Annotated in this window: 70 protein-coding genes, 4 tRNA genes, 10 pseudogenes, 1 riboswitch and 1 other annotated feature; of the genes and pseudogenes, 69 read left to right on the plus strand and 15 right to left on the minus strand. The window is 37.8% G+C overall.

Annotated elements, in window-relative coordinates:
* Positions 1–10: 10 nt before the first annotated feature.
* From JCM1039_RS07520 to cydC, 10 genes and pseudogenes are all read left to right on the plus strand, one after another.
* Positions 11–101 (plus strand) — tRNA-Ser (locus JCM1039_RS07520).
* A gap of 110 nt (positions 102–211) precedes the next feature.
* Positions 212–1099 (plus strand): metal ABC transporter solute-binding protein, Zn/Mn family, encoded by an 888-nt coding sequence (locus tag JCM1039_RS07525; RefSeq protein WP_025015287.1) that lies wholly within the window; start codon positions 212–214, stop codon positions 1097–1099.
* 150 nt (positions 1100–1249) lie between these two features.
* Positions 1250–1321, plus strand: a tRNA-Glu gene (locus JCM1039_RS07530).
* Between the two features lie 5 nt (positions 1322–1326).
* Positions 1327–1399 (plus strand) — tRNA-Val (locus JCM1039_RS07535).
* A 68-nt stretch (positions 1400–1467) separates the two neighbouring features.
* Positions 1468–1561, plus strand: a riboswitch (SMK box riboswitch).
* Positions 1559–2758, plus strand: coding sequence for a methionine adenosyltransferase (metK, locus tag JCM1039_RS07540; RefSeq protein WP_025015288.1), 1200 nt, complete (start codon positions 1559–1561; stop codon positions 2756–2758). It overlaps the preceding riboswitch by 3 nt.
* 24 nt (positions 2759–2782) lie before the next feature.
* Positions 2783–4243, plus strand: coding sequence for an MDR family MFS transporter (locus tag JCM1039_RS07545; RefSeq protein ID WP_025015289.1), 1461 nt, complete (start codon positions 2783–2785; stop codon positions 4241–4243).
* Positions 4244–4597: 354 nt separating this feature from the next.
* Complete coding sequence (locus tag JCM1039_RS07550; RefSeq protein ID WP_025015290.1) at positions 4598–6034, plus strand: cytochrome ubiquinol oxidase subunit I; 1437 nt, start codon at positions 4598–4600, stop codon at positions 6032–6034.
* Positions 6035–7051: a cytochrome d ubiquinol oxidase subunit II gene (gene cydB, locus JCM1039_RS07555; RefSeq protein ID WP_025015291.1), complete on the plus strand. Its 1017-nt coding sequence runs from the start codon at positions 6035–6037 to the stop codon at positions 7049–7051. It abuts the gene before it with no gap.
* 1 nt (position 7052) lies between these two features.
* Positions 7053–8770, plus strand: a pseudogene (cydD, locus tag JCM1039_RS11180) (thiol reductant ABC exporter subunit CydD).
* Positions 8760–10508 carry a thiol reductant ABC exporter subunit CydC gene (gene cydC / locus JCM1039_RS07565; protein WP_025015292.1) on the plus strand — a complete coding sequence of 583 codons (1749 nt, stop codon included), beginning with the start codon at positions 8760–8762 and terminating at the stop codon, positions 10506–10508. Before cydD ends, cydC begins: the two are co-directional and overlap by 11 nt.
* 4 nt (positions 10509–10512) lie before the next feature.
* On the opposite strand, the gene JCM1039_RS07570 is transcribed toward cydC, so the two are convergent.
* Positions 10513–11493, minus strand: coding sequence for a polyprenyl synthetase family protein (locus tag JCM1039_RS07570; protein WP_025015293.1), 981 nt, complete (start codon positions 11491–11493; stop codon positions 10513–10515).
* A 73-nt stretch (positions 11494–11566) separates the two neighbouring features.
* On the opposite strand from JCM1039_RS07570, the gene JCM1039_RS07575 reads away from it, so the two are divergent.
* The gene (locus tag JCM1039_RS07575; protein ID WP_025015294.1) at positions 11567–12466 is read left to right on the plus strand and encodes a prenyltransferase; all 900 of its coding nucleotides are present in this window, start codon (positions 11567–11569) and stop codon (positions 12464–12466) included.
* A 19-nt stretch (positions 12467–12485) separates the two neighbouring features.
* A complete protein-coding gene (locus JCM1039_RS07580) occupies positions 12486–13697 on the plus strand; it encodes an NAD(P)/FAD-dependent oxidoreductase (protein ID WP_025015295.1) in 1212 nt (403 codons plus the stop codon).
* A 53-nt stretch (positions 13698–13750) separates the two neighbouring features.
* Here JCM1039_RS07580 and JCM1039_RS07585 read toward each other — a convergent pair whose 3' ends face one another.
* Positions 13751–14413 (minus strand): phosphatase PAP2 family protein, encoded by a 663-nt coding sequence (locus tag JCM1039_RS07585; RefSeq protein ID WP_025015296.1) that lies wholly within the window; start codon positions 14411–14413, stop codon positions 13751–13753.
* A gap of 63 nt (positions 14414–14476) precedes the next feature.
* Positions 14477–14660 (plus strand) — a binding site (T-box leader).
* A gap of 42 nt (positions 14661–14702) precedes the next feature.
* Between JCM1039_RS07585 and leuS the strand changes: the two genes are divergently transcribed.
* Positions 14703–17117 carry a leucine--tRNA ligase gene (gene leuS, locus JCM1039_RS07590; RefSeq protein WP_025015297.1) on the plus strand — a complete coding sequence of 805 codons (2415 nt, stop codon included), beginning with the start codon at positions 14703–14705 and terminating at the stop codon, positions 17115–17117.
* Between the two features lie 93 nt (positions 17118–17210).
* Positions 17211–18857, plus strand: coding sequence for a putative polysaccharide biosynthesis protein (locus JCM1039_RS07595; RefSeq protein WP_025015298.1), 1647 nt, complete (start codon positions 17211–17213; stop codon positions 18855–18857).
* 68 nt (positions 18858–18925) lie between these two features.
* On the opposite strand, the gene JCM1039_RS07600 is transcribed toward JCM1039_RS07595, so the two are convergent.
* Positions 18926–19351, minus strand: a complete 426-nt coding sequence (locus JCM1039_RS07600) for a PAS domain-containing protein (RefSeq protein ID WP_025015299.1) — start codon at positions 19349–19351, stop codon at positions 18926–18928.
* A 513-nt stretch (positions 19352–19864) separates the two neighbouring features.
* Between JCM1039_RS07600 and JCM1039_RS07610 the strand changes: the two genes are divergently transcribed.
* The gene (locus tag JCM1039_RS07610) at positions 19865–20278 is read left to right on the plus strand and encodes a cupin domain-containing protein (RefSeq protein ID WP_025015300.1); all 414 of its coding nucleotides are present in this window, start codon (positions 19865–19867) and stop codon (positions 20276–20278) included.
* A gap of 295 nt (positions 20279–20573) precedes the next feature.
* On the opposite strand, the gene JCM1039_RS07615 is transcribed toward JCM1039_RS07610, so the two are convergent.
* Together JCM1039_RS07615 and JCM1039_RS07620 are read right to left on the minus strand one after the other, a co-directional pair.
* On the minus strand, positions 20574–20915 hold the full coding sequence (locus tag JCM1039_RS07615; protein ID WP_025015301.1) for a PspC domain-containing protein: 342 nt from the start codon (positions 20913–20915) through the stop codon (positions 20574–20576).
* Between the two features lie 125 nt (positions 20916–21040).
* Positions 21041–21124: transfer RNA gene (locus JCM1039_RS07620), tRNA-Leu, on the minus strand.
* A gap of 88 nt (positions 21125–21212) precedes the next feature.
* On the opposite strand from JCM1039_RS07620, the pseudogene JCM1039_RS11185 reads away from it, so the two are divergent.
* From JCM1039_RS11185 to JCM1039_RS07650, 6 genes and pseudogenes are all read left to right on the plus strand, one after another.
* Positions 21213–22509: pseudogene (locus JCM1039_RS11185) on the plus strand (serine hydrolase).
* Between the two features lies 1 nt (position 22510).
* On the plus strand, positions 22511–23359 hold the full coding sequence (locus JCM1039_RS07630; protein WP_025015302.1) for an NAD(P)H-hydrate dehydratase: 849 nt from the start codon (positions 22511–22513) through the stop codon (positions 23357–23359).
* Between the two features lie 132 nt (positions 23360–23491).
* Positions 23492–24166, plus strand: coding sequence for a L,D-transpeptidase (locus JCM1039_RS07635; protein WP_025015303.1), 675 nt, complete (start codon positions 23492–23494; stop codon positions 24164–24166).
* Between the two features lie 303 nt (positions 24167–24469).
* Positions 24470–26155 carry an arginine--tRNA ligase gene (gene argS, locus JCM1039_RS07640; RefSeq protein WP_025015304.1) on the plus strand — a complete coding sequence of 562 codons (1686 nt, stop codon included), beginning with the start codon at positions 24470–24472 and terminating at the stop codon, positions 26153–26155.
* Positions 26156–26264: 109 nt separating this feature from the next.
* Positions 26265–27182: a class II fructose-bisphosphate aldolase gene (locus tag JCM1039_RS07645; RefSeq protein WP_025015305.1), complete on the plus strand. Its 918-nt coding sequence runs from the start codon at positions 26265–26267 to the stop codon at positions 27180–27182.
* A 70-nt stretch (positions 27183–27252) separates the two neighbouring features.
* A complete protein-coding gene (locus JCM1039_RS07650; protein WP_025015306.1) occupies positions 27253–27795 on the plus strand; it encodes an NUDIX domain-containing protein in 543 nt (180 codons plus the stop codon).
* A 42-nt stretch (positions 27796–27837) separates the two neighbouring features.
* Here JCM1039_RS07650 and JCM1039_RS07655 read toward each other — a convergent pair whose 3' ends face one another.
* Positions 27838–28938, minus strand: a complete 1101-nt coding sequence (locus JCM1039_RS07655; RefSeq protein WP_025015307.1) for an acyltransferase family protein — start codon at positions 28936–28938, stop codon at positions 27838–27840.
* Positions 28939–29006: 68 nt separating this feature from the next.
* Between JCM1039_RS07655 and JCM1039_RS11190 the strand changes: the two are divergent.
* A pseudogene (locus JCM1039_RS11190) lies at positions 29007–29827 on the plus strand (triphosphoribosyl-dephospho-CoA synthase).
* Positions 29828–29868: 41 nt separating this feature from the next.
* On the opposite strand, the gene JCM1039_RS07665 reads toward JCM1039_RS11190, so the two are convergent.
* The gene (locus JCM1039_RS07665) at positions 29869–30621 is read right to left on the minus strand and encodes an MIP/aquaporin family protein (RefSeq protein ID WP_025015308.1); all 753 of its coding nucleotides are present in this window, start codon (positions 30619–30621) and stop codon (positions 29869–29871) included.
* Between the two features lie 195 nt (positions 30622–30816).
* On the opposite strand from JCM1039_RS07665, the gene JCM1039_RS07670 reads away from it, so the two are divergent.
* A complete protein-coding gene (locus JCM1039_RS07670; RefSeq protein ID WP_025015309.1) occupies positions 30817–31866 on the plus strand; it encodes an alpha-hydroxy-acid oxidizing protein in 1050 nt (349 codons plus the stop codon).
* 52 nt (positions 31867–31918) lie between these two features.
* Here the strand turns inward: JCM1039_RS07670 and JCM1039_RS07675 are convergent, their stop codons facing one another.
* Positions 31919–32776 (minus strand): RluA family pseudouridine synthase, encoded by an 858-nt coding sequence (locus JCM1039_RS07675; protein ID WP_025015310.1) that lies wholly within the window; start codon positions 32774–32776, stop codon positions 31919–31921.
* 90 nt (positions 32777–32866) lie between these two features.
* Here JCM1039_RS07675 and JCM1039_RS07680 point away from each other — a divergent pair, with 90 nt between their 5' ends.
* The 5 genes and pseudogenes from JCM1039_RS07680 to JCM1039_RS11195 all read left to right on the plus strand — a co-directional run bounded on the left by JCM1039_RS07680 (position 32867) and on the right by JCM1039_RS11195 (position 39960).
* Positions 32867–34924 (plus strand): PBP1A family penicillin-binding protein, encoded by a 2058-nt coding sequence (locus JCM1039_RS07680; RefSeq protein WP_025015311.1) that lies wholly within the window; start codon positions 32867–32869, stop codon positions 34922–34924.
* A 17-nt stretch (positions 34925–34941) separates the two neighbouring features.
* The gene (locus JCM1039_RS07685; RefSeq protein WP_025015312.1) at positions 34942–35292 is read left to right on the plus strand and encodes a YlbF/YmcA family competence regulator; all 351 of its coding nucleotides are present in this window, start codon (positions 34942–34944) and stop codon (positions 35290–35292) included.
* Between the two features lie 8 nt (positions 35293–35300).
* Positions 35301–36515: a metallophosphoesterase family protein gene (locus JCM1039_RS07690; RefSeq protein WP_025015313.1), complete on the plus strand. Its 1215-nt coding sequence runs from the start codon at positions 35301–35303 to the stop codon at positions 36513–36515.
* Positions 36496–38991, plus strand: a complete 2496-nt coding sequence (locus JCM1039_RS07695) for an ATP-binding protein (protein ID WP_025015314.1) — start codon at positions 36496–36498, stop codon at positions 38989–38991. The genes JCM1039_RS07690 and JCM1039_RS07695 overlap by 20 nt, the downstream gene beginning before the upstream one ends.
* A pseudogene (locus tag JCM1039_RS11195) lies at positions 38984–39960 on the plus strand (3'-5' exoribonuclease YhaM family protein). Before JCM1039_RS07695 ends, JCM1039_RS11195 begins: the two are co-directional and overlap by 8 nt.
* 74 nt (positions 39961–40034) lie before the next feature.
* Here JCM1039_RS11195 and JCM1039_RS07705 read toward each other — a convergent pair.
* The 3 genes from JCM1039_RS07705 to JCM1039_RS07715 form a co-directional block, all read right to left on the minus strand.
* Complete coding sequence (locus JCM1039_RS07705; protein WP_025015315.1) at positions 40035–40940, minus strand: peptidylprolyl isomerase PrsA; 906 nt, start codon at positions 40938–40940, stop codon at positions 40035–40037.
* A 117-nt stretch (positions 40941–41057) separates the two neighbouring features.
* Complete coding sequence (locus JCM1039_RS07710; protein WP_025015316.1) at positions 41058–41414, minus strand: hypothetical protein; 357 nt, start codon at positions 41412–41414, stop codon at positions 41058–41060.
* Between the two features lie 11 nt (positions 41415–41425).
* Positions 41426–41857, minus strand: coding sequence for an HIT family protein (locus JCM1039_RS07715; RefSeq protein WP_013438466.1), 432 nt, complete (start codon positions 41855–41857; stop codon positions 41426–41428).
* Between the two features lie 91 nt (positions 41858–41948).
* Here JCM1039_RS07715 and JCM1039_RS07720 point away from each other — a divergent pair, with 91 nt between their 5' ends.
* From JCM1039_RS07720 to murC, 8 genes are all read left to right on the plus strand, one after another.
* A complete protein-coding gene (locus JCM1039_RS07720) occupies positions 41949–42692 on the plus strand; it encodes an ABC transporter ATP-binding protein (protein WP_025015317.1) in 744 nt (247 codons plus the stop codon).
* Positions 42685–43917: an ABC transporter permease gene (locus JCM1039_RS07725; RefSeq protein WP_025015318.1), complete on the plus strand. Its 1233-nt coding sequence runs from the start codon at positions 42685–42687 to the stop codon at positions 43915–43917. Before JCM1039_RS07720 ends, JCM1039_RS07725 begins: the two co-directional genes overlap by 8 nt.
* Positions 43918–43928: 11 nt before the next feature.
* Complete coding sequence (gene trmB, locus JCM1039_RS07730; RefSeq protein ID WP_025015319.1) at positions 43929–44585, plus strand: tRNA (guanosine(46)-N7)-methyltransferase TrmB; 657 nt, start codon at positions 43929–43931, stop codon at positions 44583–44585.
* A 65-nt stretch (positions 44586–44650) separates the two neighbouring features.
* Positions 44651–44971 (plus strand): thioredoxin family protein, encoded by a 321-nt coding sequence (locus JCM1039_RS07735; RefSeq protein WP_013438462.1) that lies wholly within the window; start codon positions 44651–44653, stop codon positions 44969–44971.
* A 20-nt stretch (positions 44972–44991) separates the two neighbouring features.
* Positions 44992–45639 (plus strand): YtpR family tRNA-binding protein, encoded by a 648-nt coding sequence (gene ytpR, locus JCM1039_RS07740; RefSeq protein WP_013438461.1) that lies wholly within the window; start codon positions 44992–44994, stop codon positions 45637–45639.
* Between the two features lie 128 nt (positions 45640–45767).
* Positions 45768–46019 (plus strand): hypothetical protein, encoded by a 252-nt coding sequence (locus JCM1039_RS07745; RefSeq protein WP_025015320.1) that lies wholly within the window; start codon positions 45768–45770, stop codon positions 46017–46019.
* 165 nt (positions 46020–46184) lie between these two features.
* Entirely contained in the window at positions 46185–48086 is a 1902-nt protein-coding gene (locus JCM1039_RS07750; RefSeq protein ID WP_025015321.1) for an FIVAR domain-containing protein, read from the plus strand.
* A gap of 51 nt (positions 48087–48137) precedes the next feature.
* A complete protein-coding gene (murC, locus tag JCM1039_RS07755; RefSeq protein WP_025015322.1) occupies positions 48138–49451 on the plus strand; it encodes a UDP-N-acetylmuramate--L-alanine ligase in 1314 nt (437 codons plus the stop codon).
* A 56-nt stretch (positions 49452–49507) separates the two neighbouring features.
* On the opposite strand, the pseudogene JCM1039_RS11200 reads toward murC, so the two are convergent.
* The 3 genes and pseudogenes from JCM1039_RS11200 to JCM1039_RS07770 form a co-directional block, all read right to left on the minus strand.
* A pseudogene (locus tag JCM1039_RS11200) lies at positions 49508–50840 on the minus strand (MATE family efflux transporter).
* A 106-nt stretch (positions 50841–50946) separates the two neighbouring features.
* Positions 50947–51924, minus strand: coding sequence for an SLAP domain-containing protein (locus JCM1039_RS07765; protein ID WP_025015323.1), 978 nt, complete (start codon positions 51922–51924; stop codon positions 50947–50949).
* A 98-nt stretch (positions 51925–52022) separates the two neighbouring features.
* On the minus strand, positions 52023–53537 hold the full coding sequence (locus tag JCM1039_RS07770; RefSeq protein ID WP_025015324.1) for a M1 family metallopeptidase: 1515 nt from the start codon (positions 53535–53537) through the stop codon (positions 52023–52025).
* A gap of 133 nt (positions 53538–53670) precedes the next feature.
* On the opposite strand from JCM1039_RS07770, the gene JCM1039_RS07775 reads away from it, so the two are divergent.
* Positions 53671–54648 (plus strand): class III bacteriocin, encoded by a 978-nt coding sequence (locus JCM1039_RS07775; RefSeq protein ID WP_025015325.1) that lies wholly within the window; start codon positions 53671–53673, stop codon positions 54646–54648.
* Positions 54649–54726: 78 nt separating this feature from the next.
* On the opposite strand, the gene JCM1039_RS12405 is transcribed toward JCM1039_RS07775, so the two are convergent.
* Complete coding sequence (locus tag JCM1039_RS12405; RefSeq protein ID WP_167330320.1) at positions 54727–54885, minus strand: hypothetical protein; 159 nt, start codon at positions 54883–54885, stop codon at positions 54727–54729.
* 173 nt (positions 54886–55058) lie between these two features.
* On the opposite strand from JCM1039_RS12405, the gene JCM1039_RS07785 reads away from it, so the two are divergent.
* The 32 genes and pseudogenes from JCM1039_RS07785 to JCM1039_RS07940 all read left to right on the plus strand — a co-directional run bounded on the left by JCM1039_RS07785 (position 55059) and on the right by JCM1039_RS07940 (position 91290).
* Positions 55059–55373: a type II toxin-antitoxin system RelB/DinJ family antitoxin gene (locus JCM1039_RS07785; RefSeq protein ID WP_025015326.1), complete on the plus strand. Its 315-nt coding sequence runs from the start codon at positions 55059–55061 to the stop codon at positions 55371–55373.
* Positions 55374–55390: 17 nt separating this feature from the next.
* The gene (locus JCM1039_RS07790; RefSeq protein WP_025015327.1) at positions 55391–56272 is read left to right on the plus strand and encodes an SPFH domain-containing protein; all 882 of its coding nucleotides are present in this window, start codon (positions 55391–55393) and stop codon (positions 56270–56272) included.
* Between the two features lie 236 nt (positions 56273–56508).
* On the plus strand, positions 56509–56799 hold the full coding sequence (locus tag JCM1039_RS11205) for a flavodoxin family protein (protein ID WP_236692582.1): 291 nt from the start codon (positions 56509–56511) through the stop codon (positions 56797–56799).
* Between the two features lie 167 nt (positions 56800–56966).
* On the plus strand, positions 56967–58628 hold the full coding sequence (locus JCM1039_RS07800) for a formate--tetrahydrofolate ligase (protein ID WP_025015328.1): 1662 nt from the start codon (positions 56967–56969) through the stop codon (positions 58626–58628).
* A 10-nt stretch (positions 58629–58638) separates the two neighbouring features.
* Positions 58639–59124 carry a 5-(carboxyamino)imidazole ribonucleotide mutase gene (purE, locus tag JCM1039_RS07805; protein ID WP_022087251.1) on the plus strand — a complete coding sequence of 162 codons (486 nt, stop codon included), beginning with the start codon at positions 58639–58641 and terminating at the stop codon, positions 59122–59124.
* Positions 59090–60265, plus strand: coding sequence for a 5-(carboxyamino)imidazole ribonucleotide synthase (gene purK / locus JCM1039_RS07810; RefSeq protein WP_034533155.1), 1176 nt, complete (start codon positions 59090–59092; stop codon positions 60263–60265). The genes purE and purK overlap by 35 nt, the downstream gene beginning before the upstream one ends.
* A gap of 205 nt (positions 60266–60470) precedes the next feature.
* Positions 60471–61187: a phosphoribosylaminoimidazolesuccinocarboxamide synthase gene (purC, locus tag JCM1039_RS07815; RefSeq protein ID WP_025015330.1), complete on the plus strand. Its 717-nt coding sequence runs from the start codon at positions 60471–60473 to the stop codon at positions 61185–61187.
* On the plus strand, positions 61188–61442 hold the full coding sequence (gene purS / locus JCM1039_RS07820) for a phosphoribosylformylglycinamidine synthase subunit PurS (RefSeq protein WP_025015331.1): 255 nt from the start codon (positions 61188–61190) through the stop codon (positions 61440–61442).
* Positions 61439–62110: a phosphoribosylformylglycinamidine synthase subunit PurQ gene (gene purQ, locus JCM1039_RS07825; RefSeq protein WP_025015332.1), complete on the plus strand. Its 672-nt coding sequence runs from the start codon at positions 61439–61441 to the stop codon at positions 62108–62110. Before purS ends, purQ begins: the two co-directional genes overlap by 4 nt.
* A pseudogene (purL, locus tag JCM1039_RS11210) lies at positions 62107–64335 on the plus strand (phosphoribosylformylglycinamidine synthase subunit PurL). Before purQ ends, purL begins: the two are co-directional and overlap by 4 nt.
* A pseudogene (gene purF / locus JCM1039_RS11215) lies at positions 64311–65776 on the plus strand (amidophosphoribosyltransferase). Before purL ends, purF begins: the two co-directional pseudogenes overlap by 25 nt.
* A pseudogene (purM, locus tag JCM1039_RS11220) lies at positions 65763–66799 on the plus strand (phosphoribosylformylglycinamidine cyclo-ligase). The pseudogenes purF and purM overlap by 14 nt, the downstream one beginning before the upstream one ends.
* 9 nt (positions 66800–66808) lie before the next feature.
* Positions 66809–67363, plus strand: a complete 555-nt coding sequence (gene purN / locus JCM1039_RS12885; RefSeq protein WP_081775152.1) for a phosphoribosylglycinamide formyltransferase — start codon at positions 66809–66811, stop codon at positions 67361–67363.
* Positions 67246–68946: a bifunctional phosphoribosylaminoimidazolecarboxamide formyltransferase/IMP cyclohydrolase gene (gene purH, locus JCM1039_RS07850; RefSeq protein ID WP_280113559.1), complete on the plus strand. Its 1701-nt coding sequence runs from the start codon at positions 67246–67248 to the stop codon at positions 68944–68946. Before purN ends, purH begins: the two co-directional genes overlap by 118 nt.
* Before the next feature lie 12 nt (positions 68947–68958).
* Entirely contained in the window at positions 68959–70218 is a 1260-nt protein-coding gene (purD, locus tag JCM1039_RS07855; RefSeq protein WP_025015333.1) for a phosphoribosylamine--glycine ligase, read from the plus strand.
* A gap of 313 nt (positions 70219–70531) precedes the next feature.
* Entirely contained in the window at positions 70532–70861 is a 330-nt protein-coding gene (locus JCM1039_RS07860; protein ID WP_025015334.1) for a hypothetical protein, read from the plus strand.
* Positions 70862–70987: 126 nt separating this feature from the next.
* On the plus strand, positions 70988–71992 hold the full coding sequence (locus JCM1039_RS11750; protein WP_025015335.1) for a hypothetical protein: 1005 nt from the start codon (positions 70988–70990) through the stop codon (positions 71990–71992).
* 131 nt (positions 71993–72123) lie between these two features.
* Positions 72124–72930, plus strand: a complete 807-nt coding sequence (locus JCM1039_RS07870) for a DUF4393 domain-containing protein (RefSeq protein WP_025015336.1) — start codon at positions 72124–72126, stop codon at positions 72928–72930.
* Between the two features lie 203 nt (positions 72931–73133).
* Positions 73134–75437 carry an EcoAI/FtnUII family type I restriction enzme subunit R gene (hsdR, locus tag JCM1039_RS07875; RefSeq protein ID WP_025015337.1) on the plus strand — a complete coding sequence of 768 codons (2304 nt, stop codon included), beginning with the start codon at positions 73134–73136 and terminating at the stop codon, positions 75435–75437.
* Positions 75438–75449: 12 nt separating this feature from the next.
* Positions 75450–76928 (plus strand): class I SAM-dependent DNA methyltransferase, encoded by a 1479-nt coding sequence (locus JCM1039_RS07880; protein ID WP_025015338.1) that lies wholly within the window; start codon positions 75450–75452, stop codon positions 76926–76928.
* On the plus strand, positions 76928–78427 hold the full coding sequence (locus JCM1039_RS07885; protein ID WP_025015339.1) for a restriction endonuclease subunit S: 1500 nt from the start codon (positions 76928–76930) through the stop codon (positions 78425–78427). The genes JCM1039_RS07880 and JCM1039_RS07885 overlap by 1 nt, the downstream gene beginning before the upstream one ends.
* Before the next feature lie 79 nt (positions 78428–78506).
* Entirely contained in the window at positions 78507–78935 is a 429-nt protein-coding gene (locus JCM1039_RS12710) for a hypothetical protein (RefSeq protein WP_034533157.1), read from the plus strand.
* Between the two features lie 593 nt (positions 78936–79528).
* A complete protein-coding gene (locus JCM1039_RS07895; protein ID WP_025015340.1) occupies positions 79529–79810 on the plus strand; it encodes a hypothetical protein in 282 nt (93 codons plus the stop codon).
* Positions 79811–80109: 299 nt separating this feature from the next.
* A pseudogene (gene polA / locus JCM1039_RS11240) lies at positions 80110–82772 on the plus strand (DNA polymerase I).
* A gap of 8 nt (positions 82773–82780) precedes the next feature.
* Positions 82781–83611, plus strand: coding sequence for a bifunctional DNA-formamidopyrimidine glycosylase/DNA-(apurinic or apyrimidinic site) lyase (gene mutM, locus JCM1039_RS07905; protein WP_025015341.1), 831 nt, complete (start codon positions 82781–82783; stop codon positions 83609–83611).
* The gene (gene coaE, locus JCM1039_RS07910; RefSeq protein WP_025015342.1) at positions 83608–84210 is read left to right on the plus strand and encodes a dephospho-CoA kinase; all 603 of its coding nucleotides are present in this window, start codon (positions 83608–83610) and stop codon (positions 84208–84210) included. Before mutM ends, coaE begins: the two co-directional genes overlap by 4 nt.
* Before the next feature lie 2 nt (positions 84211–84212).
* Positions 84213–84680, plus strand: coding sequence for a transcriptional regulator NrdR (gene nrdR / locus JCM1039_RS07915; protein ID WP_025015343.1), 468 nt, complete (start codon positions 84213–84215; stop codon positions 84678–84680).
* Between the two features lie 2 nt (positions 84681–84682).
* A pseudogene (locus JCM1039_RS11245) lies at positions 84683–86058 on the plus strand (replication initiation and membrane attachment family protein).
* Positions 86059–86979, plus strand: a complete 921-nt coding sequence (dnaI, locus tag JCM1039_RS07925; protein WP_025015344.1) for a primosomal protein DnaI — start codon at positions 86059–86061, stop codon at positions 86977–86979.
* Between the two features lie 280 nt (positions 86980–87259).
* A complete protein-coding gene (gene thrS, locus JCM1039_RS07930; RefSeq protein ID WP_025015345.1) occupies positions 87260–89194 on the plus strand; it encodes a threonine--tRNA ligase in 1935 nt (644 codons plus the stop codon).
* 202 nt (positions 89195–89396) lie between these two features.
* Positions 89397–89933 (plus strand): hypothetical protein, encoded by a 537-nt coding sequence (locus JCM1039_RS07935; RefSeq protein WP_051523225.1) that lies wholly within the window; start codon positions 89397–89399, stop codon positions 89931–89933.
* Positions 89934–90030: 97 nt separating this feature from the next.
* Entirely contained in the window at positions 90031–91290 is a 1260-nt protein-coding gene (locus tag JCM1039_RS07940) for a DUF389 domain-containing protein (protein ID WP_025015347.1), read from the plus strand.
* Positions 91291–91351: the final 61 nt, after the last annotated feature.

The raw sequence follows: 91351 nt of genomic DNA on the forward strand, positions 1-91351 counted from the left end.
TACTTTTTATGGAGTGTTGTCCGAGTGGCTTAAGGAGCATGATTGGAAATCATGTATACGGGCTTATACCTGTATCGAGGGTTCAAATCCCTCACACTCCGTAATGGATTAAGAAAACCGTCTTAGAAGATTCTAAGGCGGTTTTTGTTTTACTTACCTTAATATAATAAAGCTAATCCTTTATAATGGTTCTAAAAGGAGCGAAGTTCACATGAAGTTAAAGAAAACAATTTTATTAATTACAACTTTATTAGTACTGGTTTTAACTCTAACTGCATGTTCTACCAAAAGAGAGGCAAATACTAACAATCATAAAGTTGATATCGTGACATCAACCAATATCTACGCAAATATTGCTAAGAATGTGGTAGGTAAACATGGGGAGGTACAGGCCATTATCAAAAATGGAGATACGGATCCTCACGATTTTGAGCCTACTACTAATTCAGCTAAAGAAGTTGCTAATGCAAATATCGTAATTTCTAATGGCTTAGGCTATGATGATTGGATGACAAAATTAGCTGATTCGAATGATATTCATATGACCAAGGTGGGCGAAGAGCTTATGGGATTAAAGCAGGGCGATAATCCTCATATCTGGTATAACTTAGATATGCCTAAAAAATACGTAAATTACATTGTCAAACGTTCTAGCAAGATTGATCCTAAACATGCATCATATTTTAGAAAAAATGGTCAAACCTATTTAAATAAAATTCAGAGTATAAAGCAGCTTGCTGCAAAAATTGATGCAAAGCATGCTAAGCCTGTATATGTTAGTGAACCAGTATTTGACTATGCACTTGAACGCTGTCACTTTAAGATTGGTAATCCTGCCTTTGAAGAAGCAGTAGAGAATGAAACTGATCCTAGTGCGCAAGTCGTTCACAATATGCAGGAGTCAATTAAGCATAAGAAGATTTCTTTCTTCGTGAATAACGTCCAGGCTTCAAGTAGCACAGTCAATGGTATGGTTAAATTAGCTAATCAAAATCAAATACCTGTATTGAAGGTAAGAGAAACTATGCCTAATGGCACAAACTATTATCATTGGATGAAAAACAATTATCAAAATTTATTTGATATTTTTTCAAAATAACCCTTGCATATTATCAAGTTATCAGGTAATATAATAAACGTTGTGATTGAGATGTCACTTAGGTAACTAAGATTTAAAAAGTTGAAAAAAGTTCTTGACTTTTGAAACTTAATTAGTTATTATAATAAAGTGCTCTTGATTAAGAGATATGACCCGTTGGTCAAGTGGTTAAGACACGGCCCTTTCACGGCCGTAACATGGGTTCAAATCCCGTACGGGTCACTTATGGAGGATTAGCTCAGCTGGGAGAGCATCTGCCTTACAAGCAGGAGGTCACAGGTTCGAGCCCTGTATCCTCCATCGTTCGGGACTACCGCAGAGGCGGTAGTCTTTTTTTTATGCAAAAGAGCGAACGAAAGTAATAATTTTATCGGTTCAAGTCCTGAGAGGATTCATTAGTTGATAACTAGTGAAGATGCCTTGTAACCGAATAGCCAATGTCTATATAGGGGGACTAATATGGAAAGACGTTTGTTTACTTCAGAATCAGTTTCTGAAGGACATCCAGACAAGGTTGCTGACCAAATTTCAGATGCAATTTTGGATGTGATGCTTAAGAAAGATCCTAATTCACACGTAGCATGTGAAACGATCGTAACTACAGGTATGGTTTTTGTCTTTGGTGAAATTTCAACTAATGCATATGTTGATATCCAAGACGTCGTACGTAAAACCATTTTAAGAATAGGTTATGACCGTCCAGAATTAGGTTTCGATGGCAATAACTGTGCCGTAATGGTTGATATTGATGAACAATCACCTGATATTGCTGGTGGTGTTGATCACTCACTTGAAACTAGAGAAAACAAGTCCGATAACGACGAGTTAGATCAAATCGGTGCAGGTGACCAAGGTTTGATGTTTGGTTTTGCTATTAAAGAAACACCTGAACTTATGCCATTACCAATTTCACTTGCTCACCGTTTGATGAGACGTGTAGCTGCACTTAGAAAAGATCATACTTTGGACTGGCTTCGTCCAGATGCTAAAGCTCAAGTTACTGTAGAATATGATGAAAATAATAATCCACTTCGTGTGGACACAGTAGTTATTTCTACTCAAACTGATGCAGAAGTTTCAAACGAAGAAATTCGTCGTGCAATGATTGACTTAGTAATCAAAGAAGTTATTCCTACTAAATACTTGGATGAAGATACTAAGTTCTTAATTAACCCATCTGGCCGTTTCGTTATTGGTGGTCCAAAGGGTGACTCAGGTTTAACTGGTCGTAAGATTATCGTTGATACTTACGGTGGTTACGCTCGTCACGGTGGTGGTGCCTTCTCAGGTAAGGATCCTACAAAGGTTGACCGTAGTGCCAGTTATGCTGCACGTTATGTTGCCAAAAACATCGTAGCTGCTGGTCTTGCATATCGTTGTGAAGTTCAACTTGCTTACGCCATCGGTGTGGCTCACCCAGTATCAATCATGATCGATACTGCCGGCACAGGTAAGGTTGACGATGAACTTTTAACTGAAGCAGTTCGCAACGTATTTGATCTTCGTCCAGCCGGCATTATTAAGATGCTTAACTTGCGTCGTCCTATCTACGAACAAACTGCTGCATATGGTCACTTTGGCAGAACAGATGTCGATTTACCATGGGAAAAGACCGATAAGACTCAAGATTTGCTTGATTATATTAAAGATCATCAATAAAAATATTCGAGGAGTAAATAATAAATGAAAAAAACAAACGTGCCTGTAGTCACGCTTGCGATTTTTATGACAACGTTTATGACCGCTATTGAAGGAACGATCGTTTCTACTGCAATGCCTACAATAGTTTCAGACCTTGATGGGCTAGAAATTATGAACTGGGTTGTATCGATCTTTCTGCTGATGACGGCTGTTTCGACTCCTTTATACGGAAAATTGGCGGATAGCATTGGGCGGAAGCCAGTTTTTTTGTTTGGAATTGCACTTTTTGTCATTGGATCGTCTTTGTGTGGCTTAGCGCAAAACATGGTTGAACTGATATTATTTAGAGTAATTCAGGGACTAGGTTCAGGAGCAGTTCAGCCAGTCGCAATCACTATTATCGCTGACCTTTATACTTTGCAAAAACGCGCTAAAATGTTAGGACTTAACTCGGGCTTCTGGGGAGTGGCTTCAGTTATTGCTCCGCTTTTAGGTGGATTTATTGTGCAACATCTATCTTGGCACTGGGTCTTTTATATTAATGTGCCAATTGGAATTATTGCGTTTTTATTAGTACTTATATATTTAAGAGAACCTAAGCATAAATCGAGTTCAAAATTGGACTTGCAAGGTACAGTCTGGTTAGTATTGTTGCTTCTATCTTTAATGTTCTTCTTGCAAGATTTAGGTAGCAGCACGAATATGTTAGTTATGGCCGCTCTAGCCGTTTTGATTGTAGTATCTGTAATTCTATTCTTTAGGGCAGAAAAGCGCGCAGCAGATCCAATAATGCCGCTCTCGATGCTAAAAGATAAAGAGTTCTTTGCACTAAACATAATCACATTACTTATCTCAGGTGTAGTTATCGGCTTTGAATTCTATATTCCAACTTGGATGCAGGGAATTAATGGTACTAATGCTTCACTGGCCGGTTTTGCCGTAACGCCAAGTTCATTGATGTGGATTGTTGGTTCATTCTTGATTGGCGGAATGCTAGGTCGTTGGGGTATCAAAAAGACGTATGATTACATGCTAGGAATTTTAGTAGCTGCGGATTTAGTCTTGATTCTAGTACCAATTTATACTCCATTTTGGGTATTTTGCATCGTTGCTGCATTCAACGGAACTGCCTTTGGTGCGATTACGACGGCTTCACAGGTAAGGTCGCAAGTGTTAGTTCCAAAGGACGATATTGGTGTAGCTACGTCGTTTAATACCTTGATGAAATATTTGGGACAAACAATGATGGTCTCCATTTACGGTATTGCTTTTAATGCGATGGTAGCTAAAGGTCTAACAAAACATCCAGGGCTAACACAGGAAATGATGAACAAGATTGTTTCCGCAGAAAACGCCAAGACTTTAGCAAGCAATGTTGTACCACAATTGCGTCAAATACTTTTAGGTGGTTTGAAAGCAGTCTATGTTGTTTCAATGATTGTTATCATAATTTCAATTTTGTTAAACCAGACATATAAAGACCGTAAAATTATAAATAAATAAAATAAAGTCAGATATCACAAAGATATCTGGCTTTTTTGCTTGAAAATAGAATAACAAACTAGCTCATTTAAAATTTTAAAATAAAATATATATTTTTATAAAAGTACTCTTTTTTATTGACAGCCTTAAAACTAGTCTTTTTTCTTTAGCTCTTTTTGAAAGAAACTGGATAACAAACGCATAATGTTATAATTAAAAAGCAAAGCTAACACTAAAATAAGATAACATTATTGAAAGCGCATTAATAGCCGGCTTGAAAGTAAAAAGAAGAGGCTGTACACTTAAGTTGAACAAAATAATTAATGTTATTTTAGGCAGAGACGTATGTAATAGGAAATGATGGAGGCGCTAAAAATGAATATTGTTAGTTTAGCGAGATTTCAATTTGCTATGACAACGATCTTTCACTTTTTCTTCGTACCATTTTCAATTGGTACGGTGTTCGTTGTAGCAATTATGGAATCTATGTATGTTCATACTGGCAAGCCTGAATATAAGAAAATGACAAAGTTCTGGGGAAATGTATTTCTTTTGAGCTTTGCAGTGGGAGTTGTAACAGGTATTATTCAGGAATTCCAATTTGGGATGAACTGGTCCGACTATTCAAGATTTATGGGTGATATCTTCGGTGCACCACTTGCATTTGAAGCATTACTTTCATTCTTCATCGAATCAACCTTTATTGGACTATGGATGTTTACCTGGGACAAAGTTAAGAAAGGCTTACATTTATTCTTTATTTGGATGATTGTCTTTGGGACGATCACATCTGCAGTTTGGATTTTAACTGCTAACTCATTTATGCAACATCCAACCGGATTTGCCATTAGAAATGGTCGTGCCGAAATGGTTAACTTCGGTGCTCTTTTGACCAATAAACAATTAATGTTTGAATTCGGTCATGTAATCACTGGCGCAATTTTGACAGGTGCCACAATTATTACTGGATTAGCAGCTTTCCAACTTTTGAAGAAACGGACATTGTCTGATATTAATAAAGCAATTTATCATAAGACAATTCGCATTGGTTTAACATTGATGCTTATTTTCTCCATTGGCTCAATTGGCATGGGGGATGTCCAAATGCAATACTTGGTTCATGAACAACCAATGAAGTTTGCAGCAACAGAAGCTTTATATAAGACAACTGGTGAAAAAGCTCCATGGACGATGATTGGTTTTGCTAATACTAAGACTCATGAAGTTAAAGGTAAAATCGAAATTCCAGATATGTTGAGTATTCTTTCATACCACAGTACTACTGGTTCTGTTAAAGGGATGGAAGAAGTCAATAAAGAAATGGAAAAGAAGTATGGTACTCATATTGATGGCCATAAGATGAACTATTATGTTCCAGTTAACACTTTATTCTGGAGCTTCCGCTTTATGGCAGGATTTGGTGCATTGATGGCTCTTGTTTCAATTGTGGGCTTAATTTTGACTCGTAAGAAGAAGCAAACTCTTTATGAGCATCGTTGGTGCCTATGGGTATTAGCTTTAATGACCTTTACACCATTTATTGCTAATACTTGTGGTTGGTTAATTACTGAACTTGGTCGTGCTCCTTGGACAGTTTATGGACTATTTACCATTGCTCAAAGTGTTTCACCAAATGTTTCAGTTGCTTCACTACTTACATCGAATATTGTTTACTTCTGTTTGTTTACCGGCTTAGCTATTATTTTAATTAGCTTAATTGTTCGCTTCTTACACAATGATCCTGAAGAATTGGCTATGCAGGGCCAAACTAGTGATAAGGAAACAGATCCATTTGCAAAGGGGGCCTTTTAAATGTCATTCTTGCAAATCCTATGGTTCATATTAATTGGAGTTTTATTCAGTGGTTTCTTCTTTCTTGATGGCTTTGACTACGGAGTCGGAATGGCCGCTAAGACTTTAGGTCATAATGAGAAAGAAAGAAGTCAAATTATTGCTACGATTGGCCCGGTTTGGGATGCAAACGAGGTTTGGCTAATTACGGCAGGTGGTGCGATGTTTGCATCATTCCCATATTGGTATGCTTCATTGTTCTCAGGCTATTACCTGATCTTGCTTATTATCCTTGTAGGTTTAATTATTCGTGGTGTTTCTTTTGAGTTTCGTGCCAAGAGCCCTGAGCCACGTAAACCATTTTGGGATAACGCAATGGCCATTGGTAGTTTTATTGCACCTTTCTTTTTAGGCGTGATGTTTATTTCGATGATTAAAGGGATGCCACTTGATGCTCACGGCGATATGACCGCGCACTTCTTTGACTACTTTAACTGGTTCTCAATTGTCGGCGGTATTGCTTTAACTTTGTTAACATATTTGCATGGTTTGAACTATATTGCTTTAAAGACTAAAGGCGTAATAAGTGATCGTGCACAAAACTACTCTAAAGCTCTTTACTGGGTGCTTTATGTTGGTGAAGTTATCTTTGCACTACTTTTGTTGTTCCAAACTGACTTCTTGCAAGTACACCCAATTTTGACCTTGCTTTGCTTGGTTTTGATCGTGGGCTTTTCAGTAGCAGGTCATGTAGCTAACTTTGTTAACAAACAAGGCTGGGCATTCTTCTTTAGTGGCTTGACCTTGGTGTCATTAGTTGCTTTGATTTTCTGTGGATTATTCCCAAGAGTCATGATTTCATCAATCAGTAGTAAATATGATTTGATGATTCAAAGCGCATCATCATCTAATTACACATTAATTGTGATGACGATTGCTACAATAATTTTAATTCCATGTATTTTGGCTTACACAATTTGGTCATACTGGATTTTCCGCAAGAGAATTGAAATGCCTGCAATAGGAGAAGGATATTAATATGATTGATCAACACCTTTTTAAACTTGATGGTGCTGGTGCAATTGTTAGAAGGCTTGCAGTGCTTGAAGTTCTGCAAGCCTTTTTGATTATTGGTCAAGCTCTATCATTAAGTATGGTTCTGACTATTCTCTGGCAGGGAAAAAAGCTGAACTGGCTGTACTTACTGCTATTTGCGCTTTGTTTTACTGGTCGGCAGTTAAATGATTGGTTTCAGGATAAAATGCTGGGCCATTATTCCAACCAGGAATCAGAAAAGCTGCGGCAGAAGTTATTAAGCAAAGTTTTTAATGAAGGTCAGGCCTTAGTCCAAAAGCAGGGAACAGGCAGTTTAATTACTATGGCGCTAGATGGAATTGATGAAGTTCGCAATTACATTAAACTGATCTATAACAAAGTTTTAACGATGATGATCGTGCCAGTTTTGCTTTTTATTGCAATGCTCTTCGTCAATTGGCAATGTGCGCTGATCTTATTAATCATGTACCCACTAATCGTACTATTTATGATTATTCTGGGACATGCGGCACAAGATAAGGCGATTAAACAATTTGGTAATTTCCAGATATTGTCTAATAACTTTATTGATTCATTGCGCGGAATTGATACATTGAAATACTTGGGCTTGAGCAAGCGCTATTCCACCAGTATTTTTCATTTAAGCGAAAACTTTAGACGTAAAACTATGGCTGTTTTGCGTGTCGCAATGTTATCGACGTTTGCACTAGATTTTTTTACTACTTTATCGATTGCTGTGATTGCCGTTTATCTTGGATTTAATTTGTTAAATGGTAAGATTACGCTTTTCCCAGCTTTAGCGATTTTGATTTTGGCGCCGGAATATTTTTTGCCGATTCGTAATTTTGCCGGTGATTTTCACGCAACCTTGAATGGAAAAAATGCTTTTCATCGGATCAATGAATTGATCAAGCACCAAAAGAGCCGGTAGAAGAATTGCAATTAAGTCAATGGAGTCAAGACGACCAACTAACAATTAAAGATATGAATTTTAAATATGAAAAAGGCAGTAAGATAGGTCCTGTTTCGTTAAATATTCATGGCTATGAAAAAGTTGGCGTAATCGGAATGAGTGGCTCGGGCAAGTCAACTTTGATTAATTTGCTTAGTGGCTTTTTAACTCCAAAAAATGGCGAAATTACAATTCAGAAACAAGATGCGAAAACATTAAACATACCTGACTGGCACAAACAATTGATTTATATTCCACAGAATCCCTATGTTTTCACTGCAAGTTTGCGTGATAATGTTGCCTTTTATACTCCGGGGGCTTCTGATAATGAAATTAGGCAAGCAATTCATGTAGTTGGTTTGGATGATTTGGTAAAGGAACTACCAGATGGTTTAGATACGATTATCGGTCAAGGCAAGCGTGTCTTATCTGGAGGACAAGCACAAAGAATTGCTTTGGCCCGCGCCTTTCTAGATCAACAACGTAAAGTCATGATCTTCGATGAGCCTACAGCCCATCTGGATATTGAAACTGAAGTTGACTTGAAGAAAAAAATGTTGCCACTAATGAAAGATCATCTAGTGATTTTCGCTACGCATAGGCTGCACTGGATGAAAGAGATGGATTATATTTTGGTAATGGATCATGGCAAATTGGTGGAACAAGGAACCTTTGACGAACTGGAAAAGAAAAATGGCTACTTTGTCAAATTGATAGAAAAGATGAGAGGCGATCATGATGAACAATAAAATTCCAATTATTAAAGCGTTAAAACATGATCGCTGGGTAAAACCATTTTTGTACCGTTACAAAAAGACATTAATTTTAGCTATTTTCTTAGGAATTTTAACTTTTGTCTGTGGTGCAGGATTGATGTTTTGTGCAGGCTTTTTAATTAGTAAATCTGCCACACGTCCAGAAAATATTTTGTTAGTGTATGTACCAATAGTTTTAACAAGAGCGTTTGGAATTGCTAGACCAGCGATTCAGTATTTTGAAAGAATTGTCAGTCATAACTGGGTTTTGCGGATGACGTCTAAATTTAGACAAAAGATGTATGATGCCTTGGAAAAAGACGCGGCATTATTTAACAGTAAATATCAGCTGGGGGATGTATTAGGATTGCTTTCAGATGATATTAGTCACATTCAAAATCTTTACTTACGGTCAATCTTTCCGATGTTCGTGGCCTGGGGACTTTACGCCATTATTGTCATCAGTTTAGGCATTTTATCACCGCTGATGGGATTGTGGATGCTAGTTACCTTCGGTTTAATGATTTTTACAATTCCTATTTGGTCAATTGTGGTTAATGGAGCACGGCAAGATTATGAAAAAGCTGCACAAGACAAGCTCTACGTTGACCTGACTGACAATGTCATGGGTGTAACCGATTGGATGCTTGCTGGCAGAAGTCAGGAATTCTTACAGTTGCACGTTGATAGTCGAGAAAAATTATTGGACGTTCACCAAAGGATGAAGAAGTTTGAACGCTTCCGCAATTTCTTGATGCAGATGCTCTTTTTGCTGATAGTTATTAGCTTAATTATCTGGGGTGCAGCTAAATTTGGTGGTCAGCAGAGTCCATTAACTAACTGGATTGCAGCCTTTGTTTTGGCGGCCTTTCCACTCAATGAAGCTTTGGCCGGTTTACCAACGGCAGCACAGGAAACAAATGTTTATCAAAAGTCATTAGTTAGATTGAATAACCTGCCTGATCCTGATCAAAAGGTAAAAGAAAAGGCGCTGTCAATTGCAGCACCATATAATTTAACTATTCAGAATATTCACTATACTTATCCACATACTAAGAAAGAAATCTTACGTGGTATTAATTTAGATATTCATGCTGGTGAAAAGATTGCGATCTTGGGTAAAAGCGGAGCAGGCAAGAGTACTTTGGCTGCCTTATTAAGAGGTGATCGAAAGCCAACTGAAGGACAAATTGATTTGAATGGTATCGATGTTACAAAGTTTGGCGATCAAATGCCGAAATACTTTAGCGTCATTAATCAGAAGCCATATTTGTTCAACACGACAATTGCTAATAACCTACGCTTAGGTAATAAAGAGGCAAGTGATGATCAACTCTGGGATGTACTTGACCGAGTAGGTTTGAAAAAGACGATCGAGGCTTTACCTGAAAAGCTGGAGACGCAAGTAGAAGAAGCGGGATTGCGCTTTTCAGGTGGTGAGCGGCACCGCTTATCTTTAGCTCGTATTCTTTTGAAAAATACGCCTATCGTTTTGCTAGATGAACCAACCGTAGGTCTAGATCCAATTACAGAGCAAGCTGTCATTGAAACTTTTATGAAGCAACTGAATGGTAAAACTTTGATTTGGATAACTCACCATTTGCAAGGTATTGAAAAAATGAATCAGGTTATTTTTATCGAAGACGGTCAAATTGCCATGCAGGGTACGCCAGAACAATTGTGGCAAAATCCACGTTATCGTGAATTGAAAAAAGCCGATCAAGGACTTTGATCGACTAAAAGCTGCGTGTTAACAGCGTGCTAGGTAATTTCTTAAGTAATAAAACAGCAGGATTAGGTTTAAAAATGGCTAAGTTATCAATTGCCTTTTGCGCATATTGACGGGCTAACTTGTGACTATCGTCAATAACAGTGCTGTCTAACAGAATACTTTGTACTTTTTGCATATCTGCTAAAGTCATTTGGCGTTTCTTGTTAAGTAAAGGTAGCAGCTTATCTCTTAGTGCAGGTTGGTTTAATGCAAGCAAAAGTGGCAGAGAATAGACTCCAGTGGCTAAATCCTCTAGCGTTGGTTTGTTTAACTGCTTGCCACCGCTGTAATCAAGAATGTCATCGACAATTTGAAAGGCAATGCCTAAGTTTTCACCAAATTGTGCTAGAGCATTGCTTTGATCGATATTGCCACCAGCAAAATGGGCACCTTCTTCAGCGGCTAAACGGAAGAGAGCGGCGGTTTTACCTTTGATATCACTAAGATAGTCATCTAGTGTCTGTTTTAGATTAAAACGTTCAGCCATCTGACCTAATTCCCCGTTTAAAATCTTGCGCATCGTTTGCGCATTGCGAACGAGATATTCATTTTCATCAATGGCGTTAAGCATCAAGTCGAAGAAGTCGGTAAAGAGTAAATCGCCAGTATAAACTGCTACATCTTTACCAAAAGCAGCTTGAATGCTTACGTTGCCACGACGTTCGTCGGAGTCATCAATGATATCATCATGAATCAAAGTGGCCATGTGTAAAATTTCGATGGATGAAGCTAACTTGATAGTTTGCTTGTTAGCTTTGCCCACTGCATGAGCTGCAAGCAAAAGCAGACTAGGTCGTAAATATTTGCCACCGTTATCTGCCATTTGCAATAAAGCAGTTTGCAAGCTCTTGTGTGGTGTCTTGATGGTCTTCTGAATGAATTGGTTGACCTCTTCAAGCTCACTGGCGATCAGAGGATATTTTTTCCATGGTTTAGAATTATTCATTGATGAGGTTCCTTAACTAAATAAAACTATAATTATTATAAATAATTAGACATCTTTGAGAGGAAGTGTCTTGATGTCAATAAGTACATTTTTAGAATTGGTAGAAATCAAGGCGAAACCGGCTAGCGTGATGCCGTTCTCGCTGGGATTATGTTTCAGTGTATATTATTATCATTCCATTAACTGGGGCGTATCAATTGTCTTCTTCATTGCCATGTTTATGTTCAATATGGTAGTAGATATGTTGGATAATTATAATGACTATTATCACGCAGATAGTAAATCTTACCAACAAAAAACTAACATTATTGGTCGAGAAAATATCGATCCTAAGTTAGTCAGAAATCTGATTATCAGCATGACACTAATTTCAGCTGCTATCGGAATTTGGCTAGCTTCACAAACTGGTTGGGCAGTTCTATGGATGGGTCTCTTCTGTTACTTTATTGGTTTTGGTTATTCATCTGGTCCACACCCGATTTCAAGCTTGCCCTTAGGTGAGTTAGCTTCAGGCTTTACTATGGGCTTTATGATCGTACTGCTGAGCGTTTATCTGAATGCTTATCAGGTCTTTGCTTGGAACTGGCTTAGTGTTGGCCAAGTCTTCTTGTTGGCTCTAGCTGACGAGTTATGGATTTCTAATTTAATGCTAGCCAACAACATCTGTGATGCGCAAGAAGATGAAGACAATCATCGTAAGACAATCGTACACTTCATTGGTAAAAAAGCCGCATTGACTGCTTACAGTGTGAAAAATGTCTTGGCGTTTTTAGTCATCATTGTTTTACCATTTTTGAAAATTGCACCAGCCACTGTCTGGTTAACAGTTTTAATTGTACCGTTTGTTTATAAGCAAAACAAATTGCTGTTACAAAAACAGGTAAAAACTGAAACGTTTATTTGTGCAGTCAAAACGCTATTAGTAGGTGCTTTAACTTATTCAATTACTTACATCATTGGCGTTTTGCTTTAGCTAGAAATCGAGGATTATTATGAAAACAATCGTTGTTTTAGGTGCAGGGTATGCAGGTTTGAAAACTGTTATTGCTTTACAAAAGAAATTGCACAAAGAAGTAAAAATTATCTTAGTTGATCAAAATCCATACCACTACGAAACCATGCGACTCTATGAGGTTGCTTCAGGCAGTTATCCATATACGAGAATGTCTTATCAGTTAAGTGATGTGCTTGACAAAGATATGACTGAATTAATTGTCGATCGAGTAGAAAAGATCAACATCAAAGAAAAGAACGTTGAATTAAAGAATCATGCACCGCTTAGCTATGACTATTTGGTAGTTGGCTTAGGCTGGGTCTTAAACGATATGGGCATTCAAGGTGCTAAAGAAAATGCTTTGCCAATGAGCAATGTTAAGGAAGCACAAGCAATTCGTGATCATATTTATGCAGAAATGAAAGCATATCGTGAGGATAAAGATAAAAAGCATTTGTCAATTGTGATTTGTGGTGCTGGCTTTCAGGCAATCGAATTAGCAGGTGCCTTAGCCGAAGCACGTCCACGCTTTGCCAAGATGGCCGGGGCAGATGCTAAGGACATTACGATCAAGATGCTGGATGGTTCACCAGTTCTTTTGCCAATGTTCCAAGGTAAGCTCTTAGATTATGCACTTGGTTTAGTTAAGAAAAATGGTATTGAAATTATTAATCCAGCCTTTGTGCAAGGAGTTTCAGATCATTCCGTTTCATATAAAATGAAAGATTCTGATGAAATCAAGGAAATCCCAGCAGGTACTAGAATTTGGATGATGGGCTTCAGCGGCAGTCCCGTGATTGAGGCATCAGGCTTTAAGAATCGTCGTGGCAGAGTAATGGTCAGCGATCATTTAACTGCTCCTGAAAGTGATGATATTTACCTTCTTGGGGATGTTTCCAGCGTTATGGTCCCTGGTAAAAAGTGGCCATGGCCAAATACAGCTCAAATGGCTCTTTCAATGGCAAACTATGCTGCTAAGGATATTAGAAGCCGCATAAACGGCCAAGCAAGACCTTCAAAGTACGTTTACCATGATTTAGGTGTAGTTGTAGCAGTGGGTGAAACTAAGGCTGCAGGTAAGGCAATGGGCCACGGATACAAAGGATATATGGCTTCAGCTTTGAAGAAAATCATCATTGATAAGTCATTGATGGAAACTGGTGGTTTAAAGGAAACATTATCAGTTGGTCGTTTTGACTTGTATCATTAAAAGAAAAACGAATGCAAAAAAATAAGCATCAGTTGATGCTTATTTTTTATCGCTTATTTTCGTTTGTGCTCCATCATTTTTGGCTCAATGTAGAAGTGGTATAAGAATGAATAACCAAGTAAGAAAAAGGTGATTCCTTCGATCCAACCACCAAACACATCTGATGGGTAGTGAACGTGAACGAAGATTCTAGTGTAGCCAATCAAGATTGGGAATAGTGCCCAAATGATGATCAATAATGTTTTCCAGAACTTGCTTTTCACTAGTAAAATAGTCAAAATAATTAAAACTCCAAACAGTGCTGCACTACCAACTGAGTGACCAGATGGAAAACTGTAGCCATCCGCATAAACCAGGTGGTGGACAAGTGGACGATGCCGTTGAACGGCATGTTTGATAATCCAGTTGTAACCGTTAGCGCAGATCATTACTCCCACCGTGAAAAACGCGTAGGCGTATTGCTTAAAGACGATTAAAATGATGAATAAAATAATCGTTTCAATCGTGATTACGTTGGTGTTACCTAAATTGGTAAAAGTTTTGGCAAAAGCAACGTTAGCCGGATTTGTGTTGCAAACCATACTAATTACTGCGTTGTCAAAACTATGGATAAATTGTGAGCTCGATGAAACTAAAATCGCCCACGCAGCATAGATGACCACAAAAATAGCACCTGGGATTAAGGTGTCTCTTGGTGGATTTTTTGTATTAATCAAAAAGTGCACCCCTCTTGTAATTTTTAGCATTTGTGGTAAATTATAATCATTATCTATAAGAAAATAAAGGTCAGGAAGTATTAGTAAGAATATTTTTTCAGAGAGAGGCTGGTTGCTGCGAAGCCTTAGAATAGAATTACGAACTCGTCCTGGTATAAGAACCTATCGTTGCCATCCGCGTTAAGGAGCAAATTAAGTGTCACATTATGTGAAACTTAGGTGGTACCGCGATTATTTCGTCCTATGATTTAGTTCATAGGGCTTTTTATTTTGCAAAGGAGTAAATGATTTGTATAACCACAAAGTAGTTGAAAAGAAATGGCAAGATTATTGGGCAAAGCACGATACTTTTAAGACAGGTACTGATCCCAATAAGAAGAATTATTATGCATTGGATATGTTCCCATTCCCATCTGGTAAGGGACTTCACGTAGGTCACCCAGAAGGATACACTGCAACTGATATTGTTTCTAGAATGAAGCGTGCACAAGGCTACAACGTGCTTCACCCAATGGGTTGGGATGCATTTGGTTTGCCAACTGAACAATACGCTTTAAAGACTGGTGAAGATCCAGAAGTTGTTACTAAGAACAACATTGCTAACTTCAAGCGTCAATTGAACAAGTTAGGTTTCTCGTATGACTGGGACCGTGAAGTTACCACTTCAGACCCTAACTACTACAAGTGGACTCAATGGGTCTTTGAACAAATGTATAAGAAGGGCCTCGCCTATGAAGCCGAAGTTCCAGTTAACTGGTCACCAGATTTAGGTACTGTTGTTGCAAACGAAGAAGTTATCGATGGTAAGACTGAACGTGGTGGTTACCCAGTTTACCGTAAGAACATGCGTCAATGGATGCTTAAGATGACTGCATATGCAGACCGTCTTTTGGAAGACCTTGATGGCTTGGACTGGCCAGAACCAGTTAAGGAAATGCAAAGAAACTGGATCGGCCGTTCAGTTGGTGCTCAAGTAACCTTCAAGATTAAGGGCAGCGACAAGACCTTCGATATCTTTACTACTCGTCCTGATACTTTATTCGGTTGTTCATACACTGTTCTTGCTCCAGAAAACAAGTTGGTACAAGAAATTACTACTGATGCACACAGAGACGAAGTTAATGCCTACATCAAGAAGATTGAATCAAAATCAGACCTTGAAAGAACTGACTTGAACAAGAACAAGACTGGTGTCTTTACTGGTGCTTACGCAATTAACCCAGTAAACGGCAAGGAAGTTCCAATCTGGATTTCAGACTATGTTTTAGCAAGCTACGGTACAGGTGCCGTAATGGCAGTTCCTGCCCACGATGATCGTGACTACGCTTTTGCTACCAAGTTTGGTTTGCCAATTAATCCAGTACTTGAAGGCGGCGACATTACTAAGGCGGCCTTCACTGAAGATGGTCCACACATTAACTCAGAATTCTTAAACGGCTTAAACATTGAAGACGCTAAGAAGAAGATGGTTGACTGGCTTGAAGACCACAACTGTGGTGAAAAGAAGGTTAACTACAAGCTTCGTGACTGGGACTTCTCTCGTCAACGTTACTGGGGTGAACCAATTCCAGTTATTCACTGGGAAGATGGTGAAACTACTCTTGTTCCTGAAGACCAATTGCCACTTCGTTTGCCACATGCAACTGACATTAAGCCATCAGGTACTCCAGAAAGTCCATTGGCTAACTTGACTGACTGGGTAAATGTAGTTGATAAAAACGGTAGAAAAGGTAAGCGTGAAACTAACACTATGCCTAACTGGGCAGGTTCAAGCTGGTACTACCTTCGTTATGTTGATCCACACAATGATAAAGAATTAGCTGACTATGACTTACTTAAGCAATGGCTTCCAGTTGATCTTTACATTGGTGGTGCAGAACACGCCGTTCGTCACCTTCTTTATGCAAGATTCTGGCACAAGGTTCTTTACGACTTGGGTGTTGTTCCAACCAAGGAACCATTCCAACGCTTGTACAACCAAGGTTTGATTTTGAAGAATCACGAAAAGATGTCTAAGTCAAAGGGTAACGTTGTTAACCCAGATGACGTGATCGATGAATACGGTGCAGACTCACTTAGAATGTACGAAATGTTCATGGGACCTCTTGATGCATCAATCGATTGGGACGACAATGGTCCAGCTTCAACTAAGAAGTTCTTAGACCGTGTATGGCGTTTATTCGTTAACGACCTCGACCTTAAGGCAATTTCTCAAGAAAGAATCGTTGATAAAAACGATGGCGAACTTGATAAAGTTTATGCAGAAACTGTTAAGAAGGTAACCGAAGACTTTGACGCACTTCACTTCAACACTGCTATTTCTCAAATGATGGTCTTCATCAATGCTGCACAAAAGGCTAAGACTATTCCACGGGAATACGCAGAAGGCTTTGTTAAGCTTTTAGCACCAGTTGCTCCACACATGATGGAAGAAATTTGGCAAGTATTTGGTCATGATGAATCAATTACTTACGCTAAGTGGCCAACTTACGATCAAGCCAAGTTAGTTGAATCAACTGTTGAAATCATGGTTCAAGTCAACGGTAAGCTTCGTGGTAAATTCCAAGCAGCTAAGGATGCTAATAGAGACGACGTTCAAAAGCAAGCTATGGCACTTCCACACGTTCAAAAATTCTTAGAAGGCAAAGACGTCAAGAAAGTTATTGTCGTACCAAATAAGATCGTTAACATCGTAGCTAAATAAGTTAAGTTTTTCCTAAAAGAACAATAAGTTTTATACTTATTGCTTAAATTGCGTGATAATTAATTAGTTAATACTTCTTATTAGGAAAAATTCATGGAAGAAGAAAATAACTTAAATAGCAAAGATACACAAAATACGTTTCTAAAAGGCTCCGCATGGATGACCTTTGGTTCGATTGCTTCAAGAATTCTAGGTGCGCTATATATCATTCCATGGTATGCATGGATGGGTGCATATGGGAATATTGCTAATGCGTTGACGGCGCGAAGTTATAATATCTATACCATTTTTATTCTAATTTCGACTGCTGGAATTCCCGGTGCAATTGCCAAGCAGGTAGCCAAGTACAATGCGCTAAACGAATATGGTATTGGACGTAAGCTATTTCATAGAGGATTAGTCCTAATGGCAATCCTGGGTGTCGTATCGGCCGCGATTATGTATTTTGTCTCGCCGCTTTTGGCGTCAAATGGGAGTCAAAGCGATCCGAGACAGGTTGCGGTTATGCGTAGCTTGTCTTATGCCATTTTGATTATTCCGATTTTGAGTATTACGCGTGGATATTTCCAGGGTTACGCGGATATGATGCCGAGTGCCATGTCGCAATTTGTGGAGCAGTTTGCGCGTGTGGTATGGATGCTGTTAACTGCCTTTGTAATTATGCAAGTGCAGCATGGTTCATATGTCCACGCAGTTATTCAATCTAATTTAGCTGCCGCAGTTGGTGCCGCATTTGGTATCGGCTTGCTTGTCTGGTTCTTATTTTCAAGAAAAAAGCAGTTAGATAGCTTAGTTGCTCATTCCAATAATCGTCTGCGAGTTTCAACCAAACAATTATTTGTGGAAATTATTGAACAGGCTATTCCATTTATCATTATTGATTCAGGAATTACCTTGTTCTCATTGGTTGACCAATATACTTTCCACCCAATGATTGCTGGTTTGGTTCACGCTAGCTCAGATACAATTGAAGACTGGTACGCACTGTTTGGTTTGAATGCTAACAAGTTAATTATGATTATCGTTTCTTTGGCTAGTGCGATGGCGGTAACTGCAATTCCGCTTTTATCAGCAGCACATACAAGGGGCGACTTCAGAAGCATCTCTAGACAAATTGCTAACACGATGGATTTGTTCTTGTTCGTTATGATTCCAGCCGCATTTGGGATGGCAGCTATTAGTAGACCAATTTATACTGTCTTTTATGGCCCAGATCCACTTGGCAGTAATGTGCTTTACTTATCCGCATTTACTGCAATTAGCTTGGGATTGTTTACAGTATTAATGGCAATTTTGCAAGGTTTATCAGAAAATGGCCTGGCTATTAAATATTTAGTCTTAGGTTTAATTCTAAAAGGGATCTTGCAGTTCCCAATGATCTTTTTATTCAAGATCTATGGACCGCTGGTTGCTACTAACCTTGGTTTATTGGTAATTGTACTTTTATCACTTAAACACTTAGAGGTGCAATACAATTTCAACTTGAATAGAACTAGCCGCAGATTAATCGGGATTACCGCATTTTCAATCGGAATGTTCTTGATTGTTAAATTAGTGGAAATGAGTTTAGGCAAATTCTTGAATCCAGATCATAGAATTACGGCTCTGATTCTAGTGATTTTATCAGTCGGTGTCGGTATTGTCTTTTATAGCTTTGCTGCATTGAAGACTGATTTGGCCCAAAAGATTATGGGTAGTCGAATCGAAAATATTTTGGTTAAGTTTCACATCCATGGTTAAAAATTGAATAAAAAATACGTCATCTTCTACATTTGAATAGAAGATGACGTATTTTTGTTTCTTAGTTTTTATTTCTTCTTAATCATGTTTAAAAAGTTGCGCCATTTGCTGCCTTTAATTTGATAATTTTGTGTAGACTGAGTTACTTCAACGCATCCTAAATATTTTCCATTGTCGTCATGAAGACTATAGAAGGAAATATTTACTGGTTGATCATTCTTGGTGATATTGATTGAAATAGAATTTCTTTTGCCATCGTGCATTTGTTTTAAGACAGCTTTAACTCTGCCTTGAGAATGTCCAGGGTGGACTTCAAAGACAGTTTTACCAATATCTTTTTCAGTCCGTGGAAAAAGTCGATCCTGATTCATTGATGACCATACTACAATATCGTTAGCATCTAAGACATCAAATTCTTGTGGAATAGTTTTAAAAATAGCATTTAATTCAGTAAGTGATAGGTGACCACCATCTAATTTAATTTGTTGATCCATATTTTTCTTCTTTTCTAATTAATTATTATTTACCTATAGTTTTATCACTTAAATAAGAAAACCTTCAAAATTCATGCTCGAATCTTGAAGGTTTTTATTAGAAAAGCAGAATATTTTCAAAAATTAGTCAGGAGTAATTGCAGTTAAAATAAAGACTCCAATTAGTTCAAGTGCTAAAAAAGTAATTCCAATAGTGGCTGTCATAATAAGCCATCTCCTTATCTGAAGAATAAACATCATAATGTTTATTCCAATTCATATTATCCTTTACACCATTTACTTTAACATAGAATTCATTATAATAAAAGCGCTTTCATAAAAAGATGAGAAAAAAGACGATTTAATTTAAATCGTCTTTAGTGCCCCTGCCAAGGATCTTTATTATAACATTTACTATAAGTAAAAGTTATAACTGACTAGTAATTATAAATATTTATCAAATCCCTCTTTTGAAAATAGAATATTAATTGAAATAAATGATAATCAATCAATAAAGAAAAGAAGGATAATAATATGGCTAAGAATGAAGAAGAAGTAAAGAATACTCCATTTGGTTTTGGTACATCAAACGATGCATACGCAAAGTATTTCACCGGTAAAAGTTACTTAAACCCACTTGCAACCAAAGCTAACTGCAACATTGCAAATGTTAACTTTGAACCAGGCTATATTAACAAGTGGCATGAACACACAGTTCCACAAATCTTAGTTTGTGTTGCTGGTGAAGGCTGGGTACAAGAAGAGGGTAAGCCAGCTCACAAGATGACCCCAGGTGACGTTTACGTTGTTTCACCAAACACTAGACACTGGCATGGTGCAGCTAAGGATTCATGGTTCTCACACCTTTCAATCATGGCTGATACTGACAAGGCTAAGACTACTTGGTATGAAGATATAGACCCAGAATACTACAACAACTTGAAATAATAATACCTATAAATAAAAAATCAGAGTGGAAAAATTATACAGCCTATATTTTTGAGAATTGTGGAAAAGTATCTGTAAAATAAGCAAATGAAACAAAAATGCAGGCAAATATTTTTGCAGCTATCCGCTTACATCTCTGAAAAATAAAGATTCTTAAAAATCTCACTTGTGAAACAGCGTCAAAAACGTTGACATATCAACGTTTTTAATAAAAATAAGTAGTAAATCCACACATATTATTAATTGCTTTATCTATATGTGGTTACTAAAAAAGGCGGTCCTAAGACCGTCTTTTTTAGTTCTCGCTGTTTTGATTATCGTCAGATTTCTTATCTTCGTCATCGTGATCACTATCAGCATTATCGTCAGATTTGGTAAAGTTACCGTTCATTGTATTAGGGCGACCGGTTTGATAATCGGTTTCATGTCTTTCCGTTTTTGGAGCAACTTCATTAGGCTCAGGCATTACCATCGCAGCAATAATGTAGAGTGCAGTACCAGGAAAGAAGCCAGTGAAGATGATCAAAGCAGCACCAATAATTCTTACCCAAGCTGGATCCAAGTTGAAGTAATCGGCAATACCGCCAAAAACACCAGCTAAAATTTTATTTTGTGATTTTGTTAATCTCTTTTGCATAGTAATAGCCTCGTTTCTAATAACGCTATTTTATATATGTAATTATACCGCAGAAGTTGTTAGAGAAGCATGTCTGGAGATTACATGAATAAAAAAGTCTAGCATCCCTGCTAGACTCCATCCTATGCCCGCTAAAGGATTCGAACCTTCACTCAGTCACCTGAACAGCGACCTGAACGCTGCGCGTCTGCCAATTCCGCCAAGCGGGCATTTTTCTCATGTACATGAATAATCATACCAAATATTTGGTAAAATGTAAGCATAAATATACTTTATTGTTTAAAAGGATGGAATTTCATGTTTTTTAGTAAAAAGATAAAACGAACTTTTATTAGTTTTGTTGCTGCAATTTCGTTGATTTCATGTGGGGCGGCTTTCACAACGCCAGTACATGCCGACGCTACTAGCAGCTACCAAGCTGATCAACTTAATTTGAACGTTAAGTCTGCTATTGCTATCGATAGCGATTCCGGTCAAATTTTATACGCCAAAAATGCAGATAAAACCTTACCAATTGCTTCAATGACCAAATTGGTCACTGTTTATTTAACTTTACAAGCAATTAAGAATAAGAAGTTATCATGGGACCAAAAAGTAAAGCCAACCGCTCCAATCGTAAAGGTGGCTAACAACACTGAATATTCAAATGTACACTTAAAATGGGACATTCTTACACTATCAGACAACTTTACCAAGCAACGTTAATTGAATCAGCTAACGGTGCCGCAATGCTTTTGGGTCAAACCATTGCCGGCTCACAAAAAGCTTTCATTAATCAAATGCGTGCGCAAGTTAAAAAGTGGGGCATTGAAGATGCCAAAATCTACACCGCTTGTGGTTTACCTAATGGTAATTTAGGCAAGGATGCTTACCCTGGCGTTAACAAGAACGATGAAAACACTATGTCAGCCAAAGACATGGCAATTATCGGACAAAACTTGATCAAAGATTTCCCAGAAGTTTTGGACACAACTAAGATTGCCCACTTAAACTTTAAGGATGGCAATAAAGTTACTAAGATGGCTAACTTCAACTGGATGCTTAAGGGTCTTTCTCAATATGACGAAGCATACCCAGTTGATGGTTTAAAGACTGGTACCACTAATGCTGCAGGTGCTTGCTTTATCGGTACAGTTGAACACAGCGGTGCACGTTTGATCACTGTAGTTATGGGTGCACGTCACCAAGACGGTACCGATCCATCACGTTTTATCCAACTAAGAAGTTGATGAGCTTTATTTTCAACAAGTATCGTCCAATTACGATGACTGCTGGCAGTCAAATGAATGGTGCTAAGTCAATTAAGGTTACTGACGGTGACAACGCAACTACTAACTTGGGCTTGAAGAACAGAACTACTATTTGGGATCCAGCAGATGGCAAGACTTTAGTAGCTAGCTTAGATAAAAAGACTGTTGAAGCACCAATTACCAAAGATCAAACAATCGGCAATTACCAATTCAAGTCTGGCAATGAAAAGATTGTTTCTTTGTCAAACCCTAACGGCATGAATGTTAAGGCTAAGGCTTTATCAGCTAACGGCAAAGTGAACTTCTTTGTAAGAATTTGGCGTTGGCTTTTCGGAGGCAGATAAAATGACTGAAATTACTGAAGCGATATTAAAAAAGGTTATTACGAAGAGATCAAGTGATACACATAAGAGTGATTATGGTCGAATCCTTTTAATTGGCGGTAGTGAAAACTATGGTGGCGCCATTATTATGTCGACTTCAGGAGCGGTAAATAGTGGTGCAGGCCTCACTGCTGTCGCAACTCACCCGGTTAATTTAACTGCACTCCATGCACGTTTGCCTGAAGCGATGTTTATTGATTGGCGGGATGCCAAGCTAGCTAATTTGATCAAAAATATGGACGTTGTTATTTGTGGTCCGGGCCTTGGTATGTCAGACTTAGCTAAGCAAATCATGGTTATTTTGAGAAGATGTACTTCAGAAAAGCAAACTGTCGTCTTAGATGCAAGTGCACTTGATTTAATTAGCGAAGATAAATCGCTTTTACCAACGAATGCAGGCCATTTAATTCTTACGCCGCACCAAATGGAATGGCAAAGATTGAGTCAAATTAGAATTCCATTTCAAACAGATAGTGCCAATATTGATGCTTTGAACCAACTAATTCCAGATAGTAATGCGATGTTGGTTTTAAAATCAAATCATACCCATATCTATGATGGCAAAGGTCAAGTTTTCGTTAACCCTTTGGGCAATCCAGGTATGGCAACTGGCGGCATGGGCGACACGCTTGCCGGTATTATCGGCGGCTTTGTAGCTCAATTTGGTCCAAGCGTCGACACTGTTTTGGCAGCTGTTTACATTCATTCTCTAGCTGGCGATTTAATTAATAAGGATAACTACGTTGTTAAACCAACTGAGGTTTCTAAAGTATTGCCTAAATTAATGAAAAAGTATTCAGAATTATCGTAAACATGTTAAAATTTTAATATAGTAAAATAGCATCCCGATTCAGGGATGTTTTTTTAGCGTAACGCTTTAATATGCGCGAAGCATTAATTATAATAGTTAAGATTATTTTTAAAAAAGAAGATCAACACGTTTATGAAGAAAAACATTATTATTGGAGTGGCCAGTATCGTATTGGCTTTTGGAGCAATTATCGGTTTAGCTAAAGGTTGCGCACCAAAGTCTGATATCTCTCAAGAAGCAGCTACCACTCAAAGTAAGACGACTAAACCAAAGAAAAAAGCTAAGAAAAAGGCTAAACAAAATACAGAAATTTTTCGTCCATATAAAGATCCTAAGGATTTAAGAAAAGAAGGCACTTGGAAAAAGAAAAGTGAAATCAAAAAATATCCTAAGATTAAGCCAAATGAACAAGATTTAACCTTGCGAGTATCTTTAAAAGGTAACCGGACTTATTTGCTGAGAAAAGGCAAAGTTCTTTACACAATGTTATCTACGGGAGGGATTTACAAAAAGGGAAAATCCCTTACGCCAACTGGAACTTACAAGATTCAAAACGGTCGCGGCGATAGTTTCTTCAATTATAATTTAGGAGAAGGGGCTAACAACTGGACAAGCTGGAGTCCTGATAATGTTTACTTATTCCACTCTGTACCTACTAAAGGTGATGGCAGCTACAATTTAAAGGAAACTGCTAAATTAGGTAGAACGCAAGGCTCTCACGGCTGTATTCGTTTAAGTGTTCCTGACTCTAAGTGGATTATGGATAATATTCCTAATGGTACTAAAGTGGTCATCAAGAATCATTAAAAAATTAGACAGATATGCAAATGGTCATATCTGCTTTTTTCGTTAAAATTTGTGGCACGCCTTTATCATTCCTGTTATAATCATCTTTGCTAGTAGGTTAAAAGTAGTAGTTATTTTTCTGTTTTAGCGAGTCCAAGTTGGTGGAAGTTGGATATCAGAGAATAATGAAGGCGTGTTTAACTGATTAAAATAATGATTTAAATAAGCGGATACTTTGTATCAATTTGAGTGGTACCGCGGGTTAGTAACTCGTCTCTTTCTAGATAATAGAAAGAGGCTTTTTTATTTGAAAAGAGGAAGAAAATGGACTTTAAAAACGAAGTAGTTGATTTAGTTTCAAGCCAAGTTGATTTGCCTAAAGAAAAAATTGCTGCATTAATTGAACGTCCAAAGAATGCTAAGATGGGTGACTACGCTTTCCCAGCATTTATTTTGGCTAAGACTATGCACAAGAATCCTGCAATTATCGCTAAAGATATTGCCGAAAACTTAAGTAGTGATGACTTTGCTAGCATCCAAGCTGTTGGTCCTTACGTTAACTTTGCTATCGACCATGAAAAATTAGTTTCATCAACTTTAAAGGATGTTTTAGCTGAAAAGGAACACTACGGTGATCAAAAGTTGGGCGAAGGTAATGTTCCAATCGATATGTCTTCTCCTAACATTGCTAAGCCAATGTCAATGGGTCATCTTCGTTCTACTGTAATTGGTAACTCAATTGCCAAGACTATGGAAAAGGTTGGTTACACTCCAATTAAGATTAACTACCTTGGTGACTACGGTACCCAATTTGGTAAATTAATCGCTGCTTACAAGCATTGGGGTAACGAAGAAGACGTTAAGAAAGACCCAATTATGAGTCTTTTCCACTACTACGTAAGATTCCACAAAGAAGCTGAAACTAATCCTGAACTTGACGATGAAGGTCGTGAATGGTTCAAGAAACTTGAAGACGGTGATCCAGAAGCTGTTAGATTATGGAAATGGTTCCGTGAAGTTTCACTTAAAGACTTCAAGCGTATTTACAAGGAATTAGGCGTAACTTTTGATTCATACAATGGTGAAGCATTCTTTAACGATAAGATGCAACCAGTTATTGATGAATTAAAGGAAAAGGGTCTTTTGCACGAATCACAAGGTGCTCAAGTTGTTGATATGGGACCTGATGAAAACCCAGCAATTATCGTTAAGTCAGACGGTACTTCAATTTACTTGACTCGTGACTTGGCTGCCGCTGAATGGAGAATGAAGGAATACAACTTCGTTAAGATGCTCTATGTTGTTGGTAACGAACAAGCACAACACTTTGTTGAACTTAAGACTGTACTTAAGAAGATGGGTTACGATTGGGCTGACGAAATTCACCACGTTCCATTTGGTTTAATTACTCAAGGTGGTAAGAAACTTTCAACTAGAAAGGGTAACGTTGTCTTCCTTGATCAAGTATTGAAGGATGCTGTTTCTCTTGCTAAGAAGCAAATTCAAGAAAAGAACCCAGATTTAGCTGATCAAGATCAAGTAGCTCATGATGTAGGTGTAGGTGCCGTTGTCTTCCACGACTTGAAGAACGACCGTCTCGACAACTTCGACTTTAACTTGGAAGAAGTAGTTCGTTTCGAAGGTGACACTGGTCCTTATGTTCAATACACTAATGCTCGTGCACAAAGTGTATTGCGTAAAGCTGCAGCAATGGGTGAAAAGCCAAGCGACAGTGATTTAGCACTTGATGATGATTGGGCATTTGCAGTTGCTAAGGATTTAGCAGACTTCCCAAGAATCGTTGCTAGAGCTAGTGAAAAATTTGAACCATCAGTAATTGCTAAATTTGCTCTTGATTTAGCTAAGAAATTTAACAAGTACTACGCAAACGTGAAGATTTTAGCTAAGGACGATAAAATTGGTGCTCGTCTTGCCTTAGTTCAAGCTACATCAATCGTTTTGACCGAGTCACTCAGACTTTTAGGCGTAAATGCTCCTAAGGAAATGTAAGCAAAATTATGAAAATTTAAAAAATAGCGCTTACATTTTGTGAAAAATTGTTCATAATCGAATTAATAAGGTACAATAAGCATGTAAGATATTTAGGAGGTATTTTTTAATGGCTTATTTTGACAACGGTAATCAAATCTTTAAAGATGCTCGTAAGAACCATTACGCTGTAGGTGCTTACAACACTAACAACTTGGAATGGACTCGTGCAGAATTACGTGCTGCAGAAGAAACTAGAACTCCATTGTTGATCCAAGTATCAACTGGTGCTGCTAAGTACATGGGTGGTTACAAGTTCGTTAAGGACATGGTAGCTGACCAAATGGATTCAATGAACATCTCAGTTCCAGTTATTTTGAACTTGGACCACGGTGACTTTGAATCAGCTAAGGAATGTATCGCACTTGGTTACTCATCAGTTATGTTTGATGGTCACAAGCTTGATACTGAAGAAAACTTAGCTAAGACTAAGGAAATCATCAAGTTAGCTCACGAACGTGGTATTTCAGTTGAAGCTGAAATTGGTAAGATTGGTGAAAACCAAGGTGCTGACGGCGGTGAATTAGCATCAGTTGAAGACGCTAAGGCTTTCGTTGCTGCTGGTGTTGACAAGCTTGCTTGTGGTATTGGTAACATCCACGGTGTATACCCAGAAGGCTGGAAAGGCTTGAACTTCGACCGTCTTAAGGAAATTGCTGAAGCAGTTCCAGAAGAACCACTTGTATTGCACGGTGGTTCAGGTATTCCTGAAGACCAAGTTAAGAAGGCTATTTCACTTGGTATCGCTAAGGTTAACATCAACACTGAATTCCAATTAGCATTCCAAAAGGCTACTCGTGAATACATCGAAGCTGGCAAGGACTTAGACAAGGGCAACAAGGGTTACGACCCACGTAAGTTGTTATTGCCAGGTACTGAAGCTATTACCGACGCTATGAAGGAAATGATCGGTTGGTTAGGTACTAAGACTATTGATGACGAACTTAAGGATGCTTCATTCGACCGTTCATCATTGAACGAAGAATAATCATTTGATTATCAATTAAAATAAAGTTCAGCGTTTGCTGAGCTTTATTTTTTTCTAGAAAGAGAAAGTCATGAAAGAATTAAACCTCCAATTGAAAGACAATGAATGGCCATTAGAATATATTGATCATGATCGTCAAATAGTGCGAGCTATCGTGTTTGATGACCAGGAAAATTATTATTTTGTTAGAGCTAAACGTGATGACGATTTTGGCAAAGCTACTTTAATCGAAACTTCAGGTGGTGGCGTTGAAGCTGGTGAAGATTTAGAAACAGCGCTAAAGCGAGAGCTTAAAGAAGAACTAGGTGCAGAAGTTGAGATTAAGCATAAAATCGGTATAGTTAGTGACTACTATAATTTGATTCATCGCCATAATATTAATAATTATTATCTGTGTAGGGTTAAATCATTTGGTACTAAACATCTGACACAACAAGAAATAGATAATTTTCATTTATCAACATTGAAGTTAAACTATGAAGAAGCAGTTGCTGAATATGAAAAATGTGCTGCAACTAAAATCGGCAAGTTAATTGCGGCACGAGAATTGCCAGTGTTGAAATATGCTAAAAAATTGATAGATGAAGATCTAAAGAGATCTAAAGCCAAATAGAAGATCTAAAGAGATCTAAAATTAAAACAGTTGCTCTAATCGCTAGAGCAACTGTTTTGCCTTTGTCCACCAGATATGCAACAAGTAAGCAGATGAAAATGACAATATCCAAGTTAAAATCCAAGTGCCAAATAACGTTAGAATTGGATGAAACTCTGCATGATATTCCATATTTAAACCACGCCAGACAAGTTGATTCCAGAAAACGTTAGATAAATATGCACGATAAGCATAAACAGCTAAAAAGTGGAACACCTTTAAACTAGTTTGAGAATTTTTGCGCACTTGATGTAGACAGAATGCGGAAACAAGTGCGATTACGGCTAAGCAATAAAGGGTCATCGATAGTTTATAGTAAGGTGCATTATTAAAGTTAATAGGATGACCGAAGTTTTGTAATTCAATATTGGTCCAGATAAAGCAACCGATGAAGATCATTAAAATTAGCCACCAGAATTTAGTGACAAAGCTGTCGTAATAATCTCTGAATTGCCAAGCTAAAATTCCGTAGACACCATAAATAAAGAAGGAGATAAAGATGCGATCGATCAAGTACCAGTCATGCTCATGAATGCCGTGAAAGACATAGTAGTCGTAGAAATACAGCCAGGTAAAGTAAAGAATAAATGTGATAATAGCAACTGCAATACTACGTTTTGCGTTTTGCTTAACAAAACAGCTAATGCCCCAAAAGATTGGCATAAGAATGATAAACTGAAGCATCATTGTGTTGTACCAAAGATGTGGTGCCGCATTACCGTTGATGAATTGCCAGCAGAAAGTGCCCAAATTATGGAAATGATCAACTTGTTGTAGCCACGGCATCCCTAATAGATAAATTAGTGTCCACCAAATAGTTGGTACAAATAGATTCGACCAGTTGGCCTTCATATGTTTTTGATAACAAAAACTGCCTTGTTCATCGTTAGTGCGAATTGTCGTGTACAAAATACCAAAGATGAAAGCTGGTGCAGTGTATTTGACCAAATTATAGAAAACGCCAAAGATATTTTGAACAGAATCCGGTTGGTGTATCCCCATAATCATCGACATGATTGGCTGCGACATGACAGCCGTACAAGCAAACACCTTCAAATAGTCACCAATATCAGCAATATGATAGGTTTTATATCTATAGTGCATTAATTATCTCTTTTCTTCTTTACATGTTTGTCACATAATTATTTTAGATCAAGAAAAGGATAAGTTGTATGTCACCACAAGAAATCGCGCAAAATGCGGAAAAGGCACTTTTATATGAAGTAGTTACCAATCCTAAGCCGGGATTAGTTGATCCCGCTGATAGAGGCCCACATCCAGATATGGATGTTTATTTGTTTATCAATAGCAGTTTGAGTTTAGGCGAGTACTTTAGACAGGCTGCGAAGATTGGCACTAACTTTACTGATACAGATTTAAGAGAAATGTTTAAAAAATTGCGTCAGGCCGGAATTCAAGCAGAAAAGACGATGTTTGAGGCAACAAAGAAGATCAATACCCACAAAGGTGCGATTTTTTCGCTCGGATTGTTCGTTTGCGCCAGTGCGTATTGTCAGCGTCATCGAAATTTGGATGAATTTGAAGTGATTTCTAAGATGACACAGGGACTAGTGAAGCACGATTTAGGGCAAAAAAGTGATACCGCAGGTGAACGCCAATTTTTGAAATATGGTAAAGGGGGCGTACGTGCCGAAGCGAGGCCGGTTATCCCATTGTTAAAAATGTGGCTTTACCATTCTTAGCCAAGAGTACAGGTGAATTGAACACGCGCCTGCTTGATACCTTAATGAAAATTGTGAGTCAGATAGAAGATTCCAATTTAATTAAACGTGCTAGCAATATTCAAGTGGTTGAGTGGTCGCATGAACAGGCAGAAAAATACTTGGACTTAGGTGGCTATGGCACTGCGGCCGGTAAAGAATTTATGCAAGAATTGAATCAAACTTTTAAGGAGGAAAACTATAGCTTAGGCGGCAGCGCTGATCTATTGATTATTACGATTTTTATGGCACTACAAAAGAACATTATTTAGGCAAAACAAATACGCATCCTAATTAGGGATGCGTATTATTTTTATAATCCGAATGCTAATTTGTATAAAAGTGCACCGCAGATACCACCTGCGATTGGAGCAACAACTGGCACCCAACCGTAATCCCAGTGAGCAGAACCCTTATGTGGCAATGGGCAAAGTGCATAAACGATACGTGGACCTAAGTCTCTTGCAGGGTTTAATGCAGGACCTGTAGGACCACCAACAGCCATAACCAATGCGGTGATTAAGAAACCAACACCGATGTTGGCAATATCTTCTGATTGCTTGAAGAACATGCCACGGTATAAACCAACAGCTACGAACAAAAGAATAGCTGTACCAACAAATTCAGTGATAAAACCGTTCAACTTACTGTTGGCAGAATCACCAGTTGCAAAGCTGGCAAAAACAGCGTCATCACTAGCAGTTCTCTTAATGTATGGCCAGTAAACAGCTACTAATATAAGCTGACCTACGATTGCACCAAGCATTTGAACCAAGATATATGGTAGAACTTGATCCCAAGGAAATGCACCTGCACATGCTTGTGCAAGAGTTACGGCCGGATTCAAGTGGTTACCTGAAATTGAGCCGAACAACATTGCAGGAAGCATGACACCAAAACCAAAGCCAAATGCAATTAAAAGCCACCCACCATTGGCTTGTCCATCGCGGCTATTACCTCCAGTATCACGCAATACTGAGTTGGCAACTGAACCGTTACCTAAAACTACCAAAATAATCGTACCGAAAAATTCGGCCAAATACTTCATCATCCAAGTATGTTCCATAATAGATACTTTTTACTCCTCTAGAAAAAATAAGTGAAAAATACACACAGCTATTGATTATACACCGAATTCAAAAAATAGATATGATTATTTTAAAAATTGCAAATATTTTGCTCAAAAACAGATATTTCTTATTTTCCCGATTTTTTTAGTAGAATAATCTGTAAGGAATTTTTCTTAGAAAGGGTGTAAAGAATGAGCAAAGAAGATAAAAATGATGTAGTAACTGGCGCTTCCGAAACTATCGATGCTAGTTCAGGGTCTTCAATGTTAGAGCATGAAGAATCACAAAAAGAAGAAACGTCTAGTCCATGGCCAGGTCCCAAAGGCATGATTCCTGTGACTAGCGGTAAGGCAGACGATGCTAACGTACACAACCGCATATTTTTGGACAATATCTTGGTAAAGATGCATGTGATTGATTCAGTTGAGCCTGATTTGACTACTACAATCTTGGGTAGAAAGTATGCTTCACCATTGATGCCAGCTGCTGTTTCACACTTAAACAAAGTTTTAAGCGATAAAACGAGAAAGCCGATGCAAGAAAAGGTAGTCGCCGCTCGTAACATGGATTTGCTTAACTGGATTGGTATGGAAACCAATGAAGAATATGGCGAGATCGTCAGTCAAGGCGGGGACACAATTCGCATTATCAAGCCTTTTGCTGACCATCATAAGATTTTGGATGAAATTAAGTTTGCGGAAGATCATGGTGCAGTAGCCGTTGGAATCGATATCGATCATATTGCTGGTAAAAATGGCAAGTATGATGTTGTTGATGGCATCCCTCTAGGTCCAATTATGATGGATGATTTAAAGCATTACGCTGATAGTACTAAATTGCCATTTATTGCTAAAGGCGTTTTATCCGTAACTGATGCTTTGAAGGCTCGTCAAGCGGGATGCAAGGCTATCGTAGTCTCACATCACCATGGTCGTGTACCTTTCGGTGTGCCACCTTTGGCTGTTTTGCCTGAGATTAAAAAGGCACTTGTTGGCAGTGGCATGGAAATTTATGTTGATGGTTCTTTAATGAGCGGGTATGATGCATATAAAGCTTTAGCCATGGGTGCTGATGCTGTATTGATTGGCCGTGGAATTTTGTCAGAACTTCTTCAAAGTGGCACCAAGGCAGTAGAAGATAAGCTCAAGCAAATGAATGAACAATTGGCAGAAATGATGATGTACACCGGTGTTAAGGATACAAAGTCATTTGATCCTGATGTTTTGTACTATCAAAAGTAGAATAATAACGATATCAGATAAAAAGAGATTGCATTGATTTGCAATCTCTTTTTTATAGATCAATTTTTCCATTAGATAATTTAACGTGTAATTTTTCAAAGGAAAAAGGTTTAATCAGTGAAATTTCGTAGGCATCAAGAGCTAAATTTTCACCAGCAAAATTCGGATTATACAAAGGATCACCAACGATCGGACAGCCAATTGAGGACAAATGAACTCGAATCTGATGAGTTCTTCCTGTTTCAAGCGTTAATTTAACTAAAGCGGTATTGTCGTCGTATTTTTTCAATAATTCATAATGAGTAACTGCATGCAAGCCGTCACTACGCACCATTCTTTTTCTTTGATCATCCGGATCTTGCCCAATAGGGAGATCAATAGTGCCTTTTTCTTTCAACTTATCTGCGTTAATGACTTTAGCTAGATAGTCACGATGAAAAGTTTTAGTCGTAAGCTCTCTATTTAAAATAGGGACGACTGCCGGATTTTTAGCCACTAAAAGTAGACCACCAGTAAGCATATCGAGTCGGTGCACGATGTAAGGACTACTGCCCAAATAAGTTGCGCAATCGTTTAGCGCAGTATCTGTTTCGTTTAAGTTAGGGTGCGTCTTCTGTCCCTTCTTTTTGTTGATGATTAATAAATTGGCATCTTCGTAAATAACATCCGGCATTTGGCCACTTGCTGGGTAGGACTGCTGCATTGAATCAATTTGATCTAATTTGATATCGATTCTATCCCCAGGTTTAACTAATTCATTGAAGTAGCGGTATTTACCATTAATAGTCACGTTTTGTTCTATTCGTAAATAATGACGCCATTTTCTAGGGATGAGTAATTTACGCAAAACCTCGCTAACCGGTAGCGAATCAAGATTTTTTGGATAAAAAAGTGTAAAATTATAAACCATAAATATTTCCTAAGTCTGCTTCATTTCTAAACATGTGTTTTAGTAATTATGATACAATTTTCTTGTTTCTAAAAAGGAGCAATGTATTTAATGAATAATGACCAACCAAAAAGAAGTGGCTTTAAGGATGCATGGCATCGATTCGATAGCCACTTCTTTATCGGACGCTGGATTATTTTAATCCTACTCACTTTAATACTTTTGACTTGTACATATTATACAATCAAAGTTAAAACTTCGAACATTTCGAATTTAAAGGCGTCACTTTCAACTACAACAACTATTTATGACTATAAGGGCAAAAAAGCAGGTTCCTTGTATTCACAAAAAGGTACGTTTGTAGAATATGATAAAATTTCGCCAAATATCCAAAATGCGGTAATTTCAACAGAAGACCGTACTTTCTGGAAGAACCCAGGATTTAGTGTAAAGGGGATGGCACGTGCTGCCGCTAGTTTGATCATTCACCATGGTCAAGTTACTGGTGGTGGATCAACTTTAACGCAGCAGTTAGCCAAAAACTCACTACTTACTCAGCAACAGACTTTTTCAAGAAAGCTAGAAGAATTATTCTTCGCAATTGAGATTAACCACGTTTATTCCAAAAAAGATATTTTGACGATGTACTTAAATAACGCCTATTTTGGTAACGGTGTCTGGGGCGTGCAAGATGCTAGTCGTAGATATTTTGGTAAAAATGCTAGTGATGTGACTGTTAGTGAAGCAGCTACTTTGGCTGCGATGCTGCGTAACCCTAGTTTCTATAACCCAGTAGACCATATGGCCAATGCATTGTCACGACGCAATTTGGTTTTAAGCTTAATGGCTGACAATGGCAAAATTACTTCAGCTCAAGCCAAAGCATATGCAAAAGAAGGTCTTACTTTAAAGAATACCTTTAAGAATAAGGATGGCTATCGTTACCCATACTTCTTTGATGCTGTCGTAGATGAAGCTATCAGTAAATATGGCTTAACTGAAGAGCAGGTAATGAACAAGGGGCTTAAGATTTATACTACCCTTAACCAAAATTACCAAGGCAAGATGCAGGATACCTTTGATCAAAGCTGGCTTTTCCCAGAAAACGGTACAGATGGTACTGAAGCGCAAGGTGCCAGCGTAGCGATGGATCCTAATACTGGTGCAGTACGTGCTGTTGTCGGTGGACGCGGACAACATGTCTTCCGTGGTTATAACCGTGCAACACAAATGAAACGCCAGCCTGGTTCATCAATTAAACCACTTGCTGTTTATGCACCGGCTCTTCAAAATGGGTACCATTATGATTCAGAACTTTCTAACCAATTACAAAAATTCGGTAAGAATGGCTATGAACCTCATAACGTTGATAATGGTTATTCTAACAAGATCCCAATGTATGAAGCATTGGCTCAAAGTAAGAATGTTCCTGCTGTATGGCTACTTGATAAGATTGGTGTTAACAAGGGTGTGCAATCCGTTGAGAACTTTGGTATTAAGGTGCCAAAGAGTGACCGTAACCTTGCTTTAGCCCTTGGTGGTCTTTCATCTGGTGTATCGCCACTTCAAATGGCCCATGCTTACTCTGCATTTGCTAACAAGGGTAATTTGCCTGATAATTCTTACTTTATTACTAGAATTACTGATGCCAGTGGCAATGTTTTAGCAGAAAACGGTAATCCAGGTACACACCGTATTATTTCTGAAAATACGGCTAAAGAAATGACTACTATGATGCTAGGCGTATTTACCAATGGTACAGGACAATCCGCTCAACCTAGTGGCTATCGTGTTGCAGGTAAAACTGGTTCAACCGAAGTTCCTAATTCTTATGGCTTTGGTACCAAGGACCAATGGATTGTAGGATATACACCAGATATCGTTGTGGCAACTTGGGTTGGTTTTGACCGAACTAATAGACAGCACTATATGAAAGGTGTTTCCGAAACAGGAATTACCAGGTTGTATAAGGCTGAAATGGAAGGTATCTTGCCATATACTGCTCAAACCCAATTTACCGAAAAATCTCCTAATCAGATTGTAAAAAACAACGGTTCTAACTTCGATTGGACCGGCGGATTAGGGCAAAAAATTCAAGATGGTATAGGTTCTGCAGGACAGAAGATTAATGAATGGTATAATAGTGTGAAAGGCTTATTTGGCCAATAAAATTTAGGAGGACCATGATGGTTAACGTTTACGATTCAGCTAACAAATTAGCAGAAGATTTAACCCAAACTGATCAATACAAGTCTTTGGAAAAGGCTATTAAGGATGTAGAAGCAAACGACGAAAGCTTAGCTATGTTTAAGAAGATGGATGAACTTCAAGCTAAGATTTTGCAATCTCAACAAGCAGGTCAACCACTTTCTGCAGAAGATCAACAAGCTTATAAGGACTTGAATGACCAAGTTCAAAAGAATGATTTGATCGTTAACATGCTTAAGTCAGAACAAGCTTTATACGACTTGCTTAACGACATCCAAAAGACTTACTCCAAGCCAATTAATGATCTTTATGAAGATCTTAGAAACTAGAATTCGCGATGAAATTTATTCACTTTGCGGATGCGCATTTAGATAGTCCATTTCGTGGGCTATCTTTTTTGCCATCTAAGGAATTTAACCAAATATATCAAGCAGCTGATCAATCATTAACTAAAATTGTTGATCTAGCTTTAAAAGAAAATGTTGACTTAGTTTTGATTGCTGGTGATACTTTTGATAGTAATACACCATCTCCAAGAGCGCAGCTCTTTTTTGCCAAGCAAATTGAGCGATTAACTGACCAAAAAATTCAAGTTGTAATGATTTTTGGTAACCACGACCATATGAAAAAAGAAGATTTGCTGGTTACCAAGACGCCTTATTTCAAATTGCTAGGTAATGGTGAAAAGGTAGAAACAGTTACTTTTGAAACAAAAGATGGCTTTGCCTATGACGTGATTGGCTTTTCATACTTGAATAACCACATTACGCGTGACATGATTCCTGATTTTCCTGAAAAGGGACAAGATTACACTTTTGGTTTAATGCATGCACAGGAAAAGGCACAAGCTGGCAACGTTTATGCACCTTTTACTACTAGTGAAGTGCAGAATCTTAATTATGACTACTTCGCTTTAGGCCACATCCACGCACGCAATAATTTGTCAGAAGACCCATGGATCGTTTATCCAGGTAATATTCAAGGTCGTCATATCAATGAGATGGGTGCTAAAGGCTGTTATCTTGGTGAAATCGATGAACAAACTAAGAAAACGACTATTGAATTTAAACAAACAAGTCCAATCATTTGGCAAGCTGCAGAGATTAACCTGGAAGATGAAATTGATAAAGCTGGTTTACAATCAAAGATCATTGATGCGTTAAATCAAGCTAAACAAAAGACATACTTTAGCTTAACCATTAAAGGTGCTCAATATTTGACCGAAGAAGAGCGAGAGTTAACTGCAGATACTGATTTTTGGCAGACAATTTCGCAGAATTCACCATTTGATTCACAGTTAGTTGACGTTCGTTACGAGACTAATACCAGCCTTGAGTTAAATGAGAATGATCAGAAGGCTTTTGAAAAGGCAAAATCAGAAGTTTTCTCTATGGATGAGTTTGCCAAAATCGTCAACGACTGGAAGAAGAAAGATCCAGAAGCGGCAGTGTTAGCTGAAGACCCTAAATTTATTGAAGAAGTTAAGCAATTAACCGAAGTAAAGCTAATGAGTAAATTGAAAGGAATTAAAGATGAGACTGAAACAAATTAACATTATCAATTTTGGCCAGTTTTCAAGCAAGTCTTTTGATTTACCTAGCAAGCAAATTAATGTCTTCTTTGGTGCAAACGAAGCAGGCAAAAGTACGACAGTAGCCTTCATTAAGCAAATTATGTTTGGCTTTCATTTGCGCAGTAATTCATCCCCATTTTTTGAAGATTACACGCCACTAGCTCATGTTAGTCCAATGGGCGGTAGTTTAATTTTTGAAGCAGACGATAGCGAATACGAATTAGAGCGTCTTTATGCCAAAGGCGATAAAACTAAGCGCGGTATTTTAACTGTTAAAAAAGATGGACAAGTAGTACCTGAGAGTCTTTTCTTTGATCAGATTCAAAATATCGATGGCTCATTTTATGCCGATAGTTTTATCTTTAACCAAGAGATGCTGGGTCAGGTAAGTAGCTTGAGCCAAGAAGATTTGTTGGATCGTATTTATTATCTTGGCGCAGCAGATAGTGGCAAGTTGCTTGAGATGCGTGATGGTTTTGAAAAAGAAGCCGGCAAACTGTTCAAGAAGACTGGTAAAAAGCCAGAAGTAAATCGTTTGCTTAAGCAAATGGAAGACGATCGTGACAATCTGGCTCAAACGCAAGCAGAGTTTGATGATTATGAAGAACTTGATCGTGATTTAACTGCTAAAAGTGACGAGTTAAAGAGTAAGCAACAAGCTTTAGAGAAGCTGCAAAAAAGGGCGCAAGAATTGCGTGACCTGCAAAAAGAATTAGGCAATTACCAAACTTTGCTAGATTTGCAAAAGCAAGTTAAGGATACGCAGTTTGATAGTGAAAATTATCAAAAAGCGCAAGATATCATGGCGCAAGGTCGCAATTTGCAAAAGACGATTAAGTCTTTGAAAGAGCAATTAGCTGATCTGGATAATAATAATCAGGCTGATTTGTCAGCTAGCAAAAAGCTTGTCCAACAAAAGTCGCAACTACTTCAATGGCAAGCAGAATATAAATCATGTTTGCAAAAGGCTGATGAACTCAAACAAGAAAAAGAACAAATTCTTGCTTTATCTCCTGATACCAAGCAAGTACTAGACTTGACGCCAGAGCAAATCAAACAGCTGCAAGCAGATTATTTAGCTTTGCCTAAACAAGAAAATCGAGTTGAAGCTGCTGCTAATTCCAATGATAAACTCTGGTATGTGATTGGTGCCGTCCTAGCAGTCCTTGGTTTGATCTTACTGGTTATGATGGGGACAGTTGGCGTGATCGCCTTAATTACCGGCCTAATCTTTCTTGGTGCAGGCTACGTTAAAGGTAATAACGCCAATAAACAAAATGCCGCTATTTTGGAAAAGCAAAAACTGGTCGCACAAAAGCGCCAGGGATTTGGGCAACAATATGGCTTGAATCCTGATAATTTGGATATTAATAATCTGGTGGCTAATGCCAACCAGTATCACTTAAAAGAAAACGCTGAGAAGGCAAATAATGAACAACTGAGCCAGATTAATCAAGAAGTCGCCCAATTAGCCGCAAATGTGCAAAATATGCTGAAAAAGCCAATTGAGGATGATTTTAGCTCCGTTTTAAGTGGAATTGATGAACTGGAAGAAAAGATTGACCACAGTCAAGAAATTGGTCAACGAAGAATGACGATTTCGTCTGCTTTAAAGCAGGACCAGCAAGATTTGAAAGAATTGGGTTTGCAACTTCAAACTTTGTTTGTTCAAGCTAATGTCAAAAATATGGCCGATTATGATGCTGTGTACAAAGATTCATTAGAGCAAGCCAAAATTAGGACGCAGGTCGAAGCACTTAAGAAGAGCTTAAACGATGATTTAACTCAATTGACAAAGACTAATCCAGCTGAATTAGAGCAGCAATTGCATGAATTGAATGATCAAATAGCTGCAGCTAATAATGAAATCAGCGATTTACAACAACAAAACGCACAAGTACAGGTTAAGTTGAATAATTTGGCTGATTCAACTGCAGTATTTGAAGCGAAACAAGATTTGGCCAATACCGAAACTAATTTTGAAAGCAGTAGTAAGGAATATCTTGCTAACTTGCTTGCAGCTAAATGGATTGGTCGCTCACTTGATTTGGCTTCAAATGAACGTTTTCCAAAGATGTTGAAAGCAGCTAAGGAATATTTGGCTCTGCTTACAGGTGGCCGCTACGTTGATCTTGATTTAGGTAAAAAGCTAACGGTTATCAGAAAAGATGGCAAAAAGCGCGATGTTAAATACTTATCTCGTGGTACGGCCGAACAACTTTACTTTGCTTTAAAATTGGCCTTTGTTGAACAAATTAAGGACGAAATTAATTTGCCAATTTTGATTGATGATTCATTTGTTAACTTTGATGATAACCGAATCAAATATATTGAACAGCTATTGAGGAGGATTAGCGAAAACAATCAAGTTCTGATTTTTACGGCTCAAGAAAACTTAGTCGAAAAATTAGGGATCCAGCCTTTAACTTTTACGAAAGGAAATCAAAATGCTTAAACGACTCTTAGATTATAATGACGGCGAAGAAATGGATATCGTCGTTTTGATTAAGAATTCGCAATTGCGACGGAATAAGAAAAATAAGCTATTTTTAGCAATGCAATTTGGCGATGGGTCAGGCGAGATTCGTGGCAACTTTTGGGATGCAACCAATCAAGATGCGGCTACCTTTAGTACAGGTACGATTGTAGAATTAAACGGTAAAAGAGAAGAATATCAAGGACGTCCACAAATTCGTATTTATAGTTTAAGGGTGGTTGGACCACAAGAAGGCTATGAGTTAGATCAATTCGTTAAGTCAGCTCCAGAACCGATTAATGATATGCATGCCGAAATTAATCAATTTGTTAATCAAATTCAAAATAGAACTTGGAAGACGATTGTTCAATATTTGTTGAAGAAGTGGGGCAAACGCTTCTATGATTATCCAGCAGGGAGGAGCAATCACCATGCTGTGCGTGGCGGTCTTGCTTTTCACACTTTGTCGATGCTTAAGGATGCCAAGGGTCTGGCTGATAATTACGAACAAATTAATCGTTCGTTACTTTATGCGGGATGCATTTTGCATGATATGGGCAAGGTCTTGGAACTAACGGGTCCAGCGGCAACGCAATACACCACAGAAGGTAATTTGGTTGGTCACTTAGTACTTATTGATGAACAAATTATGCTGGCTGCACAAGATTTAAAGATTGATCTAGAATCTGAAGCTCTGCTTTTGCTTAGACACATGGTTTTGTCACACCACGGTAGATATGAATATGGTTCACCAAAGTTACCAGCATTGCTTGAAGCAGAAATTTTGCACCGCATCGATGATATGGATGCAATGGTTTATGCAGTAACAAATGCATTACAACACACTGGCAGAGGGACATTTACTGAACCGCTACTTAGCAAGATGGCAAGCGTTATTATCGTCCAAAACATGATCCAGCTTTGGATAATGCTAAGCATTTGGAATAAAAAGTGCACGAAAAAAGAGGTTAACTTCAAAAAAGTTAACCTCTTTTTTTGCTAATTTACTAACTAAATATTTATTACTTAGTAGCGCTAGTAGTTGAAACGTATGATGCTAATACGTCCTTCAAGTCGTTATCCTTGATTGAAACATCAGCACGTTTCAAAACAGTTGAGATAACGTCCTTCATAATTGCCTGGTCTTGAGCCATTGATGCGTAAATTTCGTTGTCAATAGCCTTCTTGTGATCAGCAAACTTACCCTTAGCTGGGTGGTTGATCATCTTAATTACGTGGTAACCAGATTGTGACTTAACTGGGGTTGAAGTTACTTCACCAGTCTTAAGCTTAAATGCAGCGTTCTTGAATGATGAGTCAAGAGTGTTATCAGTTGAGTCAAATGCAGGAAGCTTACCAGCTTTGTTCTTAGTAGCAGTATCAAGTGAGTATTTCTTAGCTAAGCTCTTAAAGCTCTTACCATCCTTCAATTGCTTGATGATGCTTTGAGCAGTTGACTTCTTAGCAACCAAAATGTGTTGTACAGTTACCTTAGGTTGGTAGCTCTTCCAAGCTTGTTGTTCTTGCTTCTTTGAAATCTTCTTAATGTGCTTTAATGCTTGTTCAGAAAGAAGGTTAGTCTTTAAGTTTTCCTTGAAGCTTGAAGCAGTCATACCGTTTTGTTGTAAAACAGCACTAAATTGTGAGCCGTATTGCTTCTTGTAGTTGTTGTATTGCTTGTCAACTTTCTTTGATGAAACGTACTTGCCGTATTGTTGTTTCAAAGCACGGTTGATGATCATGTTAGCCAAAGCTGACTTACCAGCTTGTGACTTCTTCATTTCATCGTAGTATTGTTGTTGAGTAATCTTACCGCCCTTGTAGGAAGCAACAGTAGAATTACTGCCACTGTTAGAACAAGCAGCAGTTGATAATGCAACACCAGCTACAGCTACGACTGCAGCAATTTTCTTCATATAACTCTTCATATAATTAAATCTCCACATCCTTAAATAAGTAACTGTCAACTAATATACCATAAAAATGACCAAATCGTTTTTAAATAGCGAATATTCACAGAAAAATCAAAATTTCTTTAAATTTTCTTAGGCCTTTTCGTCATCTTGAGCATCTGAACCAGTAAATGAACTCAAATCTTGGTTAACTTCTTCGCCTTTTTGTTTCATGCGATCAACTGTAGGTTGAATATGTCTAGAATATTTTTCAACATCATCGCTGATATCGCTAATAGTACGTTGTGCTGCAGGCATTTGTTCACTTAATTCACGACTAGCTTGCTTAGCATTTTGCAAAGCTGTAGCGAAACGATTGCCTTCATGTTTTAAAGCATCGAATTCAACTTTCAATGGTTTGCCAGGACGATTGCCGTCACTGTCTGTTAAACATGAAAAAACAAAACCAAAAGCAGCACCAAAAACTGTTCCTAATAAAAAGCGTTTCATTTGTCTACTCCTTAAAATTGAGCTTTAATCTTGTCAGCAACTTCGTTGTACTTAGCCTCATCGTACTTGTCAGCGTTGTTGCGAGTCATGAGCTTCAAACCATCGCCTTCAAAACGAGGAATGAAGTGGATGTGTGAGTGCATAACTACTTGGTTAGCGGACTTACCGTTGTTAGTGGTGATGTTCATACCTGTAACGTTAGGGAAGGCCTTCTTGATTGCATTGGCAATTTCAGGGATGTATTGCAAGTATTGCTGTGCATCTTCTTTAGTGTAATCAAACAAGTTAACGATGTGTTTCTTTGGCACCATTAAAGTATGACCTGGGTTTACTTGTGAGATGTCCAAGAAAGCTTTAACATCGTCATTTTCAAAAACTGTGTAACTAGGAATTTCACCGCGAATAATTTTACAGAATAAACAATCATCTACTAATTTTTCCATAATATATACCTCTTGTGTTTGAACTTTAGTTTCTTATTAAGTTCATGCTATCATACTATATGTATTAAATCAGTAAAGAAAGATAGGAAAAATGACATTAAAAATTGAACATTTAACTGGGGGCTACACGGGTGTCCCGGTTATTAAAGATATAAATTTAGAAATTAAGCCAGGTGAAGCATTGGGCTTGATCGGTTTAAACGGGGCTGGTAAGTCAACAACAATTAAGCATATTTTAGGCTTGCTGAGACCTCAAAAAGGCAAGATCACTTTAAACGACGTTGTTTTAACTGAGCAACCTACGAAGTTTAAGCGTGAAGTAGATTATATTCCTGAAACGCCAATTTTGTATCCAGAATTGACCTTAAAAGAGCACTTGGAATTGACAATGCTCAGTTACAAACTGGATGAAAAGAAGGCCTGGGCAAGAGCACATGAATTGCTCAAGATGTTCAGACTTGATGATAAGCTTGAATGGTTGCCAATTCACTTTTCAAAAGGGATGCGCCAAAAGGTAATGATCGTATCTGCCTTTTTAGCTGATACAAGTTTGCTTGTGATCGATGAACCATTTACAGGACTTGATCCTTTGGCTGTTGCCAACTTGATTGATTTGATTAGAAAGGCAATTGCTAATGGCAAGATGGTGCTTATGACCACTCACGTTTTAGCTGATGCACAACAAGCCATTTCAAACTATGCTGTTTTAAACAACGGTACGATCGAAGTTATCGGCAGTTTGCAAGATATTCGTGAACACTACGGCTTAAAGCCTGATGATCCATTTGATAAGTTATATTTGGCTTTGAATAGAGAGGATCATGGCAATGCGTGAGTTAGCTAAAAAGAGATTAAATGAAAATCTCAAGCAATCAGTTAAGTATTTAACGCTTGTTTTCAATGACTTCTTTATTTTGGCTTTGATCTTTTTAGTTGGTGCATTGATGTTTTGGTATGCTGAAGCGATGAAGACGATGCCAACTAACCTTTGGTTCTATAAGCCACTGACAGGATTCATCTTATGGCTGCCTCTTTTGACAGGACGCTTTGTTACTTTAATCAAAGAAGCAGATATGCAGTTTCTGTTCACGCAAGATGAGCAGATGGATGAATATTTGAAACCGATGCACAGATATAGCTTGGTTTTACCATTCATTTTAGAAATCTTGCTTGCAGGTATTGTCCTCCCATTCGCTACAGTTAAAGCAGGCATTAGTGTTTGGAACTATATCTTGTTGGTGCTCGCTATGCTCTTTATCAAAGATGCAGAACTAGAAATTGAAAAAAGCAATCTATACTTTGGCAAAAAGCTAAGTTTTGGACTAGTTAGTTTAGTTGCCTTGCTTATTGCAATGCTTTCCACTTATTATCCAATGGTAGGTTTGGCTTTAGGTGTAGTTGGAACTATCTTGTTTGCGCCTAACTTTAAGCCATCGTTTGGCGATAAGATGAATAAAAAGCTGCTCTTTGATTGGCGCTATGCTGTAGAAAGCGAAAAGGCTAGAAAAGACCGTGTTTATTCAGTCTTCAGCATGTTTACCGATGTCGAAGAAAAGCAAGTAAGCATCAAGCGAAGAAAGTACTTGGATTTCCTTTTGCCTAAGTCAATTGCTAAAGAAAATCCTAACTTGTTCTTATACAGAAGATCACTACTTAGAAATCCAGAGTATTTGAACTTGCTGGTTAGAATGACCGTCTTCGCAATTTTGATTTCATGGTTAGTGCAAGATTGGCGCTGGGCGCTTGGCTTATCATGCTTGGTGATCTTCTTGACTGTTTATCAATTATTGCCAATGGCAACCGAATTCGACCGAAACTTTATGTATCGTGTTTACCCAATTGAACGTCAAGATCGTGGCAAGGACTTGGTCAAAGTATTAACTTTAGGCTTGCTGATTCAATGGGTATTAATCAGTATTTTCTGGTTATTGTTATTGCCAATTAATGTAAACTTATTTGAAGCAATTGGTATTTTACTCGTGTTTACCGCATTGGTAGTTGCCACTTACTTACCAAATCGCGTTAGAAAAATTAATCAAAAGAACTTTGGAATTAGATAGGGAATAGAGAAATGAGATTAAGAAATAAACCTTGGGCTGTAAAGCTTGTTAATGATCACCCTGAAAGTGTGTTGCAAAACCCAGATCCTGATAAGAAGATTGATTGGGCTGAACGTTTTGGCAATGATCATCCAATTGAAATTGAAGTAGGATCAGGTAAGGGTCACTTTATTACTACATTGGCTAAAATGCATCCCGACAAAAACTACGTTGCTTTAGAATTGCAAACTACTGCAGCTGGTATTATCTTGCGAACTAAGCTTGAAAAGGGGTTGGATAACTTGCAAATTTTGCGTGGGGATGCGGCCGATATTAACAGCTTTTTTGACAAGAACACCACTGACGTAATCTACTTGAACTTTAGTGATCCATGGCCAAAGGCTCGTCATAAAAAGCGTCGTTTAACTTATAAGAGCTTTTTAAGTAAGTATGAAGAAGTGTTGAAGCCAGAAGGTCATATTGAATTTAAAACTGATAATTCAGGCTTGTTCGCTTATTCTGTGCAAAGTATGAATAATTACGGAATGTTCTTCGATTTTGTGAGTGTTGATTTACACCATGAAAAGCCAGAAGTCGTTGAAAAGAATATTGAAACTGAATATGAGCATAAATTTGCGGCAAAGGGCAATCCGATCTATGCATTGCATGCTCATTTTGAAACCAAGTAGTTTGCAAAAAGCCAGCATTTTTGTATAATACTTGTAAAAAGTAAGAAAGAATAGAGGCATAAAAAATGGAAGAAATTAAAGCATTAACTGAAGACAAGTTACAAGAAATTACTAAATCTGGTCGCGTTGTTTTGGAATTTTCAGCAGCATGGTGCCCAGACTGCCGCTTCCTTGATCCATTTTTGCCAGAAATTGAAAAGGATTTTTCAGAAGCTAAATTTTACAAAATTGACCGTGATGACTCAATTGACGTTGCAAAAAAATTAATGATTATGGGAATTCCTTCATTTGTTGTCTACCAAGATGGCAAAGAAATTGGTAGACTAGTAAATAAGGACCGTAAAACTAAAGATGAAGTAGAAAAATTTTTGCGATCACTTGACTAAAAGAGGAGATTTAAAAAAGCATGATTACTAGTACTAATAAAGAAGCTTATCCTAACACTTTGATCGTTATCTTGGGTCATGATGAAGGACGCAGCTCATTTGAAGAAAAAGAAGACGTTACTCGCGTAACCAACGATGAAGGTAAGACTATTGGTTATAACTTTTTCAACGTTGATAAGTTGATTGACTTTGACAAATTGCCAAATGGTCCAGTTAAGCTTTCAGATGATGAACTTGAAGCTCTTAACAAGAAGCTTGCTGAAGCAGGCTTTGACGACAAGTTAGCATACGGCAAGCCAACGCTTGTTTACGGCTACGTTAAGACCTGTGAAAAGCACCCTGATTCAGACCACCTTCACGTAACTACTGTTGAAGTTGGCAACGGTGAAGAACACCAAATCGTTTGTGGTGCTCCTAACATTGCTCAAGGCCAAAAGGTTGTTGTTGCACTTCCTGGTACTTTGATGCCAAATGGTCAACAAATTTGGCCAGGTGAATTACGTGGCGTTGATTCATATGGCATGATTTGTTCAGCTAGAGAACTTGGTTTACCACACGCACCTCAAAAGCGCGGTATCATGGTTGTTCCTGACAACTTTGAAGTTGGTGCAGAATTTGAACCAACTAAGTGTGACGAATTGATCGCTAGTGGTGAAATCACTCTATAATTTGAAAAGGCATTAGGCTGCTAAATAGTAGTCTGATGCTTTTTTTGATACGTTTAAATAAAAAAAGTACGTTTTGCTAAACCTTTTTGTAAAAGCAACTACAATAAGAGTTGAAGAAGGCGTTTTTCATGACAAAGAAATATGAAAAAGAAGTCAAAGAAGCAGAAAGCGTATTAGAGGATAAGAAGTTAACTGATAGTGAAATCTCACAAGAGTTAATTGACAAAGACCATCCAACTGAAAATGTTAAACCATCTGAGATTGATTTCTTGCGTAAAGAGCCAGATTTAGCAACTCAAATTGATTTTACTTTATTAGGTGACCTTGCTGGATTATCCAAGGAAGCTAAGGAAGAAGCAGCAGTTACTGCAGCTAAATAAAGTTAAATAGAAGATATTGTAATAGGTCAATATAGATAAAAGAAGCGTTGAGAAAAAATCTCAACGCTTTTTTTGCCGTAAATCAAATTCCATCCTAGAGTAATTAACCAAGGTATAATAGAACTATAAGAGTTATTAAAACAAAACCACAAGGGAGTGGAGAAAATGAAACTCAACAATAAAATTTTATCCAGTGCAGCGGCTGTTTTAGCAGCAGTTTCTTTAGGATTAATAACTTCTCAAACAGTTAATGCACAAAGTATTACCTTACATAAAGGCTACGATAAAACCGCAACGCCTTATATTAGACAAAAAGGCGAATTTATCCATGCCAATAAGAGTATCAAAATTAAGAATTATAAATTCTATGGTAAACCTATTTTAACTAAGGGTGACAAAGTGGTTTATGCTAGTGCCACAACACCAGGTCTTATTAACCAGGAACCTTATTACTATATCGGCAATGGTGGATATGTCAAACAAAATAATGCGTATGTAATGAAGGGCGGTACATATGTACTTACTAGAAATTCATATGTCTACGATAAAAATGGTAATAGACTGAAGATCTACCGCGGAAAGCGTGCTTACTTGCCATATAACACTAAGATTAAGTCTCCAAACGGTGAGGAATACTACCGTAAGCCTTATACTTACTACAACATTGGCAAGAACATCTATATTCAAAGTGACCAAATTGCTAAATTAAATGGCAAGGGAGTTTTATTCGTTTCTCAAAATAGTTCCGTTTATAATTCTCGCGGTCAACGTCAAAGACAAGTAATTAAAGCAGGTCGATTAGTACCATATGCTGGTAAAGTTCAGGACAAAGGTGGCCAATATTTCTATGTGGCTAATAACAAGAACCATACTGTTCGTTCACTTAAAAGCTACAAGATTAAGGGTAACTATTACTTCAGAATTGGTAAGAATCAGTACATCAAGACTAACAACGTAAATGCCATTAATGGTAATGCTCTTTATACCAAAGGTCCTATCAAGGTTAAGATTGTTGCCGATACACTTGCTTACAATCAAGACTTCCAACAAATCAATAAGCTGTACAAGAAAGGACAAACTGTAACAGCCGATATGGTGGTTCAAACCGGTATGGGAGACTATACTGCTTCTTACTATCGTGTAAAAGGCGGTAAGAATCCAGTTTATATTGATACTGGCTTATATGAAGAAAGCAGTCCAGACGTTCCTTATGTTTGGAGTGGTGATAATGGTCCAACTTTAGCTAAACAATATCTTAGCGGTGAAGATGCGTATAACATGCGCTATAGTGTGGCTGACTTCAAGATAGGTCAAACGGCTTTCTACAACGTCAACGGTGAAAAGGTTGATACTAAATTTGACGGTGATGAGTTGGCCGTTAACCAAAAACTTTATTTGTGGGATGCCAAGGAAAACAAAGCTGAATTGTACTACCATGTTCAAAACTCATTGATTTACAAATCAGGTGCAGAAGACGATCGTCAAAATACTGCCTACAGCAATCTCTATGTCAAAGCTAGTGATGTAGCACTCAGTGGTAGAAAGCTTAAGACCAGCAACACAGAAGCTGAAGCTAAAGCAAATAGTGCATTAGCAACTGCTAGTGAAAAGACTTCACTTACCAATGCAATTTCTGATGAAAGTACTGTTAAGACATCCGATAAGTATCGTCTTGATAATTGGGTAAATCGTAGCTTGTACGACCAAGCCATAGAAAATGCGAAGACTGTTGCAGTGGATAAAGATGCAACTAAGGCTGCAGTTAACGAAGCTTTATGGCAAGTTAATTTTGCTAAGAAAAATTTGAAGGGTGCAAAAGTCAAAGTAAAAGACATCAACAACTTAACGCCACTAGAAGCACAACAAGTTTTGAACTTAATGCGTCAAGCCTACAATAGTGACAAGCCATATCCAATGGTTAGCGTATATCAAAAGTGGGCACACAAGCCAGGCTATTATCCTGCAGAAGGTTGGAAAGGTAACCAAAAGACAAGATATTACTTAATCCCAAGCAGCGGGGCTAAAAAAGTACTTCTAAAGTTCTCTGATTTTGCTACGGAAAAATGAAATAATGTTAGAATAAAAGACGAGTATTTTTAACATTATGGAGAGTTAAATATGTTAGATAAAAACAAACAAATTTGGTTTATTGGTATTAAAGGAACCGGTATGGCTTCCTTAGCACTACTTCTTCACGACTTAGGCTACAACGTTGCCGGTAGTGATATTGAAAAGTACACCTTCACTCAAGTTCCACTTGAAAAAGCTGGTATTGAAGTTAAGGATTTTGACCCAAGCAACATCAATAGTAACGATGAACAAGTAATCGTTAAGGGTAACGCCTTCAAGGAAGATAATCCAGAAGTTAAGGCATGTCTTGATAAGGGCGTTAAGTGGCAAAGTTACCCAGATACTGTTGAAGAAATCGTGCAAATGCACACTTCAATCGGTATTTCAGGTACTCACGGCAAGACTTCAACCACTAGTCTTTTGTCACATGTTTTAGGTGAAGTTGCACCAACTACTTATTTAATTGGTGACGGTCGTGGTAAGGGTGTTCCAGATTCACGCTTCTTCGTTTACGAAGCTGATGAGTACCGTCGTCACTTCTTGGCATATCACCCAGATTACCAAATTATGACTAACATCGACTTTGACCACCCGGACTACTTCAAGGATCAAGACGATTACACCAGCGCATTCCAATCAGCAGCTGATCAAACTAAGAAGGCATTGTTTGTATGGGGCGATGACAAGCGTCTTCAAAGCCTTAAGACTGAAATTCCTAAATACACTTACGGCTTTAACGATACTGATGACTTCCAAGCTACTGACATTAAGAAGTCAACTACTGGTTCTAAGTTCCATGTTTTAGCACATGGCAAGGATCTTGGTGAATTTGAAATTCACTTGTTTGGTGACCACAGCATTTTGAACTCAACTGCTGTTATTGCGGTTGCCTACACTGAAAAGGTACCAATGGATGACATTCGTGATGGTCTTCTTACCTTTAAGGGTGCTAAGCGTAGATTTAGTGAAAAAGACTTTGGTGACATTGCAGTTATTGATGACTATGCTCACCACCCAACTGAAATGCGCGCAACTATTCAAGCTGCCCGTCAAAAGTTCCCAGACAAGAAGTTGGTTGTCGTCTTCCAACCACATACTTTCTCAAGAACTAAGAAGTATCAAAAAGACTTTGAAGAAATCTTACGTGGCGTAGACAAGGCTTATGTAACTCCAATTTATGCTTCAGCTCGTGAAGCTAATGGTGATATTTCAAGTGAAGACTTGGTTAAGAATATCCCAGGTTCAGAAGTTATCGACTTAGACAATATTGCTGATTTAACTAAGAATAAGAATTCTGTCATCGTATTTATGGGTGCCGGCGATATTCCTAAGTATGAAGACGCTTTTGAAAAATTGCTTTAATTGAAAGATAAGCATGAAAAAAACTGTTCTCAATAAGAGAGCAGTTTTTATTTTGACTAATCTTTGATTTTATCCTTGAGATCCAGGCTTTTTTCATAAATAAAGTAACCGATGATGCAGGTGATGATATCACTGGCTGCTTGAGCCCAAACGATGCCGTGATAACCAAATGTAGCTTTCAAAATCTCTAATGCGATGAAGTAGACGATTCCTTGACGGACAATTGCCATGATGAAAGCAGCCCAGGCATTCCCAACGGATTGGAAAACAGTAGTGTAAACCAAAATGATGCCGACAAGTGGTGTGGTAATAATAGTTGCAATTAACATGTAGCTACCAGCATTAACGATGTCCGGTTGATTCATAAATAGTGCAGTAACTGGACGAGCAAATAGAATAAGCAATCCACCTGAAATTACAGCATAGATAACTTGGACAAGAATATCGAAGTTCAAAATTTTCTTTAGTCGTTTCCAGTTTTTGGCACCGTAGTTGTAGCCGATTAAGGCTGAGAACCAAAGGCAAAGCCGACGATTACCAAGATAACGATACTATAAATTTTTTGGGTAATCCCCATTGCGGCGACTTTGTTTGCGCCATACAGGGCCAAAGATGAGTTGAGCAGTGCCATACCGAAACTTTGCGCAAAGTTGGTGATTGAACCAGGGATGCCGATGGCTACGATATCCTTGATTGTTTTGCCGTTAATTTTGCTGTATTTTAGCTTTAATTTGATATATTCGGTTTTGTATAAAACATAGTAGATAAGAATAATATCGGTGACTAAATAACCAGTAACATTCGCAGTCCCAACACCAATTGCGCCCATTTTTAAACCAAATAGGAAAATCGGATCAAGAATAATTGCCAAAATTGTGCCTGTCATTGTGGCAACCATTGCTTGAGTAGCTAGGCCTTCTGTTCTGATTAGATTTTGCGGAATAATTGAAAAGATAATTGGAGCAGCACCAATTGATATTACACGATAAAAATCGGCGGCATCCTGATAAGTGGCAGCTTTAGCACCAAGAAGATGAAGAATAGGGGTTTCAAAGATTAATAAAATAGCTGTTAAGATTAAACCGGTGACAATTCCACCAATCATACAAAAACTACTTACGCGTTTACTCAAGGCATAATTCTTTTCGCCGAATAAACGCGAAATCAATGAAGAACCACCGAGACCAAAAATGTCGGAAACGGCAATTAAAAAGGTAAAGAGCGGGGCACCAATCGTGATTCCTGCTACCAAGTTTGTATCACCAGTTTTGGCAACAAACATTGTGTCTGCCAGGTTGTAGATCATGGTAGTGATCATCCTAGAACAACTGGCAATGCTAGCTTAAAGTAGACCTTTTTGATCGGGGCTTTAGCAAATAATTCATCCATATATTTTCTCCCACATTGAAAAAGCGGCCTAGAAAGATACTTTGAGGAAAACCTCACGATTCTAGGTCGCCATATATTATCGTTAATTTAATTTTAGCATATTATCTTAATTAGCAAGGTGATTATCTAAATTGAAGTTGCCTTGGAATTCATCTGTGGTGCTTTCTTGATCCATACCATATTCAGCATCGTCGCCCCAGTAAATGTATTGTGCATTTTTGCCCTTGGTACCGGCAATTCTGAAGTAAAGTGCAGCGCTGTCGCCTTTACCAGTGGTCTTGGTGGCATCTACCTTAACTTTTTGACCAATCTTGAGCAACTTGCTAGTTGACTTGAGCTTATTATTTAAAACGTGGATCTTGTTTAAAATAGTGGCTGTAGTGGTGCCAGAAGCTTGGTAAAGAGTGCTGCCGTTAACAAAACCAGCATTTGAAGCATAAATATAAGCACCGTTGCCTAAAGCATAAAATGGCTTGCCCTTGATAGTGGTTGTATTCAAACTTTTCTTCTTAGACCCGCTAAGATTTGCAAAGTAGAAAAATACGTCATTCTTAGTTGTGGCGTGGGTTTTAGCTGGTGTTTTAACTAGCATATATTTAGGAATAAGCGACATACCGTTGAAAGTAGTGCGGTGACCGTTTTTATCATAAATGCGAGAGTTGGAACTCAAGATTAAAACATTTTGTCCATCCATTGAGCTAACATTCAAAGATTTGATGTAGCGTTTTTTACCGATGTTAACGTAAGAAGCGGTAGTGTAGTGGTAGTTCTTAGAAGTTTTTGCATCTACTTTTTTACCTTGGATCAGGATAGGTTTGCCATAATATTTAAAACTTGAGCCTGATTTAACCGTTGAAGCAACAGTCATCTTCTTGCCATTGACTTTTTGGGTAGTGGTAGTGGCATTGCCTTTGCTGTTGAAGACTTGAACTGTGCCGTTAAAGGATTTCTTGAGAGTAACTTTACCTTTTTGTGATTGCGTAGCTGCTTGAACTGTGTGAACAGGTTGATTGATAATGGCAGCTGCTGGTGCAACACTGATTAATAAAGCTGCTGCGATAGTTGCTAATTTTTTAGTAGTCATATTTTTTCTCCTTTGTAATAATCCATTAAGTTGATTTTAGCACTTATGAGACTATAAAAATAACCTCGAAACTCAAACGTTTTCGGGGTTATTTGATTTTATTCACTTAAGTACTTAGGATCAATAAATTTATTGATCACGTTGTTAACCTTCTTTGAATTATCGTACTTGCGGATAATGTTCAAGAAATCTTGCGTGGTTGCTTGCTTCAAGTAGTAAGTTTGGTAGTAATCGTGTAAAGCATCAAAAAACTTATTTTCACCCATGGCTACTTTTAAAACAGCAGGGAAATCCATACCAAGTTCGTAAGCCATGTCTTCAGTATCAACACCTTTTGGTGGATTATTAACAGGGTAGTTGATGTAGTTGGCCTCTTGATTCTTATTAATGAATTGGTTAGCGTTTTCTTTTAAGATCTTGTTAGCACGCTTGACGTTCTTACGAGTGTAGAACTTGCTGTGCATCAGTTTAGCACAGTAGGCCTTACTCTTAGTGTAGGTCAAATCGTAAACGCCATTTTCAAGGAGGTTGGTAAGACCTTCGTCAAGCCAAGGTTCCATGTATTCGTCGCTGCCGACAGTGCCGTAGAACCATTGGTGACCAACTTCGTGAGAAACATCTTCAGTTAATTCATTATATCTATCAAGTGGGTGCTTCTTTTGTAAAAAGCCACTAGCGTCGATCATAATCAAACCAGGATATTCCATACCGCCGGTGTCTTTGCCAAGTAAACCTTCAGTAATATCAATTTCTTTGTAAGGATATTTACCGATCTTCTTGGTAAAAATGTGGAAACTGTCTTGAGCAGTCATTAAAGCTAGCTTGTTGTATTGCTTGCTGTTTTTACTTACCAAGTAGTAGTCATTGATTTTTACGCCGTTTGCATAAGCGTGATCAACCTTGAACTTGTTGGAAGCTGCGATGCCGACTTCACGCATGTTGTTGGCAACAATTGTGGTTTTACCATTCTTAGTGGTATTTTGACCAGAAGCTGCAACCTTGTAGCTCTTAGGTGCAAAGAAACTAACGTGGAAGTTGCTTACAGCACTGTTGCGGTTTTCACCGGCGTCGTAGTAAGGATGATAATTCCACTTGCCGTTGCGATAATCGCTTAAATATGGGAAGCAAAATGACAAGTTATAAACTTTACCGCCGTTGATATTTTGGTAGCCAAAACGATCTTGTCTCTTAGGTACACCGGTAACTACGTTGACAGTTAAATTAGTAGATTCACCTGTATTTAGACTTTTGTTAACAAATAAATTGCTCTTGTCTTTACCGGTAGTGTAAGAAAGCTTTTGACCATCTGATGAAATGCTTTTAACTGAAGTTGTCGCATTTCTTGTAGCCTCAAAATGCTTGTGGTCGTATTTCAACACGCCGCTAGCAATATTTCTAACCAATAAATTTTTAACAGGTTCATTGCCGGTATTAACAACGTGCATGGTAACTTTTTCTGTTAATTGATTCTTGCGAGTGTCCAACTTCACGATCATGTTGTAATTTGTTGCCTTGATCGTAGGATCAGCCGCAGCTTGAACTTTTGAGTTGAAGCTAAATAATGCCGCAATGGTTACTGCACTCGACAATAAAAGTGTTGTTCTTCTTTTCATAATTTTCCCTCCAAGAAAAATTAACTCTAATTATTGGAAATTAGCGGCATAAAGTCAATCTATTTTTTGATGATAGGATATAATTTATGTATAAGTGAAAATGAATAGATATAAAGAAAGAAGATAAATAAGAATGGTTAAAAGTATTACACCTCATTTGGTTTATCGCTTGAATGGGATGCACCATGTTGTAGCGCAAGTTGGTGTAGTAAATGGTGATCATGTTTTTGCCTTGCAACTTCTTCACAGTGCACATGATGTGTTGGTTTATAGAAAACATGAAGGTTTAACCAAGAACATCGATTATACTGATCCACACTTAGTAATGATGGGCTTTGGCCACACGCAAACCTGGGTACCAGCTAATGACAAGGATGAGTATTTCGTAGGTGCTAAACCAAATTCAGGCAACTGGACTACTCAAATTGCACGAGTAAAGTACCCAAGACTTTTACCAGAAAGATATACTTCAAATACACAACTTCCACGTTTATCACATTTAAACCACGTAACTGATCTTCCTTACGATGGCCATAATCACTTGCACAGAGTTGAAGCTTCAGTTTCACCAAATGGCAAGTACTTTATGATTGCTTCAATCTGGAATGACGGTTCAGGCCACTTCGGCTTATTCGCTTTAAATGAAGTAAACCAAAAGTTGGACGAAAATGGCACTACGAATACACCAATTACGGACTTGCATTGCTTAAGTGCTTTCCACATCGACAACTTCGATAATCCAAGTGTTGCTCCAGATGAAGAAATGCCACAAATGATTGATTCAGTTCAAGGCTATGCTATTGATGATGACAAGAATATCTATATTTCTAACCAATTGTCACCAAAGATTAACCATGAAACTGGTGAAGTAACTACTTGGTCACGTAAGATTGTTAAGTTCCCATGGGGTGAAACAAACAGTGATAACTGGCAAGTAGCTATGGTTGATGGTATTGATTTACCAGATCGTTACAGTGAAATGGAAAGTATCCATGTTAATGCCGCAAATGATATTTACTTAACTGTGGCTTACCACCAAAAGTACATTAAGGGTGGAGAATATAAATTAAGAACTTTGGAAAACCAAATTTTCCATATTACTGATTTGTAGAATAATAAAAATTTAACCAAGTAAAAAAGTGCTGATGTGTCTTTGCTTATGAAGACTATCAGCACTTTTTATTTCATATTAATCAGTAATTCTTTCTTTACCAACAGCACGTTGTTCGGAAGGATTATAACCTAAATCTTCAATTTCTTGTCTTTTTTCTTTGTTATTGATTTGAGGAAGAGTATCCCAAAAGTTAGACTTGTTTTTCTTAATCTTTGAATTTCTGTTAGTTTTCATTGTTGTTTCCTTCATTTTCACTTTCTATAAATATATATAAGTATACTCTGAAAACCAAACCTATTTTTAGCTATTAAGATCGATTAATTCAAAATGAAATATTTTACAAAAATATATGCAATTTATATGCAAAAGATATATAATAGTATCAAATTCAGAAAGGAGTAAAAATTATGGTAGAAAAAACAGTAGGACTTTATGTCAGAATGAATCCAGAAAAGAAGGAAAAGGCAGAAGCAATCTTGAAAAAGCTGGGTTTGAATTCGGCGACAGCAATTAACATGTTCTACGATCAGATTATTCTGCATAATGGAATTCCTTTTAGAGTTGAGATTCCAAATGCATGGGATAATTTGGATCAAATGAATAAGTATGAATACGCCAAACTGCTTGACGAGCGCCTGAACACTTTGAGCGGAAGGGAAGATTTACTTGGAGATGTCGCCAAGAGGCTTGATGCGGAAAAGAATGAAAAGAAAGACAACTAAGTTTTGAGGTAAAAATTATGATGGCAAGAATTATTATTGGCATTATTGTCGTTTTAGTTATTGTGTATATTTGTTGTGGTTTTAGAATCGTTCCACAAAATAATGAAGGTTTGGTTGAAACCTTGGGTAAGTATTCTAAGACAGTAAAAGCTGGATTTATCTTTGTCTGGCCACTTTTCCAAAGAATTCGCAAGGTTCCACTGGCACTTCAACCACTTGAAATTTCTAAGTACTCAATCATTACCAAAGATAACGCTGAAATTTCTACTAGTTTAACTTTGAACTACTTGGTCACTGATTCATACCGTTACTTCTACAACAACACCGACTCAGTTGAGTCAATGGTGCAATTAATCCGTGGTCACTTGCGTGACATTATTGGTCGTATGGATTTGAACGCAGCCCTTGGCTCAACTAAGGAAATTAACGATCAACTTTTCACTGCAACTGGTGACCTGACTGATATCTACGGTATCAAGGTCGTTCGTGTCAACGTTGATGAACTTTTACCAAGTGCTGAAATTCAACGTGCCATGGACAAACAACTTACTGCCGACCGTGAAAAAACTGCCGCAATTGCTAAGGCCGAAGGTGAAGCTCGTACCATTGAAATGACCACTAAGGCTAAGAACGATGCTTTGGTTGCTACTGCTAAAGCCAACGCTGAGGCAGTTAAGACGCAAGCTGATGCCGACGCTTACCGTGTACAAAAGATGCAAGAAGCCTTGTCAAAGGCTGGCGAAGGTTACTTCAGAAACCAAAGTTTGGACAGCTTTAACCAATTGGCTCAAGGTCCTAACAACTTGATCGTGGTTGGCAAGGATGAAATGACCGACTTGGGTAAGGTTCCTGCTTTGAAAAAGGTGTGGGATGCCAGCGACGATAAGAAAAATGAATAAATAAAAATTAGCTCAATTCTCAAATGAGGATTGAGCTTTTTTATGCTTTTAACGTATACCAGCATCAACATTAAGTAATTTTCACACTCTCTTGCACAACTTATACTTGTAGTAACAATTGAGAACAAGAGGGGAAAGAAAATTATGTTTGGTCGTACTTATTCAGCAAATTACCGTAAAACGCTCAATCGCGCGCTAACTGTGAAAGAATTCAAAATGATCCACCTGAGCTTGAGATGCTGAGCCAATATGACACAATTTATTTAGGCTATCAGACCTGGGCAATGACTTTAAGACAACCAATGAGGGCATTCCTACTTGAATATAGCGGCGAATTTTCTAATAAAAAGATTGCGCCATTCCTTTCTGAAGGTGGCTATGGTTCGAGTGATAGTACTGAATTGATCCGTGAGTTTATTGCACGTGATGGTGGTAAAAATAATACTTATACTTCTGCATTGATAGTCGATGGCAATCGCGTTGACGAAAGTGATGTGGAAGTTAAGAGATGGTTGAAGACTATTTAGGATATAGCCTCGATTTAGGCTTTTTAATTTTTGCTTAAATAAAATATAGTTCGTAAAATATAGCTTTGCAAATCCTTATATAGTGATGTATTGTATTAATATAAAAATAAATAAGAACAATATTATAAGTATTAAGTAATATTGTACGATATATGAAAGGAACAATCATGCCAACTGACATTGAAATTGCTGATGCAGCCAAAATGCAACCGATCACTGAAATTGCCCAAAAGCTAGGCTTATCCAGTGATGATATTGAACAATATGGTCACTATAAAGCTAAGATCAACTTGCCTGTTAAGGAAATTGAAGACAAGAAACACAAATTGATTTTGGTGACAGGTATTAACCCAACTTCTGCGGGCGAAGGAAAATCTACTGTTTTAGTTGGCTTGGGGGATGCGCTTAACCAATTAGGCCATCAAACTACCATTGCCATGCGTGAACCATCAATGGGTCCTGTTTTTGGTATCAAAGGTGGTGCCACGGGTGGTGGCTACAGCCAAGTTGTCCCAATGGAAGACATTAACTTACACTTCACTGGTGACATGCATGCTTTGACTTCTGCTAACAACACCTTGGCTGCGCTGATCGACAACTACATTATGCGCGATAACGCCTTAGGATTAGATCCACGCAGAATTATTTGGAAGAGAGTCGAAGACGTCAACGATCGTGCTTTAAGAAACGTAGTTACTGGTCTTGGTGGCATCATGCAAGGCGTTCCTAGAGAAACTGGTTTTGACATCACTGCTGCTTCAGAAATGATGGCTATTCTTTGCTTAGCCGAAGACCTTCATGATTTAAAGAAGAGAATTGGCCGTATCGTTGTTGGCTATACTTATGACAAAAAGCCAGTCACCGTTGATCAATTAGGTTTCACCGGCGCAATTACTCTTTTATTAAAAGATGCTATTAAGCCTAACTTGGTTCAAACTTTGGATCATACTCCTGCTATTGTTCACGGTGGACCATTTGCCAACATTGCTCATGGCTGTAATTCAGTCTTGGCTACGCAAATTGCGCTAAAGACTTCTGATTATACCGTTACTGAATGTGGCTTCGGTGCAGATCTTGGTGCCGAAAAATTCTTGGATATCAAGCGACCAGTCTTAGGCAAAACCCCGGATGCCGTCGTGATTGTTGCTACAGCTCGTGCGCTTAAGCTTAATGGCGGAGTAGACAAGAACGATTTAACCGAAGAGAATATTCCTGCCTTGGAAAAGGGAATGGCTAACTTACGCAGACACGTTAAAAACATGCAAAATTATGGTTTGCCAATCGTTGTTGCGATTAACCATTTCGCTAGCGACACTGAAGCCGAAATCAAAACTATTCAAGATGCCGTTGCCGAAATGGGTGTAAAAGCAATTGAGGTTGATGCTTGGGCAAAAGGTGGAGAAGGTACGCAAGATTTAGCCAAAGAAGTTGTCGAACTTGCAGATCAACCTGCTGACTTCCATGAATTGTATAAGAGCACTGACTCGATTGAAGATAAATTAACTGCAGTTGCTACCAAGATTTATGGTGCTAAGCGTGTAGTTTTATCTAACAAGGCCAAAAAGCAAATTAAAACTTTTGATAAACAAGGCTGGAACACTTTGCCTGTATGTATTGCTAAAACACAATATTCATTTACTGATGATCAAACCAAGTTAGGTGCCCCAACCGATTTTGACTTCCATATTCGTGATCTTGTTCCTAAGCTTGGTGCAGGATTCATCGTTGCTTTGTCAGGTACCATGATGACCATGCCAGGTTTGGCTAAGCACCCAGCTGCAGAAAACATGGATATTGATGATAATGGTCAAATTACAGGACTATTCTAAAGGAGAAAAAATGGCTGAAGTAAGCGTAATTATGGGTAGTAAGTCAGATTGGTCAACGATGAAGCATGCTTGCGAAATCTTAGATCAATTTGGTGTTAGTTATGATAAGCACGTTATTTCTGCACACAGAATGCCAAAAGAAATGTATGATTTTGCCCAAAACGCTGAGAAAAATGGCACTAAAGTAATTATTGCGGGTGCCGGTATGGCAGCTCATTTGCCTGGCATGACTGCCGCAAATACCGTGATTCCAGTGATTGGTGTTCCCGGTCAAACTAAGGCATTAGGTGGCATGGATTCTCTTTTATCTATTGTGCAAATGCCAACAGGAATTCCTGTGGCTACGACTGCCATTGGTAATGCAGGTGCAAGTAATGCGGCACTTCTTGCACTGGAAATTCTTGGAATTAGTGATGAAAAAATAAGACAGCAGCTAAAAGACTATCGACAAAAGATGCATGATGAAGCAAAAGAAAGCAGTGCGGAACTTGACTGATTCAGATTTTATTGAGCAAGGTAAAACAATTGGCATTATCGGAGGTGGTCAATTAGGACAAATGATGGCCTTGTCAGCTAAATATGGCGGCATGAAGGTTATTACGCTGGATCCGACACCAGATTGTCCTTGTGGTCAGGTAGCCGATAAGCAAATTGTGGCCGAATATTCAGATGTTAAAGCGATCGAAGAACTGGCAAAAGAAAGTGACGTTTTGACATATGAATTTGAGAATGTGGATCTTAATGCACTGAAGGATGTTGCCGACAAGGTGAAAATACCGCAAGGCACTAACTTGCTTTATATTACTAAGCATAGACTGCGTGAAAAGAACTTCTTACGTAGTGCTGGCTGTATGACTGCGCCATATTTACCCGTTAAAAATATGACTGAATTAAAAGATGCCATTAAAAAGATTGGCTATAATTGTGTCCTCAAAACTTGTGAAGGTGGTTACGATGGCCACGGTCAAGAGGTCTTAAAGAGCGGCACTGATCTTGAAAATAATGAGCATATCAAAGAAATTTTGGCTACGGGAGACTGCATTCTTGAAGGCTGGGTTCTATTCAAAGTTGAAGCGTCTGTTATGGTAGCAAGAAATGCAAAAGGTGAAGTAACTGTTTTTCCAGTTAGTGAAAACTACAATGCGGACGAAATTTTGCATATCAGCATTGTGCCTGCACGTGTTTCAAAAGAAGTTTATGACAAGGCGCAAGCTATCGCTAAACGAATAGCAGAGGCAATTCATTTGCGCGGTATTTTGGGCGTAGAGCTGTTTATCCTGGATAACGGTGACATCTACGTTAATGAACTCGCACCACGTCCTCATAATTCAGGTCACTATTCTATTGAGGCATGTAATTTTGATCAATTCGATATCCACGACCGTGCTATTTGCAATTGGCCATTGCCTAAAATTAAGCTGCTATCCAAAGTCGTAATGGTGAATGTGCTGGGCCAACACGTTGCTGGCGTAAGAAAGGTTATCCCTGAAAAGAGTAACTGGCATTTCCATTACTATGGCAAGGCCGAAATCCGTCATAATCGTAAAATGGGTCACGTCACAATTCTTACTGACGATATTGAAAAGACACTGCAAGAAATTAATGACACCCATATCTGGAAAACAAAAGTTAATTAATATTCTTTGAAAAGGAGAGCTTTAATGCTCTCTTTTTTTGTCTAATTTTCGCAAAAACACGAACAATGTTATTTAGCTATGTCTTTATTGTCCATTAAAACGTTGACATTGTAAGTACTTACTGTTAATATCGTTAACATAAAAGTGAACAAATAATTATTCACTTGCCAGAAGTGTTCGTGTTTTTACCAAGGAGAAAAATAAAATGGCAAAGTTGTTGTATACCGGCAAAGTTAAAGAAATGTGGTCTACAGATGACCCAGAAGTTTTACGCGTGGTTTATACCGACCAGGCAACTGCTGGTAACGGTGAGAAGAAGGATGACTTTAAGAACAAAGCCTATTTGAACAACGAGATTTCAACCTTAATTTTTGAATACTTAGCTAAGAACGGTGTTCCAACTCATTTCATCAAGAAAATCTCAGATACCGAAGAATTAGTTAAAAAGTGTGACATGTTCCCACTTGAAGTTGTTACTAGAAATATTGCAGCTGGCCATTTCTCAAGTCGTTATGGCTTGGGCGAAGGTGAAAAGTTCGATACCCCAGTTGAAGAATTATTCTACAAGAGCGACGAACTCGATGACCCCATTATGAACGAATCTGATGCGATTGCATTGCACGTTGCAACTGCAGAAGAACAAAAGAAGATCTGGGAATTATCTCGCCAAGTTAACAAGCTTTTGATTCCACTTTTTGATAAGGCTGGAATGGAATTAGTCGACTTTAAGCTTGAATTTGGTAAAGACGCAGACGGAAACATCATCCTCGCAGATGAATTTTCACCAGATAACTGCCGCCTTTGGGACAAAAAGACCAAGAAGCATATGGATAAGGATGTCTACCGTAGAGACATTGGTGATTTAACTACTGTCTATGAACAAGATTTAGCCCGCATTAAGCAAGCACTAAAGGAGATTTAAATGACTACTGTCCGTATTTACGTAACCTACAAGCCTTCAGTTTTTGATCCACAAGGAGCCGCAATCACCGATTCAGTTAATTCCCTCGGTCATGACGAAGTTAAGAAAATTGTTGTTGGTAAGTTCTTCGATATAACTTTAGACGAAGACAACTTAGATAAAGTTAAAGCAGATGTTAAAGACATCGCCGAATCTTTATTGGTTAACTTCAATATGGAAACTTACAAGATTAAAGTTTTGGAGGAAAATGCATGAAAATTGCAGTAGTTGTTTTTCCAGGCTCTAATTGCGATATCGATATGTATGAAGCTTTTCACACCGTTTGCAAAGCAGACATTGAATATGTTTCTTACAAAGAAAAAAGCCTAGACGGTTTTGATGCAGTTGTTCTACCAGGTGGCTTTTCTTACGGTGACTACTTAAGAACTGGAGCAATCGCTCGTTTTTCAAATATTATTCCAGCCGTTGAAAAGATGGCAGAAGAAGGAAAGCTAGTTTTAGGTGTCTGCAACGGTTTCCAAATTTTAACAGAAATGGGATTGCTTCCTGGAGCACTTAAGAAAAACGATAGTCTTCAATTCGTGTGCAAAACCGTAACGCTAGAAGTTGAAAATACACATACGCCATTTACTACTGAGTATGAAGATAAAGAACTTATCCGTATTCCTATCGCTCACGGTGATGGCAGCTATTACGCAGACGAAGATGTGCTTGCAGAATTAGAAAACAATCATCAAGTTGTCTTTAGATATCATGGTGAAAATCCTAATGGCAGTCTTCATGATATTGCTGGTATCTGTAACAAAGAAGGCAATGTTTTAGGCATGATGCCTCACCCTGAAAGAGCCGTTGAAAAAATTCTTGGCGGCACAGATGGATTGCCTTTATTTAAGTCACTTTTGAAAGCAGGAGTTCAAGCATGAAACAAGCGATGACACCAGAAGAAATTAAAGAGAAAAAGCCTTATCTCGATTGGAGTTTATCAGAACACGAATACGATTATATTTGCGATCATTTGCTTCATCGCTTGCCCAACTACACAGAAATCGGCTTGTTCTCCGCAATGTGGAGTGAACACTGCTCTTACAAAAAATCTAAGCCAGTTTTGAAGCTTTTCCCAACCAAGGGTAAACGCGTTGTTCAAGGTCCAGGTGAAGGTGCTGGTGTAGTTGATATTGATGATGGTCAAGCAGTGGTGTTTAAAGCTGAAAGCCACAACCACCCAACTACAGTTGAACCTTATCAAGGTGCCGCAACTGGTGTTGGCGGTATTTTAAGAGACGTTTTCAGTATGGGCGCTCGTCCAGTCGCAATTCTTGACTCACTTCACTTTGGTGAATTAAAAGATAATCCTACGATGCGCTACAAGATGGAAGAAACCATTAAAGCGTCGGCGACTACGGCAATTGCATGGGAATTCCTAACTTAGGTGGCGAAACTACATTTGATCCTTGTTACAACGGCAACATTTTATTAAATGCGATGAATGTCGGCATTATGGATATCAAGGATATGGAACACGGGGATGCCACCGGTGTTGGCAATGCCGTAATGTACGTTGGTGCTAAAACCGGTCGTGATGGTATCCACGGTGCTACTTTTGCTTCAGCCGACTTTTCTGAAGAACATGCGACCCAACGTTCAGCCGTACAAGTTGGTGATCCATTTATGGAAAAACTCTTGATGGAAGCTTGCTTGGAACTGATTTTGCATCACCGCGAATGGCTTGTTGGTATTCAAGATATGGGTGCAGCTGGAATTGTTTCTTCAAGTGCTGAAATGGCCACTGAAGGTAAGTCTGGCATGGATCTTAACCTTAACTTGGTACCTCAACGTGAACCTAACATGTCAGCCTACGAGATTATGCTTAGTGAATCTCAAGAAAGAATGCTCCTTTGTGTAAAGAAGGGTCATGAAGAAGACGTTAAGAAGATTTTTGATGATTACAACCTTGACGCTGTAACTATTGGTCGCATTACTGATGATGGTAGATACGTGCTTCATCACGATGATCAAGTGGTATGTGATATTCCAGTGGTAACTTTAACTGAAAAAAGTCCTTGAAGAAAAAAGCGCAGAAAAGAAACCACAAAGAATCATTGATGCTGAGCAAAGTGAAAATTGGCAACCAAATATTGAAAGTGCCGGTCAAACTTTAAAAGATCTTTTGAATCAGCCAACCATTGCTAACGATCAATTTGTAACGCAACAATATGATTCACAGGTTCGAACGGACACGATTGTAGGTCCTGGTTCAGATAGTGGTGTCTTGCGCGTGCGCCATACTAAGAAGGCAATTGCGATGACTACTGATACTAATGGACGCTTTGTCTATCTTGATCCAAAAGTTGGTGGTCAAAGAACTGTCCTTGAAAGTGCAACAAATATCGTGGCTAGTGGTGCCCAACCTTTAGCAATTACTGACTGTCTTAACTATGGTGACCCTAATGATCCAGAAATTTTCTGGGAATTGCATCAATCTTGTCAAGGGATTGCCGATGCATGTGAAATCTTAGAAACACCGGTTGTTTCAGGAAATGTCTCTCTTTATAACGAAAATAATGGCAAGGCAATTTATCCATCACCAATGATTGGGATGGTTGGTTTAATCAAGGATTATGATCACGTCATTCCAATGCACATGCAAAAAGCAGGCGACAAGATTTATCTAGTTGGTAAGACAGATGATGATTTTGCTGGCTCAGAATTGCAAAAGATGATCACTGGTGAAATTAGCGGATTGCCACATGCGCCAAACTTGCCAGAGATAAAGCAATACCTTTACAAATTGCAAGCATTAATGGCTAACGGCTTAGTCAAAAGTGCACACGATCTAAGCGAAGGTGGCTTAGGCGTTTCCTTAGCTGAAACACTTTTTGATACAGACTTTGGTGCAAAGATCGAACTTGATTTTGATAAAAATCTGCTTTTCAGTGAGACTCCAGGTCGCTTGATCGTTTCAGTTGATCCTGCAAATGCGGAAAAATTTGAACAAGAAATGGGCGATTCCGTTAGTGAAATTGGTCAAGTTACTGCTGATCAGCAATTGAATATTTCGCTGGCCAACGATCAAGTAAATGAAGATGTAGCTGAATTGCAAAAGATTTGGAAGGAGTGCATCCCTTGTTTAATGAAATCAAAAGCCTAAATGAGGAATGTGGCGTCTTCGGCGTCTTTGGTGCACCTGATGCCAGTCAATTAACTTACCTAGTTTGCATAACTTGCAACACCGCGGACAAGAAGGGGCCGGCATCGTCTCAAGCGATGGTGAGCATTTGTATCAACACCGCGATCGTGGCCTTTTATCCGATGCTTTTGCTGATCCGAATGATTTAAAAAAATTGGTCGGCGACAGTGCTATTGGTCACGTTCGCTACAGTACAACGGGTTGTAATTCGATTCAAAACGTACAACCATTTCTCTTTCATTTTCTAGACGGTGATGTTGCCTTAGCTCACAACGGCAACTTAGTTAATGCCGTATCTTTACGCGACAAGCTCGAAAAGCAAGGGGCAATTTTTCAATCCTCATCTGATACCGAAATCTTGATTCACTTGATTCGTAATCATATCAAAGATGGCTTTATTTCAGCTTTAAAGCAAAGCCTGAATGAAGTTCACGGTGGTTTTGCCTTCCTGCTTTTGCAAAAAGATCGCATGATTGCGGCACTTGATCCTAATGGGATTCGTCCCTTATGTATTGGTAAATTGGACAATGGCGCCTACGTTGTTTCTAGCGAAACTTGTGCACTCGACATCATTGGCGCCAAGTTCGTCCGTGACGTTCAGCCAGGTGAATTGATTATCATCGATCGAGACGGAATGAAAATTGATCATTTTACTAAAAATACTCATTTAGCAATCTGTTCAATGGAATACATCTATTTTGCTCGTCCTGATTCAATCATACATGGTGTGACTGTTCATAATGCTAGAAAAAGAATGGGGCGGCTGCTAGCTCGTGAGGCTCCAGCCGATGTCGACATGGTAATTGGCGTACCAAACTCATCTTTGTCAGCTGCTTCTGGTTACGCCGAAGAATTGGGGTTGCCTTATGAAATGGGTCTGGTTAAAAACCAATACGTTGCCAGAACCTTCATTCAGCCAACCCAAGCCTTGCGTGAAAAGAGTGTTAAGTTAAAACTGTCAGCTGTTCGTGGTGTCGTTGCTGGTAAAAAGATCGCTGTCATTGATGATTCAATCGTAAGAGGGACTACCTCTAAGCAAATTGTCAAAATGCTAAAAGAAGCTGGTGCTAAAGAAGTACATTTGAGAATCGCCAGCCCACCATTTAGATTCCCTTGTTTTTATGGCATCGACATTTCAACTCGTTCTGAACTGCTGGCTGCCCATTACTCAGTAGAAGAAATGCGCAAAATCATTGGCGCTGATAGCCTTGGCTTTTTAAGCATTGATAGCTTGATCAAGGCCATCGATGTACCTGATAGAGGCGATTCATCGGGTCTGACAGTTGCCTACTTTAATGGAAAGTATCCAACTAAATTGGATGACTATGAAGCTGGCTATTTAGCTTCTCTTAATGCCCAGGAACGGCGACAAAGAAAGGAATTATCAAATGAATCGTTATAAAGAAGCCGGCGTAGATGTCACTGCTGGTTACGATTTAGTCAATCGAATTAAGCCGATGGTAGCTGCAACTAAGCGTAAAGGTGTCATGGGTGGGATTGGTAGCTTTGGCGGCATGTTTGATTTAGAAGAATTGGGTTACAAGCATCCCGTTCTTGTTTCAGGCACGGATGGTGTAGGTACCAAATTAATGATTGCGCAAAAGATGAACCAAAACGACACGGTCGGCATCGATTGCGTGGCCATGTGCGTTAACGATGTGCTAGCCCAAGGTGCGGAACCTTTATTTTTCTTAGATTACATTGCCTGTGGTCATAACGATCCAAAGAAATTGGCTGACGTAGTTAAGGGCGTGGCTGAGGGATGCAAGAAAAGCGGCTCTGCCTTAATTGGTGGTGAAACCGCGGAAATGCCCGATATGTATGAACCCCACGAATATGATTTGGCTGGCTTTTCAACTGGGATTGCGGAAAAAGAGGACTTATTATCTAGTTCTTTAGCCAAAGCAGGCGATTATTTAATTGCTTTGCCATCGAGTGGCGTCCATTCTAATGGTTTCAGTTTAATTAGAAAAATTTTGTTCAAAGATCACGACGTTTCATTAAGCGACAAACCAGCAGAATTAGCGGGCAAAATCGTAGGCGAAACACTCCTTACGCCAACCAGAATCTATGTCAAAGCAGTTTTACCACTAGTAAAAAAGCATTTAGTTCACGGCATTGCCATATTACTGGTGGCGGCTTCATTGAAAACCTACCTCGAATTTATAGCAATGACTTGCAAGCAGTGGTTAATAAAGGTTCGTGGCCTGTTTTACCAATTTTTGATTATCTGAAAAAACTAGGCAATTTAGATGAACGAGATTGCTACAACACTTTCAATATGGGCGTTGGTTTAGTTTTAGCCGTTCCAGTAGAAAACATTGTTGCAGTCAAAGAACAACTAAATCGCGAGAATGAAAAATTCTACGAAATTGGTCAATTAGTTGCACGCCCCGAAGGGGAAGAAAAGATCGTAATCAAATAGAGGAGAAAAATGAGAGTTGCTATTTTAGCTTCTGGGAATGGAACCAACTTTGAAGCTTTAACTAAAAAGTTTCAAGCTGGCGAAATTCCCGGAACCGAGGCTTTAATGTTTTGCAATCATCCGAATGCTCCGGTAGTTAAAAGAGCCGAAAGATTAGGCGTGCCATACGAAACTTTTTCCGTTAAAGAATGCGGCGGCAAAGATGCCTATGAAAAGCGTCTACTGAAAGTTTTGCAAGATTATCAAATTGATTTCATTGTTTTGTCCGGATATCTCAGAGTGGTTGGTCCCACGATTTTAAACGAATATCCAAACTCAATCATCAATTTGCATCCCGCATTACTGCCAAGTTATCCCGGCCTCAATTCAATCGAAAGAGCTTTTGAAGATTACAAGCAAGGCAAGATAAAAGAAACCGGCGTGACGGTGCATTTTATCGATGCCATTTGGATCATGGGCCTATCATTGCTCAACAGGCTGTCCCAATTTATCCAGATGATACGGTTGAAACGCTTGAGGCAAGAGTTCATGAAACAGAACATCAACTATTCCCAGCTACGTTAAGAAAAGTATTAAGTCAAAGAATGGAAAAGGAAAAAACTAAAATGAAACGTGCATTAATCAGTGTCAGTGATAAAACCAATTTGGTAGATTTTGCCAAAGGGTTAACCGAAAATGGCTATGAAATTGTTTCTACCGGTGGTACCAAGAAGGCTTTAGACGAAGCTGGTATCAAGACAATCAGCGTTGAAGAAGTTACTAATTTCCCTGAGATTTTGGACGGCCGTGTGAAGACTTTGAACCCATATATTCATGGCGGACTTCTTGCTAAAAGAAACGATCCGGAACATATGACAACTTTAGAGAAATTGAACATCAAGCCAATCGATTTAGTTTGCGTTAACCTTTATCCATTTAAACAAACGATTGAAAAGCCGGATGTTACTAGAGAAGAAGCAATCGAAAACATTGATATTGGTGGTCCAAGTTTATTGCGTGCAGCTTCGAAGAACTATCAAGATGTCACTGTCGTAACCGATAAAGCTGACTATGATTTAGTTTTAAAAGAAATTGCGGAAAATGGTAACACCACGCTCGAAACAAGAGCAAAATTAGCAGCTAAGGTGTTTAGAGCAACTGCCGCTTACGATGCAATTATTGCAAATTACCTAACCAAGCAAGTTGGCCTTGAAGATCCTGAAAAGTTGACTTTGACTTATGATCTGAAAGAAAAGATGCGCTACGGTGAAAACTCCCACCAAAAAGCATGGCTTTACGAAGATGCAATTCCAAAGAGATTCTCAATCTTGCAAGCACATCAATTGCACGGCAAGAAACTTTCTTACAACAACATCAAGGATGCTGATGAAGCACTGCGCTGCATTCGTGAATTCCAAGATGAACCAACTGTTGTTGCAATGAAGCACATGAACCCATGTGGCATCGGCCGCGGTGATAGTCTTGAAGAAGCTTGGGACAGAGCATATGAAGCTGACTCAGTTTCAATCTTCGGTGGGGTTATCGCTTTGAACAGAAAAGTCGATTTAGCTACTGCCGAAAAGATGCACAAGATTTTCTTGGAAATCATCATTGCACCGGGCTTTGACGACGATGCACTCGAAATTTTGGAAAAGAAAAAGAATGTTAGATTGCTTGAATTAGACTTTGACAAAGAAAATGAGCCAACTCGTCCAGAAGTCGTTTCAGTCATGGGCGGTATCTTGCAACAAGAACAAGATACGCTTGTTGAAAATACCAACGACTGGAAAGTGGTAACTAAGGCTCAACCTACTGCAGCACAACTTAAGACCATGATGTTTGCCTTGAAGGCAGTAAAGCATACCAAGTCTAATGCGATTGTTGTAGCTAACGATGAAAGAACTCTTGGTGTAGGTGCAGGCCAACCTAACAGAATTGATTCGGCTAAGATTGCGATCAACCACGCCGGGGATGCCATTGATGACCGCGCAGTGCTCTCATCAGATGCCTTCTTCCCATTTAACGACTGTGTTGAATACGCTGCAAAGCATGGCATCAAGGCAATCGTTCAACCTGGTGGTTCCATCCGCGATAAAGACTCAATCGAGATGGCCGACAAGTACGGCGTTGCAATGGTATTTACAGGTTACCGTCACTTTAGACACTAATTGGTGAAAACGATGAAAGATGATTTAGTTTTACTAGTTGTTGGTTCAGGTGGACGCGAGTTTGCCGTGGCGAAAAAGCTGAAGGAGAGCCCACATATTAAGACTGTGTATTGTGCACCGGGCAATGTGGGGATGCAAACAATTGGCGTTGAAACCGTGCCAATTGAAGAAACTGATCTTGATGGTCTGCTGGATTTTGCCAAAAGTAAGCATATTGATTGGACTTTTGTTGGACCAGAAAATGTCCTTTGTGCTGGCATTACCGACAAATTTGAAAAAGCTGGGCAAAAGATTTTTGGCCCTAACCAAAGAGCGGCACAATTAGAAGGTTCAAAAGATTACGCTTTGCGCTTCATGAGCAAATACAACATTCCAACGGCACGCCATAAAACTTATACTAGTGCCGAAACTTGTATTGCTGGTTTGAATGATTTTGATTTCCCAGTAGTTATCAAAGAAGATGGCTTGGCTGGCGGTAAGGGCGTAACCATTGCTAAGAATCAAGATGTGGCAGAAGAGACGATCAGAGAAATGTTTGCTGGTGGTCAAACTGCTGTCGTTCTTGAAGAATGCTTGGTTGGCCCGGAATATTCAATGTTTGTGGTTGTTTCTGAAGATCAATTTACGATTTTGCCGATGGCGCAAGACCACAAGCGAGTTGGTGATGGCGATAAGGGTCCAAACACCGGCGGTATGGGATCATATTCTCCTTTGCCACAGCTGAAAAAAGAAGATCGGCAAAGAATGATCGACGAGATTGTGAAGCCCACGATGAATGGTTTAGTTCATGGCAATTATCATTACTGCGGCGTTTTGTACATTGGCTTAATGTTAACTGAAGATGGTCCGAAGGTCATTGAATATAATGTCCGCTTGGGCGATCCTGAAACGCAAGTTGTCTTGCCTCGTGTTAAAAATGACTTTGCGCAAGTGATCGACGCAGCGGTAAATTATGAAAAACTGCCTGAGATTGAGGAAAATGATAATTCTATCTTGGGCGTGGTTGTCTGCAGCAAAGGTTACCCAACGCATCCGGCTCCTAACGTGAAGATTGGCAAGTTGCCTGAAGGCACTAATACTTATATCGATTATGCTAATGTGAAAGGCGACTTGGATAATCTAATAGGTGATGGTGGTCGCTTGTTCATGGTGATTTCGGAAGCTGATAATTTAGTCCAGGCGCAGGATAATGTGTATTCTTATTTGAGTAAGCTTGATCTGCCAGATTGCTTCTACCGTCATGATATTGGTAATCGTGCTTTGAGAGATTAGACGTATGAAGAAAGTCCCAGTTGGGGCTTTTTTGTTTTGGTAAGATTTGGTATAATTAATACGAACACTTGATCGCAGAAATGGGATCGATGATATATTTTTCTCCACGTGGGTGGAGGTGATCCTGAAGCGACTTTTAATAGAAGAACGAGTAATTAGTGTTCTCCACGCAAGTGGAGGTTTTGAAGATAATTAAAAAGCTCTTAGTTGTGAAAACTAAGGGCTTTTTTGATAAGTTAATAACATTCTAGGTCATACTAAATTTTCTCTTATATAATAGGCTTGTATTGGGGGTAAAGGAGAAAAGAATATTATGAAGAAAATAACGATGTTGCTGGCATTGATTTGTTTAACATTTGCTGGTGTAAGTGTTTCAACTGCTCAACCAGTTCAAGCCATAAGCAAGTATTCTGAAAAATGGCATACTGTAAAAACTACTGAGAAGGTTTATAGATATAAGCCATATGTGCCTAGAGGTGCTGCTATGTATCAAATGAAATTTATTCATAAAACACCTATTAGGAAAGGGACATATTTAAGACTGCGCTGTCCAGGTACTCATTATCTATGGCAATTTGTGATTGGTGGACATTATTGGACCGTTTTAAGAAATGATGCCAGATGGTTTAAGAATGTAAGATAAAATCCATGTGAAGAATTGAAATAATTCTGATAATGAATTTATGATATAATACTTTTGGATAATGTTTGAAATTAATAAAGCTCTTAGCTCGTGTAGCTAGGAGCTTTTATTTTTTAGGAGGTTCAAATGAGCAATTTGGAATCAAATACTGACAATCAATTTATTGATAAACTGCATCAGGCATATTTAAAGAGAGTGAACTTCTATCACATTCCTAAAGCAGAATTGGCTAGGTTTTCTTGGAGTGGACATAAACACGTTATTATTTATGTTGTTAAGGTATTTAGTGATTATCGAAGATATGATCATTCTACAATGTATTTTGCAGTCAAAGCTGACACAGCAAAAGATGATATTAAGTTTATGGATTTGATTAGTAGGACAAGCAATCCTGAATTTAGTAGGATTGGTGATTCTCTTGTTTTATCTAGAGTTGCATGGCTAATAAGTCAAGGTTTAATAGATAAGAATATAAGTGAAACAATTTGCCAAGCATCTACAGATTTTACTTTTTCAGATTTTGATGAAAACAAGAAGGATGATATTTTCTTCGAGGAGTGGGCTAAAACATGGGTAGATAGAGAATATGATGCAGCTCAAGAAGCAGAAGAAAATTCAACACCAGTACAAAAATTTCCAGATTTTCCTAATACGAAACAAAGATTCTTTATTGATAGATATCATTTTAAAGATATGCTTAAGAGTTTAAATGATAGTCAATTTGAAGATGAATTTAATCAATGCCTTTTTGCTTACGAGAATGAAAAATGGTTTTTATGTGCTACAGGCTTAGGCAGTTGCTTAGAACATTTAATGCTAATTATTCTTACAAATTATGATAAAAATGGTTTTAAGGATAAAAAAGGAAAAAGATTGCTTAAAGATTTTCCTAAGAATCCAACTGCTTATGATTATGTAGGATATTTTAAAAGAGCTCCTATTAATGTTACTTCAAGACAAGCTACTTTTATTAATTTGCTATACATGGCACGAAATTCTGTAGATCATCATAATACTGGTAAAACGCAAAAGAATCTTTGTGATCTTTTATTAAATGGTATATCTGATATGTACAATGATTATTATTCAAGTAGTGTATTGTATAAGCCTGCACCAAAAGAAAATGAATAAATTGGCATTTATTTAATTGATTGCTTCAACTAGTTACTAAACAGTATGTTTATAGTACATTAGACTTCTGCTTACTCTGCGCTGTAAAACAATTATGAAAAGCTACCTAAAAGTAGCTAGAAAGGATATTTATGTTTGATCCTAATATGTTAAAAAACATCTTTGATCCTAATACATTGAAGGTAATTAAAGATCTTACTCCCGAATCAACTAGAGAATTACTTTTTAATCCTGCAGCAAATGAGGTTGGAAAAGGTGTTGGTGCTATTTTATCAATATTGTTTTCTCCTCTACTAGCATTAAACGTTATTGAGAAACAAGCACTTGCTAAATTCACCAATAAAATTGCTAATAAGATCAATAAGATACCAGAGGAAGATCAAGATTTCAGTAAGCCAGGTTTAGCATTAAAAGCTTTAGAAGAAGCTCGATATCAAATAAATAATGAGTTACTTCAGGACATGTTTTCTAGTTTATTGGCTTCAGGGGTTAACAGACAAAAGAATGAAGATATCACACCTAGATATGCTACAGTTTTATCTCAAATAGGCTATAAAGATGCTGTTTTCCTTCAAGAAATAAATGACCAAGACTATCACTACTTTCCAATTGGTCATCTGCGTTATACAAATATATCTAAATCAGAGTATATTGAAGTAACGGATAGATATCTTTGTAACAATAACAATGAGATAAAAAGAATTCCTACAGAATCTATTGATGTATTGCAGTCATTAGGTATAATTCAACAAGAAGATAACCACTATAAGACAGGCGGAGAATTTGATAAGAAATATGCTTTGCTTGAGAGCTATTTACAAACCCAAGACAAATATAAAGCCAACAATGATAATGATATACCTTTTGTTAGAATGATACCTGGACAGATTCAGCCAACAGATTTTGGAAACAATCTGTTGTATTGTATTTTTGGATAAGTAATAAGAGGATATACACTTCTTGTTCTGAAGAAAGTATTTTTTATATGTAATTTACAAATATCTAAATGAAATAGGGGCCCTTAGTGAAAACTAAGGGCTTTTTCAGTAGCAGGAATATTGAGTTGTAGCGCTTTTTCTACGATAATAGAACTAAAAGTGATTTTTGATGAATCAAATCCTAACTAAATGAGGTGAATGATATGGATCCTGAAAAAATGAATTTAACGGAGGAGGATATCAAGAATAGATATATTTCTCCTGCTATTTTTGAAACAGCAGGTTGGAAGAAAAAAGATTCTTTGATGGAATATTACTATACGGATGGCCAGATCAATGTTGTAGACGATGTGGCTAAACGTGGTAATGGTAAAAAGGTTGATTACTTACTCTTATATAAGCCTAATTATCCGATTGCTGTAATTGAAGCTAAGGACAGAAAAAAGCACCCACAACCTAGCGCTGGTTTGCAACAAGGTATGGGGTATGCTAGAGACTTGCAAGTACCATTTGCTTATTCTTCTAACGGGGATGCATTTGTTGAGCATGATATGTTGACAGGTAAAGAAAGAACTTTTGCTCTAGATGAATTTCCAACTAAAGAAGAACTTTGGAAGAGATATATTAAAGAAAAGAAACTATCTGACAAAGAAATCAAAGCAATTAATGAGCCATATTATTCATCCAGAGATACATATTCACCTCGATATTACCAACAAAATGCTATTAACCGTGTAGTAGAAAAGATAGCCAATGGTGATCGTCGTATTTTGTTAGTTATGGCTACTGGTACGGGTAAAACTTACACTGCCTTTCAAATCGTCTATCGTTTGTTAAAGGCTGGCATCAAGCATAGAGTCCTTTATTTAGCCGACCGTAATATTCTGGTTGATCAAGCAAGGTTAAACGACTTTAGTCCATTAAGTGACAAGATAACTAAAGTTCAAGATGGACATATGGATAGCGCATATCCAATTCAATTCGCTCTGTATCAACAATTGGCAGGAAAAGATGAAGATGTTGGTCATGAACCATTTAGACAACTTAAGCCTGATTTCTTTGATTTAGTTGTAATTGATGAAGCTCACCGTGGTTCTGCTAAGGCTGATAGTCAATGGCGCAAGATCTTGGATTACTTTGATGGTCCTAATGTAACTCATTTAGGTATGACTGCTACTCCTAAGAATGATAAAGAAGCTTCAAATATTCAATACTTTGGCGATCCGGTTTATACATACTCACTTAAACAAGGGATTGAAGATGGTTTCTTAGCACCATACAAAGTTATCAGAGTTAACTTCAATGTAGATATTAACGGATTTCGCCCGTTTAAAGGTGAGAGAGATAAGCATGGTCGCGAATTTGATAAGAAGTTATATACAACACGTGATTTTGATAAAAGTTTAGTCATCGATGAACGTACCGAAATGGTGGCTAAATATGTAAGTAAGTATATGAAAGAAAATGATCGGCGCTGGGATAAAACTATTGTCTTTTGCGAGGACATTGAACATGCCGAAAGAATGCGTCAGGCTTTCGTAAATGAAAATACGGATTTAGTTGCTGAAGATTCACGTTATGTTATGAGAATTACTGGTGATGATAATACAGGTAAATCACAACTAGATAATTTTGAAGATGTTACAAGTAAAGTTCCTACAATAGTTACGACTTCTAAATTGTTAACTACAGGTGTTAACGTAAAAACTTGTAAAACAATTGTGTTAGATTCAAACATTAATTCCATGACAGAGTTTAAACAAATTATTGGTCGTGGTACTCGACTAGATACTGATCATGGAAAGAGTTACTTCACTATTATTGATTTCCGTGGAGTATCAAGATTATTTGCTGATCCAGCATTTGATGGTGAACCAATTGAGATAATTGATGGTAATAAAGGCACAAGCTCTCACAAATCTCATTATTCTGGTGTATCAGATTCTGCTAAGCAAAAATATGAAGTAAATCGTAATGTAAAGGTTTCAAATGCCGAAACTCAATTCTTAGATGAACATGGTAACCTAATCACCACTTCTTTGGTTGACTACACTAAGAAAAATATTCTTGGTGAATATGCTACATTGGATAATTTCCTTCAAGCTTGGAATAAGGCTGATAAGAAGCAAGTGTTGCTTGATGAGATGGAAAAGCATGGCATTCTTTATAAGGAAATTATCAAGCAAAAGAAGATTAAGGATATGGATCCATTTGACCTGATGGTTCATCTTGCATACAATCAAAAGCCACTGACGAAGTCAGAGCGAATCAAGAATGTTAAAAAGTCAGGTATTCTCGATAAATATCAAGGTGCTGCTAGAGATATTCTTGATGCTCTGCTAGAAAAATATAAAGATGATGGGATTGCTGATTTGGAGAGTAATAAGGTATTAAGTTTGCCTGAATTCGAGAAATATGGCGGTGCCGTCAAGATTATTTTGTCCTTTGGCGGCAAAAAGAATTACGAAGATACTATTAAGAAAGTAAAAGAAAAAATATACAGTTAGGGAGTTTATTAGATGGCAGGTACGACTACTCAATTTGTTAAGAGAATAAGAGATATCATGCGTAATGATCCAGGTATCAATGGCGATGCGCAGAGAATTGAACAATTATCTTGGATCTTATTTTTGAAAGTTTATGATGATCGTGAACTTGTTTGGGATATTGATCAAGATAATTATGAGTCAATCATTCCTGAAGGGATGCACTGGCGTGAATGGGCTCATGATAATAAGGACGGTAAAGCATTAACTAGTGATGAATTACTAGATTTTGTTAACAATAAATTATTACCTGCATTAAAAAATATTACTGTAACTGATGAAACACCTATTAGCAAGGCTATTGTTAAAGATGCCTTTATTGATGCTAACAACTATATGAAGAATGGTGTTTTATTGCGTCAAGTAGTTAATGTGGTTGATGAAGTTGACTTTACTGATCCTAAAGATCGTCACTTGTTTGGTGATATCTATGAAAGCATCTTAAAAGAACTTCAAAGTGCTGGTAGTTCTGGTGAATTCTATACTCCTCGTGCTTTAACAGACTTTATTGCAGAAACTTTAAAGCCAAAATTAGGTCAAAGAATTGCTGATTTGGCTTGTGGTACTGGCGGCTTTCTTGTTAGTGCCTTAAATATCTTAAATAAACAAGTTAAGACTGTTGAAGATAAGGAACTCTACAATAAAGAAGTTTTTGGTATTGAGAAGAAAGGTCAACCATATATCTTGGCCGTAACCAACTTGCTTCTTCATGATGTTGATAATCCAGATATTGTTCACGGGAACTCGCTCGAAAAGCGTGTTACTGAATATACTGACAAAGATAAGTTTGATTTGATTATGATGAATCCTCCATTCGGTGGATCTGAGCTGCCTATTATCAAGCAAAACTTTCCTACAGATTTACAAAGTAGTGAAACTGCTGACTTATTCTTAGCCCTGATCATGTACCGTATTAAGGATAATGGTAAAGTTGGTGTAATTTTGCCAGATGGCTTCTTGTTTGGTAATGATGGTACCAAGCTTAACATCAAGAAGCGTATGCTTAAGGATTTCAACCTTCATACAATTATTCGTTTGCCAGGTAGCATTTTTAGTCCATATACTTCAATTGCAACTAACATTTTATTCTTTGATAAGACAGGTTCTACTAAAGAGACTTGGTTCTATCGTTTAGATATGCCTAAAGGATATAAGCACTTCTCTAAGACTCGTCCAATGAAATTAGAACATTTTAATCCTGTACGTGAGTGGTGGAATAATCGTCATGAAATTCAGGATGAAGATGGTAATTACAAGTCCCAAGCTTACACTCCTGAAGAATTAGCTAAGAATAATTACAATTTTGATTTGTGTGGTTTTCCAACAGAAACTGAAGAAGTATTGCCACCGTTTGAATTGATGGATAAATATCAAAAAGAGCGTAAAGAATTGAATGCTAAGATTGATAAACAATTATCCATTATTAAACAATTGCTTGAGGAGGATGACTAATGACTCCTGAACAATTAAGAACTTCAATTCTGCAGTATGCCATGGAAGGTAAGTTGGTTAAGCAGGATTCTAATGATGAACCGGCTAGTGAATTAGTAAAAAGAAGTCAAGATAAAAAAATTGAACTGATTAAAAATGGTGAACTCAAAAAGAGCAAGAAGTTACCTGTAATTACTGATGGTGAAAAACCATTTAATATTCCTGATAACTGGGCATGGAGTAGATTAGGTGATTTATTTACAATTCTACGTGGTGGTTCTCCTAGACCTATAAAATCTTTTCTGACTAATGATGAGAATGGAATTAATTGGATAAAAATCGGTGATACTGATCCTAATAGTAAGTACATTACTAAAACGGAAGAAAAAATAATACCTGAGGGTTTGAAGAAATCTAGGGCTGTTCATATCGGAGATTTTGTTTTATCCAATTCAATGAGTTTTGGTCGGCCTTATATTTTAAAAATAAATGGAGCCGTTCATGATGGATGGTTGATAATATCAGACTATGATCAAGTATTCAATAAGGATTTTTTATATTACTTATTATTATCTTCGTTTGTAAAAAAGCAGTTCTCAATAGCAGCTACTGGCTCAACAGTTAAAAATCTTAATAGAGAAAGAGTAGCCAATACTATCGGTGTTATTCCACCACTTGAAGAACAAAAGCGCATTGTAGCAAAAATTGAAAAATTAATGCCTTTGGTGGATGAATATGCTGAATCATATAATCGTCTTCAAAAGATTGATAATGAATTTGAAGATAAATTAAAACAATCTGTCTTACAGTATGCAATGGAAGGTAAGCTGGTTAAACAAGATCCTAGTGATGAACCGGCCAGTAAATTAATCAAGAAGATTGAAAATGAAAAAGCTGAATTAATCAAAGAAGGCAAGATTAAGAAGAGCAAAAAGTTACCTGTAATTACTGATGATGAAAAGCCGTTTGATATTCCTGATAGTTGGGAATGGATAAGACTGGGAGACTATGCGGAAAAGATTACAGATGAAGTTGCCAGTGGTAGTTTTGCAGCTATTAGAGATAACGTACGAAAATATAAAACAGAAAATTACGCTATTATGGTAAAAACAGCAGATTTTGCTAATCATTTTAGTAAAAATCTGACATATACTGATGAGCATGGATATAATTTCTTGAACAATTCAAATTTATTTGGAGGGGAATTGATCTTAAGCAATATTGGATCAATTGGGAAATGTTTTATTGTTCCTAAATTAAATAGGCCGATGACATTAGCTCCTAATTCTATAATGACTAAACTGATTGATCCTAAACTTAATAAGTTTTTGTATTACTTTATTAAATCTCCAATAGGTAATTTTGAGTTATTGCAAATAGCTTCAGGGACAACAATGAAAAAGTTTAATAAAACAAATTTAAAGGGGATATTAATACCAATTCCACCGTTAAATGAACAAAAACGTATTGTTTTTGAAATTGAAAAAATTGTAAATTCAATAGACAAGTTATCTAAATAGATTGAATCGAAAAGTATTGTCTAAAAAAGGTAGTATTGTTTTGATATGATAAAGCTAACTAAAGAGTAGGAACAGTACCATGCCAATATTCACTAGATATAGATTAAGTGGTGAAGTAGTCGAATCACGATTTATAAATTCAAATGAAATTACACAACATAAATATAGTATTCTAGGTCAAAAAGCTAGAATTACTACGAATGATGGTAAAGTCTACGAAGGCTTTGCAGATGAGCCTTATCATACTGGAGAAGGAAACAGCCTAACTTTAATGTGGTATGACACGGATTATAAAACAGAACATCTAAGAAGCAGTAATATGGTTACCATATTTATACCGATAGGCATTGTTGCTAAGATTGAAGCAATCTTATACAGTAATCCACGTTGGGGCCTTCCACCATTTAATGAATTTTTGTTTAGTAGTGAGATAAAGCGGTGTGAGTTTAAACCTGATGATGAGTTGAAACAATTTATTAGAGACTTTAATAAAAAGCATCAAAAATAAGATTGATAAATTTCCGCTTGTAAACACTATTTTTAGTTGATATCTTTTGATATAATTTTATAAGTAGAAAACAAACGTTTTGTTTTAAATCTTTATTTAACTCGTGAGAAATGTAAATAGATCCTGATAAAAACAGGCTGTTTGCAAAAGCTGTTTCTTTATCTAATCCAAGAGGAATGTAAATACAATAAACAATGGCTTAAAGTCTTCACGACGTCCATTTTTTATCTAACTCAAGAGAATTACAAATAAATATATTTACAATAAAAAAGGCGATTCCTTAGTGGAAATCGTCCTTTTTTGCGTATACAGAACGATATGGAGTATTTAAAGCTAATTCATATACTAAGTTTAATTTACCAATTATCGTTACTGATCCCGATGAAATAAAAAATATAGATACCTTAACGGTCGGATTTAAGGCTATTAAAAGAAAATTATTTAGAAATACAGATAAACAATCTTATTATGTGACTTATAATATTAAGAATTTACTATAGGATTCACGTTTTAAGAAGGGATATAATAACGAAATAAAAATTTTCATTACTATAAGTGAGATTTTAAATAGTGAAAAACTAGAAGATGCTTTTTTGTATGATGAATTACCTAAGTTAGATATAATTCTGGGAGAGTTGAAGAATAGTGAAATAAGTGATCAAGCATTATCCGATATAGTAAATATGTATAAATACTTAATTGAAAATAAAACGATGCTTTCAGTTGAGGTGAAAAGTTTATTACGTGATATTACGAAAAGATCTACATTGGGTTTTGCCACTGAGAATAATCAAAAAAGAAAAGACTTAATGCTAAAAATAAAAAAAGACTTTAGTAAAATTTCTGATAGAACTATAACGTCAACTAAATTTTAAGCTAAAAGTTTATATTTGATCTGATATAATAATTAAGAATCTAATTTTAAGATTGTTGTTAAAACAATTTTTAAAATTATGGTCGCATTTATATGAGTGCGTGGATTGAAATCAATATATGCTTTCTGTTATTCCTTTTAAAGCTAATTGTAGGCTAATCAGAAAGGTTAATATTTAAAGGCTCCATAAAAGTGGAGCTTTTTTCTTTTCGATTAAACTTCCTATTAAAAGATTACCCTTGAAACTGGTAAAATAGATAAGTAAGTATAGAGAACAATTTATTGAAAAAGGGAGATAAAATGGCAGATAAAAAATTACTTCTAATCGATGGTAACTCTGTAGCTTTCAGAGCCTTTTACGCTCTTTATCGTCAACTAGAATCTTTCAAGAGTCCGGATGGCCTGCACACTAATGCCATTTACGCTTTTAAAAATATGCTTGATGTCCTTTTGAAGGACGTTGATCCAACTCACATTTTGGTAGCTTTTGATGCAGGAAAAGTAACTTTTAGAACAAAGATGTATGGAGAATATAAAGGTGGACGTGCCAAAACTCCAGAAGAGCTTCTCGAGCAAATGCCTTATATTCAAGAAATGCTTTATGACTTGGGTATTAAAACTTATGAATTGAAGAATTACGAAGCAGATGACATTATTGGTACTTTTGTCGATAAGGGTGAGAAGAACGGCTTTACTACTACTGTTGTGACTGGTGACCGCGACTTGACCCAACTTGCGTCCGACAAGACGACTGTCGAAGTAACTAAATCTGGTGTTTCTCAACTTGAAGCCTACACGCCTGAACATATGAAGGAAGTTAACGGCGTCACTCCAACTGAATTCATTGATATGAAGGCTTTGATGGGTGATAATTCCGATAACTATCCTGGTGTAACTAAGGTTGGTCCTAAGACTGCTTCACGTTTAATTCAAAAATATGGTTCTGTTGAAGGCATTTACGACCATATCGACGAAATGAAGAAGTCCAAGTTGAAAGAAAACTTGATCAACGATAAAGACAAGGCCTTTTTAGCTAAAAACTTGCCACAATTGACCGTGATTCACCGGTAACTCTAGATATCGATGATATAAAACGTCAGCCAGTTGATTATGAAAAGCTGCGTCAATTCTATGAAAAGATGAACTTCCGCAAGTTCTTAGCTGATTTAAATGCTTCAGGTGCTGGTCAAGATAACACCGAAGTTGAAAAAGTAGAATACACTGTTTTAAACGACGACAACGTTAAAGATGTTAAGGCCACTGAAGATGACACCGTTGAATTTTACTTAGAAATGCTTGGTGCCAACTATCACTTAGCTCCTTTTGTTGGCTTCAGTTTGAAGATCAACGATAAGATCTACGTTTCAAGAGACGTGGAATTGCTTGAAGAAGATAATCTCAAGCACATCTTAGAAGACGAAAAGATTCAGAAGAACGTCTTTGACCTAAAGAGAACAATGGTTGCTGCACATCGTTTAGGCATTCACACTCACGGTCTTGATTACGACATGCTTTTGGCATCTTACTTGATTAATAATGAAAATAACTCTAACGACCTTGGTGAAATTGCCCACCTTTATGGTGATTATTCAGTTAAGACTGACCTTGAAGTTTATGGAAAAGGTAAGAGTGAGCACATCCCTGATGACGATGATGAATTATTCAACCACTTAGCTTCTAAGATCAATGCTATCGAATCACTTAAAAAGCCACTGCTTGAAAAGCTCAAGGATCATGAACAAGACGATCTATTTGAAACAATCGAAATTCCAACCGCGCGCGTTTTAGCCAGAATGGAAATGAACGGGATGAAGGTCGAAGCAAGTACTTTAATTCAACTGCAAAATGAATTTGCCGTTAAATTGAAGGGACTCGAAGACAAGATTTATGACCAAGCCGGTGAAAAGTTCAACTTGAACTCACCAAAGCAATTAGGTCACATTTTGTTTGAAAAGCTTGGTTTGCCAGTCATCAAAAAGACCAAGACTGGTTACTCAACTTCAGTTGAAGTCTTGGATCAATTAAAGACGCAAAGTCCAATCGTTAGTGAAATTTTGGATTACCGTCAAATTGCCAAGATTCAATCTACCTATGTAAAGGGGCTGCTTGATGTTATCCAACCAGATGGTCGTGTACATACACGTTACTTGCAAACTTTGACTGCCACTGGTCGTCTTTCCAGTGTAGATCCTAACTTGCAAAACATCCCTACCCGTACCGAAGAAGGTAAGCAAATCAGAAAAGCCTTTGTGCCAAGTGAACCAGACGGCTACATCTTCTCTTGCGACTACTCACAAGTTGAACTTCGTGTTTTAGCTCACGTTTCGGGCGATCAAAACATGCAAGAAGCCTTCAAGACCGGATACGATATCCACTCACACACCGCGATGAAGATTTTCCACTTGGATTCACCAGATCAAGTAACGCCACTGATGCGTCGTCACGCTAAGGCTGTTAACTTCGGTATCGTTTATGGTATTTCCGATTATGGTTTGTCCAAGAATTTAGGTATTTCTAGAAAACGTGCGCAAGAATTTATCGATAATTATTTTGAACAATATCCTCAAATCAAGGATTACATGAATAAAGCAGTACAAGAAGCACGTGACAAAGGCTATGCCGAAACAATTATGCACCGCCGCAGATACTTGCCAGATATTCACGCTAAGAAGTACACTGTGCGTGCCTTTGCTGAAAGAACCGCCATCAACTCACCAATCCAAGGATCAGCTGCCGATATCATCAAGATTGCCATGATTAACATGCAAAAGAAGCTGGATGAATTGCACCTCAAGACCAAGATGGTGGTTCAGGTTCACGACGAATTGATTTTTGATGTGCCAAAAGATGAACTTGAAACAATCAAGAAGATTGTGCCAGAAGTAATGCAATCAGCAGTTAAGCTTGATGTGCCACTAATTGCTGATTCTGGTTGGGGCAACAATTGGTACGATGCAAAGTAGGTGATTAGATGCCTGAAATGCCCGAAGTTGAAACTGTACGAAGAACTTTAACGCCTTTAATTAAAGGAAAGACAATTGAAAAAGTAATTCTGTGGTATCCCAAAATCGTTGCGACCGATCATGATAAGTTTGTCAACGAATTGCCTGGCAAAAAGATCATTCGGATTGACCGCTATGCCAAGTATCTGCTTATCCGCTTAAGCGATAATTTAACGATTGTGTCGCACCTGCGGATGGAAGGAAAGTATCATTTAACTACGCCATATGCACCCAAGGATAAGCACGATCATGTGGAATTCATTTTCACTGATGGTACTGCCTTGCGCTATAACGATGTGCGCAAGTTTGGTCGCATGCAATTAATTTTGACTGGGACCGAACGACAAGTAACTGGTATTGGTAAGCTTGGCCCAGAACCAAATACGCCAGAATTTAGTGAGCAGTATTTCTTAAATAGTTTGAAGAGAAAAAAGAAGAACATCAAAAATGTCTTACTCGATCAAACTGTTGTGGCAGGTCTGGGCAATATCTATGTCGATGAAACCTTGTGGCAAAGCAAGATTCATCCCTTAAGTAGCGCCAATAAAATTCCTGCCGATAAAGTAGAAGATCTGCGTAAAAATATTAATGAAACCATCAAAATTGCCACAGAAAAACGCGGCACCACCGTTCACAGCTATCTAGATGCCAACGGAGAAGTCGGTGGCTACCAAAAGATGCTACAAGTTTACGGCCACGCTGGTGAAGTCTGTCCTAGATGTGGCACGACTTTGGAAAAGATTAAGGTTTCAGGAAGGGGCACCACTTTTTGCCCTCATTGTCAGGTGATTTATAAATGACATACGTTTTAGCTTTAACTGGCGGAATCGCAACAGGCAAAAGCACCGCGGATCAATTTTTTGAAAAGAAAAACATTCCTATCGTCGACTGTGATAAGATAGCGCATGCTTTAATGAAGCCAAAAAATGCTTCTTGGCAAGTAATTAAGGATAATTTTGGCGGAGAATATTTGAATGATGACCAAACGATTAACCGTAAAAAGCTCGGCCAACTAGTTTTTAGCGATAAAAGTGCGTTAAATAAACTAAATCAGTTGACTCATCCTCTAATTTTCGATAAAACAATACAAAAGATAGAATCATACCAAAATGAAGATATGGTTATTCTTGATGCACCGGTTTATTTTGAATCAGGCTGGGATAAAAAGAACATTGCCGATGGGATACTGGTAATTACGCTGCCAGAGACTGTTCAGATAGACCGTTTGAAACAAAGAAATAATTTAACTGACGAAGAAGCCAGAATGCGAATTAAGAGCCAAATTCCTTTGGATAAAAAAACACAATTGGCTGATTTTGTAATTGAAAATACTGGTACAATAAAAGAACTAGAAAGTAAACTAGAACAATTATTAAATAAAATCAAAAAAGAGGGATAGCTATGGAATGTCCAAATTGTCATCAAAATGCCTCCCGCGTTATTGATTCACGTCCTAGTGATGAAAACCGGGCAATTAGAAGACGTCGAGAATGTGAAAACTGTGGTTTTCGTTTTACCACTTTTGAAAGAGTCGAAACGGCGCCTTTATTAGTAATTAAGAATGATGGAACGCGTGAACCATTTAGCCGTAAGAAGATTTTGCATGGTGTAATGGCCGCAGGGCAAAAGCGTCCGATTAGTAGCGAACAATTCGAACAATTGGTTGACCATGTCGAAAATAAAGTTAGAAAACAAGGCGTAAGCGAAATTTCATCTAAGAAGATTGGTCAATATGTCATGGATGAATTGGCTGACTTAGACGATGTAGCTTATATCAGATTTGCTTCCATTTATCGTGAATTTAAAGATATGTCTAGCTTTATGAAGACAATGGAAGACATGATGGCCAAAAAGGGAAAGGGTAATTAGAAATGTTTGAGACATCTGATCCCAAGCATCTCTACTATGTAGCCAATCGCGTTACGCTTTTTCCCGAAGACGAGCAAATATTGATTAAACTATATCAGCCATTAGTTGGTGCTGTTGCAGTAGCTTTGTATCAAACTTTAATCAGCAACTACGATCCATATGGCATTGTTTCCGATTCTAAGGGCATTTATTCGTTGCAAGAACAATTAGATTGCAGCTTAAAGCAGATGTTTACTTCGCTTCATAAGTTAGAGGCTGTGGGATTAGTTCAAACATTTTTATCCGATAATGTTTTCAATAATCTCCTAGTGTTTAAACTGCTTAAAGTGCCTAGTGCTGATAAGTTTTTCGCTACGCCGCTGCTTGCGAGTTTGCTTAAGGAAAAAGTTGGCGAAGAAACCTTTCATGAATTAAGCCACAAGTTCGCTAAAGAAGCTAAGTTGCGAGAAAAGCCTATTAAGAATGCGCGCGATGTTTCGGCTAATTTCTTCGATGTATTTCGTTTGCCAGGGGATGAAGCAATCACTCCATCCAGCGATGTAATTGAGGCCGCCAAAGAAAACAAAGTTCATGAAGAAGAGGTGGCCCAAGTTAACGACAAGGATGCAATCGATTGGGACTTTATCAAAGAGCAATATGAGGTTTATCAAATTCCAGCTAGTGAAGTTGATAATAAGAAGAATCAAATTCGCTCTTTGATGCAGACGTATGGCTTGTCCGAAAAAGAATTCGTGGATGAGAGTTTGCCATGCTTCATGGTTCGTATGAATTGAACATGCGCGACATTAGCAATACTTTAGCTGAGAACTACAAACGGATTAACACAAGAGAACACGTGCAAAAGCAGGTAAATGAAGGCCGTAAAAAGGCTCTTGCTGCAATTAAGGGCTTGGACGACAACGATAAGAAGTTGCTCAAGGAAGCCAATGAAAGCTCACCCGCTGAGTTTTTGTATAAGATAAAAACAGAAAAGGGCGGTATTGCCAGTGCAGGCGAGCGGCAGATTATCAATAATTTGCACACCCAGTATGGTTTGCCAGAAGATTTGATCAATATTCTGACCTATACTTGTTTGACTTACGATACTGTAGTGAACTCGAACTTGGCCTACAAGATCGCTAACGACTGGCTCCAACATGGCGTTGCAACCGCGGTTCAGGCTTTGCAGTATGTGAAGAAACGTCGCGATAGTTTTGGCAATGGCAATAATAGAAGATCCAGAAGAAACTATAACTATCAAAATAAGCGCGTAGAAAAGGGCACCGATTGGAGCAAGAAGAAGGTTGATACCAATTCCGGTATTTCTACTGAACGATTAAAAGAATTATTTAAAAATTTGGATAAAAATTTAGGTAATGATGAGAAAGCAGGTGAATAGATGGAACCAATAGGCGATGTGATCAAGCATATTGTCAAGCAACGCAATTTAGGCGATGAAAAAGCATTGGAAAACCAAGCTTTGCATGATCCCGATGTGCAGGCTTTTTTGAAGCAAAATGCCGATAAGATCGATCAAAAAATGGTTAAAAACAGCATATCTAATTTGTATGAATTTTACATGCAAAAACATCACCCAAACAAGGTGATGGCAGGGTATGCACCGCAATTATTTTTAAACGGTAGAGTGATCGATATTCGCTATGCGCCAACAAAGGCTAAGATTGCACAAGATCGTAAAAAAGCGGCACAAAGACGACTGCAACTCATTGATCTGCCTCCTCGTTTACATAATATTGATTTAATGGAAGATGTTGATGTTACGGATGATCGAAACAAGCTCCTTACTTTAATTTATGATTTTTTAAATAAATTTAAAAAAGATCTGCATCAAAAGGGATTGTATCTTTCAGGTGAATTTGGCGTAGGTAAAACTTACATTCTGGCTGGCCTGGCTAATTATGTCGTAACCAACATGAATAAAAATGTGATTTTCTTGCATGTACCAACATTTATTGCGGGTCTTGCTAGCCATTTTGACGATAATAGTCCAATCAGCTTGCAAGAAGAAATTCGTAGAATATCTGAATGTGATTTACTCATTTTAGACGACATCGGAGCAGAAAGTCTCAGCCAATGGTCACGTGATGACGTCTTAGGTGTAATTTTGCAGGCAAGAATGGATAATGTTTTGCCAACCTTCTTCTCATCCAATTTGGACATGGAAGCATTGCAGTCACACTTTGAAGAAACGCGTAATGCGACCGACCCAATTAAGGCGAGAAGGCTGATGCAGCGTGTCCGCTTTTTAGCTAAAGAAATTGTGGTGCCAGGACCTGACCGCAGAAATTCTTTGCATTAATTTTTAAAAAGGTCTTGCATCCCCAGCTTGAATGCGTATAATTGAAACTAACTAAACGAGACATGATGAACCTCGCTTCAGAGAGAGGGACCTAGTTCTGGAAGCCCTTCATTAGAGGCTCACCCCAATCGTTTATTCCCAAAGTTAAAATTTTAGGTTGGATACCTTTATCAATCCGAATATAAGAGGTTAGACACACGCTAACCTGAATTTTGGGTGGAACCACGCAATTAACGTCCCAGTGCTATTGAGCACTGGGATTTTTTTTGGAGGTAATTTTATGAGTTTTTCAGTTACTTTACCAGACGGCTCAAAGAAAGAATTTGACAAAGCCGTTTCAGTTAAAGATGTAGCTTCATCAATCGCAACTTCACTTGGAAAAGCTGCTGTTGGTGCTAAGGTAAATGGCCAAATTAAGCCACTTGATTACGAAATCGATAGCGACGTTGAAATTGCTATCCTTACTGATAAAGACGAAGAAGGTTTGGATATCTTAAGAGCAACTGCAGCATTCGCACTTGAAGCTGTTGCTAAGAAGAAGTACCCAGAACTTCGTTTAGGTGAACACGTAGCTGACGAAGGTGGCTTCTACGTTGACACTGACAAGAAGGACCAAATCAAGGTTACTGAATTGCCAGAACTTGAAAAGGCTATGGAAAAGCTTGTTAAGAGTGGTCAAGCAATTGAACACGTTGAAATGGATAAGTCAGAACTTGAAGATATCTACAAGGACGACCCATACAAGAGTGAACTTTTGAAGAAGGTTGAAGGCGACAAGGTTGACGCTTACAAGTTAGGCGACCTCGTAGACTTTGGTTTTGACGCATTACTTCCAAACACTGGTAAGATCAAGCACTTCAAGCTTTTGTCAGTAGCTGGTGCTTACTGGTTAGGTAAGTCATCAAACCCAATGCTTCAAAGAATCTTCGGTACTGCATTCTTCAAGGAAGCAGCATTGAAGGATGACTTAAAGCGTCGTGCAGAAATTAAGGAACGCGACCACCGCACTATCGGTCGTGACCTTGACCTCTTCTTCGTTGATCCTAAGGTTGGTGCAGGTCTTCCTTACTGGATGCCAAAGGGTGCTACTATTCGTCGTGTCGTTGAACGTTACATCATCGACCGTGAAGTAGCTGACGGTTACCAACACGTTTACACTCCAGTACTTATGAACCTTGACGCTTACAAGACTTCCGGTCACTGGGCACACTACCGTGATGACATGTTCCCACCAATGGACATGGGTGATGGCGAAATGCTTGAACTTCGTCCAATGAACTGTCCATCACACATCCAAATTTACAAGCACCACATTCGTTCATACCGTGACTTGCCACTTCGTGTTGCTGAACTTGGTATGATGCACAGATACGAAAAATCAGGTGCTTTGTCAGGTCTTCAACGTGTACGTGAAATGACTTTGAACGATGGTCACACCTTCGTAGCTCTTGACCAAGTTCAAGACGAATTTGCTAAGATCTTGAAGTTGATCATGGACGTATACAAGGACTTCGACATTACTGATTACTACTTCAGACTTTCATACCGTGATCCAAAGAACACTGAAAAGTACTTTGCAAACGATGAAATGTGGGAAAGAAGTCAAAAGATGCTTAAGGGTGCTATGGATGACCTTGGCCTTGACTACGTTGAAGCTGAAGGTGAAGCAGCATTCTACGGTCCTAAGCTTGATATCCAAACTAAGACCGCTTTGGGTAACGACGAAACTATGTCAACTATTCAACTTGACTTCATGCTTCCAGAAAGATTTGGCTTAACTTACGTTGGTCAAGATGGTGAAGAACACCGTCCAGTTATGATCCACCGTGGTATTGTTGGTACTATGGAAAGATTCATTGCTTACTTAACTGAAATTTACAAGGGTGCCTTCCCAACTTGGCTTGCTCCAATCCAAGCTGAAATCATCCCAGTTAACAACGACGCTCACGGCGAATACGCCGAAAAGGTTCGTCAAGAACTTGCTAAGCGCGGCTTCAGAGTAGAAGTTGACAACAGAAATGAAAAGATGGGTTACAAGATTCGTGAATCACAAACCCAAAAGGTACCTTACACTTTGGTATTAGGTGACGAAGAAATGAAGAACGGTAGCGTAAACGTACGTCGTTACGGTACTGACGAAGAAATTTCTAAGAGTCTTGACGACTTCATCAAGGAGATTGACGCTGACGTTAAGTCATACTCAAGAGAAAATTAATTAATATAATTAAAAAATAAAATAAAAAAACGTATGCTATGCCAGGTCTAATTAAGATGGCTTTATTGCATACGTTTTTTTGGTAAAGCTAATGTAATTAATTTTTTACATTTGTAAGTAAGAAGTAAAAGAACTGTCATCCCCTTTAACTTTTATGAAATATTTTAATGAAATAATGAAAATAGGAGTTATATAAGGGAAGGTGATAAACTTGAAAAATAAGCTCATTATATTTATGACAACTGCGCTATTCATGTTAGCTATTATTGTAATGGGTCAAAATAGAGTAGATGCTGCATCCTGGGGAGCTAAGAATTTATTTACTACACCAAAGGAAACTCGCGGAACATGGTACTATAAGCAAGAAGGCAAAATAAAAAAGCTTAAAATTACAACGCATACATTTAATAAAATCAAATTATATAAAATGTTGAGCAGTAATCAAGCGATTAAGTGGACTAAAAAATTAGCTAAAACTGATAAAAAGTCGGGGTATAAATTAGCTCAAAAAGTTGGTACCTCTCAATACGAAGCTACTGATTTTAAATTTCATAAAACAGCAGGTTTTGCTGCCAATGGTTGGCTTTCTAGTGATAGAGCTGATTCAGGACACACTTATGTTGCTATAAAGAAAAAAGATAAAAGTAATAATGATAAAGTAGATGCACTGCGAGTAGGAAATGGATCAGATAATTCATTTTTATATTATTGTTATAAGAGCAAAAAATTAATCAAATAAGTTATAATAATTTTCTTGATGTGTTCAACTACATTTTTATATTTTTGCACTGAAATCTTAATTCAGTGCTTTTTTCATAAGGATTAGACTAAATTAGATGATAATACGCCAGCGAAAAAATTATTTAACTTCTCAATTTTTATCTAAGATTAGTGCCGATGGGACTTTAAATATTGAAAATTTAATTGTCCTGACTTGTGCAATTTTTATTGCAAGTGTTGGACTAAATGTTAATTCAACAGCTACTATTATTGGTGCAATGTTGATTTCTCCTCTGATGGGACCACTACTAGCAATTGGCACAGGTCTTGCTTTATATGATGTTCACTTACTGCGTAAAGGAACAATTTCATTATTAGCAGAAATTATTATCAGTTTAGCTGCATCTACAATTTATTTTCATTTTTCTCCTTTGACTTATGCTAGTCAAGAGATTATTGCACGAACTTCACCAACAATCTGGGATGTGATGATTGCGTTTTTTGGAGGGGTCGCTGGAATAATCGGAGCTCGCAAAAAAGAAGCAAATAATATTGTACCTGGTGTAGCGATTGCAACAGCCTTAATACCACCAGCTTGCACGATAGGGTATTCAATTGCGGCAGGTAATCTTAAATATTTTTTAGGATCAAGCTATTTATTTTTGATTAACTGTGTTTTCATAATTTTGACTGCATTCATGGGTGTAAAAATTATGAAGTGGTTAAGTTATTCTACTAAGCAATCTAAGTTGTTTTTTTTGCATAAGCCGACCTTTAAAGAGTTTGTGATAATTTTAGTAGTAATTATTTTAATTATTCCTAGTATCTTGTCAGCTAATCAGATGGTGAATAAAACTCTAGTAGATCAAAATGTTCAAAATCTTGTTGTTAATGAATTAGGCAATGTTAATTTAATTAAGGAAAATGTTGATACGCAAGGGAAAATAATTAATCTTACAGTTTCAGGCGATAAAATTAACGCTAAGAAAATTCAAGCGGCTAAAGCAAATTTGACGAAATATGACCTGGAAGGTTATTCACTGAATATTGTGCAAGTAGCTCAGGTTAATCCAAATGCAGAAAATCAATTAGATCGACAAGTAAATAATATTATTAATCAGCGTCAGCATGAACAAGATCAAGCTGATGAAAAACGTCAACAAGAACAAGAAAAACGTAATCAAAAAATTCGCAAACTGTCATCTGCAATTTCTTCCGTTACTGCAGTTAGTGATAATAAAAATAAGCAAATTACTTTGATAGAGTTAAAAAAGCCGTTATCTAAGAAGAGAAAAAACGCATTAGTAAGACAAATAAAAAATAAATATCCAAATATTAATTTAGTGGAATTTGTTCAAGAAAATATTAAAAATTAGAAGAAACTGTCAAATTTTTTGTGTAAATAGATTTTTCTCGTAGATCGATTTTTTAATCTTT

Source organism: Lactobacillus kitasatonis DSM 16761 = JCM 1039 (genome assembly GCF_000615285.1).
GTDB classification, from domain to species: domain Bacteria; phylum Bacillota; class Bacilli; order Lactobacillales; family Lactobacillaceae; genus Lactobacillus; species Lactobacillus kitasatonis.

What these genes read in the sequence shown, in the direction of transcription:
- coaE (WP_025015342.1), top strand. Translation starts at nt 83,608, where the DNA reads ATGACATACGTTTTAGCTTTAACTGGCGGAATCGCAACAGGCAAAAGC.
- JCM1039_RS07665 (WP_025015308.1), bottom strand. Translation starts at nt 30,621, where the DNA reads ATGGAACATACTTGGATGATGAAGTATTTGGCCGAATTTTTCGGTACG.
- JCM1039_RS07705 (WP_025015315.1), bottom strand. Translation starts at nt 40,940, where the DNA reads ATGAAGAGTTATATGAAGAAAATTGCTGCAGTCGTAGCTGTAGCTGGT.
- cydB (WP_025015291.1), top strand. Translation starts at nt 6,035, where the DNA reads ATGTCATTCTTGCAAATCCTATGGTTCATATTAATTGGAGTTTTATTC.
- JCM1039_RS07940 (WP_025015347.1), top strand. Translation starts at nt 90,031, where the DNA reads ATGATAATACGCCAGCGAAAAAATTATTTAACTTCTCAATTTTTATCT.
- trmB (WP_025015319.1), top strand. Translation starts at nt 43,929, where the DNA reads ATGAGATTAAGAAATAAACCTTGGGCTGTAAAGCTTGTTAATGATCAC.
- ytpR (WP_013438461.1), top strand. Translation starts at nt 44,992, where the DNA reads ATGATTACTAGTACTAATAAAGAAGCTTATCCTAACACTTTGATCGTT.
- JCM1039_RS07770 (WP_025015324.1), bottom strand. Translation starts at nt 53,537, where the DNA reads ATGAAAAGAAGAACAACACTTTTATTGTCGAGTGCAGTAACCATTGCG.
- dnaI (WP_025015344.1), top strand. Translation starts at nt 86,059, where the DNA reads ATGGAACCAATAGGCGATGTGATCAAGCATATTGTCAAGCAACGCAAT.
- JCM1039_RS07785 (WP_025015326.1), top strand. Translation starts at nt 55,059, where the DNA reads ATGGTAGAAAAAACAGTAGGACTTTATGTCAGAATGAATCCAGAAAAG.
- JCM1039_RS12710 (WP_034533157.1), top strand. Translation starts at nt 78,507, where the DNA reads ATGCCAATATTCACTAGATATAGATTAAGTGGTGAAGTAGTCGAATCA.
- JCM1039_RS07715 (WP_013438466.1), bottom strand. Translation starts at nt 41,857, where the DNA reads ATGGAAAAATTAGTAGATGATTGTTTATTCTGTAAAATTATTCGCGGT.
- JCM1039_RS11205 (WP_236692582.1), top strand. Translation starts at nt 56,509, where the DNA reads ATGCTGAGCCAATATGACACAATTTATTTAGGCTATCAGACCTGGGCA.
- JCM1039_RS07680 (WP_025015311.1), top strand. Translation starts at nt 32,867, where the DNA reads ATGAATAATGACCAACCAAAAAGAAGTGGCTTTAAGGATGCATGGCAT.
- JCM1039_RS07525 (WP_025015287.1), top strand. Translation starts at nt 212, where the DNA reads ATGAAGTTAAAGAAAACAATTTTATTAATTACAACTTTATTAGTACTG.
- JCM1039_RS07645 (WP_025015305.1), top strand. Translation starts at nt 26,265, where the DNA reads ATGGCTTATTTTGACAACGGTAATCAAATCTTTAAAGATGCTCGTAAG.
- JCM1039_RS07880 (WP_025015338.1), top strand. Translation starts at nt 75,450, where the DNA reads ATGGCAGGTACGACTACTCAATTTGTTAAGAGAATAAGAGATATCATG.
- purQ (WP_025015332.1), top strand. Translation starts at nt 61,439, where the DNA reads ATGAAAATTGCAGTAGTTGTTTTTCCAGGCTCTAATTGCGATATCGAT.
- JCM1039_RS11750 (WP_025015335.1), top strand. Translation starts at nt 70,988, where the DNA reads ATGAGCAATTTGGAATCAAATACTGACAATCAATTTATTGATAAACTG.
- JCM1039_RS07710 (WP_025015316.1), bottom strand. Translation starts at nt 41,414, where the DNA reads ATGAAACGCTTTTTATTAGGAACAGTTTTTGGTGCTGCTTTTGGTTTT.
- JCM1039_RS12405 (WP_167330320.1), bottom strand. Translation starts at nt 54,885, where the DNA reads ATGAAAACTAACAGAAATTCAAAGATTAAGAAAAACAAGTCTAACTTT.
- nrdR (WP_025015343.1), top strand. Translation starts at nt 84,213, where the DNA reads ATGGAATGTCCAAATTGTCATCAAAATGCCTCCCGCGTTATTGATTCA.
- purE (WP_022087251.1), top strand. Translation starts at nt 58,639, where the DNA reads ATGGCTGAAGTAAGCGTAATTATGGGTAGTAAGTCAGATTGGTCAACG.
- JCM1039_RS07615 (WP_025015301.1), bottom strand. Translation starts at nt 20,915, where the DNA reads ATGCAAAAGAGATTAACAAAATCACAAAATAAAATTTTAGCTGGTGTT.
- JCM1039_RS07885 (WP_025015339.1), top strand. Translation starts at nt 76,928, where the DNA reads ATGACTCCTGAACAATTAAGAACTTCAATTCTGCAGTATGCCATGGAA.
- purK (WP_034533155.1), top strand. Translation starts at nt 59,090, where the DNA reads ATGAAGCAAAAGAAAGCAGTGCGGAACTTGACTGATTCAGATTTTATT.
- JCM1039_RS07690 (WP_025015313.1), top strand. Translation starts at nt 35,301, where the DNA reads ATGAAATTTATTCACTTTGCGGATGCGCATTTAGATAGTCCATTTCGT.
- JCM1039_RS07750 (WP_025015321.1), top strand. Translation starts at nt 46,185, where the DNA reads ATGAAACTCAACAATAAAATTTTATCCAGTGCAGCGGCTGTTTTAGCA.
- JCM1039_RS07695 (WP_025015314.1), top strand. Translation starts at nt 36,496, where the DNA reads ATGAGACTGAAACAAATTAACATTATCAATTTTGGCCAGTTTTCAAGC.
- JCM1039_RS07650 (WP_025015306.1), top strand. Translation starts at nt 27,253, where the DNA reads ATGAAAGAATTAAACCTCCAATTGAAAGACAATGAATGGCCATTAGAA.
- hsdR (WP_025015337.1), top strand. Translation starts at nt 73,134, where the DNA reads ATGGATCCTGAAAAAATGAATTTAACGGAGGAGGATATCAAGAATAGA.
- JCM1039_RS07720 (WP_025015317.1), top strand. Translation starts at nt 41,949, where the DNA reads ATGACATTAAAAATTGAACATTTAACTGGGGGCTACACGGGTGTCCCG.
- JCM1039_RS07685 (WP_025015312.1), top strand. Translation starts at nt 34,942, where the DNA reads ATGGTTAACGTTTACGATTCAGCTAACAAATTAGCAGAAGATTTAACC.
- JCM1039_RS07630 (WP_025015302.1), top strand. Translation starts at nt 22,511, where the DNA reads ATGACTGAAATTACTGAAGCGATATTAAAAAAGGTTATTACGAAGAGA.
- JCM1039_RS07765 (WP_025015323.1), bottom strand. Translation starts at nt 51,924, where the DNA reads ATGACTACTAAAAAATTAGCAACTATCGCAGCAGCTTTATTAATCAGT.
- JCM1039_RS07580 (WP_025015295.1), top strand. Translation starts at nt 12,486, where the DNA reads ATGAAAACAATCGTTGTTTTAGGTGCAGGGTATGCAGGTTTGAAAACT.
- purD (WP_025015333.1), top strand. Translation starts at nt 68,959, where the DNA reads ATGAAAGATGATTTAGTTTTACTAGTTGTTGGTTCAGGTGGACGCGAG.
- JCM1039_RS07570 (WP_025015293.1), bottom strand. Translation starts at nt 11,493, where the DNA reads ATGAATAATTCTAAACCATGGAAAAAATATCCTCTGATCGCCAGTGAG.
- JCM1039_RS07550 (WP_025015290.1), top strand. Translation starts at nt 4,598, where the DNA reads ATGAATATTGTTAGTTTAGCGAGATTTCAATTTGCTATGACAACGATC.
- argS (WP_025015304.1), top strand. Translation starts at nt 24,470, where the DNA reads ATGGACTTTAAAAACGAAGTAGTTGATTTAGTTTCAAGCCAAGTTGAT.
- JCM1039_RS07655 (WP_025015307.1), bottom strand. Translation starts at nt 28,938, where the DNA reads ATGCACTATAGATATAAAACCTATCATATTGCTGATATTGGTGACTAT.
- JCM1039_RS07575 (WP_025015294.1), top strand. Translation starts at nt 11,567, where the DNA reads ATGTCAATAAGTACATTTTTAGAATTGGTAGAAATCAAGGCGAAACCG.
- JCM1039_RS07675 (WP_025015310.1), bottom strand. Translation starts at nt 32,776, where the DNA reads ATGGTTTATAATTTTACACTTTTTTATCCAAAAAATCTTGATTCGCTA.
- JCM1039_RS07600 (WP_025015299.1), bottom strand. Translation starts at nt 19,351, where the DNA reads ATGGATCAACAAATTAAATTAGATGGTGGTCACCTATCACTTACTGAA.
- cydC (WP_025015292.1), top strand. Translation starts at nt 8,760, where the DNA reads ATGAACAATAAAATTCCAATTATTAAAGCGTTAAAACATGATCGCTGG.
- JCM1039_RS07870 (WP_025015336.1), top strand. Translation starts at nt 72,124, where the DNA reads ATGTTTGATCCTAATATGTTAAAAAACATCTTTGATCCTAATACATTG.
- murC (WP_025015322.1), top strand. Translation starts at nt 48,138, where the DNA reads ATGTTAGATAAAAACAAACAAATTTGGTTTATTGGTATTAAAGGAACC.
- JCM1039_RS07775 (WP_025015325.1), top strand. Translation starts at nt 53,671, where the DNA reads ATGGTTAAAAGTATTACACCTCATTTGGTTTATCGCTTGAATGGGATG.
- purC (WP_025015330.1), top strand. Translation starts at nt 60,471, where the DNA reads ATGGCAAAGTTGTTGTATACCGGCAAAGTTAAAGAAATGTGGTCTACA.
- purN (WP_081775152.1), top strand. Translation starts at nt 66,809, where the DNA reads ATGAGAGTTGCTATTTTAGCTTCTGGGAATGGAACCAACTTTGAAGCT.
- thrS (WP_025015345.1), top strand. Translation starts at nt 87,260, where the DNA reads ATGAGTTTTTCAGTTACTTTACCAGACGGCTCAAAGAAAGAATTTGAC.
- mutM (WP_025015341.1), top strand. Translation starts at nt 82,781, where the DNA reads ATGCCTGAAATGCCCGAAGTTGAAACTGTACGAAGAACTTTAACGCCT.
- JCM1039_RS07545 (WP_025015289.1), top strand. Translation starts at nt 2,783, where the DNA reads ATGAAAAAAACAAACGTGCCTGTAGTCACGCTTGCGATTTTTATGACA.
- JCM1039_RS07635 (WP_025015303.1), top strand. Translation starts at nt 23,492, where the DNA reads ATGAAGAAAAACATTATTATTGGAGTGGCCAGTATCGTATTGGCTTTT.
- JCM1039_RS07735 (WP_013438462.1), top strand. Translation starts at nt 44,651, where the DNA reads ATGGAAGAAATTAAAGCATTAACTGAAGACAAGTTACAAGAAATTACT.
- JCM1039_RS07595 (WP_025015298.1), top strand. Translation starts at nt 17,211, where the DNA reads ATGGAAGAAGAAAATAACTTAAATAGCAAAGATACACAAAATACGTTT.
- JCM1039_RS07610 (WP_025015300.1), top strand. Translation starts at nt 19,865, where the DNA reads ATGGCTAAGAATGAAGAAGAAGTAAAGAATACTCCATTTGGTTTTGGT.
- JCM1039_RS07725 (WP_025015318.1), top strand. Translation starts at nt 42,685, where the DNA reads ATGCGTGAGTTAGCTAAAAAGAGATTAAATGAAAATCTCAAGCAATCA.
- JCM1039_RS07800 (WP_025015328.1), top strand. Translation starts at nt 56,967, where the DNA reads ATGCCAACTGACATTGAAATTGCTGATGCAGCCAAAATGCAACCGATC.
- JCM1039_RS07670 (WP_025015309.1), top strand. Translation starts at nt 30,817, where the DNA reads ATGAGCAAAGAAGATAAAAATGATGTAGTAACTGGCGCTTCCGAAACT.
- metK (WP_025015288.1), top strand. Translation starts at nt 1,559, where the DNA reads ATGGAAAGACGTTTGTTTACTTCAGAATCAGTTTCTGAAGGACATCCA.
- purS (WP_025015331.1), top strand. Translation starts at nt 61,188, where the DNA reads ATGACTACTGTCCGTATTTACGTAACCTACAAGCCTTCAGTTTTTGAT.
- JCM1039_RS07790 (WP_025015327.1), top strand. Translation starts at nt 55,391, where the DNA reads ATGATGGCAAGAATTATTATTGGCATTATTGTCGTTTTAGTTATTGTG.
- JCM1039_RS07745 (WP_025015320.1), top strand. Translation starts at nt 45,768, where the DNA reads ATGACAAAGAAATATGAAAAAGAAGTCAAAGAAGCAGAAAGCGTATTA.
- JCM1039_RS07860 (WP_025015334.1), top strand. Translation starts at nt 70,532, where the DNA reads ATGAAGAAAATAACGATGTTGCTGGCATTGATTTGTTTAACATTTGCT.